Annotated in this window: 89 protein-coding genes and 1 pseudogene (1 of these 90 only partly in view); 59 read left to right on the top strand and 31 right to left on the bottom strand. The window is 48.2% G+C overall.

Going from position 1 to position 81,458, the window contains the following annotated elements:
• Nucleotides 1–542, bottom strand: partial view of a class II fructose-bisphosphatase gene (glpX, locus tag KBW69_RS10620; RefSeq protein ID WP_257280856.1) — the 5' portion only. 469 nt of this gene lie to the left of the window's left edge; only the first 542 of its 1,011 coding nucleotides appear in the window; the start codon lies at nucleotides 540–542; its stop codon lies off the left edge, out of view.
• A 309-nt stretch (nucleotides 543–851) separates the two neighbouring features.
• Here glpX and rpsL point away from each other — a divergent pair, with 309 nt between their 5' ends.
• From rpsL to KBW69_RS10655, 7 genes are all read left to right on the top strand, one after another.
• A complete protein-coding gene (gene rpsL / locus KBW69_RS10625) occupies nucleotides 852–1,226 on the top strand; it encodes a 30S ribosomal protein S12 (protein WP_034841716.1) in 375 nt (124 codons plus the stop codon).
• 135 nt (nucleotides 1,227–1,361) lie between these two features.
• Nucleotides 1,362–1,832, top strand: a complete 471-nt coding sequence (gene rpsG / locus KBW69_RS10630) for a 30S ribosomal protein S7 (RefSeq protein WP_252177337.1) — start codon at nucleotides 1,362–1,364, stop codon at nucleotides 1,830–1,832.
• Between the two features lie 18 nt (nucleotides 1,833–1,850).
• Nucleotides 1,851–3,953: an elongation factor G gene (fusA, locus tag KBW69_RS10635; protein WP_257254329.1), complete on the top strand. Its 2,103-nt coding sequence runs from the start codon at nucleotides 1,851–1,853 to the stop codon at nucleotides 3,951–3,953.
• A 103-nt stretch (nucleotides 3,954–4,056) separates the two neighbouring features.
• Nucleotides 4,057–5,250, top strand: a complete 1,194-nt coding sequence (gene tuf, locus KBW69_RS10640; RefSeq protein ID WP_257254328.1) for an elongation factor Tu — start codon at nucleotides 4,057–4,059, stop codon at nucleotides 5,248–5,250.
• Nucleotides 5,251–5,480: 230 nt separating this feature from the next.
• A complete protein-coding gene (locus KBW69_RS10645; protein ID WP_257280857.1) occupies nucleotides 5,481–6,476 on the top strand; it encodes a putative 2-aminoethylphosphonate ABC transporter substrate-binding protein in 996 nt (331 codons plus the stop codon).
• A 55-nt stretch (nucleotides 6,477–6,531) separates the two neighbouring features.
• A complete protein-coding gene (locus KBW69_RS10650; RefSeq protein ID WP_257254324.1) occupies nucleotides 6,532–7,590 on the top strand; it encodes a TauD/TfdA family dioxygenase in 1,059 nt (352 codons plus the stop codon).
• Nucleotides 7,591–7,612: 22 nt separating this feature from the next.
• On the top strand, nucleotides 7,613–8,227 hold the full coding sequence (locus KBW69_RS10655; protein WP_257254323.1) for an HD domain-containing protein: 615 nt from the start codon (nucleotides 7,613–7,615) through the stop codon (nucleotides 8,225–8,227).
• Between the two features lie 141 nt (nucleotides 8,228–8,368).
• Here KBW69_RS10655 and KBW69_RS10660 read toward each other — a convergent pair whose 3' ends face one another.
• Complete coding sequence (locus tag KBW69_RS10660; protein ID WP_257280858.1) at nucleotides 8,369–8,905, bottom strand: hypothetical protein; 537 nt, start codon at nucleotides 8,903–8,905, stop codon at nucleotides 8,369–8,371.
• A 266-nt stretch (nucleotides 8,906–9,171) separates the two neighbouring features.
• Between KBW69_RS10660 and KBW69_RS10665 the strand changes: the two genes are divergently transcribed.
• The 31 genes from KBW69_RS10665 (at nucleotide 9,172) to KBW69_RS10815 (ending at nucleotide 25,974) form a co-directional block, all read left to right on the top strand.
• Nucleotides 9,172–9,432: a hypothetical protein gene (locus KBW69_RS10665; RefSeq protein ID WP_257280859.1), complete on the top strand. Its 261-nt coding sequence runs from the start codon at nucleotides 9,172–9,174 to the stop codon at nucleotides 9,430–9,432.
• Nucleotides 9,433–9,473: 41 nt separating this feature from the next.
• Nucleotides 9,474–9,983, top strand: a complete 510-nt coding sequence (locus tag KBW69_RS10670) for an EamA family transporter (protein WP_257280860.1) — start codon at nucleotides 9,474–9,476, stop codon at nucleotides 9,981–9,983.
• A gap of 520 nt (nucleotides 9,984–10,503) precedes the next feature.
• Complete coding sequence (rpsJ, locus tag KBW69_RS10675) at nucleotides 10,504–10,818, top strand: 30S ribosomal protein S10 (RefSeq protein ID WP_034841731.1); 315 nt, start codon at nucleotides 10,504–10,506, stop codon at nucleotides 10,816–10,818.
• A gap of 101 nt (nucleotides 10,819–10,919) precedes the next feature.
• Complete coding sequence (rplC, locus tag KBW69_RS10680) at nucleotides 10,920–11,558, top strand: 50S ribosomal protein L3 (protein ID WP_257280861.1); 639 nt, start codon at nucleotides 10,920–10,922, stop codon at nucleotides 11,556–11,558.
• A gap of 12 nt (nucleotides 11,559–11,570) precedes the next feature.
• Nucleotides 11,571–12,173, top strand: a complete 603-nt coding sequence (gene rplD / locus KBW69_RS10685; RefSeq protein WP_257280862.1) for a 50S ribosomal protein L4 — start codon at nucleotides 11,571–11,573, stop codon at nucleotides 12,171–12,173.
• Nucleotides 12,170–12,466, top strand: a complete 297-nt coding sequence (rplW, locus tag KBW69_RS10690) for a 50S ribosomal protein L23 (protein ID WP_034841736.1) — start codon at nucleotides 12,170–12,172, stop codon at nucleotides 12,464–12,466. The genes rplD and rplW overlap by 4 nt, the downstream gene beginning before the upstream one ends.
• An 11-nt stretch (nucleotides 12,467–12,477) precedes the next feature.
• Nucleotides 12,478–13,305 (top strand): 50S ribosomal protein L2, encoded by an 828-nt coding sequence (gene rplB / locus KBW69_RS10695; protein ID WP_252177328.1) that lies wholly within the window; start codon nucleotides 12,478–12,480, stop codon nucleotides 13,303–13,305.
• Nucleotides 13,306–13,326: 21 nt separating this feature from the next.
• Nucleotides 13,327–13,605, top strand: coding sequence for a 30S ribosomal protein S19 (rpsS, locus tag KBW69_RS10700; RefSeq protein WP_252177327.1), 279 nt, complete (start codon nucleotides 13,327–13,329; stop codon nucleotides 13,603–13,605).
• Nucleotides 13,606–13,616: 11 nt separating this feature from the next.
• Nucleotides 13,617–13,952: a 50S ribosomal protein L22 gene (gene rplV / locus KBW69_RS10705; RefSeq protein ID WP_257280863.1), complete on the top strand. Its 336-nt coding sequence runs from the start codon at nucleotides 13,617–13,619 to the stop codon at nucleotides 13,950–13,952.
• Between the two features lie 11 nt (nucleotides 13,953–13,963).
• Nucleotides 13,964–14,665, top strand: coding sequence for a 30S ribosomal protein S3 (gene rpsC / locus KBW69_RS10710; protein ID WP_257280864.1), 702 nt, complete (start codon nucleotides 13,964–13,966; stop codon nucleotides 14,663–14,665).
• 11 nt (nucleotides 14,666–14,676) lie between these two features.
• The gene (rplP, locus tag KBW69_RS10715) at nucleotides 14,677–15,090 is read left to right on the top strand and encodes a 50S ribosomal protein L16 (RefSeq protein ID WP_034841748.1); all 414 of its coding nucleotides are present in this window, start codon (nucleotides 14,677–14,679) and stop codon (nucleotides 15,088–15,090) included.
• Nucleotides 15,090–15,281, top strand: a complete 192-nt coding sequence (gene rpmC / locus KBW69_RS10720) for a 50S ribosomal protein L29 (RefSeq protein ID WP_252177324.1) — start codon at nucleotides 15,090–15,092, stop codon at nucleotides 15,279–15,281. The genes rplP and rpmC overlap by 1 nt, the downstream gene beginning before the upstream one ends.
• A gap of 2 nt (nucleotides 15,282–15,283) precedes the next feature.
• On the top strand, nucleotides 15,284–15,547 hold the full coding sequence (rpsQ, locus tag KBW69_RS10725; RefSeq protein WP_034841753.1) for a 30S ribosomal protein S17: 264 nt from the start codon (nucleotides 15,284–15,286) through the stop codon (nucleotides 15,545–15,547).
• Between the two features lie 104 nt (nucleotides 15,548–15,651).
• Entirely contained in the window at nucleotides 15,652–16,020 is a 369-nt protein-coding gene (rplN, locus tag KBW69_RS10730; protein ID WP_062268071.1) for a 50S ribosomal protein L14, read from the top strand.
• 11 nt (nucleotides 16,021–16,031) lie between these two features.
• Nucleotides 16,032–16,349 carry a 50S ribosomal protein L24 gene (gene rplX / locus KBW69_RS10735; RefSeq protein ID WP_257253580.1) on the top strand — a complete coding sequence of 106 codons (318 nt, stop codon included), beginning with the start codon at nucleotides 16,032–16,034 and terminating at the stop codon, nucleotides 16,347–16,349.
• An 11-nt stretch (nucleotides 16,350–16,360) separates the two neighbouring features.
• The gene (gene rplE, locus KBW69_RS10740) at nucleotides 16,361–16,900 is read left to right on the top strand and encodes a 50S ribosomal protein L5 (RefSeq protein ID WP_257253585.1); all 540 of its coding nucleotides are present in this window, start codon (nucleotides 16,361–16,363) and stop codon (nucleotides 16,898–16,900) included.
• A gap of 15 nt (nucleotides 16,901–16,915) precedes the next feature.
• Entirely contained in the window at nucleotides 16,916–17,221 is a 306-nt protein-coding gene (rpsN, locus tag KBW69_RS10745) for a 30S ribosomal protein S14 (protein WP_257280865.1), read from the top strand.
• A 29-nt stretch (nucleotides 17,222–17,250) separates the two neighbouring features.
• The gene (gene rpsH, locus KBW69_RS10750; RefSeq protein WP_257253592.1) at nucleotides 17,251–17,643 is read left to right on the top strand and encodes a 30S ribosomal protein S8; all 393 of its coding nucleotides are present in this window, start codon (nucleotides 17,251–17,253) and stop codon (nucleotides 17,641–17,643) included.
• A 12-nt stretch (nucleotides 17,644–17,655) separates the two neighbouring features.
• Complete coding sequence (gene rplF, locus KBW69_RS10755; protein ID WP_257253594.1) at nucleotides 17,656–18,189, top strand: 50S ribosomal protein L6; 534 nt, start codon at nucleotides 17,656–17,658, stop codon at nucleotides 18,187–18,189.
• 12 nt (nucleotides 18,190–18,201) lie between these two features.
• Nucleotides 18,202–18,552 carry a 50S ribosomal protein L18 gene (gene rplR / locus KBW69_RS10760; RefSeq protein ID WP_257253596.1) on the top strand — a complete coding sequence of 117 codons (351 nt, stop codon included), beginning with the start codon at nucleotides 18,202–18,204 and terminating at the stop codon, nucleotides 18,550–18,552.
• An 11-nt stretch (nucleotides 18,553–18,563) separates the two neighbouring features.
• Nucleotides 18,564–19,076 carry a 30S ribosomal protein S5 gene (gene rpsE, locus KBW69_RS10765; protein WP_252177316.1) on the top strand — a complete coding sequence of 171 codons (513 nt, stop codon included), beginning with the start codon at nucleotides 18,564–18,566 and terminating at the stop codon, nucleotides 19,074–19,076.
• Between the two features lie 3 nt (nucleotides 19,077–19,079).
• Entirely contained in the window at nucleotides 19,080–19,262 is a 183-nt protein-coding gene (rpmD, locus tag KBW69_RS10770) for a 50S ribosomal protein L30 (RefSeq protein WP_252177315.1), read from the top strand.
• A gap of 1 nt (nucleotide 19,263) precedes the next feature.
• A complete protein-coding gene (gene rplO, locus KBW69_RS10775; protein ID WP_257253599.1) occupies nucleotides 19,264–19,698 on the top strand; it encodes a 50S ribosomal protein L15 in 435 nt (144 codons plus the stop codon).
• Nucleotides 19,699–21,024: a preprotein translocase subunit SecY gene (gene secY / locus KBW69_RS10780; RefSeq protein WP_257253601.1), complete on the top strand. Its 1,326-nt coding sequence runs from the start codon at nucleotides 19,699–19,701 to the stop codon at nucleotides 21,022–21,024.
• 49 nt (nucleotides 21,025–21,073) lie between these two features.
• Entirely contained in the window at nucleotides 21,074–21,187 is a 114-nt protein-coding gene (gene rpmJ / locus KBW69_RS10785; protein ID WP_079253874.1) for a 50S ribosomal protein L36, read from the top strand.
• Between the two features lie 382 nt (nucleotides 21,188–21,569).
• Entirely contained in the window at nucleotides 21,570–21,926 is a 357-nt protein-coding gene (rpsM, locus tag KBW69_RS10790) for a 30S ribosomal protein S13 (RefSeq protein WP_257254922.1), read from the top strand.
• A 52-nt stretch (nucleotides 21,927–21,978) separates the two neighbouring features.
• A complete protein-coding gene (gene rpsK, locus KBW69_RS10795; protein WP_034841784.1) occupies nucleotides 21,979–22,368 on the top strand; it encodes a 30S ribosomal protein S11 in 390 nt (129 codons plus the stop codon).
• Nucleotides 22,369–22,384: 16 nt separating this feature from the next.
• Complete coding sequence (rpsD, locus tag KBW69_RS10800; RefSeq protein ID WP_257254923.1) at nucleotides 22,385–23,005, top strand: 30S ribosomal protein S4; 621 nt, start codon at nucleotides 22,385–22,387, stop codon at nucleotides 23,003–23,005.
• Nucleotides 23,006–23,036: 31 nt separating this feature from the next.
• Complete coding sequence (locus tag KBW69_RS10805; RefSeq protein ID WP_257254924.1) at nucleotides 23,037–24,038, top strand: DNA-directed RNA polymerase subunit alpha; 1,002 nt, start codon at nucleotides 23,037–23,039, stop codon at nucleotides 24,036–24,038.
• Between the two features lie 73 nt (nucleotides 24,039–24,111).
• Nucleotides 24,112–24,498, top strand: a complete 387-nt coding sequence (gene rplQ / locus KBW69_RS10810) for a 50S ribosomal protein L17 (RefSeq protein WP_257254925.1) — start codon at nucleotides 24,112–24,114, stop codon at nucleotides 24,496–24,498.
• Nucleotides 24,499–24,675: 177 nt separating this feature from the next.
• Nucleotides 24,676–25,974, top strand: a complete 1,299-nt coding sequence (locus tag KBW69_RS10815) for an amino acid permease (protein WP_257254926.1) — start codon at nucleotides 24,676–24,678, stop codon at nucleotides 25,972–25,974.
• A gap of 242 nt (nucleotides 25,975–26,216) precedes the next feature.
• Here the strand turns inward: KBW69_RS10815 and KBW69_RS10820 are convergent, their stop codons facing one another.
• Nucleotides 26,217–26,660: a polymer-forming cytoskeletal protein gene (locus KBW69_RS10820; protein WP_257254927.1), complete on the bottom strand. Its 444-nt coding sequence runs from the start codon at nucleotides 26,658–26,660 to the stop codon at nucleotides 26,217–26,219.
• Between the two features lie 234 nt (nucleotides 26,661–26,894).
• Complete coding sequence (uvrA, locus tag KBW69_RS10825) at nucleotides 26,895–29,717, bottom strand: excinuclease ABC subunit UvrA (protein WP_257254928.1); 2,823 nt, start codon at nucleotides 29,715–29,717, stop codon at nucleotides 26,895–26,897.
• 254 nt (nucleotides 29,718–29,971) lie between these two features.
• Between uvrA and KBW69_RS10830 the strand changes: the two genes are divergently transcribed.
• Complete coding sequence (locus KBW69_RS10830; protein ID WP_257280866.1) at nucleotides 29,972–30,703, top strand: riboflavin synthase subunit alpha; 732 nt, start codon at nucleotides 29,972–29,974, stop codon at nucleotides 30,701–30,703.
• Between the two features lie 46 nt (nucleotides 30,704–30,749).
• Here the strand turns inward: KBW69_RS10830 and KBW69_RS10835 are convergent, their stop codons facing one another.
• The 4 genes from KBW69_RS10835 to KBW69_RS10850 form a co-directional block, all read right to left on the bottom strand.
• Nucleotides 30,750–31,616, bottom strand: a complete 867-nt coding sequence (locus KBW69_RS10835) for an amino acid ABC transporter ATP-binding protein (protein WP_306670751.1) — start codon at nucleotides 31,614–31,616, stop codon at nucleotides 30,750–30,752.
• Entirely contained in the window at nucleotides 31,609–32,274 is a 666-nt protein-coding gene (locus KBW69_RS10840; protein WP_257255066.1) for an amino acid ABC transporter permease, read from the bottom strand. The genes KBW69_RS10835 and KBW69_RS10840 overlap by 8 nt, the downstream gene beginning before the upstream one ends.
• A 15-nt stretch (nucleotides 32,275–32,289) precedes the next feature.
• Nucleotides 32,290–32,931, bottom strand: coding sequence for an amino acid ABC transporter permease (locus tag KBW69_RS10845; RefSeq protein ID WP_257255065.1), 642 nt, complete (start codon nucleotides 32,929–32,931; stop codon nucleotides 32,290–32,292).
• A gap of 108 nt (nucleotides 32,932–33,039) precedes the next feature.
• On the bottom strand, nucleotides 33,040–33,903 hold the full coding sequence (locus KBW69_RS10850; protein ID WP_257255064.1) for a transporter substrate-binding domain-containing protein: 864 nt from the start codon (nucleotides 33,901–33,903) through the stop codon (nucleotides 33,040–33,042).
• 165 nt (nucleotides 33,904–34,068) lie between these two features.
• On the opposite strand from KBW69_RS10850, the gene KBW69_RS10855 reads away from it, so the two are divergent.
• A complete protein-coding gene (locus KBW69_RS10855; RefSeq protein ID WP_257255063.1) occupies nucleotides 34,069–35,589 on the top strand; it encodes a PLP-dependent aminotransferase family protein in 1,521 nt (506 codons plus the stop codon).
• Nucleotides 35,590–35,652: 63 nt separating this feature from the next.
• On the opposite strand, the gene KBW69_RS10860 is transcribed toward KBW69_RS10855, so the two are convergent.
• A complete protein-coding gene (locus tag KBW69_RS10860; RefSeq protein ID WP_257255062.1) occupies nucleotides 35,653–36,966 on the bottom strand; it encodes an aspartate aminotransferase family protein in 1,314 nt (437 codons plus the stop codon).
• A gap of 205 nt (nucleotides 36,967–37,171) precedes the next feature.
• On the opposite strand from KBW69_RS10860, the gene KBW69_RS10865 reads away from it, so the two are divergent.
• Both KBW69_RS10865 and KBW69_RS10870 read left to right on the top strand, forming a co-directional pair.
• Nucleotides 37,172–37,888, top strand: coding sequence for a TSUP family transporter (locus KBW69_RS10865; RefSeq protein ID WP_257280867.1), 717 nt, complete (start codon nucleotides 37,172–37,174; stop codon nucleotides 37,886–37,888).
• Between the two features lie 13 nt (nucleotides 37,889–37,901).
• Nucleotides 37,902–38,669 (top strand): SDR family NAD(P)-dependent oxidoreductase, encoded by a 768-nt coding sequence (locus KBW69_RS10870; protein ID WP_257280868.1) that lies wholly within the window; start codon nucleotides 37,902–37,904, stop codon nucleotides 38,667–38,669.
• On the opposite strand, the gene KBW69_RS10875 is transcribed toward KBW69_RS10870, so the two are convergent.
• Nucleotides 38,656–39,681, bottom strand: coding sequence for a hypothetical protein (locus KBW69_RS10875; protein ID WP_257255059.1), 1,026 nt, complete (start codon nucleotides 39,679–39,681; stop codon nucleotides 38,656–38,658). The two genes, KBW69_RS10870 and KBW69_RS10875, sit on opposite strands and share 14 nt — an antisense overlap.
• Nucleotides 39,682–39,921: 240 nt before the next feature.
• Here KBW69_RS10875 and KBW69_RS10880 point away from each other — a divergent pair, with 240 nt between their 5' ends.
• The 5 genes from KBW69_RS10880 to KBW69_RS10900 all read left to right on the top strand — a co-directional run bounded on the left by KBW69_RS10880 (nucleotide 39,922) and on the right by KBW69_RS10900 (nucleotide 45,638).
• Nucleotides 39,922–41,262: an MFS transporter gene (locus tag KBW69_RS10880; RefSeq protein ID WP_257275230.1), complete on the top strand. Its 1,341-nt coding sequence runs from the start codon at nucleotides 39,922–39,924 to the stop codon at nucleotides 41,260–41,262.
• Nucleotides 41,263–41,353: 91 nt separating this feature from the next.
• A complete protein-coding gene (gene ssb, locus KBW69_RS10885; RefSeq protein ID WP_306670750.1) occupies nucleotides 41,354–41,971 on the top strand; it encodes a single-stranded DNA-binding protein in 618 nt (205 codons plus the stop codon).
• A 165-nt stretch (nucleotides 41,972–42,136) separates the two neighbouring features.
• On the top strand, nucleotides 42,137–42,721 hold the full coding sequence (locus tag KBW69_RS10890; protein WP_257255057.1) for a 5-formyltetrahydrofolate cyclo-ligase: 585 nt from the start codon (nucleotides 42,137–42,139) through the stop codon (nucleotides 42,719–42,721).
• Nucleotides 42,722–43,469: 748 nt separating this feature from the next.
• Nucleotides 43,470–44,087 carry a LysE/ArgO family amino acid transporter gene (locus tag KBW69_RS10895; protein WP_257255023.1) on the top strand — a complete coding sequence of 206 codons (618 nt, stop codon included), beginning with the start codon at nucleotides 43,470–43,472 and terminating at the stop codon, nucleotides 44,085–44,087.
• 147 nt (nucleotides 44,088–44,234) lie between these two features.
• Nucleotides 44,235–45,638, top strand: coding sequence for a hypothetical protein (locus tag KBW69_RS10900; protein ID WP_257255024.1), 1,404 nt, complete (start codon nucleotides 44,235–44,237; stop codon nucleotides 45,636–45,638).
• Nucleotides 45,639–45,712: 74 nt separating this feature from the next.
• On the opposite strand, the gene KBW69_RS10905 is transcribed toward KBW69_RS10900, so the two are convergent.
• The 7 genes from KBW69_RS10905 to hemC form a co-directional block, all read right to left on the bottom strand.
• Nucleotides 45,713–48,967 carry a hypothetical protein gene (locus KBW69_RS10905; protein ID WP_257255025.1) on the bottom strand — a complete coding sequence of 1,085 codons (3,255 nt, stop codon included), beginning with the start codon at nucleotides 48,965–48,967 and terminating at the stop codon, nucleotides 45,713–45,715.
• Nucleotides 48,968–49,170: 203 nt separating this feature from the next.
• A complete protein-coding gene (locus tag KBW69_RS10910) occupies nucleotides 49,171–52,239 on the bottom strand; it encodes a hypothetical protein (protein ID WP_257280869.1) in 3,069 nt (1,022 codons plus the stop codon).
• A 93-nt stretch (nucleotides 52,240–52,332) separates the two neighbouring features.
• The gene (locus KBW69_RS10915; RefSeq protein WP_257255027.1) at nucleotides 52,333–52,713 is read right to left on the bottom strand and encodes a DUF423 domain-containing protein; all 381 of its coding nucleotides are present in this window, start codon (nucleotides 52,711–52,713) and stop codon (nucleotides 52,333–52,335) included.
• Nucleotides 52,710–53,957 carry a heme biosynthesis HemY N-terminal domain-containing protein gene (locus tag KBW69_RS10920; protein WP_257255028.1) on the bottom strand — a complete coding sequence of 416 codons (1,248 nt, stop codon included), beginning with the start codon at nucleotides 53,955–53,957 and terminating at the stop codon, nucleotides 52,710–52,712. The genes KBW69_RS10915 and KBW69_RS10920 overlap by 4 nt, the downstream gene beginning before the upstream one ends.
• Nucleotides 53,954–55,309 (bottom strand): uroporphyrinogen-III C-methyltransferase, encoded by a 1,356-nt coding sequence (locus KBW69_RS10925; protein ID WP_257280870.1) that lies wholly within the window; start codon nucleotides 55,307–55,309, stop codon nucleotides 53,954–53,956. The genes KBW69_RS10920 and KBW69_RS10925 overlap by 4 nt, the downstream gene beginning before the upstream one ends.
• On the bottom strand, nucleotides 55,306–56,082 hold the full coding sequence (locus tag KBW69_RS10930; RefSeq protein ID WP_257255030.1) for a uroporphyrinogen-III synthase: 777 nt from the start codon (nucleotides 56,080–56,082) through the stop codon (nucleotides 55,306–55,308). The genes KBW69_RS10925 and KBW69_RS10930 overlap by 4 nt, the downstream gene beginning before the upstream one ends.
• Before the next feature lie 13 nt (nucleotides 56,083–56,095).
• Nucleotides 56,096–57,016 carry a hydroxymethylbilane synthase gene (gene hemC / locus KBW69_RS10935; RefSeq protein ID WP_257276337.1) on the bottom strand — a complete coding sequence of 307 codons (921 nt, stop codon included), beginning with the start codon at nucleotides 57,014–57,016 and terminating at the stop codon, nucleotides 56,096–56,098.
• Nucleotides 57,017–57,250: 234 nt separating this feature from the next.
• Between hemC and KBW69_RS10940 the strand changes: the two are divergent.
• A pseudogene (locus tag KBW69_RS10940) lies at nucleotides 57,251–57,742 on the top strand (DUF29 domain-containing protein).
• A gap of 18 nt (nucleotides 57,743–57,760) precedes the next feature.
• Here the strand turns inward: KBW69_RS10940 and KBW69_RS10945 are convergent.
• Nucleotides 57,761–58,495 (bottom strand): LytTR family DNA-binding domain-containing protein, encoded by a 735-nt coding sequence (locus tag KBW69_RS10945; RefSeq protein WP_257255033.1) that lies wholly within the window; start codon nucleotides 58,493–58,495, stop codon nucleotides 57,761–57,763.
• On the bottom strand, nucleotides 58,473–59,573 hold the full coding sequence (locus KBW69_RS10950) for a sensor histidine kinase (RefSeq protein WP_257255034.1): 1,101 nt from the start codon (nucleotides 59,571–59,573) through the stop codon (nucleotides 58,473–58,475). Before KBW69_RS10950 ends, KBW69_RS10945 begins: the two co-directional genes overlap by 23 nt.
• 272 nt (nucleotides 59,574–59,845) lie before the next feature.
• Here KBW69_RS10950 and argH point away from each other — a divergent pair, with 272 nt between their 5' ends.
• Nucleotides 59,846–61,243 carry an argininosuccinate lyase gene (gene argH, locus KBW69_RS10955; protein ID WP_257280871.1) on the top strand — a complete coding sequence of 466 codons (1,398 nt, stop codon included), beginning with the start codon at nucleotides 59,846–59,848 and terminating at the stop codon, nucleotides 61,241–61,243.
• Between the two features lie 680 nt (nucleotides 61,244–61,923).
• On the opposite strand, the gene KBW69_RS10960 is transcribed toward argH, so the two are convergent.
• The 4 genes from KBW69_RS10960 to KBW69_RS10975 form a co-directional block, all read right to left on the bottom strand.
• On the bottom strand, nucleotides 61,924–62,967 hold the full coding sequence (locus tag KBW69_RS10960; protein ID WP_257280872.1) for an alpha-2,8-polysialyltransferase family protein: 1,044 nt from the start codon (nucleotides 62,965–62,967) through the stop codon (nucleotides 61,924–61,926).
• Nucleotides 62,968–62,973: 6 nt separating this feature from the next.
• Complete coding sequence (locus KBW69_RS10965; protein ID WP_257280873.1) at nucleotides 62,974–63,240, bottom strand: hypothetical protein; 267 nt, start codon at nucleotides 63,238–63,240, stop codon at nucleotides 62,974–62,976.
• A 499-nt stretch (nucleotides 63,241–63,739) separates the two neighbouring features.
• Entirely contained in the window at nucleotides 63,740–64,036 is a 297-nt protein-coding gene (locus tag KBW69_RS10970; protein ID WP_257275372.1) for a hypothetical protein, read from the bottom strand.
• Nucleotides 64,037–64,042: 6 nt separating this feature from the next.
• Entirely contained in the window at nucleotides 64,043–64,681 is a 639-nt protein-coding gene (locus KBW69_RS10975; protein ID WP_257280874.1) for a lipopolysaccharide kinase InaA family protein, read from the bottom strand.
• A 408-nt stretch (nucleotides 64,682–65,089) separates the two neighbouring features.
• Here KBW69_RS10975 and KBW69_RS10980 point away from each other — a divergent pair, with 408 nt between their 5' ends.
• The 8 genes from KBW69_RS10980 (at nucleotide 65,090) to KBW69_RS11015 (ending at nucleotide 72,613) form a co-directional block, all read left to right on the top strand.
• Nucleotides 65,090–66,769, top strand: a complete 1,680-nt coding sequence (locus KBW69_RS10980) for an endonuclease/exonuclease/phosphatase family protein (protein ID WP_257280875.1) — start codon at nucleotides 65,090–65,092, stop codon at nucleotides 66,767–66,769.
• Between the two features lie 176 nt (nucleotides 66,770–66,945).
• On the top strand, nucleotides 66,946–68,028 hold the full coding sequence (locus tag KBW69_RS10985; protein ID WP_257255176.1) for a Fic/DOC family N-terminal domain-containing protein: 1,083 nt from the start codon (nucleotides 66,946–66,948) through the stop codon (nucleotides 68,026–68,028).
• 136 nt (nucleotides 68,029–68,164) lie between these two features.
• On the top strand, nucleotides 68,165–69,751 hold the full coding sequence (locus KBW69_RS10990; protein WP_257280876.1) for an acyl-CoA ligase (AMP-forming), exosortase A system-associated: 1,587 nt from the start codon (nucleotides 68,165–68,167) through the stop codon (nucleotides 69,749–69,751).
• The gene (locus tag KBW69_RS10995; RefSeq protein ID WP_257280877.1) at nucleotides 69,748–70,974 is read left to right on the top strand and encodes a pyridoxal-dependent decarboxylase, exosortase A system-associated; all 1,227 of its coding nucleotides are present in this window, start codon (nucleotides 69,748–69,750) and stop codon (nucleotides 70,972–70,974) included. The genes KBW69_RS10990 and KBW69_RS10995 overlap by 4 nt, the downstream gene beginning before the upstream one ends.
• 109 nt (nucleotides 70,975–71,083) lie before the next feature.
• On the top strand, nucleotides 71,084–71,320 hold the full coding sequence (locus tag KBW69_RS11000; protein WP_257280878.1) for a type II toxin-antitoxin system Phd/YefM family antitoxin: 237 nt from the start codon (nucleotides 71,084–71,086) through the stop codon (nucleotides 71,318–71,320).
• Nucleotides 71,317–71,715 (top strand): type II toxin-antitoxin system VapC family toxin, encoded by a 399-nt coding sequence (locus tag KBW69_RS11005; protein ID WP_257280879.1) that lies wholly within the window; start codon nucleotides 71,317–71,319, stop codon nucleotides 71,713–71,715. Before KBW69_RS11000 ends, KBW69_RS11005 begins: the two co-directional genes overlap by 4 nt.
• A 308-nt stretch (nucleotides 71,716–72,023) precedes the next feature.
• Entirely contained in the window at nucleotides 72,024–72,323 is a 300-nt protein-coding gene (locus KBW69_RS11010; protein WP_257255170.1) for a type II toxin-antitoxin system RelE/ParE family toxin, read from the top strand.
• Nucleotides 72,320–72,613 carry an addiction module antidote protein gene (locus KBW69_RS11015; RefSeq protein WP_257255169.1) on the top strand — a complete coding sequence of 98 codons (294 nt, stop codon included), beginning with the start codon at nucleotides 72,320–72,322 and terminating at the stop codon, nucleotides 72,611–72,613. Before KBW69_RS11010 ends, KBW69_RS11015 begins: the two co-directional genes overlap by 4 nt.
• Before the next feature lie 32 nt (nucleotides 72,614–72,645).
• Here KBW69_RS11015 and KBW69_RS11020 read toward each other — a convergent pair whose 3' ends face one another.
• From KBW69_RS11020 to KBW69_RS11035, 4 genes are all read right to left on the bottom strand, one after another.
• Entirely contained in the window at nucleotides 72,646–72,885 is a 240-nt protein-coding gene (locus tag KBW69_RS11020) for an acyl carrier protein (RefSeq protein WP_257255167.1), read from the bottom strand.
• A 132-nt stretch (nucleotides 72,886–73,017) separates the two neighbouring features.
• Nucleotides 73,018–73,884 carry a glucose-1-phosphate thymidylyltransferase RfbA gene (gene rfbA, locus KBW69_RS11025; protein WP_257280880.1) on the bottom strand — a complete coding sequence of 289 codons (867 nt, stop codon included), beginning with the start codon at nucleotides 73,882–73,884 and terminating at the stop codon, nucleotides 73,018–73,020.
• Between the two features lie 4 nt (nucleotides 73,885–73,888).
• On the bottom strand, nucleotides 73,889–74,497 hold the full coding sequence (locus KBW69_RS11030) for a GDP-mannose 4,6-dehydratase (protein ID WP_257280881.1): 609 nt from the start codon (nucleotides 74,495–74,497) through the stop codon (nucleotides 73,889–73,891).
• Nucleotides 74,494–75,507 (bottom strand): O-antigen ligase, encoded by a 1,014-nt coding sequence (locus tag KBW69_RS11035; protein ID WP_257280882.1) that lies wholly within the window; start codon nucleotides 75,505–75,507, stop codon nucleotides 74,494–74,496. Before KBW69_RS11035 ends, KBW69_RS11030 begins: the two co-directional genes overlap by 4 nt.
• A 392-nt stretch (nucleotides 75,508–75,899) precedes the next feature.
• Here KBW69_RS11035 and KBW69_RS11040 point away from each other — a divergent pair, with 392 nt between their 5' ends.
• Both KBW69_RS11040 and KBW69_RS11045 read left to right on the top strand, forming a co-directional pair.
• The gene (locus KBW69_RS11040; protein ID WP_257280883.1) at nucleotides 75,900–76,751 is read left to right on the top strand and encodes a glycosyltransferase; all 852 of its coding nucleotides are present in this window, start codon (nucleotides 75,900–75,902) and stop codon (nucleotides 76,749–76,751) included.
• Nucleotides 76,752–76,788: 37 nt separating this feature from the next.
• Complete coding sequence (locus tag KBW69_RS11045) at nucleotides 76,789–77,922, top strand: glycosyltransferase (protein ID WP_257280884.1); 1,134 nt, start codon at nucleotides 76,789–76,791, stop codon at nucleotides 77,920–77,922.
• A gap of 407 nt (nucleotides 77,923–78,329) precedes the next feature.
• Here KBW69_RS11045 and KBW69_RS11050 read toward each other — a convergent pair whose 3' ends face one another.
• The 4 genes from KBW69_RS11050 to KBW69_RS11065 form a co-directional block, all read right to left on the bottom strand.
• A complete protein-coding gene (locus KBW69_RS11050; protein WP_257254540.1) occupies nucleotides 78,330–79,256 on the bottom strand; it encodes a glycosyltransferase family A protein in 927 nt (308 codons plus the stop codon).
• Nucleotides 79,253–80,200, bottom strand: coding sequence for a lipopolysaccharide kinase InaA family protein (locus KBW69_RS11055; RefSeq protein WP_257254539.1), 948 nt, complete (start codon nucleotides 80,198–80,200; stop codon nucleotides 79,253–79,255). Before KBW69_RS11055 ends, KBW69_RS11050 begins: the two co-directional genes overlap by 4 nt.
• A gap of 1 nt (nucleotide 80,201) precedes the next feature.
• Nucleotides 80,202–80,966 carry a lipopolysaccharide kinase InaA family protein gene (locus tag KBW69_RS11060; protein ID WP_257254538.1) on the bottom strand — a complete coding sequence of 255 codons (765 nt, stop codon included), beginning with the start codon at nucleotides 80,964–80,966 and terminating at the stop codon, nucleotides 80,202–80,204.
• 90 nt (nucleotides 80,967–81,056) lie between these two features.
• The gene (locus KBW69_RS11065; RefSeq protein ID WP_257254537.1) at nucleotides 81,057–81,287 is read right to left on the bottom strand and encodes a hypothetical protein; all 231 of its coding nucleotides are present in this window, start codon (nucleotides 81,285–81,287) and stop codon (nucleotides 81,057–81,059) included.
• Between the last annotated feature and the right edge of the window lie 171 nt (nucleotides 81,288–81,458).

Consider the following 81,458-nt stretch of genomic DNA (forward strand, 5'->3'; position numbering starts at 1 on the left):
ACTTTTACACCCATTTTTTGCATCATCGCAATAGCACTGTCGTGACGAGGCTTGGACAGAGTGATCACGGTCAGGTTTTCTATGGGTTTGTGCAGCGCTTTGGCGACATTGTGGATGTTCTCTTTAAGACCCAGCTTCAGGTCGATGGCGTTTTTTGCACCGGGGCCTGCAACCAGTTTTTCCATGTACATGTCGGGTGCTTTCAGGAAAGAGCCTTTCTCGCCGGCGGCCAGAACAGCCACGGCATTGTTCTGTCCCATTGCGGTCATGCGGGTACCTTCAATAGGATCAACGGCAATATCAATGCTCTCGCCCTGACCTCTGCCAACTTTTTCGCCGATATAAAGCATGGGGGCTTCGTCGATTTCGCCTTCACCAATGACAATCTCGCCATCTATCTCAACCTTGTTGAGCATGGCTCTCATAGCCTCAACCGCTGCGCCGTCCGCCGCATTCTTATCGCCTCTGCCAAGCCATTTATAGCCAGCCAGTGCTGCCGCTTCGGTCACACGTGAGAATTCAATCGCCAGTTCGCGTTTCATGTTAATCCTGAAAGTGATCTAGGGTATGGGCGGGACTTTAGCACAACTCGGTGACCCAGAGTGAACCGCAACAGGCAAGATTTTACCCCCGCGAGTTTTCTCTTTTATTCGAATTGTGTTATCCACAGGCTTGACGCCATTTCCTGCATTCCGTAAAATTTCGCCGCTTTATATTGCCCCTAGCTGTATTTTCAGGGGTTGGTAGATGCCGGTTTTTACGCCGGCTTTTGCCGTTGAAGCAAAGAATCTTCTGCGCACTCCTCTGACGCAGCAGATTCTTACTCACTTAGAAACGACTGGAGTTCGCCAATGGCAACAATTAACCAGCTGGTTCGCAAGCCTCGTAAGCGTAAGGTCAAAAAGACCGACGTTCCTGCGCTGCAGGCCTGCCCACAGCGTCGCGGTGTATGCACCCGTGTTTACACTACTACTCCCAAGAAGCCAAACTCTGCGCTGCGTAAAGTTTGTCGTGTGCGTCTGACCAACGGCTTCGAAGTGACTTCCTACATCGGTGGTGAAGGTCATAACCTGCAAGAGCACAGTGTTGTTCTGATCCGTGGCGGTCGGGTAAAAGACTTGCCAGGTGTTCGTTACCACACCGTTCGCGGTAGCCTGGATACCCAGGGTGTTAACGACCGTAAGCAGGGCCGTTCCAAGTACGGTACCAAAAAGCCTAAGTCTTGAACTAGTAGCTTGAAACTAGTGTCTAGAGACTAGACTTGAGAACGCTCATTAGAGCAAGCATTTAAACAGTAGGTTGATAAGAGTAAGGTCAGGAGTTTTCCTGAGCTACCTGAAGGCCGAAAAGAGGGCTTATCAATGCCAAGAAGACGCGTAGTCGCCAAGCGCGAAGTACTGCCAGATCCAAAGTTTCATAACAAGACGCTGGCAAAATTCATTAACCATGTGATGGTTTCCGGTAAGAAATCTGTTGCCGAGAAAATCGTCTATGGCGCACTGGACAAAGTTCAGGAGCGTACCAGCAAGGACCCTCTGGAGCAGTTTGAAAAAGCGCTCGAGTCCATCGCTCCTGTGGTAGAAGTTAAGTCCCGCCGTGTCGGTGGTGCTACCTATCAGGTACCTGTAGAAGTTCGTCCAAGCCGTCGCACGGCCCTGGCTATGCGTTGGCTGGTAGACGCTGCGCGCAAGCGTGGTGAGAAGTCCATGGATCTTCGCCTGGCCGGCGAACTGATGGATGCTGCCGAGAACAAGGGTGCTGCTGTCAAGAAGCGTGAAGACGTGCATCGCATGGCTGAAGCTAACAAAGCGTTCTCTCACTACCGTTTCTAAGTATCAGAGGATTGAGTCGTGGCCCGTAAAACCCCTATTGACCGCTATCGCAATATTGGTATTTGTGCCCATGTTGACGCGGGTAAGACAACGACCACTGAGCGTGTCCTGTTCTACACTGGTCTGAGCCACAAAATTGGTGAGGTGCACGATGGTGCGGCTACCATGGACTGGATGGAGCAGGAGCAGGAGCGTGGTATTACCATCACTTCTGCGGCTACCACCTGCTTCTGGCGTGGTATGGATGCTCAGTTTGATGAGCATCGTGTCAACATCATCGACACCCCCGGACACGTTGACTTCACCATCGAAGTTGAGCGTTCCCTGCGGGTACTGGATGGCGCTGTTGTTGTTCTGTGTGGTTCCTCCGGTGTTCAGCCTCAGACTGAAACTGTATGGCGCCAGGCTGACAAGTACGAAGTACCGCGCATGGTCTTCGTCAACAAGATGGACCGTACCGGTGCTAACTACCAGATGGTAGTCGACCAGCTGCGTGATCGTCTGAACGCTAATGCCGTTCCCATGCAGATGACCATTGGTTCTGAAGACGAGTTCAAGGGTGTTGTCGATCTGGTTAAGATGAAGGCGATCATCTGGAACGAAGCGGACCAGGGCATGACCTTCGCCTACGAAGACATTCCTGCTGAGATGGCCGATGTGTGTGCCGAAATGCACGAGTACATGGTCGAAGCCGCTGCCGAGGCTACTGAAGAGCTGATGGAGAAGTACCTGGAAGAAGGTGAACTCTCTGAGGAAGAAATCAAGGCCGGTATCCGTGCTCGCACCCTGGCTAACGAAATTATTCCGGTATTCGGCGGTTCCGCATTCAAGAACAAGGGTGTACAGGCCGTTCTGGATGCCGTCATCGAATACATGCCTTCTCCGAAAGAAGTTAAGGCCATTGAAGGTATCCTGGACGACGGTAAAGACACGGTTGAAACCCGTGAAGCTGACGACAATGCTCCGTTTTCTGCGTTGGCGTTCAAAATTGCTACCGACCCATTCGTGGGCACCCTGACCTTCATTCGTAGCTACTCCGGTACCCTGAATTCCGGCGACACCGTTTACAACCCTGTCAAGGGCAAGCGTGAGCGTGTGGGTCGTATGGTTCAGATGCACTCTAATAACCGTGAAGAACTCAAAGAGTGTCTGGCGGGTGATATCGTTGCTCTGATCGGCATGAAGGACGTAACCACGGGTGACACTCTGTGCGCCATGGACAGCGTTATTACTCTGGAGCGCATGGAGTTCCCGGAACCGGTAATCTCTGTTGCGGTTGAGCCTAAGACCAAGGCCGACCAGGAGAAGATGGGTATCGCTCTGGGTAAACTGGCTCAGGAAGATCCTTCTTTCCGTGTTCACACCGACGAAGAGAGTGGTCAGACCATCATCTCCGGTATGGGTGAGCTGCATCTGGACATCATCGTTGACCGTATGCGTCGCGAGTTCAAGGTTGAAGCTAACATTGGTAAGCCTCAGGTTGCTTATCGTGAGAAGCTGAAAGCCACCGTTGACGCTAACCACAAATTTGCCAAGCAGTCTGGTGGTCGTGGTCAGTACGGTCACGTTGTGATCGAGTTCTCTCCGGCTGAAGAAGGTGAAGAAGGTCTTCAGTTCGTCAACGAGATTGTTGGTGGTGTTATTCCCAAGGAATACATCCCGGCTGTTCAGAAGGGTCTGGAAGAGCAGATGCAGAACGGTGTTATCGCCGGCTACCCTCTGCTGGGTCTGAAAGCTCGTCTGTATGATGGTTCTTACCACGATGTTGACTCCAACGAAATGGCGTTTAAAATCGCTGCTTCTCAATGTCTGAAGAAATACGCGCCACAGGCTAACCCTGTTCTGATGGAGCCCATGATGAAAGTTGAGGTGGTGACACCTGAAGACTACATGGGTGACGTTATGGGTGACCTGAACCGTCGTCGCGGTATTGTTCAGGGTATGGAAGACACACCTTCCGGTAAGGTCATTAACGCTCAGGTGCCACTGGGTGAAATGTTCGGCTACGCCACAGATCTGCGTTCAGCAACTCAGGGGCGTGCTACATACTCGATGGAATTCAGCGAGTATGCCGAAGCTCCCGCCAGCATTGCTGAAGCGGTCATTAAAAATCAGGGTTAATAGTGTATGTGCGGTGTTCTAACAGACATAAAGGGCTGTTAGAATGCTGTACCGAGAATCACTACCCCCCGAACCATTGATATCTATCTAAGGGTCAAGAGAAATGGCTAAGGAAAAATTTGAACGTTCGAAGCCGCACGTAAATGTCGGCACCATCGGTCACGTTGACCACGGTAAAACTACTCTGACGGCTGCACTGACTCGCGTATGTGCAGAAGTATGGGGTGGCGAAGCTAAAGACTTCTCTCAGATCGATAACGCTCCTGAAGAGCGTGAGCGTGGTATTACCATCTCTACTGCTCACGTAGAGTACGACTCTCCTAGCCGTCACTACGCTCACGTAGACTGCCCAGGACACGCCGACTACGTTAAGAACATGATCACCGGTGCTGCCCAGATGGACGGCGCTATCCTGGTATGTTCCGCTGCTGACGGCCCCATGCCTCAGACTCGTGAGCACATCCTGCTGTCTCGTCAGGTTGGCGTACCTTACATCGTGGTATTCCTGAACAAAGCTGACATGGTAGACGACGAAGAGCTGCTGGAACTGGTTGAAATGGAAGTTCGTGAGCTGCTGGACACTTACGAGTTCCCAGGTGACGACACTCCAATCATCACTGGTTCTGCCCTGATGGCTCTGGAAGGTAAAGACGACAACGAAATGGGTACTTCCGCCGTTAAGAAGCTGGTTGAAACCCTGGACGAATACATCCCCGAGCCAGAGCGTGCTATCGATCAGCCGTTCCTGATGCCTATCGAGGACGTATTCTCTATCGCTGGTCGTGGTACTGTAGTCACTGGTCGTGTTGAGCGTGGTATCATCACTGTTGGTGAAGAAGTTGAAATCATTGGTATCAAAGAGACTACCAAGACGACTGTTACCGGTGTTGAAATGTTCCGTAAGCTGCTGGACGAAGGTCGTGCAGGTGAGAACATTGGTGCGCTGCTGCGTGGTACCAAGCGTGAAGAAGTTGAGCGTGGTCAGTGTCTGATCAAGCCAGGAACTGTAACGCCTCACACCAAGTTCGAAGCAGAAGTTTACATTCTGTCCAAGGACGAAGGTGGTCGTCACACTCCATTCTTCAAGGGCTATCGTCCTCAGTTCTACTTCCGTACCACTGACGTGACCGGTGCTGTAGAACTGCCAGAAGGCGTTGAAATGGTGATGCCAGGTGACAACATTAACTTCGTAGCTACCCTGATCGCTCCAGTAGCGATGGAAGACGGTCTGCGCTTCGCTATCCGTGAAGGTGGTCGTACTGTAGGTGCTGGTGTTGTTGCCAAGATCATCGAGTGATACTGAATCACTGGTAATCTAGACCACCCTATAAAAACCCCGGATTTTTTCCGGGGTTTTTTTTGTCTGTAAGTATTTAAACGACATCATATTTCCAACTCCGGGAGTAATTGATAAGGCATAGATAAAAGGGTTTCATTTGATTGAAACATAGCCAGTGTACGGTGGTGCCAGAATATGTAGTTTGGTTCAGGTCGCTTGTGATTGGAGATGACCCTATGAAAAAATGGATGACTGGTCTAGCTCTGGTATCAGTATCTGTTGCTAGCGCTTCTTCTTGGGCTAATTCGCCTGAGGAACTGACTGTTTACACGGCTTTTGAAACAGATCTGCTATCAACATTCGAAGAGGCTTTTGAGAAAGAGCATCCGAATATCACAATCAACTGGGTTCGTGATTCTACCGGGGTAATCACTGCCAGAATACTTGCAGAAGGAAAAGGAACTCCTGCTGATGTGGTGTGGGGGCTGGCTGCTTCATCCCAGGTGCTGCTGAAAAATCAGGGCATTATTAAAGCCTATACCCCGGAAGGTGTCTCCGAGCTTAAATCCGGCATGGTGGATCCGGAAAGCGATAAAGCCTGGTACGGACATGATGCTTTTTTTAATGCGATCTGTTTCAACAGCGTAGAGGCTGAAAAACTGGCTCTGCCAAAACCTGAAAAATGGGAAGACCTTCTGAATCCGGTCTACAAAGGGCATATTGTCATGCCTAATCCAGCCTCTTCCGGTACGGGTTACACTCAGGTGGCTGCCTGGCTGCAAACCATGGGTGAAGAAAATGGCTGGTCATATATGGAGGCTCTGGATAAAAATATTGCCAAATATACTCACTCTGGCTCCAAGCCCTGTGTTGAAGCAGCGCAAGGAGAAACGGTGATTGGTATTTCATTTGCCCTGCGTGGCGCTAAATTGAAAACTCAGGGTGCACCAATAGATCTTGTGATGCCTCAGGGTGTTGGCTGGGATTTAGAGGCAGTTGGTCTGGTCAATATAAAGTCCGATGCAGCAAAAGCACTGGCTGACTGGTCGGTTTCTGAAGAAGCCAATGAGCTTTACAACACGGTTTACCCGGTTGTCGCTCACAAGGATGTGAAAGGCGAAGTCAAAAATTACCCCGATGTTGAAGCTGTCATGGCTGACGTTGATTTTGGTCGAATGGCCAATGAGCGCGATGCTGTTCTTAAAGAATGGTCCGCTAAGTTTGAGTTTAAGTCAGAACAATAATACCCGTCGCCAAAACACTTAATAAAACTGAAGCCGTGGGTTTAAGGGGGATGCCATGCTTGAGCTCTTCAATGATCATCTGTTTTTCCACGATAAGCCATTTCATTACTTCTGGCTTCGCGATAACTGTCCTTGTCATCAATGCCGACATGAGTCGGGGCAAAGGCTGATTGAGGTAATGGACGTGTCTATGGATATCAGGCCAGAAACGGCAACTGTCGTTGATATTGGTGTTGATAAAAGCTTGCAGATTCTCTGGCAGGATGGTCACCGGTCAATCTATCCGGCAAGTTTGCTCATCGCTGAGGCGTTTGTCCCTGAAGCACCAAGTTTGTGGGGAGGGGGCTTGCAGGCTGACAGTATTCGTTTTGACTACAACGCTATAGACGATCCTGAGGTTAAACGACAGTGGTTGAAAGCCATTGAGACCCACGGTCTGTCATTTCTCTACAATGTGCCAGCTCAGGTAGGTCAGGTGCTCAAGGTTGTCGATCATTTTGGCTATGTCCGTGAAACCAACTATGGCCGTTATTTTGAAGTAATAAGCAAAGAAGAGCCGGAAAATCTCGCCTTTACGCCCAGGCCGCTGAGCCTTCACACGGATAATCCTTACCGTCATCCGGTGCCAACACTGCAATTGCTGCATTGCCTTGAGGCTGCCCCGGAGGGTGGCATCACCGCTCTGGCGGATGGTTTTTATGCGGCACAGTTGCTGAGACAGCAGTATCCTGAATACTTCGCTCTGCTTTCGACAACCACCCTGCATTACAACTTCAGCAGTGATAGCGCCAGTTTGTCGAGCACTGGCCCGGTGATAGAGTTGGGCTGCGAGGGTGAAATCATCGGTATTCGTATTAACAACCGCTCGGTCCAGCCGGTGCGACTGCCATTTGAAGAAACCAGAGACTTCTACGAAGCCTATCAGTTTTTTATGAATCTTCTTCACAGTGAAGCCTGTAAATATGCCTGTAAGCTGGCTCCGGGTGAATTGATGATGTTCAACAATCAGCGGGTTCTGCATGGTCGTGAAATGCCAGCCCGGGGTAAACGACATCTTCAGGGGGCTTATGCGGATATTGATTCCCTGCGCAGTGAACTTAAGCGAATGAATTGATCCAGAAGAAAAGATTATTGAAATGAGAGTTATTGACTTTATCCGCAAACAATATATCAAGAATGGTCATGTTGCTTATGGTGAGCATATCTCAATGACCAATCATATGTTGCAGTCAGCCTTTTACGCTGAACAGGGTGGCAGCTCAAAGGAAGTAGTGGTTGCTGCTTTCCTTCATGATATTGGCCATTTGTTGCATGGTCTCCCTGAGGATATTTCCGATCATGGCATCGATGGCTTTCATGAAGATATTGGTGAACGCTGTTTAAAAGGCTATCTGCCAACACTGGTCACAGATTGTATTCGTCTACATGTTCAGGCAAAGCGATACATGTGCACACTTAAGCCTGCCTATTACGACAAACTTACCGAGGCTTCGCGGGAGTCTCTTGCTATACAAGGTGGTTTGATGAGTGATCAGGAAGTCGCGGCTTTTGAAGCGGAACCTTATTACAAGGAAGCTATGCGAGTTCGGGTTTATGATGATATGGGCAAGCAAGCAGAGCTGGAGCATCCTGATCTGGATTACTACCTGAAGCTGACTGAAGAGTGTTTGATGATCACTGAGATGTCTGCTCCCGATAGCATATTGGCTGCTATGGGTCTTGGGCTCAACCCGGCTGCGTTTCGGGATTAGTCTGAAACAAAAGTGCTTAAGGTAATAAAGCGCACCAATCAAAAGAAAACTGGAAAAACGAGGAACTGTGAAAACGAGGGATAAAAAAATCACTGCGGTGGTCGCAGTGATTTTCGGCTTATAGTTTTGATTGTATTGGCTTTATGCTCTTGATGTTGAAGCTGCCCCCTCATAATAAGCCACAATCCTGTCAGCAAGCTTTGATCGTTCGAAGCCATTGTCATTGGTCGCTTCCAGAACCCTATTATAAGCCTTTGCCATACAATAGGGGGTAAAGTAGGCTGTCACGCTAAATCCGACGAAAGCCCCAACACAGGTACCAATAACGCCACCGGTAAACAGGCCTGCTGGCCCTGCTATCGATCCAAGCAGTGCACCCATGGAGCCCGTAGCAAAAGCTCCAACGGCAGTGGCATTTGGTATGATGTATAACGCTGATGCAACGCCTGTCGCGATCGCTGACAATGAGGCCAGGACGCGATTGGTTTTTCGGGTTTTCAGTGGCTGCCCCTCATATCTGCTGCTCCCTTCAGTCATGTGTGGGCCTTCATTGGAGTGCGCAGCGATAGCTACCCGTTTGCCAGAAAGGCTTGCTTCATTTTTTTCTGAAAAAGTGACTTCAGATGTCGGGCGATATTGATCCGTTGCAACACGTTGGTCGGTATGGGTATAAATCATATTGCACCTCCATTAGCATCGATTTATTAATTGTTACTCTGGGGTAGTTCTTCCGTGGATGAACTTATGTACTGAATGATATTGCTCAATATGAAACCATTCAATTACATAATTGTCAGAGTTACTAACATTTGAAGAGTGCAATATGGAATCAGGGTGAAAAAAATTTGTTTCATGAAGAGAAACCGCTTACTATGCCTCACTTGAAAAGCTTCATGGTTTAGAAAGCTCAGGCCTTTTTAAAGCCTGCTCTTGAGGAATTGCAAGTGCATCCTGTATTATTTATATTGATATCTGTATCAATTCAGGCTTTTTCGTTTGCTTACGTTTCGAAAGAATTTGATCCCGGTGAAATTATACAGTATTCATTGATTTCATTTCTTTTGTGCGGTTTAGTTTTTTCAATGGTTTTATATAAAAAAGGGAATCTTTGTTTAGAAGCAAAAGAAATACATGAACTATTCAGGCTGAATATTGCAACCAGCTTTGCTTTTCTTGGCTTTTATTTGTCACTTATATTTACATAAAAAAGCTTGAGAATAATATTCCACTATTAGTCCTTATTTTTTTGTTCGGTCTAGTGACGCTTAGCTTTTCAGTTGAAAGTTTTAATATCAATATTTTTACAGGCATATCGCTGAGTATTCTTGCTGGAGCTGGAGCCGCATATATTGCGACTATATCGAATCAAGGAAGTATGAATAATCTTTCGCGAGAAAAAATTCTCGCTTATAGGTTTTATGGATCTGCAATAGGCTCTGCTTTCTTGCTATATACTACTGGGGGTTGGGATTTTGATGTTTATTTCTTGCTCAAAGCTTCAGTCTTGTCTTTGCTTGGGTTTCTTTTGCCAATGCTCTTGTTGCAAATGGGTATGGAGAAAACTAAGCCCGTTATCACTATTTTGTGCTTATCGCTAATCCCTCTCTTGTCTTACATTTCTGAGATCTCGCTCGGTTCAAATTTCGATCTGAAAGCAGCAACAATGATGACAGTTACCTTGTTTTTGACTGCATATTATATCTTTAGCAGCACCAGGAAAACTGTAAAGGAAGAGGGTGTTGTAGTCAGCTCCTGAAGTATCATTGGTATAAGGCAGTATATGTAATCCTCGTGTAATCGTTCGAGATGGGGGAGACTCACCCTGCTTGTCGAGAACAGATGTTAACGGGTTGGCCTTGGATGTTTCCTTACAGATTCGTGGAATCAGCTTTGTGATATCTCGAGACGGGTGTTGGCTGACGCGTTGTGTATAGTGAACCGCATAAACCGGACAGCTAGCGCCAAGCTAAGTTCTAACGTCCGGTATAACTTTAGCACTTTAGTGTTGTCGTACACTTTTTTAGCGTGATCATAAAGGTTGGATGGGCAACCTGCTCAACACTCCTTAGCAGTTTTCCTTATCTCATTACTCGTTTAATTAGGTTATCATCTCGTCTTAACTACGCGTGCGGTGGCTGAAGCAAGTGTCGAAATATTTTTCGTCCAGCACTTGTGTTGACTTTAAGTTTTGTGCTTAGTAGAATTCCGCGTCCTCTTTTGTCCAGGTGGCATTGCTCACCGGACTTAGTTCTTTATTGATAGATGGTTACAACAAGATGAGTCAAGCTCAGCAGATTCGCATTCGTTTGAAGGCTTTTGATCATCGTCTGATTGACCAGTCCACGCAGGAAATTGTTGATACTGCGAAGCGAACTGGTGCTCAGGTGCGTGGTCCGATCCCTCTGCCAACCCGAAAAGAACGTTTTACGGTTCTGATCTCTCCTCACGTAAACAAAGATGCGCGTGATCAGTATGAGATTCGTACTCATAAACGTCTTCTCGACATTATTGAGCCCACCGAAAAGACCGTTGATGCGCTGATGAAGCTAGACTTGGCAGCTGGCGTTGAAGTGCAAATCAGTCTCGGTTAATTGCGGCACGGGCAGCCATTCAGTGTGCACAAAACTTTTGTGTAACGCTCTGGAATGAGCGGCCATAGTGGGTGAAAGCCCCGTACACGAGAGAGGTTGAAATGACTATTGGATTAGTCGGTAAGAAGTGCGGTATGACCCGTATCTTCACAGAAGACGGTGCTTCTGTGCCAGTCACTGTAATTGAGGTTGATCCTAACCGTATCACTCAGGTTAAAAGCCTGGATGTTGACGGGTACAACGCAATTCAGGTGACTACTGGTGCTAAAAAAAGCAGCCGTGTTCGCAAGCCAGAGGCTGGTCACTTTGCGAAAGCAAAGGTAGAGGCTGGTCATGGTCTTTGGGAATTCCGTGTTGACGATTCTGGTTCTTACGAGCTGGGTCAGTTGATCGGAGTTGACCTGTTCGAGCAGGGTCAGAAAGTAGACGTAACTGGTCAGTCCAAAGGTAAGGGCTTCCAGGGTGGTGTAAAGCGTTGGAACTTCCATATGCAGGACGCTACACACGGTAACTCTCTGTCTCACCGTGCTCCTGGTTCCATCGGTCAGTGTCAGACCCCGGGTCGTGTCTTCAAGGGTAAGAAGATGGCTGGACACATGGGTGCTGAGAAAGTGACTGTTCAGTCCCTGGAAATCGTTCGCATTGATGCTGAACGTAACCTGCTGCTGATAAAGGGTGCAGTACCTGGTGCAACTGGTGCTGACGTTATCGTTAAAGCTGCAGTTAAAGCGCGCGCCTGAGGGGATTAGACGATGGAATTGAATGTAACAGGTGCTGGTACGGTTCAAGTCTCTGACGTGACCTTCGGTACTGAATTCAACGAAAGCCTGGTTCACCAGACTGTCGTTGCTTTCATGGCCGGTGCTCGTCAAGGTACCCGTGCTCAGAAAACCCGCAGCGAAGTAAGCGGCGGTGGACGCAAACCCTGGCGTCAAAAAGGTACTGGCCGTGCACGCGCCGGTACAATCCGTAGCCCACTGTGGCGCGGGGGCGGCAAGTCTTTTGCTGCTAAACCACAGGATCACGCTCAAAAACTGAACAAGAAAATGTATCGTGGTGCTCTGCGTTCTATCTTGTCTGAGCTGGTTCGTCAGGAGCGTCTGGTGGTGGTTGAAAGCCTCGGTGCTGAAACGCCAAAGACCAAACTGATGGTAGCCAAGCTGAAAGAGCTGAATGTCGAGCGCGGTCTGATTGTTTCTGATGAAGTGGATCAGAACCTGTATCTGGCTACACGCAACATTCCCCATGTGGATGCACGTGACGTACAAGGCGTTGACCCTGTCAGCCTGATCGCTCATGAGAAAGTCGTGATGACTGTTGCAGCCATCAAGAAATTCGAGGAGATGCTGGGATGAACCAGGAACGTATTTATAAAGTTCTGCTTGGTCCGCACATTTCCGAGAAGGCGACAGTGGTGGCTGAAGAGCATGGCCAGTACGTCTTCAAGGTAGCCAAGGACGCAACCAAGCTTGAAATCAAAAAAGCGGTAGAGCAACTGTTCGAAGTCAGCGTTGATGCTGTTCGTACAGCGGTTGTTAAAGGTAAGACCAAACGTACTCGTTTCGGTATGGGCAAGCGCTCAGACTGGAAAAAAGCGTACGTCAGTCTGGCGCAGGGTCAAGAGATTGACTTTGCCGACGCGGAATAAGGAGTTACAGGATGGCCGTAATTAAGTGCAAGCCGACTTCTCCGGGTCGTCGCTTTGTCGTCAAGGTGGTAAACCCTGACCTCCACAAGGGTCGCCCTCACGCGCCTCTGGTGGAAAAGAAAAGCAAGTCTGGTGGTCGTAACAACGCTGGTCGCATCACTACCCGTCATCGCGGTGGTGGTCACAAGCAGCACTACCGTATCGTAGACTTTCGTCGCAACAAAGATGGCATTCCGGCTATCGTTGAGCGTCTGGAATACGATCCGAATCGTACCGCTCACATCGCCCTGCTGAAGTACATGGACGGTGAGCGTCGTTACATTATTGCACCTAAAGGTGTGAAAGCCGGTGACGAGCTGTACTCTGGTGTTGATGCTCCTATCAAACCAGGCAACACGCTGCCTCTGCGTAATATTCCGCAGGGCTCTGTAGTTCACTGTGTTGAGCTCAAACCAGGTAAAGGTGCGCAGATGATGCGCAGTGCCGGTACTTCCGCTCAGGTCGTAGCGCGTGATGGTGCTTACGTAACCCTGCGTCTGCGTTCCGGTGAAATGCGTAAAGTATTGGCTGACTGTCGTGCAACTCTGGGCGAAGCCTCTAACAGTGAGCACAATCTGCGCTCTCTGGGTAAGGCGGGTGCCAAGCGTTGGAGAGGCGTGCGTCCAACCGTTCGTGGTGTTGCCATGAACCCGGTTGATCACCCACACGGTGGTGGTGAAGGTCGTACTTCCGGTGGTCGTCACCCAGTGACACCATGGGGTGTTCCGACCAAGGGTCGTAAGACTCGTTCCAACAAGCGTACGGATAAAATGATCGTACGTCGTCGCAGCGCGAAGTAAGCCTAGAGAGAGGATACGACAGTGCCACGTTCTTTGAAAAAAGGCCCATTTATCGACCTTCACCTGCTGAAGAAAGTCGAAGATGCGGTTGAAAGCGGCAACAAGCGTCCGATCAAGACCTGGTCACGCCGCTCAATGATCCTGCCAAACATGGTAGGTCTGACCATCGCCGTTCATAACGGTCGCCAGCATGTGCCTGTTTTCGTCAGCGAAGACATGGTAGGCCTCAAGCTGGGTGAATTTGCTGCTACCCGCACCTACCGCGGTCACGCTGCAGATAAGAAGGCCAAGAAGCGCTAAGAGGGTAAGAAATGAAAGAAGTAGCTGCTATACATAAAGGCGCTCGCATTTCTGCCCAGAAAGCGCGCCTGGTTGCTGACCAGATCCGAGGCAAAGCTGTTGGTGAAGCCCTGGACCTGCTGGCATTCAGCCCTAAAAAGGCTGCAGAGCTGGTCAAAAAAGTGTTGGAATCTGCGATTGCAAACGCAGAGAACAACGAAGGCATGGATATCGATGAGCTGACAGTGTCTGCTATCTTCGTTGACGAAGGTATGACCATGAAGCGCATTCGTCCACGTGCCAAGGGCCGTGCTGATCGCATTCTGAAGCGGTCTTGCCATATCACGGTTAAGGTTGCAGAGGTCTAAGGAGCGATCACATGGGTCAGAAAGTACATCCAAATGGGATCCGACTGGGCATCGTAAAGCCCCACAGATCTGTATGGTTTGCTGAAGGTCAGCAATACGCTGATAAGCTGATTACCGATCTGGAAGTTCGTGATTTCCTGCAGAAGAAGCTGAAAAATGCTTCCGTAAGCCGTATCGACATCCAGCGTCCGGCTCAAAGCGCTCGCGTTACCATCTTCACTGCCCGTCCAGGCATTGTGATCGGTAAAAAAGGCGAAGACGTTGAGAAGCTGCGCCAGGCTGTTACCAAAATGATGGGCGTACCTGTTCACATCAACATTGAAGAAGTTCGCAAACCCGAACTGGACGCAATGCTGGTTGCACAGTCTATCGCGGGTCAGCTGGAGCGTCGTGTCATGTTCCGTCGTGCCATGAAGCGTTCTGTACAGAATGCTATGCGTCTGGGCGCGAAGGGCATCAAAGTGCAAATCAGTGGTCGTCTTGGCGGCGCTGAAATTGCTCGTACCGAATGGTACCGTGAGGGTCGCGTACCTCTGCACACTCTGCGTGCAGACATCGATTACGCAACTTATGAAGCTCTGACTACCTACGGTATCCTGGGCGTTAAAGTATGGATCTTCAAAGGCGAAGTGATTGGCGGAATGGCAGCTGAAACTGAAAAGCAGCCTAAAGAACCAGCCAAACGTCCTAAGAAGAGACAGGCTAAGAAGTAAGGAGCGCGGTAATGTTACAGCCAAAGCGTACGAAATTTCGTAAGCAGCAAAAGGGTCGCAATCGCGGCCTGGCACACCGCGGCTCCACTGTTAGCTTCGGTGAATACGCATTGAAAGCAACAGGCCGTGGACGCATAACTGCTCGTCAGATCGAAGCAGCACGTCGTGCCATGACCCGTCACATCAAGCGTGGTGGTAAAATCTGGATTCGCGTCTTCCCTGACAAACCGATCTCCAAAAAACCCCTCGAGGTTCGTATGGGTAAAGGTAAGGGTAGTGTCGAGTACTGGGTAGCACAGATCCAGCCGGGTCGTGTCCTGTACGAAATGGAAGGTGTGTCCGAAGAGCTGGCTCGCGAGGCGTTTGCCCTTGCTGCCGCTAAGCTGCCAGTGGAAACTGCCTTCGTTAAGCGGAGCGTGATGTGATGAAAGCTGCTGAATTGCGTGAAAAAACGGTTGAACAGCTCAACGAAGAGCTGGTCACACTGCTGCGGGACCAATTTAACTACCGTATGCAGAAAGCGACGGGTCAGCTGAGTCAGACTCATCTGCTGAAGCAGACCCGACGCGACATCGCCCGTATTAAGACGGCGTTGAATGAGAAGGCAGGTATTTAACAATGGCTGAAGACAAGAAAGTCCGTACTCTGACCGGTAAGGTTGTGAGTGACAAGATGGACAAGACCGTCACCGTTCTTATTGAGCGCCGTGTTAAACATCCGCTCTACGGTAAGATCGTTAAGCGGTCCACCAAGTTGCACGCTCACGACGAAAACAATGATTGCCGTATGGGTGATATTGTCACAATCAAGGAAACACGTCCTTTGTCTAAGTCCAAGACATTTGAACTGGTTTCCATTGATGAGCGTGCTACTCAAATATAAGGCCACGGTGCCCTGGGTCTGAGTAGAAGTGGCTGGTCTTGTGGCCAGCCTGTTGTACAACGACTGGCGGGTACCCGTCTGCAGTTTGGGCTTGGAGAATAAGCATGATCCAGACAGAATCTCAACTCGAAGTAGCCGATAACTCCGGCGCTCGTCGAGTACAGTGTATCAAGGTGTTGGGTGGATCCCATCGCCGCTACGCCCACATCGGCGACATCATCAAAGTCACCGTTAAGGAAGCAATTCCACGCGGTAAGGTCAAGAAAGGCCAGGTGATGAACGCAGTTGTAGTGCGTACTAAAAAAGGCGTTCGTCGTCCAGACGGTTCCGTAATCCGCTTCGATGGCAATGCTGCCGTTCTGCTGAACGCAAGCAATCAGCCAATCGGTACCCGTATCTTTGGGCCAGTGACTCGTGAACTGCGTGGTGAGCAGTTTATGAAGATCATTTCCCTGGCACCAGAAGTACTGTAAGGGAGCAGGAAATGAAAAAGATCCGTCGTGACGACGAAGTTATCGTCATTGCAGGCAAGGACAAAGGTAAGCGCGGCAAAGTGCAAACCGTTCGTGCCGATGGCAAGCTGATCGTTTCTGGTATCAACATGATCAAGAAGCATCAGAAGCCAAACCCGACATTGGGCACCCCTGGTGGCATCGTTGAAAAAGAAGCGCCTATTCAGGCTTCCAACGTTGCAATCCTGAACACAGAAACCGACAAGGCTGATCGTGTTGGCATTGCTATCTCTGAAGATGGCAAGAAACAACGCGTGTTCAAGTCTACCGGTCAACCGGTTGACGCGTAAGGGGTGGCATAATGGCAAACTTCAAGACTAAATATCGTGAAGAGATCCTGCCCAAGCTCAGAGAAGAGCTGGGCGTGAGCAATGTTCACGAAGTTCCTCGTATCACCAAAATCACTCTGAACATGGGTGTGGGTGAAGCGATCGGTGATAAGAAAGTCATCGAAAACGCTGTTGCTGACATGGAAAAAATCGCCGGTCAGAAAGCAGTCGTTACCAAGGCACGTAAATCCGTTGCAGGCTTCAAGGTTCGTGAAGGCTGGCCAATCGGTGTTAAAGTGACCCTGCGTGACGAACGTATGTACGAATTCCTGGAGCGTCTGGTTGACATCGCCCTGCCTCGTGTTCGTGACTTCCGTGGTATCAGCCCGAAGTCTTTCGACGGCCGTGGCAACTACAGTATGGGTGTTAAAGAGCAGATCATCTTCCCGGAAATCGATTACGATAAAGTCGACGCTTTGCGTGGTCTGGATATTACCCTGACTACCACAGCCAAGACTGACGACGAAGGCCGTGCACTGCTGAAAGCCTTCAACTTCCCATTCCGTAACTGATTAAGGTACGAGCCCATGGCAAAAGTATCCATGAAGCAGCGGGAGTTGAAGCGTCAGCGCACCGTTGCCAAGTTCGCAGAGAAGCGCGCTGCGCTGAAAGCGATCATCGTCAGTCCTAACAGCTCTGAAGACGAGAAGTGGGACGCTCAGATAGCACTGCAGAAGCAGCCACGTGATGCCAGCTCATCTCGTCTGCGTAACCGCTGCCGTGTAACAGGTCGCCCTCACGGCTACCTGCGTAAATTCGGTCTGAGCCGCATCAAACTGCGTGAAGCAGCCATGCGTGGTGACGTTCCAGGTCTGGTTAAGGCCAGCTGGTAAGCGCGATTGATCTTCTGGAGAGATAGATAATGAGTATGCAGGACCCGTTAGCAGATATGCTAACTCGTATCCGTAATGCCCAAATGGCAGAACATGCATCTGTCGAAATGCCCTCTTCCAAGGTAAAGGCTGCTGTAGCCAAAGTCCTGAAGGAAGAAGGTTACATTACCGATGCACGTGTTGAAGGCGAAGTACAGAAAACTCTGATCATCGACCTGAAATACTATGAAGGCAAACCTGTCATCGAAAACCTGAAGCGCGCCAGCCGTCCGGGTCTTCGTTCTTACGCAGGTAAGGAAAGTCTGCCAAAAGTGAAAGGCGGTCTCGGTATTGCCATCGTTTCTACCAACAAAGGTGTAATGACCGATCGTGCTGCACGTGCAGCCGGTGTTGGTGGCGAAATTCTTTGCACCGTATTCTAAGGGAGGGGTCAGATGTCTCGAGTAGCAAAAAGCCCTGTGGAAATCCCTGCCGGTGTTGAGATCAAGTTGAACGGTCAGCACATCTCCATCAAGGGTGGTAAAGGTCAACTGGAGCTGAGCATTCACTCCAACGTTGAAGTAAAGCAGGAAGAAAACGTCCTGACTTTCGAAGCCCGTGATGGTGCCAAGCACTCTCGTGCACTGGCTGGTACTACCCGTGCACTGGTTAACAACATGGTGACCGGTGTGACCGCTGGTTTCGAAAAGAAACTGCAGTTGGTTGGTGTAGGTTATCGTGCGCAGGCCAAGGGCAAGAGCCTGAATCTGAACCTCGGTTTCTCTCACCCGGTTGACTACAGTCTGCCGGAAGGCGTTACTGCGGAAACTCCAAGCCAGACCGAGATCCTGATCAAGGGTATCGACAAACAGCTGGTTGGACAGGTTGCAGCGGAAATCCGCGAATTCCGTCGCCCGGAGCCCTACAAAGGCAAGGGTGTCCGCTACGCCGACGAACACGTTCGTCGTAAAGAAGCCAAGAAAAAGTAAGGTAGGGTGATCATGATTGATAAAAATTCTGCTCGCCTGCGTCGTGCCCGCCGTGCACGGATGAAGATGCGTGAACTGGGCGCCAACCGTCTGAGCGTTCATCGCACACCGCGTCATATCTATGCGCAGGTGGTTGCCCCTGAGGGTGACAAGGTGCTGGCCTCTGCCTCCACCGTAGAGAAGGAGCTGCGTGGCGAAGCTACCGGTAACGTTGAAGCTGCTAAAAAAGTAGGTGCTCTGATTGCTGAGCGTGCTAAAGCTGCTGGTGTTGCCAAGGTCGCTTTCGACCGCTCCGGTTTTAAGTATCACGGTCGTGTTAAGGCTCTCGCCGATGCAGCCCGTGAAGCCGGTCTGGAATTCTGAGGGTAGGCATCATGGCGAAAGATGAGCGTAAACCGCAAAACAATGACGAAGGTCTGATCGAAAAGCTGGTACAGGTTAACCGTGTAGCCAAAGTGGTGAAGGGTGGTCGTATCTTCGGTTTCACAGCCCTGACCGTTGTTGGTGATGGTAAAGGCAAAGTGGGCTTCGGTCGTGGCAAGGCGCGTGAAGTGCCAGTTGCTATCCAGAAGGCTATGGAAGCTGCCCGTCGCAACATGATCCAGGTCGACCTGAACGGCGACACTCTGCAGTACCCTGTTAAAGCCCGTCACGGTGCTTCCAAGGTCTACATGCAGCCTGCTTCTGCGGGTACTGGTGTTATTGCCGGTGGTGCTATGCGTGCTGTTCTGGAAGTGGCTGGCGTACATAACGTACTGGCCAAGTGCTACGGTTCCACCAACCCTGTGAACGTTGTTAACGCAACCTTCAAGGGTCTGCGCGACATGCGTTCTCCTGATGACATTGCTGCCAAGCGTGGCAAGTCTGTTGAAGACATTCTGGGGTAAGTCATGGCTGAGAAGATCAAAGTGACGCTCGTAAAGAGCACTAACGGTCGCCTCGAAAGCCACAAGGCTTGCGTCCGTGGCCTGGGTCTGCGTCGCATCAACCACACGGTTGAAGTGGAAGATACTCCTTCCGTTCGCGGCATGATCAACAAGGTATCTTACCTCGTTAAGGTCGAAGGAGAATAACATGCGTCTGAATACTCTGAGTCCTGCTGAAGGCAGTCGTAAAGAGCGTAAGCGCGTTGGCCGTGGCATCGGTTCCGGTTTGGGTAAGACCGGTGGCCGTGGTCACAAAGGTCAGAAGTCTCGTTCCGGTGGTTCAGTAAGACCTGGTTTTGAAGGCGGACAGCAGCCACTGCAACGTCGTCTGCCCAAGTACGGTTTTACTTCCCGCAAGGCGCGTTTTACTGCTGAAATTCGTTTGCACGAGCTGGCCAAGGTTGAATCCGACGTGATCGATCTGGCTGCTCTGAAGGCTGCAGACCTTATCAACGGTAGCATCCTGCGTGCGAAAGTGATACTGTCCGGCGAACTGAACAAGGCCGTAACACTGAAAGGTGTGGCAGCTACCAAGGGCGCACGCGCCGCGATCGAAGCTGCTGGTGGTAAGATCGAGGACTAAATGGCTAAGACACTACCTGTTGGGAATCAAAGCGGTTTGGGCGAGTTAATTTCTCGCCTCAAATTCGTATTTCTGGCGATCCTTGTATATCGGATCGGTGCTCATATTCCTGTGCCCGGCATCAACCCTGATGCCCTGGCCCGGATGTTTCAACAAAATGAAGGGACCATTCTTGGCCTGTTCAACATGTTCTCTGGTGGTGCTCTGGAGCGTATGTCGGTACTGGCGCTGGGAATCATGCCCTACATATCGGCGTCCATCATCATTCAGTTGATGACGGTGGTCAGCCCGCAGTTGGAACAGCTAAAGAAGGAAGGTGAATCGGGCCGACGCAAGATCAGCCAGTATACCCGCTACCTGACAGTGGTGCTGGCGTTCGTTCAGGGTACCGGCATGACCGTAGGTCTTGCCAACCAGGGCGTAGCATTCAATCCTGATATCAGCTTCTACGTGGTCGCTGTAGTCACCTTCGTAACCGGCGCCGTCTTTATGATGTGGCTGGGCGAGCAGGTGACTGAACGCGGGATTGGTAACGGCATCTCTATCCTGATTTTTGCAGGTATTGTCGCTGGTCTGCCTGGCGCGATTGGGCGGTCTTTCGAGTCAGCCCGTCAGGGTGACATCAATATCCTGGCGCTGCTCGCAATCGCCCTGCTGGCCATTGCAATTATCGCGTTCGTTGTATTCATTGAGCGTGGTCAACGCCGTATTACTGTCAATTACGCCAAACGTCAGCAAGGTCGTAAAGTATTCGCGGCACAGAGCAGCCATTTGCCTCTGAAAGTCAATATGGCCGGTGTTATTCCAGCTATCTTTGCTTCCAGTCTTCTGCTCTTTCCTGCATCCATTGCACAATGGTTTGGACAGGGTGAAGGTTGGGAATGGCTTCAGGATATCGCACTGGCGCTGGGTCCGGGTCAGCCGCTGAACATAGTTCTGTTCTCGGCAGGGATCATCTTTTTCTGCTTCTTCTACACTGCACTGGTCTTCAACCCGAAGGACGTTGCGGACAACCTGAAGAAGTCAGGGGCATTCATTCCGGGTATTCGTCCTGGTGAACAGTCTGCCCGTTACATCGATGGTGTCCTGACTCGTTTAACCATGTTTGGCGCTATTTACATGACAGCGGTATGTCTGCTGCCACAGTTCCTGGTAGTTTCGGCTAACGTGCCTTTCTATCTGGGTGGTACCAGTCTGCTGATCGTAGTAGTGGTCGTCATGGATACGATGGCTCAGGTGCAGTCTCACCTGATGTCACATCAGTACGAGTCACTGCTGAAGAAATCCAATCTTAAGGGCTATGGTGGTGGTGGCCTGATCCGCTAACACCGGTTCTGCAACGAATGCCGCTAGCTCTGAAATGGTGGAGTGAATAATGAAAGTACGTGCATCGGTCAAGAAAATCTGCCGTAACTGCAAGATTATCAAGCGCAAGGGCACTGTTCGTGTGATCTGCGTTGAGCCGCGACACAAACAGCGTCAAGGCTGATTGTGTATGAGGTCTTTCGGGTTAGCCCGGGCTGTTATGGTCTGACCTCACAAGGCTACAGATAAATACAACCGCTCATGAGCATCATGAGCGGTTGTATTTTGTCGTAGGTGGGATTAAAATTTCCGCCTTTCGACCTGTTAGTTGTGTAAGCATCTAACAATGGACTGGATGGGCGTGCTTCGTCGCATTCTCAACAGTATCTTCAGGTGCTGCTCCGGTCCGTGTTATCTGCCTATAGATTGCGAAGTCGATAAATGTCGCATGGCTGGCTGTAAAGTTGGTCAAGTAAGTCTACAGGCGAAAATAACCGTGAACTCAAAATGTCCCTGTCTTTAAAGACAAGGATGAACTCACGGAGAAAACAAACGGAGACGATTGAATGGCCCGTATTGCTGGCGTCAACATTCCGGATAACAAACATGCTGTTATCTCGTTGACCTACATATTCGGCATCGGCAAGACCACAGCCAAAAAGCTGTGCGAATCCACTGGCGTTAAGCCAGAAGCCAAAATCGCTGATCTGAGCGAAGATCAACTGGAATCCCTGCGTGGCGAAATCGCCAAGCTGGATGTTGAAGGTGATCTGCGTCGTGAAATCAGCATGAACATTAAACGCCTCATGGATCTGGGTTGCTACCGTGGTATCCGCCACCGTCGCAGTCTGCCGGTTCGTGGTCAGCGTTCCAAGACGAATGCTCGCACCCGTAAGGGTCCTCGCAAGCCTATTCGTAAGTAAGTATCAATTAAGAATGGTAATACCGTTCTTATGAAACAGGATTTATTCTGATATGGCAAAGCCAGGTACTCGTTCACGTAAGAAGGTTAAAAAGCAGGTTGTTGACGGAGTAGCTCACATCCACGCTTCTTTTAACAACACTATCGTGACTATTACCGATCGTCAGGGCAATGCTCTGGCCTGGGCCACAGCCGGCGGTTCCGGTTTTCGTGGTTCTCGTAAGAGCACGCCGTTTGCAGCCCAGGTTGCTGCCGAGCGTGCAGGTCAGGCTGCCGCTGAATACGGTCTGAAGAATCTGGATGTCTGCGTGAAAGGACCTGGTCCTGGCCGCGAATCCGCTGTACGCGCATTGAACGCTTGTGGTTACAAGATCACTAACATCACTGATGTTACCCCGATCCCCCACAACGGTTGTCGTCCGCCTAAAAAGCGTCGTGTATAAGCAGGAGTCGGTATAAATGGCTAGATATATTGGTCCAAAGTGCAAACTGTCTCGTCGTGAAGGCACTGATCTTTTTCTGAAGAGCGGCGTCCGTGCACTCGAGTCAAAGTGCAAAGCAGAAATAGCTCCAGGTCAGCACGGTCAGCGTCGTGGCCGTCTTTCTGACTACGGTGTACAGCTTCGTGAAAAGCAGAAAGTTCGTCGTATCTATGGCGTACTGGAGAAGCAGTTCCGTAACTACTATAAGGCCGCTGATCGCAAGAAAGGTGCAACTGGTGCAAACCTCTTGCAACTGCTTGAGTCTCGCCTTGATAATGTAGTTTACCGCATGGGATTCGGTTCCACCCGTGCCGAAGCACGTCAGCTGGTAAGCCACAAAGCCATCCTGGTAAATGGAAAGACAGTAAACATTCCTTCCTATCAGGTTCAGCCTGGCGATGTTGTCGCCATCCGCGAAAAGGCTAAAAACCAGCTGCGTATTAATGCAGCCCTTGAACTGGCCGCTCAGCGTGGGTTTTCTACCTGGGTTGAAGTTGATGCCAGCAAAAAGGAAGGTACCTTCAAGGTGCTGCCCGAGCGGAGTGACCTGTCAGCCGACATCAACGAAAACTTGATCGTCGAGCTGTACTCCAAGTAAGGGATAGACAGTTAGGTGGGGTGTAACATCCATGCAGAATTCGGTTACTGAATTTCTTACTCCTAGACACATTGATGTCGAGGAAATTAGCCTGACGCGCGCTAAGGTAACTCTGGAACCGCTTGAGCGTGGTTTTGGACATACCTTGGGCAATGCTTTGCGTCGTATCCTTCTTTCTTCCATGCCCGGCTGTGCCGTGACTGAAGTTGAGATTGATGGTGTACAGCATGAATACAGTGCGATTGAAGGTGTTCAGGAAGATGTTATTGACATCCTGCTGAACCTCAAAGGTCTTGCCATTCGCATGACCGGCCGTGACGAAGCAACACTGAGTCTGACCAAAAAAGGTTCCGGCCCTGTGACTGCTGCGGATATCCAGTTGGACCACGATGTTGAAATCGTAAACCCGGATCATGTGATCGCCAATCTGAATGAGAAAGGCGACTTGAACATGCAGCTAAGAATAGCGCGTGGCCGCGGTTATGAGTCTGCTGACAGCCGTCATCAGGATGAAGAAGAGACTCGTGCTATTGGCCGTCTGCAACTGGATGCCACCTATAGCCCTGTTTACCGCGTCTCCTATGTCGTTGAAAGCGCTCGTGTTGAGCAGCGTACCGATCTGGACAAGCTGGTTCTTGATCTGGAAACCGACGGTACTCTGGACCCGGATGAAGCTATCCGTCGTGCTGCAACCATTCTGCAACAGCAGCTGGCTGTATTCGTTGATTTGGAAGGCGAGCCTGAACCAGAGCCAGTTAAGGAAGAGGATGAAGTTGATCCTATTCTGCTGCGCCCTGTGGATGATCTCGAACTGACCGTACGTAGTGCTAACTGCCTGAAGGCAGAAAACATCTACTACATTGGTGACCTGATTCAGCGCACTGAGGTTGAACTGCTCAAGACCCCGAACCTGGGTAAGAAGTCCCTGACCGAGATCAAGGACGTTCTGGCCTCCCGTGGTCTGAGCCTGGGTATGCGTCTCGACAACTGGCCACCGGCCAGCCTGAAGGGCGACGACAAGATTTCTGCTTAAGCAGCCATTGGCTTTTTCACTCACTCCAACAGAGTGGGTGCAGGGCAGATGGTAGAATGAGGAAGTTTGTGCCATGCGTCATCGTAAGAGTGGCCGCAAGCTCAACCGGAACAGTTCACATCGCAAGGCGATGTTCAAGAACATGACTGCTTCCCTGGTAGAGCATGAAGTAATCAAAACGACACTGCCGAAAGCTAAAGAGCTGCGCCGTGTTGCTGAACCGCTGATCACCCTGGCCAAGGAAGACAGCGTAGCCAACCGTCGTCTGGCGTTTGATCGTCTCCGTAACAAAGAGACTGTTGGTAAGCTGTTCTCCGAACTGGGCCCTCGTTTCAAAGAGCGCCCGGGCGGTTATATCCGTATCCTGAAGTGCGGATTCCGTAAGGGTGACAATGCGCCTATGGCTATTGTTGAGTTGCTGGATCGTCCAGTGGCTGAAGCGGAAGCTACTGAAGAGTAAGTTTTACTCTTTCAAAAAAAAACCGGACCTTGTGTCCGGTTTTTTTTGAAACTTGAAACTCAGTCAGGCAAGTGAAGCCTTTCCTGAATTGACCCAGCTGACAATGACAGGGGAACTCGAACCGTCTTTCCACTGTCTATACTGCATAAGCATTGCTGTTCTGCTGTTCGAGGGTCTATGTCAAATCAGGGTGTTGAAGTCAAACGTTCTATCGGAAAATACTCCAAATCAGAATGGACTGCCAGGGATACAGGCTGGATGTTCAGTCACGTAGGTACAGGTATTGGTGCAGGGCTTCTTTACCTTCCCATAGCGGCAGGCAGTGGTGGTATATGGCCTCTTCTGTTCATGGCTCTGGTCAGTGGCCCCATGATATTTCTTACCCATAGAGGGTTAACCCGATTCTTTTTGTCTTCCCGAAAACCTGATAGTGATATCAGCAGTGTTGTAAGAGAGAGATTTGGCAATAAAGTCGGCCAGTGGTTGATGCTGATCTGCTTTTTGTCGATGTTTCCTGTTTTACTGCTCTACACGATTGGCATTTCAAACGTTACCGAGAGCTTTCTGATCAATCAGCTTGAATGGGCGGGTGAAGTAAACAGACCTTTGCTCGTGTTTTTGCTGGTCGTTGGTATGATTTCCCTTTTTTGTGGTTCAGAGCAGAAGCTTTTGACACTTATCAGCAGTCTGGTGTTTCCTCTGGCACTCACATTGTTGTGTATAGGTTTGTATTTGATCCCTCAGTGGCGAATGGATTTTCTCCGACAGGAAGTACCTATGACGGACATCGTAACAACCTTTCTTCTGACTTTGCCTGTGCTGGTGTTTTCTTTCTATCATGCACCTGTTTGTTCATCCTTTGCTCAATCATACCGGCGTCAAATCCCTGAGCTTCACCAGTGCATCGCCAAGACCGACCAGATTCACTTCAAAAGTTCTCTGCTTTTACTGCTTATTACATTATTTTTTGTACTTTCATGTATATTGGCTCTGACGCCAGAACAGATAGAGCTTGCGAAAGCTCAAAATCTCCCGACTCTCTCCATCCTGGCTAATCAACCTGGCAACTTTATTTTCTCGAGTCTGGCACCTGTTATCGCCTTTGTGGCGATTTTAACCTCTTTCTTTGGTTTCTTTCTTGGCACTATTGAAGTCATTGATAGCTTGTTCAGTGTGGGGTTAGAGAAGCTCAGGCCCAGTGAGTTGACGCTTCCTTCTGGCAGCTCCAGAGGCTTGAGTCTTTTTCTGGTAGCCCTGGGGTGCTGGATTGCCGGCGTCGGTGACTGGAGTATTCTGTTGATCATGGATGCCATAGTGGCTCCCATGATGGCGATTATCCTTTTCTTTGTTCCGGTCGTAGGGCTTTATAAGTCCAATGTACTCAGACGGTACCGAAACCCCGGGAACGATTTTTTGGTGGTGATTTTTGGTGTAATTGTGCTGGCAGGGTTTCTGGTTTCACAGATAATAAAATAAAAAGCCAGACCCTTATCGAATCTGGCTTTTTATGGTCTGGTTACATCAAGGTGTTATGATTTTTATTCTTGGTTCCATGTATTATTTTTTATTGTGAAATTGTTCTTATTGTCTATTTGCTCTCACTCCTGTGGTTTGTACTATAAGTATTTACGCCTATCCAGGAATTGATCTGGATCAATGTTTTGCTTTTTGAGTAAGTGTATTTCCATAAAAATGGCCTCGAGTTTCCTCTCAGAGGATCAGGTAGACTCGAGTTGCTTGATCTTGGCTTCTTCCTCCTCCTCAGAGGTATTGAGCAACAGTTCTCCGCTTTTGTGCATACGCTCCATCTTGCCATTGATGGCAGCCCCGGCCGCGATTTCCATCACATCGTAATATACGTTGCCTTCTACATGGGCATCGGCTGAAAGCTCCAGCTTGTCAGTGGCGAAAACGTCGCCAGTGACACGACCATTGATGACTATATGGGCAGCAGTCATATTGCCTTCTACACGGCTGCCGGCGATCAGCTGCAGTTTGCCATCATTGGAACTGACATTGCCCTTGATTTTACCTTCAACATGAACGGTGCCACGGAAACGGATATCGCCTTCAACTTCAGTGCCTGCAGCAATCAGCGTGATAGTGTCATCATTTCTGGTGCTGCTGATCAAACTGTTTTCTGAGCTGTTCTTGCCCCACATAGTGGACTCCTTAAAGTGCTTAAGCCGAGATACCTAGAGCGAAAGAAAAAGTGGTATGCGTCCTGTTGACTGAATACAGTGGGTCAGACCCCTTTCTCAAGGTGCAATTTCAAGGGAAGAATCATCCTCCATTGAGCTGTCAGCTTCAATGCATAAAAGCAACTAATGAGCGCCCTGGCACTGGCTGTATAGGGTGGGCTCTGTTTGCATCTCAGAGCCGGGTTATGGATCAGTTTACTTTAGCATCGGCTTCAGGAAGCGGCCGGTATGGGAGGCTGTGCTTTCGGCCACCACTTCAGGTGGACCCCCGGCAATGATTTGGCCCCCGCCGTCACCTCCCTCGGGTCCCAGATCAACGATCCAGTCTGCTGTTTTGATCACATCCAGATTGTGCTCAATCACTACCACGGTATTACCGCGATCTCGTAGCCTGTGCAGAACTGCCAGTAGCTGTTCAATATCGTGGAAGTGCAGCCCTGTGGTGGGTTCATCAAGAATATAAAGGGTTTTTCCGGTATCCCGCTTGGAAAGTTCCTTAGCCAGCTTCACCCGTTGTGCCTCACCTCCGGAGAGCGTGGTAGCGTTCTGCCCCAGATGGATATACGACAGACCAACATCCATAAGGGTTTGCAGTTTGCGTTTAACGGCAGGAATGGGTTCAAAGTATTCCAGAGCTTCTTCGACGGTCATCTCCAGGACTTCATGAATATTCTTGCCCTTGTATTTAACGTCCAGGGTTTCACGGTTGTATCGTTTGCCCTTGCAGACGTCACAGGGTACGTAAATATCCGGCAGAAAATGCATCTCTACCTTAATGACACCGTCGCCCTGACAGGCTTCACATCGACCACCCTTAACGTTAAAGCTGAAACGACCGGGTTTATAGCCACGGGAGCGGGCTTCCTGGGTTCCGGCAAACAGTTCACGAATGGCGGTAAAAATGCCTGTGTAGGTTGCAGGATTGGATCTTGGCGTGCGACCAATAGGGCTTTGATCAATATCAATGCATTTGTCGAAGTGATTCAGGCCGCTGATCTTCTTGTGTTTTGATGCTGTTAAAGTGGTGGCACTATTCAGGACTTGGGCAGCAATAGGGTACAAGGTATTGTTGATGAGGGTAGACTTTCCTGAACCGGAAACGCCGGTGACACAGGTCATCAGCCCCACCGGGATTTCCAGTGTGACATTCTTCAGGTTATTGCCGGAGCAGCCCGTGAGTTTAATCCGCTTATTTTTATCCGCTCTTGTACGTTTTTCAGGAATCGCAATGGCTTTCGTGCCATTCAGGTACTGGCCGGTGACTGACTTTTCATGATCCATAATTTGGGCAGGCGTGCCTTGGGCAATAATTTCACCGCCATGAACCCCGGCACCCGGACCGATATCGATAACGTGGTCGGCAGTTCGAATAGCGTCTTCGTCATGTTCTACGACAATCACCGTATTGCCCAGATCGCGAAGACGGGTCAGTGTATTCAAAAGGCGTTCGTTATCCCGCTGGTGCAATCCAATACTCGGCTCGTCCAGAATATACATAACACCCACCAGACCAGCACCAATCTGACTGGCCAGTCGAATCCGCTGGGCTTCACCCCCGGACAGGGTATCCGCACTTCGATCAAGTGTCAGGTAGTTAAGGCCCACATTCACCAGGAAGCTTAGACGATCGCAGATCTCTTTCAGGATTTTTTCAGCAATCTCCCCTTTCTGACCGGGCAAACTAAGTTGTTCGAAATATGCAAGTGCACGTTCTACCGGGAGTCTCACCAAATCGGGCAGTGTTTCATCTTCGATAAAGACATGTCTTGATTCCTGGCGAAGACGAGTGCCTTTACAACCTGGACAGTGCTGGGTGCTGAGGTACTTGGAAAGCTCTTCACGCACAGACTGGGATTCCGTCTCCCGGAAGCGGCGTTCAAAGTTGGGGATAATGCCTTCAAAGCGATGGCGCTTTTTGTAAACATCGCCCCGATCGTTGACGTAACTAAAATCAATCTGCTCTTCGCCGGAGCCATGAAGAATAATGGTCTGTTGTTCCGCAGTAAGATCATCAAAAGCGGTATCAATGTCAAAGCCGAAGTGAGCAGCCAGCGACTTCAACAGGTGAAAGTAATAGACGCTGCGGCGATCCCAGCCACGAATAGCGCCTTCTGCCAGGGTTAACTCCGGGTGCTGGACAATACGATCTTCATCAAAAAACTGCTTGACCCCCAGCCCATCACAACTGGGGCAGGCTCCCGCCGGGTTGTTGAACGAGAACATGCGAGGCTCCAGTTCATTGATGCTATAGCCACAGGACGGGCAGGCAAAGCGGGCAGAATAAACAATGTCATGCTGCTCACCGTCCATAAAGCTGACCGCTGCAAGCCCGTCGGTGAGCTCCAGAGCTGTTTCAAAAGATTCTGCCAGACGCAACTGCAGGTCTTCTCTCACCTTGAAGCGATCAACCACTACTTCAATGGTGTGTTTTTTCTTCTTGTCCAGCTCGGGTGGATTGTCGAGGTCGGTGACAATGCCATCAATCCGGGCGCGAATAAAACCCTGGGCCCTCAGTTCACTGAAAACATGGAGGTGTTCACCTTTTCGATCCCTGACTACGGGGGCCAGCAGCATCAGTTTAGTACCCTCTGGCAACGCCAGTACCTGGTCCACCATCTGGCTGACAGTCTGGGCTTCCAGCGGTAAGTGATGCTCAGGGCATCGGGGTGTGCCGGTTCTGGCAAACAATAAACGCAGGTAGTCGTATATTTCAGTGATGGTGCCAACGGTTGAGCGTGGGTTATGACTGGTGGACTTTTGTTCAATGGAGATGGCGGGTGACAAACCTTCAATGTGGTCGACATCCGGCTTTTCCATCATCGAGAGAAACTGGCGTGCATAGGCTGACAGCGATTCCACATAGCGACGCTGACCCTCGGCGTAAAGGGTATCGAAGGCCAGTGACGACTTTCCTGATCCGGACAGACCGGTGATGACAATCAGGCTGTCCCGGGGCATATCCAGATCGATGTTCTTCAGGTTATGGGTTCTTGCACCCCGTACGGTGATCGTGTCCAAAGCCAGTCCCTCAGTACCATCTGTCAGGCAAAGGAGCAATTATATAGACTTTACTCACGCAAACCCATGTTAATAGCTGTCCGACAGCAAGCTGGAGAGAATTAAAGCACTTTAAGCAATAGTCGTGTAATATTTTTGGTGCAGACATTAAATTACAGTTTCTATTGACCGCCTTAAGAAACACTGTCGAAGATCCTGCTAACAGTCCTATACGTATACCCTGCTGGTGAATCAAAAGTGATGGAGCTAATAGAATGTTTACAGGCATTGTTCAAGGTACGGCAAAGATTGACCGTGTGGATGATCACGATAGTATCAGAACCTTTGACATTGAGTTTCCAGAAAACTTTTGTCAGGGGTTGAATATAGGAGCCAGTGTTGCGGTTGACGGTGTTTGCCTGACGGTAACAGACATTGTCAGCCCGACTCGGGCCAGATTTGATGTCATTTTACAAAGCTTGCAGGTAACGACATTAGGGGGTTATGTCAGTGGCCAGAGCGTGAATGTTGAACGCGCAGCCATCGACGGAGCAGAAATTGGCGGACACCCTTTATCCGGACACATCGACTTCCGAGCCCAAATTCTTGCACTAGAAGAAATCGAGGGCAACTGTCGGGTGCGGTTTGTCTACGACCATGAGTGGGGACAATACATTTTCCCTAAGGGCTATATAGCGATTAATGGTTGCAGCTTAACTTTATCTGATGTCGACAAGAAGAACGATTGTTTTGAAGTCTGGTTGATTCCCGAGACCCGAAGAGTCACAACATTTAGTGATAAAAAAGCAGGTGATTGGGCCAACATTGAAATTGAGCGAAGCACGCAGGTGATCGTCGACACCATTAGAGACACGCTCGAAAAGCAACTGGGTGCTCTTTATCCTGCGCTGGAAGCACTTATGGAAGAAAAAAATATTAACTTGGCAGAGTCGCTGACCAGCAGTTTTGCGTTGCTTGAAAAGAAAAACACTCAGCAAAACGGCTAAAAGCCCTGCAATCCAGAGCTTTATGTTCCCAGTTTTGATTTTGAAGTCAGGCACCATCCAGCTTCAAAAACTGTCTTACCCGAGGTGAATCCGGATGAGTGAAGAACTTTTCTGGTGGGCATTTTTCAATCAGGATGCCTTTTTCCAGGAACACCACCTGACTTGAGACGTTTCTGGCAAACTCCATTTCGTGTGTTACCACCACCATGGTGTAACCCTCTTTCGATAAGGACTGCATCACGGTCAGAACCTCATCAACCAGTTCAGGGTCAAGGGCTGAGGTGGGTTCATCAAACAGTAACACCTCTGGCTCCATAGCCAGGGCGCGGGCGATAGCGACCCTCTGTTTTTGACCGCCCGATAACATGCTTGGGTAGCTGTCGAGTTTATGAGACATACCAACCTTTTCTAATTGCGCTCTGGCAATCTTTTCCGCCTCAACTTTTGGCATCTTCTTAACGTGCAACAGGGCTTCCATTACATTCCTGAGCACAGTGAGATGGGGCCAGAGGTTGAAGCTTTGAAATACCATGCCGATACGCTCGCGAATCTTGGCGAGCTCTTTGTATTTTAGTGGTTTTCTGGTAGCAGGATTGATACCAATACGTTCATCACCTAAATGGATGCTGCCCCGTTCTGGTTGTTCAAGCCAGTTCATACAACGGAGCAAAGTGGACTTACCTGAGCCGGAAGAGCCCAGGATACTGACAACGTCTCCCTTTTTGATCGTGAGATTAATGTCTCTGAGCACCTCGATTCCGTCAAACTGTTTGGATAGGTTCACCACCTTGACAATATCCTGGGCATTCGATTCTGATTTTGGATATTGGACAGGCAGTTCTACAACAGGTGCCGTTTCTTGAACGGTTTTCGGGGTTTCAACTGGCCCGGTGTGAATCTTTTCATTAAGCATGGCTTAGCCCTCTATCCTGAACTTTATTAAGTGTGATTTTGCTGACCTGTTCAATGGCGATACTGATAATCCAATACAGAGCGATAGCCACAATAAATGCGTTAAGCGGGATGAAGTAGGTTGATTGAATACTGTTAGCTGCCGCTGTGATCTCGCCGACAGTAATAATGCATAGAAAGGCAGTGTCTTTCAGGCAGATGATCAGCTGATTGGCAATGAGCGGCAAGGATCTCAACAACACATTGGGTATGATGATGCGGGTAAAGGTCTTGAACCTGGAGAAGCCACAAGCCTGGGCCGCTTCCATCTGGCCTGAGTCTAATCCCTTGCGAATGCCTCTGAAAATCTCACAAAAATAGGTGCCATGATAAAGGCTCAGGGAGATCAGGCCCGCGGTAAAGGCATCCATGCGGATACCGGCCTGGGGTAAACCATAGTACAACAGGTAAGCCAGAATCAGGAAGGGCAGGGTGCGCATCATGTTGATGACCAGAATCACGCTACCTTTAACACCTTTCGAGCCATTTTCGAGAGTGTAGAGCAGGGTCACACCCAGAATGAAACTTGCGATTGACCCGGCAAAAAATAGTGCAAAGGTATTACCAAAACCCGAGATAAAGATCTCTCTTTGCTGCCAGATTATTTCCCATTCAGTCATAACTACTCCTTATTGTCAGCCAGCCAGATAGTTAGCCTTTCTCTCGGCCATCTGTTGTAATTTGATCAGCACGCCTATGATGCACATGTAAAGAATGCCAGCGCAGAGGATAGGAAGGAGAGGTTCATAAGTGACTGCTGCGATTCGGTTGGTAACGCGAGTCAGGTCAACCACGCCAATGACGGCAATCGCCGGGCTGCCTTTGATCAGGAAAGACATCTCGTTGACCAGTGCGGGCAGGCTCATGACCACCATTTGAGGGAACATGATGCGTCTGAAGTAGGTCATTCGTCGCATACCCAGGGCTTCGGCAGCCTCTTTCTGTCCGCTAGAGAAGTTGAGGAATGCATTTCTCCAGATCTCGGCATTAAATGCCGAAGTATTCAGTGTTAAACACAGGATGGCCGAGAAGTGTTTATCGAGATTGATGCCAAACGATGGGAAAGAGAGGAAGATGAACAAGGCTAATGTGACCAGTGGTGTGGCTCTGGCCCAACTGACATAGACACCTAATATCTGATCGATAATCGGTAATTTTGCCATTCGAATGAGCGCTATCACGAGTCCGATAACCACTCCGAGTGCGATGGATACCATTGATATCCATGCAGTGGTCCATGCTCCCTGAAGCAATTGCATCCATCCGTAGTAATCCATATACACCTACCTGTCTGCAGTAGTATTAACGTTGTTTTTTAGGTAAGACCAGGCTCCCGGGAGTAGTCGTATTTGAGTCCTGGCCGTCACTGAACTATGACGAGTGGTTTATTGTACTGCAGTCAATTTTTGATACTGTTCAACGGAGACGATGGCGTTGGCTGGCAGTTCATCAAAGGATTCACCGAACCATTTCTCTTGCAATTCAGCCATGCGACCAGTCTCTTTCAGGTGTGCAAAGAAGTCGGTCAGGTAGGCCAGCAGTTCAGGACTGTCTTTCGGGACAGGCCAACTGACAAAGCCAGGGCCGGATACAGCTTCACCTTTCTTGAATACCCCGGGCTTGGTTTTTACCAGCTCATTTATATTCACGATACTGTTAATCACGTAATCGATGCGACCATTAGCCAGATCGGCGTAGGCTTCAGGGTAGGATTGATATTCAACCACTTTACCCAGTTTCTTGCCTTGTGCTTCAAGCATGGTTTTTAACTCAGGAAGTCTTTCCAACAGGGCACTGCCTGCCTGCAAGCCAACTCTTTTCCCATCCAGATCCGCGATGGTATTGATGCTGTCGTCTTTTGCGCGGGCAACGAAATAGTGCTGTGCGGAGGCGATGGGTGGAGTGAAATCGAATACTTTCAGACGAGCGTCAGTGATGATGGCACCCGTGAGGGCAAGGTCATACTGACCTGCCGAAACGGATGCCAGAAGGCCTGTCCAGGGCAGAATCTCTTGTTTTACTTTGAAGTCAGAGTAGTCGCGAAGTTCATCCAGAAGATCTTTATTGATTCCGGTCGGCTTGCCTTTATCGATAAAGTTGAACGGAGAATAGTTATCCTCTGTCGCTACCTTTATCCCCTTGCTGGCGAAAGATGGCGACTCATCGGCAACAATCACACTGGACATGCCTAAAGACATCGTTGCTGCGGCAACGGCTACCCATTTTCTAAGTTTTATTCCATGTCTCATAATTTGTTACTTGCTGTGATTTGTGAACGCCTTCACTTTAGAGATGAGAAAGATGAATGGGTTAGAGCCAATTTACCGGGCTGATTGGGACAGCTGGTAGAAAATAAAGTTAATACGACTAATTTAGTATATTGGCTTGCTTCTTGCTGGAGTCAATCGAATGCAATGAATAAAAATATCCAAAAGGTTTACTCCATGGGGATAAATTACAGCTGTTTCATTGAGTTTGATTCGAAGAGAAGTTTGCAGGAGCAGGTAAGAGAGTACCTGGTTAAGGCAATACTTGAAGGTGTCTTCTCTGCTGATGAGGCGCTACCTTCCTGCCGCAAGCTTTCAAGTCAATTGAAGGTCTCACGCAATACCGTGTCACTGGTCTATGAAGGCTTATCAGACGACGGTTATCTTATAAGTAAGCCAAGAAGTGGTTATTATCTGTCGGAAAAATACTCCTCCAGACTTGAAGAGGTGGAACAAGAGTTGAACCATTTTGAGGCAGATAACCCCGCTAATGCAGCAAACTGGAGCCGACGACTCAAGGTTTCTACTGACGCTTTCCCTCGTATAGTGAAACCCTCACACTGGAGCTGTTATCAATATCCTTTTATTTATGGGCAACCGAGCATTAATGATTTCCCTCTGGCGCAATGGCGGGAATCTACTCGTAAGGTGATTGCGGACCCGAAAGATCATAGTTGGCTGTGTGACAAAGTCGATAAGGATGTGGAGCTATTGGTAGAGCAGATCCGGACCCGGGTACTTCCTCAGCGAGGTATTCACGCCAAGAGCGATGAGATTCTAATTACGGTTGGCTCGCAGAACGCCCTGTATTTGCTCTCCAAGATGTTGATGGATAAACACACTCGAGTAGGGGTGGAAAACCCTGGTTATAAAGAAGCAAACAATATTTTTAGTTTGGCCCGGGCTCAGCTTCATCCGCACACCGTCGATCAGGACGGACTGGTGCTGAACGAACTGTCATCCATCTGTGATTATTTCTATGTTACACCGAGTCATCAGGCTCCAACGGGGGTGACTATGAGTAAACAACGCCGGTGTGACCTTTTACATTTAGCGCAAAAAAACGACGCCATCATTATTGAGGATGATTACGACTCAGACAGCAACTCTGAGTGGGACCCCTTACCTGCACTGAAAGCATTGGATAAGAACAACCGTGTTGTCTACGTCAGTAGTTTTTCCAAGACATTGGCACCCGGGCTTCGCCTCGGTTATATCGTTGCCCCGGAAGAGTTGATCTATGAGTTGCGCACACTGCGTCGCTTAATGTATCGCCACCCGCCCAGCCGGGTGCAAATGGAAATGGCGCACTTTATTTCACAGGGCTACTACGACAGCTTCCTGCGGCGCTTCAAAGACAACACCCGCCAACGCTGGCACGAGATTAATCAAGCGGTTGAGCACTATCTTCCGGATTGTAAGCGACTGGCCATGGGCAATTATTGCAATGCCTTGTGGTTAGAAACACCCAACCAAATAAGCAGTCAACGACTGGCGTCCAGAGCTTCTCAACGCGGGGTTCTGATAGAGACAGGATATTCACATTTTATGGGGCAGCAACAAGCCAACCCCGAAATCAATACTTTTTTCAGACTCGGCTTTCATGCCATTGATAAAGCGCTTATTACCCCAGGGGTTGAACAACTGGCAAGAGCTCTGGAGGGCTAACATTTTCGATCTTTGGAGGCACCAACGCCAGGACAACTGCCCTGGCGTCTTTATTACTAATGTTTAATCAAAATCCGAGAGTACCTGGCTAATAATGGCTACACCCTGAGCAATCTCATTGGGTTTAACAATAAGAGGTGGTGCTACGTGAATACGGTTGTTCACTATAAAAGAAAGAAGGCCCTTGTCGGTTAGTTTGGCTTTAAGGGAAGCCATTTTCTCATTACTTAAAGGCTCTCGTGTTGTTCTGTCCTCGACCAGCTCCAGGGCCCAGAACATGCCCTTGCCGCGAATGTCTCCTATGCTATTGTGCTTTTCCATCAGATCGATCAGTGCGGGTCCCAGAACCGTGTTTCCTACCTCATCGGCGTAGCGAACAATGCCTTCTTCTTCCATCGCATCCAGGGTTGCGACAATAGCAGACATTGCCAGTGGATGGCCCGAATAAGTGAGGCCGCCCATAAAGAAGTTGCTCTTGAAATACTCCGAGATCGGCTCGCTTACGACAACGCCGCCAGCAGGGACATAGCCTGAGTTAACCCCTTTAGCGAAGGTGACCAGATCCGGGATAACGTTAAAGTGCTCAAAGGCAAACCAACGGCCAGTGCGACCGAATCCAACCATTACTTCGTCGAAGATCAGCTGTATACCATGCTCGGTGGCCAGGTCTCTAACCCCTTTCAAGTAGCCTTCCGGTGGCAGCAGGAAACCGGCTGTGCCGGGGATTGTCTCCAGAAGAATAGCCGCAATGGAATCGGGTCCTTCACATTCAATCACTCGTTTAAGGTGCTGCAGGGCTCGTTTACACTCTTCTTCCTGAGTCTTTGCGTTGAACTCAGTGCGGTAGAAATAAGGGTTAAAAAAGTGCACATGCCCGCGGCTGTATTCATTAGGTACGCGGCGAAAGTCGCCTGTGGCAGCGATAGCTGAGCCGGTATTGCCGTGGTATGAGCGGTAGGCAGAGAGCACCTTGTCACGACCGGTAAATTGTCTTGCCATGCGAATCGCATTTTCATTGGCATCAGCGCCTGCATTGGTAAAAAACACCTTGTTAAAATTACCGGGTGCTTTATCCAGTATGCGTTTGGCTGCTTCACCCCGGGCAAGGTTAGCTGTTGCTGGCGCTATGGTCACCAGGGACTCAGCCTGTGCCTTGATGGCATCAATAACTTTTGGGTGTTGGTGGCCAATATTGGTGTTGACTAACTGGCTACTAAAATCCAGATACTGCTTCCCTTCGAAGTCCCACAGGTTACATCCTTGTGCACCGGCAATAGCTATTGGTGCTGCTGAATCTTGTACAGACCAGGAATGGAATACGTGTTTATCCAAGTCTATGACGTGCTGATTTGATACATTTGTTTCAAATACATCCATTTTCATTCTCCTGCGGAGTATTGAGCCTTCGTTTGTGTTTTGCCGCTATCTTGGCGAGAAACATGAAAGAGGATGTAGGGACAGTTTAAAAAAAGCCTTGTGTCAGGGTACGGGGTGGCGCTACTGACTCAGACAATCTGAAAAACTGGCTCTATAGGATAGGCTCCGGGCTCATTACATTGATGGCATCAACTCGCAGTACGTAATGGAATGGATAATGGGCTTAGCAACGGTATTTGTTTTTTTTGCCGGATTAGTAAGGGGCTACAGTGGCTTTGGCTTTGCCATTATTGCTGCCTTGTGTCTAAGCCTTGTGTATTCCCCATTTGATGCAATTGCGATTGCTCTGACACTTGATCTGCTCAGTAGTCTCTGTCTGTTATCAGGAATCAGGACGCAGGTTAATCGACGTCTGCTGACCATGCTCACATTGGGCATGTTAGGTGCAATACCTGTTTCGCTTTTGTTTATCTCCGCCATCTCGGCAGATGAACTAAAGATGATGATTGCAGGTTTCTCATTGATTGCCGGTGCTTTGATCCTGTTTGATCTGCGGTTGACATGGCTTAACCATCGCTACGCCTTGCTCGCCGGTGCAGTGTCAGGGTTTGGGATGACCACGGCTTCAGCGGGTGGCCCGCCACTGGTGTTGTATCTCTTAAACCTATCGTTAAACGCAAATGAAATAAGAGCTACGGCGATACTGTTTTTTATCTTGAGTTCGGCGGTATCTCTGCTGGGATTGCTCTTCGTCGATGCTGTCTCGGCCCAGTCTATTCAGTTCAGCTTGCTTCTCTTTCCCGTTGCCATGCTGGGCAGTCTGTTGGGAAAAAAATTGTTCGATTTATACCCGGGTTCATCACCTAAAAACACGGTAGCGCCCATTTTGATGATGTTGGCACTGCTCACAATTATGATTTAACAAGGAAATCATTATGAAGAAAGTTGCATTTATTACCGGCGCAACCTCCGGTTTTGGTAAAGCTGCCGCACAAAAATTCGCAAAAGAGGGGTGGTCGCTGGTTTTATCGGGACGTCGTTTAGAAAGGCTTTTGGATCTCAGAGAGACTCTGGGTGTTCCAGTGCATGTGATGCAACTGGATGTGCGGGATTCAGAAGCCGTGATTAAAGCAGTAGAGTCCTTGCCAGAAGAATTTTCAGAGGTTACAGCCCTGGTTAACAATGCAGGTCTGGCACTGGCGCCTCAGGGCGCCCCCGAGGTTGATCTTGATGACTGGCACACCATGATAGATACCAACGTTACCGGTTTGGTCAATGTCACACACGCACTCTTGCCTGCCTTAATCAGGACCGGGGCCGGTGCTACCATCATCAATGTGGGCTCAATAGCAGGTCAATGGCCTTATCCGGGAAGCCATGTTTATGGTGCCAGTAAGGCATTTGTTAAGCAATTCAGCTACAACCTGAGGTGCGATCTGCAGGGGACGGGGGTACGTGTTACTGATCTATCGCCAGGCATTGCAGAGACGGAATTCACACTGGTGCGCACCAAAGGAAACCAGGAGGCATCAGATAACTTATACCGTGGCACCACACCTCTGAGCGCCGAAGATATTGCCGGGCAAATGTTTTATATTGCAACTTTGCCGGAGCACATCAACATTAACCGTGTTGAGGTGATGCCAACACGTCAGGCCTGGTCTCCATTTGCTATCGACCGCGATGAGTTCAGTCACCAGTGATACTCCTCTCTCCCTTAACCTGAAGACGGGTACTTTCGTTTGTTTGTTCTTGATCAATAACGTGAATGGGCATAATCTCCCCGGCTGCTGCTGTTAATCTGACCGGCGCGGGCAGCGGTGGCCAGGGAGCGCCCAGCTTCCAGGCGTAAGCGATGTTAGCCTGGTTGACCGACAGGTGGGTTGCCAGGATGTACTCGGCGTGTCCGTCCTGATGCAGATGAGTAACGCCCTGTTTTGGCAGTTTAAAAACCAGTTCGCCATTAGAGTCCATCATGGGAGGGTTCATTCCGGCACTCCTTGGATAGTGATAACAGGTTTTAAAGTGCTCGTTGGGTTGGAAGCCGCTCATAGTTATGCTGAAGTAACTCATATCTTCTGTGGCGTCCTTTTTATGATCGTTATTCAGTGATACCTGATAGGTGGACAGGGTCAGAATTTTAGCTCGGTATACCAGTTCAGGAAGCACAACATTAAAGGCTTCTTTAAGATCAAAACCACTGACTTCATGGGGAAATACCATTCTGTTTCTGCTGAACCAGACGTGGCATTGTTTTTGGATATCACTTAAAAGAGCCCGATTCACGCCTTTGACTCGTGAGATGGGGTCACAGATAACTGCTTCGATTTGGGTATTCAGTTGCTTGCGGGTACCTTTTAATTCGAGTATTTTGCATTTCCGGTCTATCGCAGGAGCAAGCCTGATACCTACGGAGTGAAGGTTTTTTAACGCTGCCTCTTTTTTGTAGGTGATGACGGGTAATTGCAATGTGTGTTCCTGAGTATCAGCATCCTCTGTATTGCCTGAACGATTCCAGGACGAAATTTCGATATACAAGAGTAAAGCTCCCACAAAAAGCACTGTACCGGAAATAAATACGGAGCGGTCACAATCACGATGGCGGTGATAACGGTCATAATGGGCTTCTGACGACGTGGGAGTCACGAGTGTGGTGGCAAGCACTGCCACCATGAAAAGCCTCACATAAGTGGCGTATCGGACAGGATATGTCATGCTGATCAATCCTCTGTGTTTATTCCCTGGGGTAATTATGCGCCTGCCCCGGGATAGGCAAACTTCTTTTTCATGATTACTCTGGAAGGAATAAAAATAGCTGATTGGCCGGAAAGTGTTGGTATATGGAAGGTTTTTTTGGCGCAAGTCCAGCGGGCATAATGTCTTCCCACGGTGCCTTACTTCAACAGCTTTTCCTGATAATATAAGCCGCTTGCAATGTTATATAAGAAGTCAGGAATGTCTCCGCAGGAACTGAAATCAACGGTCTCACTGTCTTTGGTGTTTGTATTCAGGATGTTTGGCCTCTTTATGGTACTGCCTGTTCTGGTCCTTTATTCCGAAGACCTGCAAGGGGCCACCCCGGCTCTGGCCGGTTTTGCTATCGGTGCTTATGGATTAACCCAGGCAGCACTGCAAATCCCCTTTGGCTGGATGTCAGACCGGTTCGGGCGCAAGCCGGTGATTATAGCCGGTATGATGATCTTTATGCTGGGTAGTCTCGTCGCCGCTCAGGCGGACTCTATTTACGGAGTCATTTTTGGCCGGATTCTTCAAGGTTCTGGTGCGGTATCCGGAGCCGTCACGGCACTTCTGGCCGATTTGACCCGCGAGCAATACCGTACCCGGGCCATGGCGGTATTTGGTATCAGTATCGGATTCTCATTCTGCATCGCGATGCTATTAGGCCCTCTATTCGCCAGCTGGTGGGGGCTGGAGGGGTTGTTTGGCAGTAATGCTGTGATGGCGGGCTTAAGCATTCTAATTCTATTGTTTATGGTACCAACTCCAGTGGTGACCCGTACTGATCTGAACACCAAAGTCAGTATAAAAGACGTAGGCAATGTCGTAGGCAATCCGGAAATGCTCAGGTTGATGGCCGGTATCTTTACCCTGCATTTCACCCTGATGGCCCTGTTCGTGTTTTTGCCTCAAATGTTGGAAGATATCCTGGGGATGGCCCGGGAAAAACACGGTTGGATATACGTAGTGGCACTCTCGGTCTCCTTTGTCATGATCGTACCGGTGATTATTTTCAGTGAAGCCAAACGTCGCCTGAAACAGTGCTTTGTAGGTGCGGTCACTGTGTTGCTGGCAGCCATTGCCGGCATGTGGCGTGTCGAAAGTGTACTGCTGGGAATATTCCTGTTTTTTGCGGCATTTAATTTTCTGGAAGCTACACTACCTTCTCTGGTCAGTAAATTGTCGTCCGCAGGCACTCGGGGAACCTCTATGGGCGTATACTCAACCAGCCAGTTTCTGGGGGCGGCCCTGGGCGGCAGTCTTGGTGGGTTGGCGTTTCAGTACTGGGGTGCGACTGGTGTCATGATGGTTTGTGCAATCCCTACTGCACTCTGGTGGTTATTGTCTGTTACCATGAAACAACCTCCTTATGTCAGCAGTATGGTGATGGCCCTCGACTCGTCCATGAGCCTGGATGCCCGTGCCATTGGCAGGGAGCTGGCCATTATTCCCGGGGTTGAGGAAGTGACCGTCCTGGATAGTGAGAGAACCGCCTATCTGAAGGTGGACAGAAAAATAGTGGATATGGCCGCGCTGCGCCAATACGGTGAGTGTTGACATAAATGAATGAGAAAGCTACAACCAGAAACCTGTTTTTATTCCTGTTGGGAGTGAAAACGGTTTATGTTAAAAATTACTGGAGAAACTGATGGCACGTGGTGTTAATAAGGTCATTCTGATCGGCAACCTGGGCAATGATCCGGATGTCCGTTTTACCCCAAATGGCAGCGCTGTAGCTAACCTGAGCGTGGCGACCAGTGAGTCCTGGAAAGATCGTAACACCGGCCAGCCTCAGGAAAAAACCGAATGGCACAGGGTGGTCATTTTCGGAAAGCTGGCTGAAATTGCTCAGCAATACCTGCGCAAGGGTTCCAAGGTTTACATCGAAGGTAAGCTGCAAACCCGTAAGTGGCAGGACCAGTCCGGTCAGGATAAGTACACGACAGAGGTTGTTGTTGATGGCTTCAGTGGCCAGCTCCAAATGCTGGATAGCCGCCAGGACGGAATGGGGATGCCTGCCAGTGGTGGTGAGTTTCAGCCAAGGGCTACACAACAGCCAGCCTCTCAGCAGCCCGCACCGCAGCAATACAGTGCACCCCAACAGCCGATGCAACAGCAAGCGCCCGCAGCGGCACCACAGCAACAACATCAACCTCTACAACATCAGCCTCAACAGCGTCCTGCTCAACAACAGCAGCCTCAGCAACAGCCTCAGGCTGCAACGGCTGGTGGCTTTGACGACTTTGATGATGATATTCCGTTCTAAGCAGGAACCGGGTATTGCAAAAGGCCGCTGAAATCAGCGGCCTTTTGATTATCTGGGGAAGAAATCGCCGATTTCTTAAAGACTTTGTCCATTTCTCTCATTGTTTATTCTCTTCCAGCAGTGGACAATATTAATCGAATAGAACAATGTCGGGTGTCATCTCAGATGGATCGAGCCAGCCTGCGCAAGCAGTTACGTAACAATCGTCAATCCCTGTCGGCTGAACAGCAGCTTGCTGCTGCAAGGAAACTATCCTCTGTCGTATGTAGCAGTGAGGTTTTTCGACACAGTCAGCATATCGCGCTGTATCTGGCTAATGATGGTGAAATTGATCCCGGATTTATTGCCCGGACGATCTGGGAGCAAGATAAATTCTGCTATCTTCCGGTTCTGGATCAGGAAGACCCTGACAAGATGTATTTCCAGCTCTACAGACCTAATACCCGAATGGTAGAGAACCGTTACGGAATTGCTGAACCGGAACTGGATCTTGAGAAAACCGTTAAGGCGGAAGCTCTGGATCTGGTACTCATGCCACTCACTGGTTTTGATGAAGAGGGCAATCGCCTCGGTATGGGAGCGGGTTATTACGACCGGACTTTTGCATTTCTGGGAAAACGCAGTAAACCGATACTGATAGGGTTAGCACATGAGTGTCAGAAAGTCAGTGCAATTCCTGTGGCAGACTGGGATATTCCCATGAAAGGTGTGGCAACAGAAAAACAGTTATACGGTGAAAAAAGTCAGTAAGCCAGTCCCTGGCTTACACTGTCAGCTTGTCAGATCAGGATCGAAGTCGCTGCTGTTGTTAATACAGCGATTGTAAACACCGCTAATAAAAGGCTGATTGCATCGGGTTTTGAGCCAACCATTTTCTTCAGAGCTCCACATTGTATTAATTATTATTGCAGTAGTCTCATGATCTAAAACAGTCAGTCATGGGTTTACCATCACAAACTGCTCTTCTTGAGCTATAGCTATCGTTGCTTTTTTGTTAAACGTTGGAGAATTTCGCACAAAGAAGGGTTAACTGCAAGATGTTAAAAGTCAGTGGTCGTTTCTAGCAGCCTGTCGGACTTAAGGCTGTTCTACTGCGGTTGCAATAAATTGGTCTAAAAATTCCTGCTTCTTCGTCAAATAACTCGCTATTCTCCTCAGAAGCAGAAATTTTTATCCTCAATTTCTTGCAATCCTCGCTACGGACGCTTAAGTCCGACAGGCTGCTAGGAGCCTGACCGAGAATAGCTGCCCTACTGCGGCGGCAGCAAATTGGTCTGAAAATCCGCTTTTGTTCGTCAAATAGCTCGCTATTCTCCTCACAAAACCGAATTTTCATCCTCAATTTTCTGCCGTCCTCGCTACGGGCGCCATTCTCGGTCAGGCTCCTAGATGAATATTGAGCAGCATGCCTCAAAACTTATTGTGAAAGCCTGCTGTTAGAGAATAACGGGCGTTCGTCACTTGATAAAAATAGTGAAAAAAAAGAGAAAGTTAGACAATGCTGGAGATTTATCTGAACGGAATGTTATTAAGCGGTGGTTTGATCATAGCCATTGGCAGTCAGAATGCTTTTTTACTGGCTCACGGCTTACGTCGAGAGTCTCCTGTTCTGATTGCCACCCTATGTGCAGTTTGTGATGCCCTGCTAATACTGGCTGGTGTTATGGGTCTTGGTACTCTTATTCAGAGTAGTAATACACTGCTTGAACTAGCCCGCTGGGCAGGCGTTGTTTATTTGACCGGATTTGGCCTGATCTCACTGCGGCGCAGTTTCAAAACTGAGCAGCTCAAGGCTGAAGGGCAGGTGCAAAAATCGGTTCGGGCTATTGTGCTTTCAACTCTGGCGGTCACCCTGCTTAACCCGCACGTTTACCTTGATACGGTCATTTTATTAGGCAGTATTGGTGCTCAGTACGGTGAACAGCGTGGTTATTTTGTACTAGGGGCTGTCACCGCATCACTCATCTGGTTCTATGGGCTTGGGTTCGGTGCTGTGAAGCTGGCTCCTCTGTTATCCCGCCCGTTGGCATGGAAAATCATTGATCTGGTGATCTGTCTGATTATGTTCAGCATGGCTCTGAGTCTGGTGCAAATGGACCTGGTGCATATTTTATAACCTTTCTGTCTAATGAATTATGCTTCCGGGTTTCATTTCATTGACTATTTTGAAGATCAAGTACTTTTTTCTTAACAACTGGATGGGTGGTTACTGTCCGATCGGACAGAATCTTTGCTAAGGGTTCTATGAAAAAGGGTTGATCCGATGAGACTCAGGCTCGTAAACAGTGTCGTCTTGTTCTTGCTCAGTGTGTTCTGCTCACTGGCTTTAGCCAAGACCTATTCAGACAATCTGGTGCTGGTGGTCTATGAAAGTAATGCTGAGGTTAATATGGTGCTGGCCTCGGCAGACAATCCCGAGAAGGTACTGGCCAGCTCGGTGGCCTCTCCGGTTCATGTCACTTACAGTCGGTCAAAGGATGAGGAAGACTATTATGAGGCTTCACTCACCGGTATGGGTCATCCGGGCAATCTGGTATTTCGTGATTCAGAAACGATTCTGTTTGCTAATGCTCTTGATAATCTCAGGAAATCAGCCCGCTTCCATTGGCTTGATCTGAAGGATGATGACACAATCAAGCTTGACGCCGTTTTCGTCGGTATTGCCGGGTATAAAGACCATCACAAAAAAGCCCTTGTGGTGGGTGACCGAGTCGTCTTCAAAGAGCAGTACATTCGCGAGAACATGGAAGAGGTTTTGAAGCTCCGTCATTTCCAAATGTCCCCCGATAAGCAGTTACAAATGGATTCAGATACCCGTCTGATGGCCAAACTGGCCAAACAGAAAGCGGGTGAAGACGTCGAGTTAAGGGATCTGGATTTTATTCAACTGACTACCTATGCCATCGGTTACAGAATTCGGGATGGTGTAATGCGACATGATCGGGTGACCTATGACAGTGAGGGCGGGGATTATGAATATGGCGTAGCTATCCAGGTATTCTTCCTTGATCAACTGCCAGCAGCCTGTACAGCCAGTGATTTTGACACACTGGATCTGAGGCATGTACCGGTTCTGAAAGCCATGAATGCTATGCCAACCGTTGATGTTTATAGACACGCACCTAAGGGTGAATACCTCGCCTACCCTGATCTGGGCTATAGCAAAGCGGAACAGGCGCGGTTGAATACTACACTGCCTACCAGAAAATTTAATCACCTGTTTGTTCGCTTGAAAGATAGGAAAAATGAAGCCGGCTATCTGGGCTTCTGGGTGTTGCAGCAGAATAAAGTGCCAGAGGGTGTCACTGAAAAAGACTGGTATGCCGGTCAGGATACGCTAACCCAATGTGCCAAGACTACCTTTATTCCAGCCATCAAAAGAGTGGTAGAGGGGCTGAGCGAACAGGGTATTGGTAAGGATAAAGATGGTGCTAATCTGCCTCTGATTATGGTGGGAGAGTTTCCGCTGGGGCAGACAGCGCGGATGAGAGAGGCACTTAATGAGATTCTGAGCGAGGAAGATCTGAGGCGCATTGTCTGGTTGAAACCTCACGAGTACCGGCAGCTTCTGGCAAAAGCGGGTATTAAGCTGGTCAGGAGAAAGAAACAGGAGTCACCTTGTGCAAGCAAGTCAGGCAACTTCTGTTTTTCAGCTGATCCGTTATAAAAGGGGGGAAGACAACCGCGATGCATTGGAGCAATCTCATAAAACGAGTCTTATAGACTTCTTTGGTAGGAATATCACAAGCCTATAGAACTTGTCTGCAGATTGCGTAATGGCTGCAATTCGTTCGGCTCCATTTCTGATACCGTCGGTTGTCTTTTGAACTTCTTGATCGCCAGATAGACTGCGATGGTTGCAATCACAACAACTGCAGTGCCTCCTGCAGCAGCCACAGTTCCCCAGGGTGTATCCTCTGCCGATCCTGAAGCTGATGTTGAGGCTGATTGCGAAGCTGACCCCGCAGCAGCCAGAGCAGTAGGGGCTTTTTGGTGATTGAAGAATTCAAGGCCCAGAGAAATTTCTTGCATTCGTACCTCCGTCTTCCGGCCATCCTCCCTAATCTCATCGTTTTCAGTGGCCAGATAAGCCTTATTACCCACAAAAATCGGGCGCAGAGACTTTGTTGGTGCAGGTTTAAATGTGGTGGCGAAACGATGGATGTTGACTTGATTTTTATAAGTAAGCACTGATAATCGTCCATCGCTGTTGTAAATAATGGCGTGCAAATAATCTTTCGTTGTCGTCAGCTTCACGGCTGCAAATGAGTCTGGTGTGCGGGAAGAAAAATCAATCTCATCTTCAATAATAAAAGCGCTATCCATCTGTCCATTGTCAGTGGCAAACCGGCGAATAGACAGTCTCCCTTCCCCAGGGTTGTATAGGGCAACGTAGGCGTGGTTTTTTTTGATCAGGATGTCCTGCTGGCTGTTGACTGAGTCAATATCATCGTCAATGGCGTTGATTCTTTCTTCGCCATTATTGCCAAAAGAGGCAGAGGGGGTTAGCTGTTTACTGTCGTACTGTCTGATAAACAGGGGATGGTTGGCATGTTCATCACTTATGCCTAACACATAAAAGTGTTCGCCATCGGGTGAGAGCTCCAGATTAAGCGCTTGCTCCTTATCAAGCCGCCCACTGTTTTCAGGATACTTTCTGGAAAGCATGCGCTCTCCCTGGCGGTAACGTCCGACAAACAGGCTGTTATCGATGGTTCCCGTTAAATACATAGCACCCTGATGAAAAGCGGTATCACTTATTTGAAGATTCTCAGGGAATTCGTCGCTATGTATTCTGACTCCTCTTCTGGATCTGTGTCTGTCAGTGACATCTAACCTGAACAAGATCGTTTTTTCTGAAGGTGTTGTTGAGATAAGGTCAAGGTGAGAGCCTTTGGTTTCATGAACAACCTGCCCTGCCAGAGGCTGGTAGCCCACCAGCATATTTCTGAAACGGGACTGGACGGGGAGGTATCTCACAATACCGCACCAACCAAATCCGTGATCCGGTTCAGAGCCTTTATAACGAACCAGGATAATTTCTTGACGAGGTTCTTTCCAGCGCGACTTAGGCTTAATGACAACGTAAATTCGCTGGGTTTCGGGGTCATACACCTGGAAGAGAGGTTTGCCCTCCAGTGACGGGCAGATAGGCTCGGAGTCGCTTAAATAAGCTGTGGAGGATGTACTGGATTTACTGTGAGTCAAGTCCTTATACGACGAAGGATTTGTAGATGGCGGAACTGACGAAGTTGACGGGGCTGACATGATGCTCTTTTCCTCGCTGCAGTCAAATCCGCCCTGTGTGCAATCAACTCCGGCCAACAATGTTTGTGGTTTGGAGAATGCTTTTGGAAACGGTAGATAGCCATCCTGACCGTTCCAGACAGCACGATTGAAAGAGGTAGCATTATTGGAACCACCGGGGTCTGCAAACTCATTCAGTACTGTAGGAAACCGGTTGTTTGTCTGTTTGGTGCCATTTATTCGGGCAAGTTCACGGTAGGGGGTGTTAATGCCTTTAAGCATTGGCAGCTGCGATGCATCACCGGCATTCCAGAGTGTGCTGCTCAAACCGGTCAGGTTTGATTTGAGAGCGTTTTTCGATACTCTTACGACACCTACATTATATCCTTCCTGACCACCAAAAGTACGATGAAACTTTGTGAATGTATCCAGATTATTCTTAATACGCTCTCTCATCCAAACTTTTGCCACTGCTCCGCTTGTGCCGTAATAGCCTCTCCTCTTAGCTTCAAGTGACCCGGTATTGACATTGTTGTAAACCAAGACCGGATTGACAGGCGCGTCAGCAACTCCGGAAACGCCACCGACGTAATCATAATCTTTCGAAATGACCGCTCCGGCATTAAGGTTATCCTGAATGCTCCCGACCTCAACGCCTCCTGCAATACCTCCGGCATATGATGACCAGCTATCAGTATTGACAGTTCCGGTATTTACATTTTGAACAACAGTAGCATTGTATACTTGCCCCGCTATTCCACCGGCGTGTGTACGATCATAGTTGTTGAAAATGCTGCCTGTATTGAGGTTTTTGCTGACCAAGGTTTGCCCGGATGCCCTCCCCACTATTCCACCCCTGTTTCCTGCATGTTTAACGTAGACGATACCCGGATCATCTGTGGATGACATTTTTCCAGTGTTCAGGTTATTTGATACTCTGGCTGCTGCTGCCTCTCCTGCAATCCCCCCGGAACTTTCGGTATGGCTAACAGTGACGTCGCCGACATTCATATTATTGAGAGCAGCGCTTCTTTTCAGTGTTCCGACAATGCCACCGGCAGGCGAGGAACCTGCACCCCCGGAGATGATCGCTCCGGTATTCAGGTTATTTGAAATGGTAGATGTCTGATCGGCCAATCCAGCGATACCACCTGTGCTGGCGCTTGATGCTGTGACTACAGTGCCGGTGTTTACACTGTCGTGTATGACGCTGTCTGAAACACTGCCTGCCAGACCTCCGGCATGACTGTTAGAAAACTTCGTTTTGACGGTTCCGTCATAATTGACCACCTCTTCAATCCTGCTGCCTTTCAACTCTCCCACAAGTGCACCTGTCGGGCTCCTAAACCCGGCACCGGTCACTTTTGGTTGTTTTAACAGGATCCGCCTGATGATGCTGTTTTGTAATGACCCGAACAAGCCGGTTGCAGTTTTATAGGCTGACGTTGAAACCTCAAGGCCAGAAATAACATGGCCGCCGCCATCCAGATTGAGAGAAAACGGAACGGAGACATTGCCAACGGGTTCCCAGGGAGTGAAGCTCAGGTTGATATCACTGATCAACCGATAGTCACCTTCGACCGGGTGGTCGGCATTCAGATATTGATTGAAATTATTATTGTCCAGCTCGATAGTGTCGGCCCAGCTTTCCCAGTTTGGAATACAAACGACAAGTAACAGCAATAGTACAGACGACTTTTTGTTGATAGTCAGTAGCCGATTCTGATTTCTTATCAGACTTTTATTCATTGAAGAACTACCGTAGAGATAATGATAATAAATAATCGTACCCGTCTATATAGACCATGTGATGTCATCATGCAGAAAGATGCAGAGAACCGTGAGAAAGCTTCTGTTTGAGTAGGGGGTATCAGGGGGAATTTCCTGGTTTGTTTTTGGCTGAGATGATTGGACATTCCAGGGGCTCATTCGCCGGTTCCTGAGAATAGACATTATTGGGTTTCCACATCCTGTTGAATTAGTTCTTTTTTGAACCAGCTCTTGGCGAGTTCGTAAAATGCAACCGTTCCAAGCAGTAAAGTACACCCTGCAAAAAAACCCGTTATAAATCGAGTATTTACCCCAGACGATAAAGTGGCAGGGAATTCTTGAGGACTCAAGTTTTCAAGACCCAGAAAAACTTCCTGCATCCGTACCTGCCTGCTACCCTCCTCAATATCAGCAACTTCAACCGCCAGATAGGCTTTATTACCCAAAAAAACCAGACGCATAGACTCCGCTGTCGCAGGTTTAAATGTGGTGTCGAAACGATGGACTTTGACCTGATCTTTATAAGTAAACACGGACAGTTGTCCATCACTGTTGTATATAATGGCGTGCAAATGAGCTCCCGTTATCATCAGCCTGACGGTTACAAACGAACCCGGTGTGAGGGGAGAAAAATCAATCTTGTCGTCAATAATAAAAGCACTATCAATCTGTCCATTGTCGGTGGCAAATCGGCGGATAGAAAGTTTCTCTCTCTCAGGGCTGAATACGGCAACGTAGATCTGGTCTTTTTGTATCAGGATGTCCTGCTGACTGTTGGCCGTGTCAAAGTCATTGATGGTCATTGCCTCTCTACCATTGTTGCCAAAAGAGGCGACGGGGGTTAGTTGTTGACTGTCGTACTGTCTGATAAACAGAGGATAGGGCACATCGTCATCACTTTTGCCTGTTACATAGAGGCGTTCGCCATCTGGGGAGAGCTTTAGATTGAGTCCTTGTTGCTCATCATATTGGCCAAAGTTTGCAGAATACTTTTCAGAAAAAAAGAATTTTCGTTGGTGATAGCGGCCAACAAATAAGTTGTTATTGATTTTCCCTGTTAAATACATGGCACCCTGATGATGAGCAATATCATTAATTTGAATATTCTCTGGAAATACGTTTTTAATGACACTGAATCGTGCCCGGTATCTTTGGATATCACTCAACGGGAACTCGAACAGCGTCGCTTTTCCTGACTTTGACATTGCAACAATATTGAGGGAAGAGCCGAGCTGAGAGCCTTCGGTTTCGTAAACAACCTGCCCTGTCAGAGACTGGTAAGAAGCCAGCATTCCGGAGTGTTTGGTAGAGGTTGTATAGGTCACAATGCCGCACAGACCAAATTGTTTATCCAGTTCACGGCCTTTGTAGCGAGCCAGAATAATTTCTTTAGAAAACGATTCAGGTTGAATGACGACGTATACCTGCTGGTTTGCCGGGTCATACGCTTGAAACAGGGGCGTGCCTTCTGGTGGCGGGCAGTTAGCTGGCAGGCTGGGTGAATGGGTTTCATAGGGCTGCATAGCTGACGGAGTTTTATCCTCGCTGCAATCAAACCCCCCTTTTGTGCAGTCAATCCCAGCCAGTAATGTTTGTGGTTTGGGGAAAATGTTTAGAAACGGTAAAGAGCCATCCCGACTGTTCCAGACAGTACGATCAAAAGAGGTGGCATTTGCAGCACCACCGGGATCCGCAAACTCATTCAGGGCCGACGGGAACTGATTGTTTGTCTGTTTGGTACCATTTATTCGGGCAAGTTCACGGTAGGGAGTATTAATGCCCTTGAGCATCGGCAGCTGTGATGCATCACCGGCATTCCAGAGCGTGCTGTCTAACAGGGTTACGTTTGATTTGAGGGTACTTTTCGATAGTCTTATGATACCTATATTACGCCCACTACCTCTCTCACTGGTCCATTGATACTTTGTGAAAGTATCCAGGTTATGCTCAATGGCACCTGCCTTCCAAACTCTGCCAGCTACCCCGCTTACGTAGCAGTGGCTGTCCCGGGCTTCAACCGAACCTGTATTGACATTGTTGTACACTGAGGTTGAAAGAGTGGCAGCTCCGGTAATAGCCCCTAAGTGACCGCCAGCATCTTTTGTCATGATTGCTCCGACATTCAGGTTGTCCCGAATGCCTGAACCTTCAGCTTCTCCGGTAATCCCTCCGGCAGATGACTGAAAGTCGTGAGTAGTGACCGTTCCGGCATTAACATTTTGAACAACAGTAGTGTTGACTACATCCCCTGCTATTCCTCCTCCATAGGTACGCCAATCCCTTGTAAAAATGCTACCCGTATTGAGATTTTTGCTGACCAGGCTTTGCCTGGAGGCATGCCCCACTATTCCGCCACTGCTTCCACCTAGCCTACAGAAGGCTCTGGAGTAATCCGAGGCAATTTTTCCGGTGTTGAGGTTATATAATGCCTTCGCAGCTTCTGCTTTTCCTACAACGCCCCCGGAATATTCGGTAAAGCCAACATTAACTTCACCGGTATTAAGATTGTTGTTAGCAATGCTGTCGCTTTTCAGGGTTCCGACGATGCCACCGGCGGGCGAGGAATGTAAATTTCTGGAGACTATTTTTCCTGTATTCAGATCATTTGACAGGGAAGATATCTGATCGCCCAATCCTGCAATGCCGCCTGTGCTGGCGGATCCGGTTGTGAAAACGGTGCCGGTGTTCACACTATCATGTATGACGCTATCAGAAACACTGCCCGCTATACCTCCGGCATGACTGCGAAAACCGGTTGTTTTGATGGTTCCGGCATAATTGACCACCTCTTCAATCCTGCTGCGTTTTAACATGCCCACAAGTGCACCGGCCGGGCTTGTATTTCCGTAGCTGGTGACTTTTGGCTGTTTAAACAGGATCTGCCTGATAGTGCTGTTCTGTAAGGACCCGAACAGGCCTGAGGGAGTATTATCTGATAACGTTGAAACTTCGAGGCCGGAAATAACGTGGCCGTTGCCAAGCAGAATGACAGAGAACGGATTGGAGGTATTGCCGACGGGTTTCCAGGGAATGAATCGGCTCAGTTCAATATCACTCATTAACCGATAGCGACCTTCCACCGGATGGTCGGCATTCAGATATTGATTGAAATTATTATTATCTAACCCAATAGTACTGGCCCAATTGTTCCAGTTTGGAAAACATACGACAAGTGACAGTATCAATGCAGGTGGCTTTTTGTTGATAATCAGGCTTTGCCGATTTTGGTCTTTTATCAGGTTTTTATTCATTGAGGCATTACTGCAAATGATAATAAATACTCGTATTACCATCCGTATGTATAGACCACAATGAGTCATCATGCAGATGACCGTTGAAAAACTTCAATCCGAGCCTTCAGTAACAGCAAAGATTGCCAGAAAAAGCCAGCCCAGCATTAATGAGACGCCACCCAGAGGAGTGATCGCACCCAACCAGCTGATTTCTGTGAGGGCAAGAATATAAAGACTGCCGGAAAAGAGGATGATACCTGCCAGAAAGAGTCTGGCGCACCATTTCAGTTTTCCGGAATCTTTGAAGTGGATGGCTAGAACGGCTACCAGAATCAGAGCCAGACTGTGGTAGAACTGGTAATCAGTCGCTGTTGCCCATACTTCTATATAACGTTCGGAAAGTTGCGTTTTCAGGGCATGAGCACCAAATGCGCCCAGAGCCACAGAGATTAGACCGCAGAGGGCGCCGGACAACAGGTAGCGTCGAGTCATTTTTTGTCCGTAACTTTTGAAGGCAACAGATCAACAACACTGCCCGCTGCGAGTCTCAATCCTTCCTGAAAGTACAGAGAGCTTTTTTCATGATCATCCATGTGAGCCAAAAGACGTCCCAGCTCGTTATAGGTATCGATCCGTTTACTCAGTCTCAGGCTGGCTTCAAAGTACTCTCTGGCTTTACCCCAGAGTTCATTACGGAGAGACAGGCGACCCAGAGTGAGTAGAAGATCGGCGTCGTTGGGTCTTTCATTGAGCATGGTTTCGGCAAAATGCAGCTGCTTACTCACATCCTTGCCCTTGATTTTTCCATAAAGCAGAGCCATGTCACCGCTGTAGTGTTTCTTCAGATTGTCCCTAAGCAGAACTTCTGCTTTTTCTTCTGCTCCCAGATCCGTCAGGCACTTTCCATACCGGTAAATCATGGCGGAATTATGCTTCTGGTTGGACGACAGACTGTTCCAGATTTGGGTTGCAGGTTTTATTTTCTGATCCAAAGAGGTAAAACTTCGTCCATTATTAAAGGCCTGATTGAATAGAGCTTCAAAGCACTGAAGCTCAATGGTCCGATACTCTTCATCGGAAACGACTTTTTGCTTTTTCAGCTTGGGTAAAAGAGCCGCGAGAGATTGCCAGTCATTGAGGCGGGTATAGGTCTGTTTCAGCATTTTCAGAACATAGGCATGTCGTGGGACTTGCTTGTGCAGCTTGGTCAGGGTGGCCAGTGCCTGCTCCAGTTGACCTGATGAGAGCTGAAGCTGAGCTTGGGTAATGCCAATAGCCAACTCTGCACCGGGCTCCTTGTGATCGGCCTGACGGAGGTATTCGGCAGAGGCTTCAAGGTCACCGTTTTCATGAGCTGCACGAGCTGCGGCAAGATAATTCAGTAAAGGTGAGGAGCCATAGTCAGCAGCCTGCGAAAGCAGTCGCTCAGCTTTCTTCCAATGCCCCTGAGTGAACTCGACAAAGCCCCGGGTTGTCAGTTTACGGGCTCGTCTTTCTTTGGCACTGGACGTCATTGGATAGATAAAACCTGTGACGTCGAAAATGAGCCTCAGGATGATCCAGACCAGCCAGAATGCACCTATGGCAAGCCCAATCAACAGAAAAAGTCCCCACAATGTGCTTTCGAACGTTGTCTTGTTGTACGAGATAAGCACATAGCCGCTGTCATGGATCATGACGTTTGCCAAGCCAAAAGTAATGCCCAGAATCGCCAGGAAGATGATAAAACCCTTCATGTTTCTGGCTCCTCTGAAGAGTCAGCAGGTGCTTGCGGGGGCTGAGAATATTCTGACTGGTTTTCAGTGGCTGTCTGATCAATCCCTTCAGGTGTTTTTTCGATTGAGCTGTTCTGAACAGTCTGTGCACTCTCTGAGGATTCAGTTTGCCCCGAGGTGTTTTTTTCATTCTGCGGGGTCTCAGTTATCAGGCTGGATTTCAGCAAGTTCAAAGCACGGCTGATATTGACGGTGACAGGTTTTACGGTGACTTTGTCCAGAGCCTTCAGCTCGTCCAGCATTGCGGTGGCCTGAGCCCCTGACAGCGAGAAGTATTTTTCTATCCAGTCTGAAGCCTGTTGCAGACTACTGTTGTAGATCGCCTGCTCTCTGGAGAGAACTGACAACTTGGCCTGTTCCAGGATTAGCTGAAGGTTTTGGCGAATCAAAATATTCTCTTCGGGTGACAACAGTGACGTGATTTTTTGATCACGATCCGGGGTGAATCTGAACAGCCGGACAAAGCTCTCCCGGGTATTGTTCAGCATTGAGAGGGCGACAGTCTGCCAGTCGGTGGTCTCTGAAGATGGAGTAGATGGAGCGCCTGTGGATGGCGTCTCAGAGGGCTTTGATACCGAGATTGAAGCTGATTTCAGGGGCTCTTTTTCCATCAGGGGCAGTTCGTCAATCTTCTGGGTGAGCGCTTCAAGCTTCAGGTAAAGACCTTCCTGATCAAAATCCGGGAGGCTGTTAAGAGAAGCAATATCTTCTGCCAGAGCTTCCCTCACGGGATACAAATTGTAGTTGTCCAGCTCAAGCAGCATTTGATCAGCACTGTTAAGGAGAGCCTTGGCTGAGTGGGTATCAGATGTCATGAGCAGGCGCTGATTGGCCAGTCTGAGCAGGTATTCTACTTCTGCCAGCTTCCAGCCATCCTGACTGTTGCCGGTGAGTTCCTGAAGGCTTCTGGTCAGACTGTCGGTGCGCTTCAGCAGGCGTTCACTTTGACTTTGCTGTTCGTCGAGTCCGGTTTTGATGGGCGTGAGTTCACCGTTTATTTCAGTGAGTCTGGCCTGAACCCGTGCAATCTGGGTTTGTTGCTGTTCCTGTCCTGCTATCAGAGCGGGTTGCTGCTGCTCCCATTGCATGAACCGCCAGCCAATACTGCCACTTAAACCCAGTGCAATAACCGCAATCAGCAAGGCCAGGATAGATAGTTTACCTCCTGGTTTTGATGCTGATTGTTGAGGCTGTTTTCCGGAGCCTGTCGATGTCGACTTGCTAACCTGTTTTTTTGAAGGCTCTCCAGACCTGGCCCGATGTGTCGGTTCAGCTTGCTCGAGTTTTCTGGCGTTCTGATCTTTCTTGCTCACGTTAACCCTTCGCTGTTAATCAGGTTCAGTACCGAGACCATGGCGTGATTGTTGGCACCCTGAGCGGTATAAACCCGTTTGAATGCTTGAGCCTCTGGCATTCTGGCAATTCTTTCGCTGGGAACCACCAGACAGCACTCCTGACTTAAAGCAGGAGAAAGGTAGTCTGTGGTATTGGCCAGAATCTCACCACTGCTGGTCAGTATGACATTAATAGCATGATCTTTGATCAGTCTGTTCAGATAATCTTTCGGGTAGTCCGGCTTCTGGCGTTCATAAACTTCCAGGCAATCCACCCGGGCTCCCCGATTACTGAGGGTAGTCTCCAGCAGCTCTCTGCCGCCTTTGCCTTTCAGAATGAGTATCTTTTCTCCGCTGACCTGCTGAAGACTCTCCAGTTGCAGCAGGGCTTCGCTGTCTCCGGGCTTTTGTCGTACTTCCGGGCAGGCGGCCTCAATGTTGTTGCTATTTAGCCATTGTCGTGTTTTTGGGCCGACGGCATACCAGTCGATCTTCAGGGGCATTTGTGGCCAGTAATTCTCTATGTGCTCCAGGCCCAGTCTGGCGGCATTCTGGCTGATGGCAATGATTTTACCGTATTGATCCAGCTGTAATATTCGGTCTCGCAGTGCCTGACTCTCTGCCACCGGCTGAATATGGATCATCGGCAAAGACCATGCCATGGCCCCCTGATTCTGAATCATGGCAACCAGTGGTTCAGCCTGCTCCCTGGGGCGAGTGACCAATGCTCTGATCTCACGATTGTTTATCATGACATGGCTCACATTAATGCAGCAACTCTGCGAGAATGCGGTCTGCACCTTGCTCCAGCAAGGATTCTGCCAGCTGGACACCGCCTTTCTCCCCATCGGAAGGTGCACAATAGACTTCTGCGCTCAATATGACTTTGCCGTCCGGCTGACCCACCAGACCCCGGATGAAGAGCTGATCGTTGATGAGTTCAGAATAGCAACCAATAGGTACCTGACAGCCGCCATTTAATTTTCGGTTCATGGCTCTTTCCGCAAGCACTCGTGTGGCTGTTTCTTCATGATGCAGTGGGGCCAGAAAGTGTTTCACCGCTTCATCGTTTGAACGAATCTCAATACCCACTGCACCCTGGCCTGCCGCTGGCAGACTCAGTTCAGGGGGAAGCGCCGTTTTGATCCGGTCTTCCATTCCCAGTCTGATTAACCCCGCTGCCGCAAGAATAATGGCGTCATACTGACCATCGTCAAGCTTGTTCAGGCGTGTGTTGACGTTGCCTCGCAGGAATTCAATCTTCAGATCCGGTCTTTTTGCCAGAATCTGGCATTGGCGGCGCAGACTGGATGTGCCCACGATTGCGCCTTCAGGCAGCTCGTCCAGCTGGTTATAAGTGTTGGAAACAAACGCATCCAGTGGGTTTTCACGAGGACAGATAGCGGCCAGTCCAAGCCCCTCCGGAAGCTCCATAGGAACATCTTTCATGGAGTGCACGGCGATATCGGCCCTGTTCTCCAGCATAGCTGTTTCCAATTCTTTTACAAACAGGCCTTTGCCACCGACTTTGGCCAGAGGTGCATCCAGAATTCGATCACCCTTGCTGGTCATTTTGACCAACTCCACCCGGATACCCGGATGAAAGTGCTCCAGACGCTCTTTGACGTATTCAGCCTGCCAGAGGGCCAGGGCGCTTTTTCTTGTAGCGATGCGGATGGTTTTCATGAAGAGACTTTCAATCAATAAAAAGGACAACGATGGCTGAATGGCGCTTTAAAGCCTGCGGAATGGTCTACTCGGTAACGGGTTATGGCCAGTATACAGGTTCACTCATCATTGAAGAGATTCAGTGTTTGGGATAATACGATAGTCTTTAGTTGTGACCAACATTTACTTTCTTACCAAGCGGTTGATGGAAGAGAAAATAACCACTAGGTTGTTAATCCAGCGGAGGAGTTTATGACAGACCTTTATAGAACCGACTATATGCTCTGGGTGGAAGAGCAAAAAAAGCTGCTGGCTGCCAGACGTTTTGATGAACTTGACCTTGAAAATTTGCTGGAAGAATTAGCAGATATGGGAAAAAGTGAGCCAAGGGCTTTCAAGAGACATCTTATTCAGTTACTGAGCCACTTGTTAAAATGGGACTTTCAGCAGAATCAGGTCAATGACCTCAGGAATATGGATCATTGGTTTCGCAGCTGGGTGGATACGATTCAAATTTAGAGGTATGCCGCAGCAGCAGTCCTGGCAGATAATCCCAACCTGCAGTCAAAACAACAGGCTATTTACCTTGAAGCCTATCAACAGGCCCGAATACTGGCTGCCAAGGGCTTGAACAGTTATGTTGATTCGAGACATTTTACATCGAAAGATTTTCCTGAAGATTGTCCGTGGAGCCTTGAGCAGGTTATGGGTGAAGACTTTTTGCCCGAAGCCAGACTCAGTTAAGCCCGGCACTCACGGGCTTCAAAGCGATTGCATGAACTTCTTCATCAGTGGCACATGTCTGCGGCTTACTGAAAGAGGCTTGTCGACGCCACTGAGTTGGATAAAGAAGTGGCCCTGCTCGTCACGAATCATCCTTTCTATGGCCTTTCTGGCCACCAGAGCATTCCTGTGGACTCTAACAAATCTGGAACTAAACTCGGACTCCAGATCTTTCAGTGGGTCATCAATGAGCACTTCCCCGTTCTTGTGATAAACCGTGATGTATTTGCTGTCTGCCATAAAATAGTAGATATCATCCAGAGGCACCAGCTCTATCCCTCTGAGCGTTTTGGCCGCGATGTGGCTGCGGGCATTATCATTCAGGTCTTCTTTAAGGCTCGCCAGCTGCAGTCGATTAACTTTAGCAGCGCCAATCAGCGCTTGTTGCAGATCTTCGATCTTTACTGGTTTCAACAGATAGCCAACCGCCTGAACCTGAAAAGCTTCAATGGCGTGAGTATCATAAGCGGTACAGAAAATGACAGCGGGCGGACGCTCCAGCTTGCTGATATGAGCGGCTGCTTCCAGACCTCCCATAACAGGCATACGAATATCCATTAAGACAATATCTGGCTGGTATTTACGACAAAGCTCCAGAGCTTCTATGCCATTACCTGCATCGTACTCCAGAGCCTGAAAGCCCTCTAAACGTCCTAACAGGTGTCGCAGGCGGTCTCTTGCCAGCGGTTCATCATCGGTGATCAGTATGTTCATGGTTATTGCCACCGTAAGGGTAAGTGATCAATGTTTCAAACTCCTGAGTATCTCCACTCTCACCCTCAAACAGCTGAGCTTTTACACTGGCTTTGTTACCAAAAAGCATATTCAGTCGGGAGCGGATATTGGCCAGAGCCAACTGATTTCCCTGAGCCCCTTTGGCAAAGCTGGAAGGGTTACTCTGAACCGGGTTTCTGACTCTGATAGTGATGTTATCGTTGCTCCTGCCAATATCTACACTCACAGTGCCACCTTTTTCCAGTGGCTGGATGCCGTGATAAACCGCATTTTCAACAATGGGCTGCAATGTGAGGGGGGGAATGAGAACGTCCTCAGGGATTAACTCAATATTCCACCGGGTTTGCAGACGGCGTCCCAGTCTGTGCTGTTCAATTCTCAAATAGCGCCGACAAAGCTCGATCTCTCGACTCAAGGCAATGCTCTTGCCATGCTCCTGAAGGCTGGAGCGAAAGAGATCCGACAAATCTTCAACGGCCTGCTCTGCCTTGTCCTGGTCAATATGAATCAGGCTGGCGATGATGTTCATCGAGTTAAAAAGAAAGTGAGGGCGAATCCGAGCCTGCAAAGCCTCAAAGCGAGCGGCATGGCTGGCTTTCTGCTCTTTCCTGGCTTCCTGTTGGACGTAGAAATAGCGCAGAAGCATGGCTGTAATGATCAGAGCGACGGTGACATGCCTGACCAGCTGGTTCCATTCCGGATAGATATCAATAAAAGCATCCCGCCATAGAAACCACTGCGCCGCGAGAGTGAATACCAGAGTGATGATGCCCACGACACCAAGGCAGCTGCTGATGATAACCGTCAGTTTCTGACGCTTCAGAACTGGCCTGAGCCGGCATAGAACAGCGCCTGATACCAGAGATATCCACTGGACAAATAGGGAAGTCATGGCCAGACGATTCCAGTCCAGGTCGTCCGGGGCGGGCAGAGTGAGTACCTGGATCAGGACAAAAAGCTCAGACACCAGAACCAGCATAAAGACGGCACCGGGGGAGCATAAATCCGGCAGGAAAAAGTCGTCATCGTCCTGAATTCTGTTGGCTTTAAATAGCAAGAGGGAGCATCCTGTCTCTGGTGTCTTTAGATTTATAATAATTCGTAAAAATAGAATAATTATTCTTTTTGGATTGGGCGCGCTATCTAAAATCACCCAGTTACCTCTATAATGCCGGAGCCAGCTTCAGTCATCCACAGTCTGGCTATAAAAATCAGCAGATTGACGTTGCGGGCATCAGGAAGTTGGCCTGCAGAATGCGAAACAGCCATGAGCCGGAAACAGCCATGAGCCGGAAACAGGCATGAGCTCATTAAAGAAAGAGGTAGAAAATGTCCGATAGCAGCAATCAGCAGTGGGGTGGAAGGTTCAGCGAAGGCGTGGATGCATTTGTTGCTCGATTCACTGCCTCTATTGATTTTGATCGTCGCCTTTATCGTCATGATATTGAAGGCTCGATGGCTCACGCTCGAATGTTGCAAAGAACAGGCATTCTGAGCCAGGAAGAACTGTCTGCCATTCTGAGTGGGCTCGAAGGTATCCTGGAAGACATCGAAAACAACAACATCGACTGGTCTATCGAGCTGGAAGATATTCATATGAATATTGAAGCCAGACTGACAGACAGAATTGGTGATGCGGGTAAGAAACTGCACACCGGGCGCTCCAGAAACGATCAGGTGGCAACCGATATTCGTCTATGGCTCAGAGAAGAAATTGACCATATAAGTAATGAGCTGAAACGGTTGCAGACAGGTCTGGTCAATCTGGCAGAGCAGGAAGCTGACACTATTATGCCGGGCTTCACTCATCTGCAAACGGCACAACCGGTGACATTTGGACATCACCTGATGGCCTGGTATGAAATGCTGGTAAGAGACAGTGAACGTTTACAAGACTGCAGAAAACGCGTCAACGTGTCGCCCTTGGGAGCGGCTGCTCTGGCAGGTACAACTTATCCGATTGATCGTGAGTTTACTGCAAAGGTGTTAGGTTTTGATCGCCCATCCAGGAACTCATTGGATTCTGTCAGCGACAGGGACTTCGCCATAGAGTTTTGCTCAGTGGGCGCACTGCTGATGACGCACCTGTCGCGTATGTCGGAAGAACTGGTGCTTTGGACATCGGCCCAGTTTGATTTTATCGATTTACCTGATCGCTTCTGTACCGGTTCATCCATCATGCCCCAGAAGAAAAATCCGGATGTACCCGAACTGGTGAGAGGTAAGACAGGAAGGGTTAATGGTCACCTGATCAGCCTGCTGACATTGATGAAATCTCAACCATTGGCCTACAACAAGGACAATCAGGAAGATAAGGAACCCCTGTTTGATACAGTAGATACCCTCAAAGACTGCCTGCGAGCCTTTGCTGATATGGTTCCACATATTCAGTCAAAGAAAGCAAACATGTCAGAAGCCGCTCGCCGTGGATTCAGCACCGCAACCGATCTGGCAGACTACCTGGTCAGACAAGGCATGCCATTTCGCAATGCCCATGAAGTGGTTGGCAAAGCAGTGGCCTACGGCATTGAGCAGAACAAGGACTTGTCAGAGATGAGCCTGGAAGAACTGACCGTCTTCTCAGACACCATTAAGGAAGATGTGTTTGATGTGTTGACGCTGGAGGGATCTGTTGCTGCGAGGGATCATATTGGCGGCACTGCGCCGGGGCAGGTGAGGTTGGCTGTAAAACAGGCCCGAAAGCTCGCCAATGATAACGCTCCCTGATCCTTCCCGCCTTGAGCCTTGACGAGGCTATTGCAAACCAGCGTCCTTTGCGGGCGCGCACGCCAGTGTAGTGTGATGAGAGCTGGAGTAAGATCAGCTCTTGTCCGGTTTGTGTTGCTAATTCAACAGAAACGGTGATGGATTTGTCTGAAACGGAATAAACAAGTCTTAAACCAAGTTGCCTTAGTTTGATTTTATAAAGGTTTGGAGCACCAGGAACTTTTGCAGAAGGGACGTTTACGCCTGGAGTCGATCTCGGTACCGCGCCCCATAGTTCGGGCAATACGGGACAGGTTGACTGAGCCCATCTGGATGAGGCCAAAAATAACCAGCACAACGAGGTAAATACGGGATTGATGCCAGCCAAGAGAGGTTTTGAGGTGCTTTGCCAGTGAATGAGTGTGTTGCACGATGAGTTAATGGGCTTGCAGAATACCTGCTATCGGACACCTATTAACCTTTTCTTATCAAGCTTTGTCTCGAAATTGTCCCCTGCAGAGGCTCGCGAGGTAGCCGGCAAAGTAGTGCCCTATGTCATTGAGCAGAATAAGGACTTGTCAGAGATGAGTCTGCATGTGATAACAATTTTCTCAGACTCCATTAGGGAGGATGGGTTTGATGTGTTGACGTTGGCCACAGAGTGAGGAATAAACTATCTCTAGAGTACTCCTCACTTAACACTAATGAGTTAAAGGCATACAGTCCACGCCTATCTCTTGAAAATGAGAAACTATTTTTTTAAGCATGGGGTGTTCTTTGTAGTTAAATAAATCATTTCCAATACTGATTATTTTGTTGCTATTTCCATAAATAAGTTTGGCTGTGATCAAGGCTGTGCTGGAAAAACCAATGATATAATCATATTGATTTTTTATCATTAGCAACTCAATGGGTGATGAACCTGAGTATATTTTAAAACTTTTGGAACAAAACTCTATTTTTTTATCATGCCTGTTTGTTGGGTGCGGGATAAATAGTATATCTTTTATATTTTCCGAGCATAGATAACTAAGAAGGTTCTGGTTAATAGCTTTTGAGGCAGCTTCATCTGTAATGCCCGAGTTGGTTAGAGGTTGACCGATGATGAGTGCAGACTTAGTTTCTTGATTGTTGCGTGATATTGAAAATTCTGTTGTAAAGGGTGGGAGGTCTTTTGTCTTCTCTGCTGGTAAGTTTTCTGAGGTTCCCGGAATGGTATAAATATGGGATACCTTGTTGCTCAGCATCCCATGTCTGTCTTCTTTAAAAGGCGTGTACTTTAGACCGATCGCTTTATCAATAAGAGATTTCTTTCTTTTGCTTACTCGTTCTAACTTGTTTTTTGAAAGAGGGTGAATTATCAGGTTAAGAGTTCCGTCAGGTATTATATTAAACGTGACTTTCTTTTCTGGAAAGTGCTTCTTTGAGGCAGCAATGAAATAATTGTATCTTGTGCTGGATATTGAAGTTGAATGAAAATTTATAGATTCTGGGTTGTTGCTTTTAATTATTGAAAAAATGAATTTAATGTTTTCTCGGGTAGATAGCTTTCTTGCAAATATTGAAGATTCTCGATATTTGAGAAGAAAAACATTTTTTAAACCATAGTCTTTTGCTGCTTCGTAATTCTGCTTCTTAAAACAGAAGAAAAAAGAATCAGTGTCTTTGGAAATCAGTATTGAACTAACTAACTGGAATGATGAGTTAATGAAGAAGATATTGATTGATGAGTTCTTTGCTTTCATGGTGGATCAATTCTGTCTATGGATTGGATCATTTTTAATAAAGAGATTGGGGAGGCTGATTAGCTTCATTAATTGGTTTTTTCTTATGAAAATGAATATATAAGCTATAGTAATCTGTGTTTCTCCCCCGAGAACCTTGGCAGGGAAAAGCTTAAGCAGCTTGTAACCTTTTTCATGTGCGGTTTCAATTTCAGAAGGTGTGGCAACACCAGGAATAAAAGGCAAGTTGAGAGTCTCTGACTTTTTTACAACCGTGAGATTGCAACATCTCATTTGAGATCACGGCAAAATCATGAAAGTGTTGGCCTGGCATGGGCTTTAGTAAGGTAGCGTGTACACATTGGCTGTCTTGTGTACTCTTCAGGACTCTTTTGAAGGTTTCCGTATTGTTTAGCAGTATGACTGCAATTTGATCAAATCCTGCCAAGACTTCTGCATCATCATTTCTTCTAATTTGACACTCATCTTTTCTCATCGAAATATCAAGCTTCCAGTGAAGTTTATTCCTGATGCGACATATTCCCTGCTTGATATGGGAGACTAATAATAGAGATTTTTGAAATCAAATCCTGAGCACTCGTGCTGAGGTCATATCCTGATGTTACAGGCATAAGGTGACAGACGTATGAGTAAGAAAACAAATATAAGCTACAGATTACTGGATTCACGGGCTTTCATGATTTCTCCGTGATTTCGTCTGGTTTTTTCGGAATTTCGACGTGGCTACCGCACGAGATGCCATGGCAGAATTATATATGCTGCATTTTTGGCTTCAATAGGTATTAATGTAATTTCGATTGGTAGAGGCTGTGTAAACAATGCCAGAGTCGTCGGTATTATCTTTGGTTTTTGGTGTTTTTACTTGCATGTGTGCGTAGATGTTTTGTTCGAGATGATGCTTTCTAGACAGATGACGAAGGTTCACGATTGTCGAGCGATCTGGAATAGCAAGATCCAGGGGATTCTCCGGCTTGGTTTGGCCGGAGTTATTGCATTTCAAAGTGGAGTTAACACAGGCTCCAAAGTAACAGTCAGAATGATAAACCAGTTTCTCAAGGACGGAAGGCATATACTTCTATGCATTCCTGCCACCGCCCCAAAGATTTTGTTTTTTCACAAGCCTGATCACTTCAAAGGCGAGTGCCTTCTGAGCCTTTTTATCAAATCGCTTATAAGCAAGGTTATAGTGCCTGAAAAAAAGCACTCTATCCTTAGCGGTAAAATGTTTGAAGGATATTCTCTTAATCAACTGGACCAGATTCTTTTTCACCAGTGAAAGAGGCACTTCTGAGTGGAAACTGTTGCGTTCAATATCGATCATAACGAAACGTGGAGGCAGGCTCGGTTCCATCAAAATATTGCCTGCGCGCAGGTCTCCATGAACAATACCTGCTTTGTGCATCTGACCAATATAGTGGCCAAAAGCCTTGATCCATGCTTGACGCATGGGCTCATCATTTTCAGGTTTTTTGACCAGATATTCAGAGGCAGAGCCATTAGGACCCGCTGCAGTAATTAAGTAGTGATTCTTATTTTTGAGCACTCCGGATGCCAATATTTCCGGAATTTCAAACCCCGCATCCACTGCAATTCTGGCCTGTTTCACCCAAACTTCACAACGAGTGCCCCTGATTTTGGACTTAAGAATTTCCAGGTTGCTCTTGGGTATGAACTCTTTGAAGTAGCAGCCAGGAGTGCCGATATAGCGTGCCATTCTGGCCTGTTTGGAACAGCTGATCCACTCCCAGTTGTCAGGAAGGATATTGTTTTCAAGTTGGGAAACATCGTGCTCAAAGTCAGGCTGCATAGAACGGTTTTTTTGCTCACTGGCTCAGACAATCTGATGGAGCGAGAGTATAACAGATAGATCATTGATCTGAGGAGTGATTTATTCTGCAGCTTCCGCTGGGCCGGATCATATTCAAGTCACAACCCAGTCGCAAAAATCAGTGCTGATCGTCATGTAATTCCCGTCTCATTGTCTCTGGTTTAAAAAATACCCGGGAGTGGCATTTTTTAGTTGGCGCAAGCAGCTCACAGAAAAAAACGGTGCGAAAGCCTTTAAGTGATAAGAGTAATTGTCGATGCCGATATAAGCAGCAGACAAACCAGAGGAAACTGTATGCCTGCAGTTCAACCATCTAAAGCACAGACCCATTATCTGCCCAGAGATAATGACTATGTTTATTCTCACAACCGCTTTGGTCGTGGTTGCCACTACGTTGGTCGGTTTCTGTCCCGACCGGTTTCACTGGTCGCCAATTCGGCAACAAAGCTGTTCGCCCATGACCGGCCAGGCAAAAGCAACACGCCTGCCGAAGGTGAGAAACGGAAGCAAAATGTACCACTGTGGGCCAGGAAGGTAGCCCGGGCGACTGCCGTTACGCTATTTCTGGTACCCTCATTGGCATTGGGAGCATTGGGGTTCTCCCTGCGCATGATCGGCAATCTGTTCAGGAACGAAATTTCCCTGATTCAGTCTTCAGTTCCACCCGCAATTTATAATCCTGAGCGGGGCCTGCATTTGATGACCTATAACACTGGCCTGATGCCGTCGTTTATCCGTAACCTGAACGACCTGCGCTCATCACAGCAGCGTAGTCATGAGATTGCCGAAGCATTAACCCGAAATCCTGATGCTACTCCGGATGTTGTCTGCTTCCAGGAGGCGTTTGACCAGCAGGCGACGAAGCAGCTCTGTAAGGATCTCAGTGGCCACTACCACCATATTGTTCACAGTGTTGCGCCCCGGGAAACCGGATTGAGCAGTGGTCTGGCCATTGCCAGCAAATATCCCGTAAAGGAGGCAACATTCCGGCCTTTCTCTGATCTGGCAGCAGAAGACCAGCTGGCCAATAAAGGCTTGCTGCGGATCGTGCTGGATCTCGGCAACGATAAAACGGCCGTTGTTTATAATACCCACCTTCAGGCCAAGGATGGTCAAACCTATGAGGCGATTCGCTATAACGAGCTGCTTCAGATAAGAGCTTGGGTTCAGGAGGATAGCAATAACGACAGGCGTAATAACATACACCACCATGGCACCTTCCTGATGGGAGATCTGAACAGTGCCCGGTCAGACGAGCAGGGTAGGGTGAGTAAAAACTCAGAGTTCGAAAATGCCATGATGGCACTGGGAACAGGTTTCTCTAACAGTTACTACGATACCCATGATGAAGAAAATGATACCCGGCTGGTTGACCGCAGTGAGTCATTTTTTGTCAACAGCGACCAGGCAACCATCGAGCCGGAAGATCGTCGGGAGCCCGATGGAACATGGTATCTTGGCGCCGGGAACAGAATGCATCAACCATGGGGTAGCAGGCGTTGGAAAGATCATCCCGAGGTGGCAAGGCAGTGTATTTATGACTTCCAGATGGTTCATGGGGACACTGAAAAAAAATGGGCATCCCATACAGAAATACGTCAACTGGGGCTCGATGTTAATAATGATCTGGAAAGCGGGTTATCTGACCATTTGCCGGTGTCGGTTATCTATCGGGAAGCGGAAGGATTTTCTGCTGTCATTGCTGGCTTGGAGCTGGAGGATTATAAGGCCCCGAAGGTCAGGGAACTGGTTAATAAACTGAAGCTTGCCTATGGCCATCAGTCCGGTAATCAGATCAGCGAGAATCTGGTTGATCCGCAGTTCGCAGGCGTCAATCCCTTCCATAAAATTGCTGAACTCAGGGATCAGAATAAAGGGGAACCTGATATTGTGAGTGAGCTTAACCGGCTTGAAAAAATGGTCAGGCAAAGCATGAATCCTGTTTCCGGAACGCCTGGGTCGAACATCGGGTAAACTGTAATTTCTGTAATGCGGTTGTTTACGCTATTGTCATTTATTTTATGACATAATGAGAAGTGCTGTTCCTCTATATGGATTCAACGAATGTGTATAGTAAATATCGGTTTTCTATACATGTTCTGATAACCTGTATAGAAAATGGCACTTTCCTATACATGTTGTGAGTCACTGTGACCCCTTACCAACCAACTGATCTACCCCTGCCCCGGGAAAATGAGCTGGAAACACGGCGAGTATTAAAAAAACTGGCTTTAGCCCACCGGCATCTGGCAGAACTTAAAGGAGTAGTACGCTCTATTCCCAACGAAACCATTTTGATCAGCACCCTGACGCTTCAGGAAGCCAAAGACAGCTCAGAGGTGGAGAATATTGTCACAACTCATGATGAACTGTTTAAAAACAACCTGACAGTGCTACCCTACAGCCCGGCAACCAAAGAAGTTAAAAGCTACTCCAGGGCACTGAGCCGTGGCTTCGATACCGTCAGAAAAACAGGAATGCTTCGCTTTCAGGATATTCTCGATATTCAGCAAACACTGGAAGAAAACCGGGCAGGCTTACGCAAATTGCCCGGTACCGAGCTAAAAAACACCTCCACGGGTGAAGTTATTTATACCCCTCCTCAAAACCCGGAAAGGGTTGAGTCACTTATGACAAACCTGGTGGCTTATCTCAATGATCATGGGCTTTCAGACAATGATCCGTTGGTGAAAATGGCGGTTATTCACTTCCAGTTTGAAAGTATTCACCCATTTTACGATGGGAATGGCCGAACAGGTCGAATCATCAATATACTTTATCTGGTCACTCAGCAGTTGCTGGACCTGCCAGTGCTCTATTTAAGCCGTTATATTATTCGAAACAAGGCTCAGTACTACTCACGGTTACAGGCAGTGAGAGACCTTCAGGATTGGGAAGGCTGGTTACTGTTCATGCTTGAAGCCGTATCAGAAACGTCAAAAGAGACCACAACCCTGATTGATGAAATAAAAACCCGGATGCAGGCTGTAAAGCATAGAATGCGTGAAGAACTACCTAAAATTTACAGTCAGGATCTGCTCAATCATTTGTTCTGCCATCCTTACACGAAAATCGAGTTTATTGAAAAAGAGCTGAATGTTAGCCGACTGACCGCCACCAAATACCTGAATCAGCTGTGCAGCAAGGGCTTTTTGCTTAAGCAGAAAATGGGGCGAAGCAATTATTATATTAACGAGCCTCTGGTTGACTTGTTCCTGAATATTGGTCAGTGATCATTATCGATTTGGGAAAGTCAGCTATAGAGACAAGCTCTCAGATCGGTTGCCGAAGGTTACTTTTCTGCATCGTGCTTTTCAAAATCCTTGTTTGTTACAATAGCTGATCAGAAAAGGTATTACGGATTCCTGAATGAGCCAGCTGTTACATCAATTACTCTTTGATCAGGCTGAAAAAGCACCTCTGCATGAGGCTCTGGGGGTGAAATCTCAGTGGTATGATTATGCTTCGGTTGCCTTGCACGTAAAAAGTGTAGCCTCAGGCTTGCAGAGACTGGGACTATCCAGACATGAGAGGGTGGCTGTTTATCTGCCAAAAACCGCTGAGGCTGTTTTCAGTTATTTTGGAGCAACGGCAGCCGGTGGGGTCATGGTTCCGGTCAATCCTGTGTTAAAAGCGCCTCAGGTGCGGCATATTCTGACGGATTGTAAAGCCAGAGTTCTGATCACGAATAAGGCTCGCTTCAGGCAGATGGAGGCCAGCCTGACTGATTGCCACGATCTGAGTCATGTCATTCTGGTGGATGGGTTCTCTGAGGAAGAAAGTCGTGTTCGGGTTATTGCCTGGCCAGACTTCCTGAAGGAAGAGGGCACGTGGTCTCAACCGCTCACTATTGATATGGATATGGCGGCCATTCTCTACACCTCCGGAAGTACCGGTAAGCCCAAGGGGGTCGTGCTTTCTCATCGTAATATGGTGGCCGGGGCGTATAGTGTCTCTGAATATCTCGGGAATACCGATCAGGATCGACTTTTATGTGTACTGCCATTTAGTTTTGACTATGGTTTCAGCCAATTAACCACTGCCTTTGCCTCCGGTGCCAGCTGCTACCTGCTGGAGTATCTGCTGCCCGGAGATATCATCAAACAGGTGGCTCAGCAGAAGATTACCGGCCTGGCTCTGGTGCCTCCTCTTTGGGTGCAGCTTTCTGAAATGAGCTGGCCTGAAGAAGCGGCAGTGAGTCTGAGGTATTTCACGAATTCGGGTGGGGCTATGCCATCGTCAATACTGGATGCGCTTAGAAATAAAATGCCACAGGCTTCACCTTATTTAATGTATGGCTTGACGGAAGCTTTTCGATCGAGCTATTTGCCACCTGAAGACGTGGATCATCGTCCAGGTTCTATGGGCAGGGCTATTCCCAATGCTGAATTACTGGTCATCAATGAGAGTGGGCTACCCTGTAAACCCCATGAGCCGGGTGAGCTGGTTCACCGGGGAAGTCTGGTGGCGCTCGGTTATTGGAATGACCCTGAACGAACCAGAGAGCGTTTCAAACCTGTACCTTTGTCTATTCAGGAAATCCCAACCCCTGAGCTGGCTGTCTGGTCGGGTGATATTGTCACCCGGGATGAAGACGGTTATTTGCATTTTGTTGGCCGCAAGGATGACATGATCAAGACGTCGGGCTACCGGGTGAGTCCCAGTGAGCTTGAGGAGCTAATGTACACATCCGGGATGGTGGCTGAAGCAGCGGCTATTGGTGTTTCCCATCACCGGCTGGGTCAGGCTATCGTGCTAGTCGTGGTATCTGCGACAGATGGGCCTGTTGAAGAGAAAGCGGTTATCAAACATTTCCAAAAACACGTGCCAACCTACATGGTGCCTTTGCGGGTGATTACTCAAAGTGCTTTAGCCAGAAATCCAAACGGCAAAATTGACCGAAAAACCTTAGCTGCAGAGTACGAAAATCTGTTTGTATCCGGAGAAAATAAATGAGCAAGCAGCACGATCGTCTGCAGAGAATTTCAGTTAAGAATAATCGTCTTCAGGTCGCAGGTCGTCCTGCTGATCAGCTGGTTGCCATGGCGGGCGGAACACCTTGTTACATATACGACAGAAAGTCTCTCACTGAGCGTGTTCGGTCTCTGCGTACGGTGATGCCTTCTGACTTAAAGATGCATTATGCGATCAAAGCCAACCCAATGCCCGCCGTTGTTCATCATATGGCAGGTCTGGTGGATGGCCTGGATGTGGCCTCCCAGAGGGAGATGATGGTTGCTATCGGTTCGGGTGTTGATCCTGAATCGATTAGCTTTGCCGGGCCAGCAAAAAAAGTAGAAGAACTCAGGGCGGCTGTCGCTGCGAGCATAGTGATTAATGTCGAATCCAGCCTGGAACTGGAAAGGCTTTATCAGCTTTCCTCTGAACTGCAGTTGAAGCCCAAAGTAGCTTTTCGCGTCAATCCAGACTTTGAGCTTAAGTCGTCTGGCATGAAAATGGCTGGCGGCCCAAAGCAGTTTGGTATTGATGCTGAATTAATGCCTGAAATGTTATCTGAGCTGGATACCGGAAAAGTGGACTTCTATGGTTTTCATATTTTTTCCGGATCACAGAATCTGAATGCAGATGCGTTGATTGATGCTCATGGGAAAACATTTGAGCTGGCTGCACGACTCTGTGAGTTGGCTCCTGTCCCGGTTCGGCATATCAACATTGGTGGTGGTCTGGGGATTCCTTATTTTCCGGGTGAGCAGGCACTGGAAATTATCCCCATTGCTGAACATCTTCAAAAGCTGATGGAGGCTCGTACGGGCCGATTAAAAAATGCTGAGCTGGTTATGGAGTTAGGTCGATACCTGGTCGCAGAAGCGGGTTACTACTTCTGCCAGGTTACGGATAAAAAAGCATCCAGAGGTCAGACTTTCCTGATGACCGATGGCGGGCTGCATCATCACCTGTCAAACTCGGGAAATTTTGGGCAGGTTATCCGTAAAAACTACCCTGTTCTGATTGCTAATCGCATCGCATCGGAAGAGAAAGAAACCGTTGAGATCGTTGGACCATTATGCACCCCCCTGGATATTGTTGGGGCCAAGCTGGAGTTGCCTGTGGCAGATGTGGGTGATCTGGTTGTTGTGTTTCAGTCGGGTGCTTACGGAGCTACGGCCAGTCCGCAGAAGTTCCTGAGTCATCCTGAAGTGAAAGAGCTTCTGGTTTGAGACAGGTCAGTCGGTATCGACAGGTTTGCGAAGGTAATGGCTATGGTCTACACATTTTGTACGCATTATTGTACGAATCTTTACATACGAATAAAACGGGTGAGAGAGTATGGAAACTGTTCAGGTGAAAGTATCTGACTTTCGAGAAAACTTGCAGGTCTGGCTTGCACGGGTCAGCAATGGAGAAAGCTTGGCCCTATCCAGACATGGTAAAATTATCGCACGTATTATCCCTGAGCCAGATGGGGAGAGTGAGGCCAGAAACAGGCTAAACAAAATGGCTTCTCAATGCCAGATAGGAGATGTTATTTCATCGCTCGGCGAAAGCTGGGATGCCGAGAAGTGATCATCCTGGATACGCATGTGCTGATATTTGATGCTATCGCCCCAGACAAATTGTCAGCTAAAGCGCACAAAACTCTCGAAGCAGGAAGAGAGAAAGGCGAACTCGAACTCGCATGCTGTGATATTTCTATGTGGGAAATTTCTATGCTGTTAGCAAAAAAGCGTTTGACCCTTAGTGTGGATATTAGTAGCTTTCTTAAAGATGTTATTAGTGCTAACAGGCTTACTGTACTTCCTATATCACCAGAGATTGCAAAACTCTCTATCAGCTCTTGTTTTAGCCATAAGGATCCTGCTGATCGTTTCATTGGTGCCACCGCGATCTACTACCAGGCATATTTGGTAACATGTGATAGTAAACTTACTGCGGTAAGAGAATTGAAGACATTGTGGTGATTGCCAGCCAGTTATGTTGGCCTATCTGTAAAGCAATGAGTGTCAGGGCATTACAGGCCGATGAGCGGTGGCTCGCGGGAAAACGATTGTTGCTGTCTCGTTTGAAATTTTTTTCTCAGCAGAAGCAGTACAGAGGCAGTATTTCGGCAGACAAAGTGAATGCCAGTTACTCAGGTTTAGTGGTGTTGGCGACACCCTGTAGTGCTGTTTTTGTTGCTCAGGGCGAACGTTATGGGACATAACAGCTTGGCTGTTGGCCACAACATATAGCCTTTTTATTTCGTAGTTTATAAACTACAATTTATTATATGATCACCATTAGAGAAACTGAAACCTATCGTAATTGGGAGCGCAAGTTAAAGGATGCCCGGGCAAAAGCCACCATAGCAGCTCGAATATTTCGCTTGGCTAACGGCCTTCCTGGTGATGTTTCCCCAGTTGGTCAGGGGGTCAGCGAGCTGAGAGTTCATTATGGCCCCGGATACCGAGTGTACTTCCGCCAACAAGGAGGCGAGATCATTCTTCTGCTGTGTGGAGGGAACAAGAGCACGCAGAGCAAAGATATAGAACTTGCAAAACAGCTGGCAAAACAATGGAGGAAAAAATGATGACTGAACCCGTATACGATTACGATCCCGCAGAAGCACTGTACAGCCCGGAAGCCAGAGAGGTGTTTATTACTGATGCTTTTGAGACTGGTGACGCTTCTTATATTGCCAAGGCTCTGGGGGTTGTTGCCCGGGCTGAGGGTATGAGCAACGTTGCCAGACAAACCGGCCTTTCCCGTGAGCAACTGTATCGCTCATTTAGCGAAGACGGAAACCCAACATTAAAAACCATCCTGAGCGTTATGCAGGCTCTGGGTTTTGGCATCACTCCAAAATCTCAAAAAGCCTGACACATTGGGCTGATTTCGGGACAAAAAACGACTCAGGAAGCTCGGTTAATATAGCTCAACAAGCTACCAACTGTTTCGAAGATGGTCGCATCAATATCATCATCGGCTATGTTGATGCCAAAAGACTCTTCCATAGCGGTAATCACCCCCACTACGGCCATGGAGTCAAACTCAGGAAGAGCACCCAGAAGTTGGGTCTCTTCGTCAAAGGTCTGGGTCTCGACCTCCAGCACTTCCGCCAGTATCGTTTTGAGTTCGTCAATGTGTGCCATTTATGTTTCCTGGTACTGCCGATCTGGAGTCCGGCCCTTGAACAGACTGTGCAAATAAATCAGAGGGGCAACTCTATAGAGTTTCAGGGTTAGTATCAAGCTGGTGGTGTTGGTGTGTTTGCTGCGTTCTGCTCAGTTCATCAAGGACAGCAAATAGCGCCCATAACCACTCTTCAGGAGACCTGTTGCCAGTTCTTGAAACTCTAAGTCATTAATCCAGCCATTCCTCCAGGCAATTTCTTCCAGAGCCGCAATTTTCAAGCCCTGACGTTTCTCTATTGTTTGTACGAAGTGGCTGGCTTCAAGAAGTGCATCGTGAGTACCTGTATCCAGCCAGGCCATGCCTCTGCCCATCACTTCAACCTTAAGTTTTCGCAGCTCAAGGTAGATCTGATTGACGGTCGTTATCTCCAGCTCACCCCTTTCGGATGGTCGAACCTCTTTGGCAATATCAATGACTTGGTTATCGTAAAAATACAGCCCTGTTACAGCGTGGCGTGACTTGGGTGCAGTGGGCTTTTCCTGGATTGATATTGCTGTTCCATCATCGTCAAATTCAACGACACCATAGCGTTTGGGGTCTTGAACAGGGTAGGCAAAAACGGTGGCGCAGTCATTGCTTCGAAGAACCGCCTGCTGCATCATGCTGGCTAGCTTGTCGCCGAAAAACAGATTGTCTCCCAGAACCAGTGCGCAAGGATCATTGCCAAGAAATCTCGAGCCAATGATAAAAGCTTGTGCCAGTCCATCTGGGGAAGGTTGCACCTCGTAATGGATAGAGCATCCCCACTGTCGGCCGCTTCCAAGAAGACGCTGGAATTGCTTTTGATCCTCAGGTGTCGTTATGACAAGAATCTCTCTGATGCCCGCCAGCATGAGTGTGCTGAGTGGGTAATAGATCATTGGTTTGTCATACACAGGGGTTAACTGTTTGGATACAGCTTGAGTGACTGGATAGAGTCGTTTGCCAGACCCACCGGCAAGAATAATCCCTTTCATAGTACTATTTGCTCTCTATACTCAGGCGCTGTCTCTGGTAGTTGCCGGACTGGACGGCTTGGCACCAGGGGTGATTCTCGAGATACCAGAGTGTTGTGTTTTTGATGCCTGACTCAAAGGTCACTTCCGGGACCCACCCCAGTTCTCTGGCAATATTGCCGACATCAATAGCGTAGCGAACTTCTGTTTCACCCAAACCACCATAAACCTCGTCAGTAGAAATATGGTTAAACCTGAACCTCTGTCTGGATTCTATCGATAATCCGAGCCAATTTTTTCTGGTTGACTTCAGTAGAGAGAATGCACCTACTATGTTGTTTTGAATAAAGTCGGCAGAGTCATCGATAGAGCAGTCAACGTGAGTTTCAGCAGCCAAATGCATAATAGCATCGGGTTGATAGTGAGCCAGTAATTCTTCAATGGCTTGAGCGTGGCAAATATCAACCTTTTGAAAGTGATGGCGGAGGTGATCCATTGTTTCGGTCAAAGGGTCAAGGGTAACAGCATAGGCAAGTTTATCTACGTTGATGACATGGTGATCTGTCTGGCTGATGATATATCTCACCAGTGCCTCACCCATGAAACCGGCACCTCCGGTGATCACGATGTTCATTTGCCTGAAGCCTTATCCTCAGAGGGGTATGATTTGTATTTTGCTCCAATCACCAAACCGACTGGCAGCCAGAAAATCAGCCAGACTTCATCTGGAATGATGATAAGGCGTGATACTTCTGTCAACATGCAACTCATTCCATAAACAAGAAGGAAGAAACTGACTTTTACAAGCCTGTTTTGCCAATGTTTCTTGATAAGTATGATGGTTGAGCCAACGATTCCAGCAAACAAGGAAAAACCCGTAAGTCCGTAATTCACTATGGATTGGAGGTAGTAATTATGAGCGTAGAGAAAGTAAGTTCCTTTCCAGGGAATGGTCATCTTATAATCCACGCCACGACCGAGCCATACACTTTCCGAGATGTGCTTCAGGCTGGCTAGCCAGATTGGCACTCGGCCATTCAGAGTGGAGTCATTGTTAATATCGAAAAATGTATCCTGAAAAAGATACATACCGATGATGGCTATTAAGATACCCAGCATCAGAAAAAATTTGGTTTGTTTGCTCCTGATGATCAAACATGCCGAAAGCAAGGCTATGGCTGTTGCCAGCTGTGGTCCTCGAGAGCCTGTCATGAGTACATATAGAAGTAGGGTGCATACACCCAGTGCGGACAGAATCAATTGCCATGGCTTTAGCAGAGTTGTACAGGTCCAGCTAAAAAGCAATGTTGCGATCGCGCCAAAATAAATACCTGAGGGAATGGGGTTGTTAAAATCTCCCAGCCCGGCAATACCCATGCTGAATATTCTGTATGATCGATATTGGAAACTATGACCCTGTATCAGATATTGATTGGTCAGTGCCACAGCGGCACCTAATACGGCAATTGCGGCAGATGCAAGCAATGCTTTTTCAAGCAAGTGCCCTTTTTGAGAGAGCCTGACGATTGCATAAAGGTACATAGATATATATAGACATTTTTTCAATACATCAATCCAGGGCTTTTGGGAGCTACCCCACCACCAAGAAGCAATAGCCAGAAGCAGAAAGCCAGCGATGCACATTTCTTGCCTGTCTGGTCGCCAGTCTTTCCATCGGTTGAAGTTGAGGAGGAAACAAATTAGGGCTGGAAACAGAAGCCAAGTGTAGGTTTGGCTGACATCCGCCCCTCGACCAAGCCAGTGAATGCCCGATATCTGGACAGCCAGCCCGAGTGGGAGTATGAACTTTACTAGGTTATTGTCAATTCGTGAAACGGTCATTAGAAGGTGTTAATACTCAAACAAGCGCGAAAGTATAGTATCGGGTGACAGGTAAAAAAATGTAAGCTTCGAACATGAATGCAGGGTCCAAGTTTATCCAGAAGTTTTAGAGGTACTTTTGTACATAGTCATTCTATGGAAGGTAAGACAATATGATACAATGATGATACATCGAATTTTAAGTTAACCAGAAAATGCCTTCAGTATCTGTCATCATTGCCTCCTTTAATCATGCTCAATACGTAGCTCGATCCATTGAGAGTGTTGTTCGGCAGACCTTCCAAGATTATGAACTGATCGTGATTGATGATGGCTCGACGGATGAAAGTGTCAAAATTATCCAGACTTTACAAGATAAGCATGATTTTCAGTTTATTGTACAAGAAAACATGGGACTGGCAAAAACTCTCAACAGGGCCCTGGTCCTGACATCAGGTGAGTTTATCATTCCCTTTGGGTCGGACGATATCATGATGCTGGATAGAGTCGAAAAACAAGTATCCTATATGAAACAGAATCCTCACCTGGCTATCAGTGGAGGAAATATATTATGCATAGATGGACAGGGGCAGCTCCACAGAGCCCAAAAAATATATCCAGAGCGAGTGTTGGAATTTGACGATATTTACAGGAATCGCAAGAAAGGAGTACCTGCGCCTACCCTTATGCTTCGCAAGGATGTATTGCTTGAAGCGGGAGGCTTTGATCCTGAGATTCGTCTAGAAGACCTTTACATTGAATTCAAGATTACCTCAATGGGCTATCAGATAGGTGTGCTTAATGATGTGCTTGCCTATTATCGTATTCACGACACCAATACTTATAAGAATCTGGAGTTGATGTTGAATGCAGTGCTGGCTACCTACAAGTGCTTTTCAGATCACCCCAAATATGAGCAGATGAGGCTGCGAACTTTGCACAGTTATTTGTTGATGGCAGTAAAGTCAGATAAGCCGTTGGCCAAAAAGATTCTTTCAATGATTCCTCTCAATGCCTATCGAGCCAAGACATTGAGGGGGATTTTTAAACTTCTGTTTGCAAAATAACCTATCAGTCAGGCTACCCGGCCCAGAGGTACCTACGGTGAGTAACAAGAAGCAGATTTTACAGCTTCAGAACAGTTTTAATGTCATGTCATCGGACTTGGCAGAACAAATCATCAAGGCACTGCCAGCTGATCAATATGAAATTACAACAGCCTTTCTAAAAGGAAAGCCAGAAGCAGGGCAGCCTGTCAGTGCTGCCGGTAAATCTGTCTATTTTGATTTTAGTAGCAAGCAGCTAAAAGGAATTCGACGCTGGTTTGCTATACGACAAGTATTACGATTTTGTCGGGATCATCATTTTGATGGCATCATTTGCCATCGCTTCAAACCGACTCACATCATGCTCAATCTGGCCAGGAAGCTGAACACAAAAGCTTTTATCAGTATCGCCCATGGTTTTGGTGATTATGACCGCTCTTATCGGCAAAAGCTGGTTAACAGGCTGGCTGATGACCGCTGGTGCTTTGTAGGGGTATCCAGGCCTGTTCAGGACTATCTTATGAGCACTATAAATCGCTTAAATGAGAATAATACGGCAGCGATCAGCAATGCTATTGACATTGAGCAGGCCGTTTCTATTCAGCTAAGCCAGGAGCAGGCGAGGCAGGAACTGGGACTGCCTGATGATCGCTTTATTTTTGGCACAATAGGTCGATTGGTCGAGATCAAAGGTCATGCTGTAATGATTGATGCTCTGGCTCAGGTTAACAGGAAATACCCGACAGCAGCAGTAGCCATCATTGGTTACGGTGAAGAAGAGCAAAACCTCAGGCAAAAGATCAGTGACCTTGGTTTGCAAAACAGTGTTTTTCTGCTGGGAAAAAGAGCAGAGGCTATTAAATATGTTAAGGCGTTTGATGTCTTTACTCTGCCTTCCTTCACCGAAGGTCTGCCCCTTGCGTTACTGGAAGGCATGTCAGGAGCATTACCTGTCATTGGGTCAGATATAGATACCATAAAGCCTTACATAGAAGGGCTGGGCCAGGTTTGTAAAGCGGGTGATTCAGAGAGTTTGGCTCAGGCCATGGAGTATTATCTTTCACTGCCAGCTGCTGCAAGGGCAGAGGAAGGTCGCCATCTCTATGAGGTGCTTTGCACAAGACATAATATTAATGATTTTCGAGAGTCCTATCGCAATCTGATGGATGAGATGCTGACCAGAACAGCTTAGCTATACACAATAAAAAAACTGGATACATTGAAATATGAAATCATTATTCAGAAGCCCTGAAACTTTTGGGTATTGTTGCAGTGCTGGTTGCATTAGCTGCAAGTATGTATCTATGCACTAGCTGGCTCTGTGCACCCGTTTGGCCCTTCAGGTTCCATTGCATCTCTGCCCCCTGTCACCGGCGATGCAGTGAAACTGACCGGTGCATTCTCATACACCCTGAATGACTCAGAGCAAAAAAATAAAATAATGGCCATAGAGATGAACCATTACTTGCGAAGACCTCTCCGATTCAAAACGTGGCTAAGAAAGCGTCTGCAAAAAGCTCTGATCAAACGTGATCAGCCAGATTTTTTTGAAGATGAGTTTTTCCGAAAGGCGGTCAGATCCAATGAGTTATTTTTCTATTAACGCTTTGATGATCTTCTCCAGCTGAATAGCATTGCCCTCAATGCTTTTCTAGAATAGCTGGATTTAAAGAAAGTAGAAGGCGATTGCCTGACTGCCTGGCAATAGTACTCCAAGGCGTGTTGGTATTCACCGGCAACATACAGAGATCTGAAAATAGAGAGCAGTCGTCTGGTTTCATACTTTGACTTCAGTGACATAAACTTGCAAGGAAGTCTCGTCGGGCTGAAGACCTCATCGATGAGGTCCAAACCAACAGATAGATCAAGCTTCACGTTGTTTCTCATGCTGTCATCGTGTTTATGTATTTTGGCGACAGGCTTGTTGAGTGTGATGCATTGATAGTTAGCCAGCACATAAGCAAACATGGGGATGTCTTCAACGCATCTAAAGTGAACAGGATACTGATACCCGTCAAAGATCTCCCTGTGCATGGCCGTTGCACCGTTGGCAATAGGCAGTTCATCCTTCAAAAGATACATTTTGAATAGGGCTGTATTATCGTTGGGAACTTTCGGTCTGGGCCGGAAGCGTTCCCTGCCATCAGGTTCCACAGAAATATGAGCGCCAATCACCATACTTACCTCAGGGTATGAATGAATGGCTTGACTCAGACTCCCAAGAGAATGTTCGACCAACTCATCATCGGCATCAAGAAACATTAAATACTGACCAGAAGTCTCCAAAACGCCGCGGTTTCTGGTAGCAGCTAAACCTTTATTAGGTTGAGTAATGGCCCGAAAAGTGCCTGGGTATTGTGCTGTCAACTCGCTGATGACCACTTCCGTATCATCTTGTGAGCCATCATTAATAACCAGCAGCTCATAATCCTTGCATTTCTGTGCTAAGACTGACTTTACAGAGCGTTTTAGAGTATGGGCGTAGTTATAGCAGGGGATGACAATACTGAATAAAGGGGCAGTCATAATGAAGAAGGATCAACAATATCTTTGCTGAGTTGGTTGATAACAGGTGTAAAGAAGGGACTGGCTTGAGGTTCATCTCTCCAGTTCCGGGCGAAACGTGCAAGATCCTTAGGGTATTGCCTTAGATAGGTAGACGAACACGGGTAGCTGGCCAAAGAGTCCAGATCTATCAACAAAGGCCGGTGGTTCTGAATAATGAAATTCTGTCCTTTCAAATCTCCATGAATAATCAGAGATCGCTTCAAGGTGTAAAGGATGTCATCTATTTCCTTAGCAACGACGGGCCACTCGGGCTGAGGCTCAGCGCCTTCAGCAAAATATTTCATAGCATGAATACTTACGACATATTCATGAATAACGAAGCTGGTCTGTTTCAAAGGCCCCCAGCGCTTCTCCAGCAAGGCAACGGGTCGTGCTGTCGGGACACCAATGCTTTCCAGCAGCTGGGCTGCATACCAGGTGACCGCAGCTCTTGAGGGAATCAGGCTACGAGTCAGACTGTAGAGAAAGCCTCTGGAATTGTACCTTTTGATGAAATACTGTTTTTTACCGGATGTCGCAACAGCAACGGTCGTGGCTTTTCCTGTCTTGATGATATGTCCCTGTCTGATAAAGGCGTCGGGCTCAGTAAGAAGGTTTGAAAGCTCCGGGCATTCATCTCTCTGATCGGTAATAGCCAATTGAAACCAGGACTTCTGATAACTAAATCCTGTCCTGGGTTTCAGACATTCTTGTAGCTTTAATTCTTTCTGCTTGCGGATGCGCTGTACTTCGTTCAATAGCTCTGGCGGAGCGTTGTGCGCCTCAAGAAGGCGATCAAACTTGGGTGGTAGTTGTGCAAAATGTTCAGGGCGTTCATTAGCCAACAGAGCCTGATAAATAAATTCAGACTTTTGAGAATCAGAACTCAGTGTATGCCACTTCTGAAGGAATGGGTCAGGCATATTACTCCCTTCCTTCGAAAAAGTTCAGGATTTTTCGGATTCGAACCTTGTCGCTCGCTTTGAGTCGGCCTCCACAATAGAGTTGATAAAACTTTAGCCGTTGAGTGCGTGAAAGATGCTGCTTGCCCATCTTATCAAGGCAGGCCAGATCTTTGGTAATCCCTCGCTCCAGGAAAAAGGGAAGAACCTTCTGGCCAGCAGGACAATCAATGAAACAGATTTCAGGATTTTCATTCTGTGAAACCAGAATATTTCGCCACTTGAGATCAGTGTGGATGAAGCTCTGGTTATGCATGGTTCTGACCGCTGGAGCTAACTGCTCAATAACTTTGGCCATCCAGGTCCGATCTTTCAGCCAATGAATACTGTCTCTGACCATCTGGCGAAGATCCAGAGTATTGGGTGCCTCTTCGGTCACCAGTGCGCCGCGCGTCATAATGCCCCATTGAATTTCCTGCCCATAGGCGACCACTTTGGCGGCAGGAATACCGTGTTCACGGAAAAACAGCATGCTTTCCCATTCCCCCCGGATACGGCTTCTGCCAATGTACCGGCGAAGATTTTTCCCGCCTCCGGTATACCGTTTCAGGTAGTAGCCTTTACCACCAATTTCGGTACGGCACATGGAACTGATGATATCCCGGGTAATTTCAACACCTGTCATGGCAAAAGTGCTTTCGAGCGTAGAGACAGCATTGCCAACCGGCGTGTCATTATAGGATTCCGTCAGTGTCCAGCTGGACGACATCAAAAAAGGAATGTGCATATTGTAAGTGGCCCATAAGTGGGCGGAATCTTCATGAATTCAAAGCTTGGATATTTCGGTTACAGAGGGTATTTCAGACGGTCTTTCACATCAGGAATCGTAGTGATAACGACAGGAAATAATACCGGGAAACATGCCTATTGCTTGAGAGAGTTGGCTGATAGCAGCTTTAGTGAAAACCCCTTCTTTCAAGAAAGCAGAGCATTCACTTTCAAGAATTAATGTTGTCTGTGCAAATTTATCTGCTTCAGATTCCTGTCTGATATATTGTTGATCTTTAGAATCATTTTCTAAGAATGTAATTCTTTTACCATGTAGCAAAACTTCTTCACCGTCCCTTTGACTGCATTTGTCAGGTGGCGGTTACCCGCTGTGTCAGGATAGATGTCGCCTCTTTTGATTCATGACTCTCAATAATTGAGAGCATACAAAAAGAGGCTGTTATGACTCGCTACTCCAAAGAAATGAAAGAGTCCATTATCCAGAAGATGA

The sequence above is a fragment of the Endozoicomonas sp. ISHI1 genome, from assembly GCF_024606225.1.
Lineage (GTDB): Bacteria > Pseudomonadota > Gammaproteobacteria > Pseudomonadales > Endozoicomonadaceae > Endozoicomonas_A.

Bases quoted from the DNA above. Each gene is read 5' to 3' on its own strand.
- KBW69_RS10835 (WP_306670751.1), bottom strand. From the start codon at position 31,616: ATGCTTAATGAAAAGATTCACACCGGGCCAGTTGAAACCCCGAAAACC.
- KBW69_RS10660 (WP_257280858.1), bottom strand. From the start codon at position 8,905: ATGATTTATACCCATACCGACCAACGTGTTGCAACGGATCAATATCGC.
- rpmC (WP_252177324.1), top strand. From the start codon at position 15,090: ATGAAAGCTGCTGAATTGCGTGAAAAAACGGTTGAACAGCTCAACGAA.
- KBW69_RS10855 (WP_257255063.1), top strand. From the start codon at position 34,069: ATGAATAAAAATATCCAAAAGGTTTACTCCATGGGGATAAATTACAGC.
- KBW69_RS10910 (WP_257280869.1), bottom strand. From the start codon at position 52,239: ATGAATAAAAACCTGATAAAAGACCAAAATCGGCAAAGCCTGATTATC.
- KBW69_RS11010 (WP_257255170.1), top strand. From the start codon at position 72,024: ATGATCACCATTAGAGAAACTGAAACCTATCGTAATTGGGAGCGCAAG.
- rpsQ (WP_034841753.1), top strand. From the start codon at position 15,284: ATGGCTGAAGACAAGAAAGTCCGTACTCTGACCGGTAAGGTTGTGAGT.
- rpsN (WP_257280865.1), top strand. From the start codon at position 16,916: ATGGCAAAAGTATCCATGAAGCAGCGGGAGTTGAAGCGTCAGCGCACC.
- KBW69_RS10645 (WP_257280857.1), top strand. From the start codon at position 5,481: ATGACTGGTCTAGCTCTGGTATCAGTATCTGTTGCTAGCGCTTCTTCT.
- KBW69_RS10850 (WP_257255064.1), bottom strand. From the start codon at position 33,903: ATGAGACATGGAATAAAACTTAGAAAATGGGTAGCCGTTGCCGCAGCA.
- rplO (WP_257253599.1), top strand. From the start codon at position 19,264: ATGCGTCTGAATACTCTGAGTCCTGCTGAAGGCAGTCGTAAAGAGCGT.
- KBW69_RS11035 (WP_257280882.1), bottom strand. From the start codon at position 75,507: ATGTGCATCGCTGGCTTTCTGCTTCTGGCTATTGCTTCTTGGTGGTGG.
- tuf (WP_257254328.1), top strand. From the start codon at position 4,057: ATGGCTAAGGAAAAATTTGAACGTTCGAAGCCGCACGTAAATGTCGGC.
- KBW69_RS10970 (WP_257275372.1), bottom strand. From the start codon at position 64,036: ATGCCTTCCGTCCTTGAGAAACTGGTTTATCATTCTGACTGTTACTTT.
- rpsG (WP_252177337.1), top strand. From the start codon at position 1,362: ATGCCAAGAAGACGCGTAGTCGCCAAGCGCGAAGTACTGCCAGATCCA.
- rplD (WP_257280862.1), top strand. From the start codon at position 11,571: ATGGAATTGAATGTAACAGGTGCTGGTACGGTTCAAGTCTCTGACGTG.
- KBW69_RS10845 (WP_257255065.1), bottom strand. From the start codon at position 32,931: ATGGATTACTACGGATGGATGCAATTGCTTCAGGGAGCATGGACCACT.
- rpsJ (WP_034841731.1), top strand. From the start codon at position 10,504: ATGAGTCAAGCTCAGCAGATTCGCATTCGTTTGAAGGCTTTTGATCAT.
- KBW69_RS10920 (WP_257255028.1), bottom strand. From the start codon at position 53,957: ATGAAGGGTTTTATCATCTTCCTGGCGATTCTGGGCATTACTTTTGGC.
- rpsL (WP_034841716.1), top strand. From the start codon at position 852: ATGGCAACAATTAACCAGCTGGTTCGCAAGCCTCGTAAGCGTAAGGTC.
- KBW69_RS10895 (WP_257255023.1), top strand. From the start codon at position 43,470: ATGCTGGAGATTTATCTGAACGGAATGTTATTAAGCGGTGGTTTGATC.
- rplX (WP_257253580.1), top strand. From the start codon at position 16,032: ATGAAAAAGATCCGTCGTGACGACGAAGTTATCGTCATTGCAGGCAAG.
- argH (WP_257280871.1), top strand. From the start codon at position 59,846: ATGTCCGATAGCAGCAATCAGCAGTGGGGTGGAAGGTTCAGCGAAGGC.
- KBW69_RS10815 (WP_257254926.1), top strand. From the start codon at position 24,676: ATGTCAAATCAGGGTGTTGAAGTCAAACGTTCTATCGGAAAATACTCC.
- KBW69_RS10870 (WP_257280868.1), top strand. From the start codon at position 37,902: ATGAAGAAAGTTGCATTTATTACCGGCGCAACCTCCGGTTTTGGTAAA.
- rplN (WP_062268071.1), top strand. From the start codon at position 15,652: ATGATCCAGACAGAATCTCAACTCGAAGTAGCCGATAACTCCGGCGCT.
- rplE (WP_257253585.1), top strand. From the start codon at position 16,361: ATGGCAAACTTCAAGACTAAATATCGTGAAGAGATCCTGCCCAAGCTC.
- KBW69_RS10990 (WP_257280876.1), top strand. From the start codon at position 68,165: ATGAGCCAGCTGTTACATCAATTACTCTTTGATCAGGCTGAAAAAGCA.
- KBW69_RS11050 (WP_257254540.1), bottom strand. From the start codon at position 79,256: ATGACTGCCCCTTTATTCAGTATTGTCATCCCCTGCTATAACTACGCC.
- KBW69_RS10900 (WP_257255024.1), top strand. From the start codon at position 44,235: ATGAGACTCAGGCTCGTAAACAGTGTCGTCTTGTTCTTGCTCAGTGTG.
- hemC (WP_257276337.1), bottom strand. From the start codon at position 57,016: ATGAAAACCATCCGCATCGCTACAAGAAAAAGCGCCCTGGCCCTCTGG.
- KBW69_RS10980 (WP_257280875.1), top strand. From the start codon at position 65,090: ATGCCTGCAGTTCAACCATCTAAAGCACAGACCCATTATCTGCCCAGA.
- KBW69_RS11040 (WP_257280883.1), top strand. From the start codon at position 75,900: ATGCCTTCAGTATCTGTCATCATTGCCTCCTTTAATCATGCTCAATAC.
- rpsE (WP_252177316.1), top strand. From the start codon at position 18,564: ATGGCGAAAGATGAGCGTAAACCGCAAAACAATGACGAAGGTCTGATC.
- KBW69_RS10830 (WP_257280866.1), top strand. From the start codon at position 29,972: ATGTTTACAGGCATTGTTCAAGGTACGGCAAAGATTGACCGTGTGGAT.
- KBW69_RS10865 (WP_257280867.1), top strand. From the start codon at position 37,172: ATGGAATGGATAATGGGCTTAGCAACGGTATTTGTTTTTTTTGCCGGA.
- KBW69_RS10820 (WP_257254927.1), bottom strand. From the start codon at position 26,660: ATGTGGGGCAAGAACAGCTCAGAAAACAGTTTGATCAGCAGCACCAGA.
- KBW69_RS11055 (WP_257254539.1), bottom strand. From the start codon at position 80,200: ATGCCTGACCCATTCCTTCAGAAGTGGCATACACTGAGTTCTGATTCT.
- KBW69_RS10930 (WP_257255030.1), bottom strand. From the start codon at position 56,082: ATGATAAACAATCGTGAGATCAGAGCATTGGTCACTCGCCCCAGGGAG.
- ssb (WP_306670750.1), top strand. From the start codon at position 41,354: ATGGCACGTGGTGTTAATAAGGTCATTCTGATCGGCAACCTGGGCAAT.
- rplC (WP_257280861.1), top strand. From the start codon at position 10,920: ATGACTATTGGATTAGTCGGTAAGAAGTGCGGTATGACCCGTATCTTC.
- KBW69_RS10875 (WP_257255059.1), bottom strand. From the start codon at position 39,681: ATGACATATCCTGTCCGATACGCCACTTATGTGAGGCTTTTCATGGTG.
- rplF (WP_257253594.1), top strand. From the start codon at position 17,656: ATGTCTCGAGTAGCAAAAAGCCCTGTGGAAATCCCTGCCGGTGTTGAG.
- rpsK (WP_034841784.1), top strand. From the start codon at position 21,979: ATGGCAAAGCCAGGTACTCGTTCACGTAAGAAGGTTAAAAAGCAGGTT.
- rfbA (WP_257280880.1), bottom strand. From the start codon at position 73,884: ATGAAAGGGATTATTCTTGCCGGTGGGTCTGGCAAACGACTCTATCCA.
- rpsM (WP_257254922.1), top strand. From the start codon at position 21,570: ATGGCCCGTATTGCTGGCGTCAACATTCCGGATAACAAACATGCTGTT.
- rplP (WP_034841748.1), top strand. From the start codon at position 14,677: ATGTTACAGCCAAAGCGTACGAAATTTCGTAAGCAGCAAAAGGGTCGC.
- KBW69_RS10890 (WP_257255057.1), top strand. From the start codon at position 42,137: ATGGATCGAGCCAGCCTGCGCAAGCAGTTACGTAACAATCGTCAATCC.
- KBW69_RS10965 (WP_257280873.1), bottom strand. From the start codon at position 63,240: ATGAGATGTTGCAATCTCACGGTTGTAAAAAAGTCAGAGACTCTCAAC.
- KBW69_RS10960 (WP_257280872.1), bottom strand. From the start codon at position 62,967: ATGAAAGCAAAGAACTCATCAATCAATATCTTCTTCATTAACTCATCA.
- KBW69_RS10905 (WP_257255025.1), bottom strand. From the start codon at position 48,967: ATGAATAAAAGTCTGATAAGAAATCAGAATCGGCTACTGACTATCAAC.
- KBW69_RS11030 (WP_257280881.1), bottom strand. From the start codon at position 74,497: ATGAACATCGTGATCACCGGAGGTGCCGGTTTCATGGGTGAGGCACTG.
- KBW69_RS11020 (WP_257255167.1), bottom strand. From the start codon at position 72,885: ATGGCACACATTGACGAACTCAAAACGATACTGGCGGAAGTGCTGGAG.
- KBW69_RS10995 (WP_257280877.1), top strand. From the start codon at position 69,748: ATGAGCAAGCAGCACGATCGTCTGCAGAGAATTTCAGTTAAGAATAAT.
- rplW (WP_034841736.1), top strand. From the start codon at position 12,170: ATGAACCAGGAACGTATTTATAAAGTTCTGCTTGGTCCGCACATTTCC.
- KBW69_RS10945 (WP_257255033.1), bottom strand. From the start codon at position 58,495: ATGAACATACTGATCACCGATGATGAACCGCTGGCAAGAGACCGCCTG.
- KBW69_RS10860 (WP_257255062.1), bottom strand. From the start codon at position 36,966: ATGGATGTATTTGAAACAAATGTATCAAATCAGCACGTCATAGACTTG.
- rplQ (WP_257254925.1), top strand. From the start codon at position 24,112: ATGCGTCATCGTAAGAGTGGCCGCAAGCTCAACCGGAACAGTTCACAT.
- rpmJ (WP_079253874.1), top strand. From the start codon at position 21,074: ATGAAAGTACGTGCATCGGTCAAGAAAATCTGCCGTAACTGCAAGATT.
- KBW69_RS10805 (WP_257254924.1), top strand. From the start codon at position 23,037: ATGCAGAATTCGGTTACTGAATTTCTTACTCCTAGACACATTGATGTC.
- KBW69_RS10915 (WP_257255027.1), bottom strand. From the start codon at position 52,713: ATGACTCGACGCTACCTGTTGTCCGGCGCCCTCTGCGGTCTAATCTCT.
- rplB (WP_252177328.1), top strand. From the start codon at position 12,478: ATGGCCGTAATTAAGTGCAAGCCGACTTCTCCGGGTCGTCGCTTTGTC.
- rplV (WP_257280863.1), top strand. From the start codon at position 13,617: ATGAAAGAAGTAGCTGCTATACATAAAGGCGCTCGCATTTCTGCCCAG.
- KBW69_RS10975 (WP_257280874.1), bottom strand. From the start codon at position 64,681: ATGGCACGCTATATCGGCACTCCTGGCTGCTACTTCAAAGAGTTCATA.
- rplR (WP_257253596.1), top strand. From the start codon at position 18,202: ATGATTGATAAAAATTCTGCTCGCCTGCGTCGTGCCCGCCGTGCACGG.
- KBW69_RS11015 (WP_257255169.1), top strand. From the start codon at position 72,320: ATGATGACTGAACCCGTATACGATTACGATCCCGCAGAAGCACTGTAC.
- rpsD (WP_257254923.1), top strand. From the start codon at position 22,385: ATGGCTAGATATATTGGTCCAAAGTGCAAACTGTCTCGTCGTGAAGGC.
- KBW69_RS10880 (WP_257275230.1), top strand. From the start codon at position 39,922: ATGTCTCCGCAGGAACTGAAATCAACGGTCTCACTGTCTTTGGTGTTT.
- rpmD (WP_252177315.1), top strand. From the start codon at position 19,080: ATGGCTGAGAAGATCAAAGTGACGCTCGTAAAGAGCACTAACGGTCGC.
- KBW69_RS11000 (WP_257280878.1), top strand. From the start codon at position 71,084: ATGGAAACTGTTCAGGTGAAAGTATCTGACTTTCGAGAAAACTTGCAG.
- KBW69_RS11060 (WP_257254538.1), bottom strand. From the start codon at position 80,966: ATGCACATTCCTTTTTTGATGTCGTCCAGCTGGACACTGACGGAATCC.
- rpsC (WP_257280864.1), top strand. From the start codon at position 13,964: ATGGGTCAGAAAGTACATCCAAATGGGATCCGACTGGGCATCGTAAAG.
- rpsH (WP_257253592.1), top strand. From the start codon at position 17,251: ATGAGTATGCAGGACCCGTTAGCAGATATGCTAACTCGTATCCGTAAT.
- secY (WP_257253601.1), top strand. From the start codon at position 19,699: ATGGCTAAGACACTACCTGTTGGGAATCAAAGCGGTTTGGGCGAGTTA.
- KBW69_RS10650 (WP_257254324.1), top strand. From the start codon at position 6,532: ATGCTTGAGCTCTTCAATGATCATCTGTTTTTCCACGATAAGCCATTT.
- KBW69_RS10840 (WP_257255066.1), bottom strand. From the start codon at position 32,274: ATGACTGAATGGGAAATAATCTGGCAGCAAAGAGAGATCTTTATCTCG.
- KBW69_RS10655 (WP_257254323.1), top strand. From the start codon at position 7,613: ATGAGAGTTATTGACTTTATCCGCAAACAATATATCAAGAATGGTCAT.